We start from the raw sequence: 113859 nt of genomic DNA on the forward strand, positions 1-113859 counted from the left end.
GATATGTGCAACAACGTCCATGAGCCTTGAAGATGCCGCCGAAAAGCTGGAGTCTTGGCCCCTCTCGGCAGATTGCTTCGCAATCGCCTGCCGGGCAGTGGTAGAGACGACAACGAAGAAAGACCGCACGGGGCCATCGGGAACAAGGTCCCGGCAGACCTGATCAAATCAGCTCACGACACCAGTCCGTGAGCCTGATGCAAGCGCGGACACTCTAAGGACGGGCCGAGGGCGCGTCGGGTAGCTCATCAAGGTTGAACAGAGCGAATTAAAGAACGCGGACTCTATGGGGAGCAGGTGACAAAAATCCGCAATCTTTGGGACGTAGTCGCTTCCAACTCGGTGACAAGCGTAGCGGTATGCTCAGAATATTCGTCAGATAACTGCTCAAGGGCGATCGAAATCGCGGTGTTTTGAAGCTTTACGGCTTCGGCAACCTGATCTGCTACATCGTCGATCAAGGTGCGACCTTCGTTCATAATCTCCGCGATTTCGCCGGCATTTGCTTCAATCTCTGCAAGCGTCATCGAGACATCGGCGTCTTCCCGAGTTCCATTTCTAAAGAGAAAACACAATGCGAGCAGCAACATAACCGTTGCGAACCCTGTGAGAGAAATAACGAGAAGTGCTGGTCACGTTGGCGCATCTTTTGAAATTTCAATGCTATAATTGCTTGCTATGGCTCCCATTCCGAAAGCAGCAAAAGACAGTACAGCAACGGGAACCGCCATTGAATTGCGCACGCTCTCGCGTCGGGTACCCACCGCCTCGCAAAAGCGTTCGCATCATCTCCACTTGACGTAGAGATAGCCAGTGCTCTTGCGAGGCTCCCTACATTTGTGTCAACCTTGCAACGACTTCACCACAATCTCGCCTTCTTCGCGGGATTTCATCGCCATCACCGCGGCATGGGCGCCGGCGGCGGTGGTGAAGTAGGGGATCTTGTCGTAAAGCGCGACGGAGCGGATTTCGCGTGAGTCCTCGACCGAGGCCGCGCCTTCGGTGGTGTTCAGCACCAGCTGGATGCCGCCGTCCTTCATCAGGTCGACCACGTTGGGGCGGCCTTCATAGACCTTCTTCACCCGCTCGATGTTGACGCCGCCCGCTTCGAAGAACGCCGCCGTGCCGCCGGTTGCGATGATGGTAAAGCCCATGGCCGAAAGCACCTGCGCCGCTTCCAGCATCTGGTCGGTCTTGTCGGCATCCTTGACCGAGAAGAACACCGCGCCTTCGGTGGGCAGATCGGTGCCCGCGCCCATCTGCGCCTTGAGGAAGGCGCGCGGGAAGGAGCGGTCCCAGCCCATGACTTCGCCGGTCGAGCGCATTTCCGGGCCAAGGATGGTGTCGACGCCGGGGAACCGGGCGAAGGGCAGCACCGCCTCTTTTACCGAATACCAAGGCATGTTCGGATCGGCGAGGGTCATCGGGTCGGCCATCGGCACATCGGTGTCGTAGTCGGTATCGGTCGCGTAGCCCTCGCGCAGCGGGAAGGCCGAGAGCTTTTCGCCCGCCATGATCCGCGCCGCGATGGAGGCGATGGCGCTGTCGGTGGCCTTGGCGACAAAGGGCACGGTGCGCGAGGCGCGGGGGTTCACCTCGATCAGGTAGATGTCGGTGCCCTTGACGGCGAATTGCACGTTCATCAACCCGACCACGTGCAGCGCGATGGCCAGCGCCTCGGTCTGCCGCTCGATCTCTTTGATGATGTCGCGGCTCAGCGAGTAGGGCGGCAGCGAACAGGCCGAGTCGCCGGAATGCACGCCGGCCTCTTCGATGTGCTGCATAATGCCGGTGACATGCACCGACTCGCCGTCGCAGAGCGCATCGACGTCAAGCTCGGTTGCGCCAGACAGGTAGTGATCAAGCAGAACCGGGCTGTCGCCAGACACCACCACCGCCTCGCGGATGTAGCGTTCCAGATGCGCCATGTCGCGCACGATCTCCATCGCGCGCCCACCCAGCACATAGGACGGGCGGATCACCAGCGGGAAGCCGATGTCCTCGGCAATCGCCAGCGCCTGCGCGTCGGTGGAAGCAATGCCGTTCTTGGGCTGCTTCAGGCCAAGCTGGTTGACCAGCGCCTGAAACCGCTCGCGGTCTTCGGCAAGGTCGATGGCGTCGGGGGTGGTGCCAAGGATCGGGATGCCCTCGGCCTCGAGCGCGTCGGCCAGCTTCAGCGGGGTCTGGCCGCCGAACTGCACGATGACGCCATGCAGCGTGCCGTTTTCCAGCTCAACCCGCAGGATCTCCATCACGTGTTCAAAGGTCAGCGGTTCGAAATACAGCCGGTCCGAGGTGTCGTAATCGGTCGACACGGTTTCGGGGTTGCAGTTGATCATGATGGTTTCGTAGCCGACATCCGACAGCGCGAAGCAGGCGTGACAGCAGCAATAGTCGAATTCGATACCTTGCCCGATGCGGTTCGGGCCACCGCCAAGGATCACCACCTTTTTGCGATCCGAGGGGCGGGATTCGCATTCTACCTCGCCCATCATCGGCTCTTCGTAGGTGGAATACATGTAGGGGGTCTGCGCTTCGAATTCGGCGGCGCAGGTGTCGATGCGCTTGAAAACGGCGGTAACGCCAAGCGCGATGCGGCGCTTGCGCACGTCCTTTTCGCTGAACCCGGTCAGCTTGGCGAGGCGGGCATCGGTGAAGCCCATCATCTTGAGCATGCGCAGCCCGTCTTCGTCCTGCGGCAGGCCGTTTTCGCGCACCTCGGCCTCGGCATCGACGATTTCGCGGATGCGGGCAAGGAACCACGGGTCGAACATGGTGACGGCGTGGATCTCATCATTGGACAGGCCGTGGCGCATGGCCTGCGCGATGGTGCGCATGCGGTCGGGGGTCTGTTTGGAGATCGCCTTGATCACGGCGCTTTTCTCGGGGGCGCCGTCGATTTCGATCTCATCGAACCCGGTGAGGCCGGATTCCATCGAGGCCAGCGCCTTTTGCAGCGACTCGTGGATGGTGCGGCCAATGGCCATCGCCTCGCCCACGGATTTCATCGCGGTGGTGAGGTGCGGCTCGGAGCCGGGGAATTTCTCGAAGGCGAACTTGGGGATCTTGGTGACCACGTAGTCGATGGTCGGCTCGAAGCTCGCGGGCGTCACCTTGGTGATGTCATTGTCGAGCTCGTCGAGCGTGTAGCCGACGGCCAGCTTGGCGGCGATTTTCGCAATCGGAAAGCCGGTCGCCTTGGACGCCAGCGCCGAGGAGCGCGACACCCGCGGGTTCATCTCGATCACCACCATGCGGCCGTTTTCCGGGTTGATCGCCCATTGCACGTTGGAGCCGCCGGTTTCCACGCCGATCTCGCGCAGAACGGCGATGCTGCCGTTGCGCATGATCTGGTATTCCTTGTCGGTCAGGGTCAGCGCCGGGGCGACGGTGATCGAATCACCGGTGTGCACGCCCATGGGGTCGACGTTTTCGATGGCGCAGACGATGATGGCGTTGTCGGCTTTGTCGCGCACCACCTCCATCTCGAATTCCTTCCAGCCCAGAAGCGATTCGTCGACAAGGATCTGGTTCACCGGCGAGGCATCCATGCCAGTGCGGCAATAGTGGATGTAATCTTCGCGGTTGTAGGCGACGCCGCCGCCAGTGCCGCCAAGGGTAAAGGCGGGGCGGATGATCGCGGGCAGGCCGATGGTCTCCAGCGCTTCAAGCGCAATCGCGACCCCGGCATCCAGATCGGCCTTGCCACTCGGCTTTTTCGGCGCGGTGACGATGGTGGCGGCGGGGTTTTCCAGCCCGATGCGGTCCATCGCCTCGCGGAACAGGGCGCGGTCTTCGGCCATCTCGATGGCCTCGCGCTTGGCACCGATCATCTCGACGCCGTATTTGGCAAGCACGCCCATTTCCTCGAGCTTCAGCGAGGTGTTGAGCCCGGTCTGCCCGCCCATGGTCGGCAGCAGCGCGTCGGGGCGTTCCTTTTCGATGATCTTGGCGACCACCTCGGGGGTGATGGGCTCGATATAGGTGGCATCGGCAAGGCCCGGATCGGTCATGATCGTCGCGGGATTCGAGTTCACCAGAATGACGCGGTAGCCTTCTTCGCGCAGCGCCTTGCAGGCCTGTGCGCCAGAGTAATCGAATTCGCAGGCCTGGCCGATGATGATGGGCCCGGCGCCGATGATCATAATGGACTTGATATCGGTTCTTTTGGGCATCGTTCGACCTCTGGCTTTGGGTGTTCTGGCGCGTATGCGACGGGCATGGGGAAGCAGCGGGGGAGACGCTGCAACCCGCAAATTGTCGTGCGTTATAGAGAAGCGCCGGGGCCACGCAACCCTAATCCGCCGCCGATTGCTACCGCTCGCAGGGCCGGGAAACCTCTTGCGAAAGATCCTGATGGGCGCCGCGCCGGGCGCGCAGAATTCACCGGCGAAAATTCTTCGGTGGGGGCGGGGCTTACTGGGCGGCGTGGCCCAGCCGTGCGGGCGCATCATCGTGGTAGAGATAATCGCGGGTCGTCGGTACGGCATATTGCCGGTGCGACAGTTGCAGGTGGAACACCCCCTGAAACATCTCTTCAAAACTGGCTTCGCAGGCCACGAGGTAAAACCGCCACATCCGCACGAAGGTCTCGTCATACATCGCGCGCACCTGCGGCAGCGCGGCTTCGAAGCGTTGCCGCCAGTGATGCAGCGTCGGGCCGTAATGGCCGCGCAGCACCTCGACATCTGCCGCCCAAAGGCCGCTTTTCTCGATCGAGGCCGAGACCTCGGACAGCGACGGCACATAGCCGCCGGGAAAGATGTACTTATCGAGCCATTTCGACGTTGGCCGCGGCTCCGAGACATGGCCGATGGTGTGGATCAGCGCGATCCCGTCGGGGGCCAGAATATCGTGCAGCTTGGCGAAATACACATCCAGCTGCGGGTAGCCGACATGTTCGAGCATCCCGACCGAGACGATCCGGTCATAGGTCCGTTCGACCTTGCGGTAATCGCGCAGCACGAAGTTCACCGAGTCCTCCAGCCCTGCCGCCTTGGCCCGCGCCCGCGCCGTGGCAAGCTGGTTCTCGGACAGGGTCACGCCGGTTACCTTCGCCCCGTAATCGCGCGCCAGCGTCAGTGCCATGCCGCCCCAGCCGCAGCCGATATCCAGCACCGACATGCCGGGCGTGATCCGCAGCTTGCGGGCGATGTGCTGCTTTTTCGCCGCCTGCGCCTGTTCCAGCGTCATCTCCGGGTGGGCCCAGTAGGCGCAGGAATACTGCATGTCGGCGTCAAGGAAGAGCCGGTAGAGGTCATCGGAAATGTCGTAATGGTGATGCACGTTGCGCTGGCTTCGCTTCGGAGAGTTGCGCTGTTCGATACTGCGCGTCCAGCTGCGCAGCGCCTGCACCGCATCGAACCATCCGGGCATGTCGCCCTGTTGCTGATTGCGGATCAGCAGCGCCAGAAAATCATAGAGCGCCTCGGGCGCCACCACCAGCCGCCCGTCCATGTAGCCCTCTCCCAGCGCCATCACCGGCCGCTTTGCGAGATCTTTCACGATGCTGTCGTCCGCCAGCCGGACTTCGGCTTCAAGCGAGCCTCCCGGCCCATAGCTGCGCAGCTCGCCATCCGGCCATGTTACCCTGATCCGACCGACCACGATCAGCTTTCTCAACATCTTGTCGAGCACGGTCTTCCACATCTCGAGCACCCCCATGCGTAGGATTTGCAAGGAACACCCCGGCGTGATGCCACGCGCAGGGCATCCCCAAACGTTAAAACGCTTGGTCTTTTCGGCAAGTTCCGACGCGCATCCCTTGACTTCCGGGGCGGCACAAGGTGTATCGGCGCCTGACTTTCCGGCAGTTTCCAAGGGGCATCCGATATGCACGCCTACCGCACGCACAGCTGTGCCGCGCTCAGCAAGGACAACGTGGGCGAAACCGTCCGCCTGTCGGGCTGGGTCAACCGCGTCCGCGACCACGGCGGCATTCTCTTCATCGACCTGCGCGACCATTATGGCATCACGCAGGTGCTTTGCGATCCCGACAGCCCGGCCTTTGCCGATGTCGAGAAGGTGCGCAGCGAATGGTGCATCCGCATCGACGGCGAGGTCAAGGCCCGCGCCCCCGAGCTGGTGAACCCCAAGATCCCCACCGGCGAAGTCGAAGTCTTCGTGCGCGGGATTGAGGTGCTGGGCCAGTCGGCCGAGCTGCCGCTGATGGTCTTCGGCGATCAGGAATACCCCGAGGAAACCCGCCTGCGCTATCGCTACCTCGACCTGCGCCGCGAGGCGATGCAGCGCAACATGACGCTGCGCTCGGATGTGGTGCGTTCGATCCGCCAGCGCATGTGGGACAAGGCGTTCCGCGAATACCAGACCCCGATCATCACCGCATCCAGCCCCGAAGGCGCGCGCGACTTCCTCGTGCCGAGCCGTCTGCATCCGGGCAAGTTCTACGCCCTGCCGCAGGCGCCGCAGCAGTTCAAGCAGCTGATCATGATGTCGGGCTACGACAAGTATTTCCAGATCGCGCCCTGTTTCCGCGATGAAGACCCCCGCGCCGACCGCTCGCCCACCGATTTCTACCAGCTTGACCTTGAGATGAGCTTTGTCACCCAGCAGGACGTGTTCGACACGGTCTCGCCGGTGATCGCAGGCGTGTTCGAGGAATTCGGCGAGGGCGCCAAGGTCGACGCGCCCGAAACATGGCCGCAGATTCCCTACAAGGAAGCGGCGCTGAAATACGGCACCGACAAGCCCGACCTGCGCAACCCGATCGAAATGCAGGACGTGTCCGAGCATTTCCGCGGCTCCGGCTTTGCGATCTTCGCCAAGCTGCTGGAACAGGACGGCACGGAAATTCGCGCCATTCCTGCCCCCACTGGCGGCTCGCGCAAGTTCTGCGACCGGATGAACGCCTTTGCCCAGAAAGAGGGTCTGCCCGGCATGGGCTATATCTTCTGGCGCGATCAGGGGCAGGGCATGGAAGCCGCTGGCCCGCTGGCCAAGAACATCGGCCCCGAGCGCACCGAAGCCATTCGCGCGCAGCTGGGCCTTGGCGTCGGCGATGCGGCATTCTTCCTTGGCGGCAAGCCGCAGGCATTCCAGCGCGTTGCCGGCAAGGCGCGCGATGTCATCGGCGAAGATCTGGGCCTGACCGACAAGAACCGCTTTGCCTTTGCATGGATCGTGGATTTCCCGATCTACGAAAAGGACGAGGAAACCGGCAAGATCGACTTCGAGCACAACCCGTTCTCGATGCCGCAAGGCGGGATGGAGGCGCTGCAGGGCGATCCGCTCGCGGTCAAGGGCTACCAGTACGATCTGGCCTGCAACGGCTATGAACTGGTGTCCGGCGCGATCCGCAACCACAAGCCTGACCTGATGCTCAAGGCGTTCGAAATCGCCGGTTACGGCGAAGACGAGGTCAAGAAGCGCTTTCAGGGCCTGTACAACGCATTCCAGTACGGCGCCCCGCCGCACGGGGGCTGCGCCGCCGGGATCGACCGCATCGTCATGCTGCTGGCCGGTACGTCCAACATCCGCGAGGTCATCATGTTCCCGATGAACCAGCGCGCCGAAGACCTGATGATGGCCGCGCCCTCCGAAGCTTCCTCGGATCAGCTGATGGAATTGTCGCTGCGGCTGATCCCGCAGGAATAATTCCACCACATGGTATGACAGCGGCGCGCCCCTCGGGGCGCGCCGTTTGCGTTACTGAAGGTCTGCAAAGGCGGCCTGAAGCCGTTCGCCTGCCTCGATCACCCGCGCGCGCGGGGTCGCGATGTTGAAGCGCAGCCATGTCTCGCCGCCCTTGCCGAAGGGCGCGCCGTGGTTGGGGGCAATCCGCGCCTCTTGCTGAACGCGGCGGGCGATCTCGGCGTCGTCCATGCCAAGCGCGCCAAAATCCACCCAGGACAGGTAGGTCGCTTCCAGCGGCATCGTCGTCAGCCCCGGAATCGCACTCACCGCCGCGTCGAAAAGCTTGCGGTTGCTATCCAGATACAGGTTCAGGGCATCCACCCACTCGGCGCCCTCGGGCGAATAGGCCGCCGTCGCCATGATCAGGCCAAAGCTGTTGGGCGACAGGCCAAGCCCTGCCATCTTTGCCGCGAACTGCGTGCGCAGCTTTTCATCCGGGATGATGACGTTGCCGGTATGCGATCCGGCGATGTTGAAGGTCTTGGTGGTCGCAGTCATCATGACCAGCCGGTCTTTGATGTCGTCGATCAGCGCCATCGGCGTGTGGCTGTGGCCGGGCATGATCAGGTCGTGGTGAATCTCGTCCGAGACCAGCACCAGATCGTGCTTGCGGGCAAATTCCGCCACCTGCTCCAGCTCGGCGCGGGTCCAGACGCGCCCGCCCGGATTGTGCGGCGAGCACAGCACCAGCAGCTTTTCGCTGCCGGTCATCAGCGCGTCATAGGCGCTGAAATCCATCTCGTAACGGCCATCGACCTGCGCCAGCGGCAGCTCTCGTACCTCGCGGCCCGCGGCTTTGATGATGCGGTGAAAGGCGTGGTAGACCGGCGTGAACAGCACCACCGCGTCGCCCGGCTGGGTCCATGTCTCGACGCAGAGGCCGGTGCCGTTGACCAGCCCGTGGGTGGTAAAGATCCAGTCAGGCGACACCTCCCAGCCGTGGCGATGCGACATCCACCACTGAATCGCGTTCAGATAGGCCGAATCGTCGCCGAAATAGCCGTAGAGGCCGTGATCGAGCATGCCCCGAAGCGCCGCCTGCACACAATCTGGCGGGCGGAAATCCATATCCGCCACCCACATGGCAAGGCCGTCATCGGGCGACACGCCATACAGGCTTTCCATCTTGTCCCACTTGGCACTATGCGTGCCCTTGCGGTCGATCACTTCATCGAAGCGGCTGGTCATCGGGGGGAGATCCTTTGAGTTGTTCGCGTGCGAACGGTACCCCCTGCCGTGCCGAGCGCAAGCCCCGGCGCTTGCGAAAACGGGCGCTTTTTCCTAGATCAGAAGCATGAAAGCGCCTAGAGGAGCCGCATGAAACGCAACATCCTCATCCACCCCGACCCGCGGCTGAAAAAGCTGTGCGAACCTGTGCCCGATCTGTCGGACGATCTGCGCGTTCTGGCCGATGACATGCTGGAAACCATGTATGACGCGCCCGGTATCGGGCTGGCGGCGCCGCAGATCGGCATCCTGTCGCGGCTGATCGTGCTGGATTGCGCCAAATCCGACAACGGCGAAGAGGCGCGGCCCCTCGTCATGTTCAACCCGCGCGTGCTGGCAAGCTCGGACGAGCGCAATGTCTACGAAGAGGGCTGCCTGTCGATCCCCGACCAATACGCCGATGTCGAGCGGCCGAAGCTGGTCGATGTCGAATGGATGGACGCGAACGGCAATGTACAGCGCGAGGAATTCGACGGGCTTTGGGCCACCTGCGTGCAGCACGAGATCGACCACCTCGATGGCAAGCTGTTCATCGACTACCTCAAGCCGCTGAAGCGACAGCTGATCACCCGCAAGATGGTCAAGTTCAAGCGCGATCGGGCGCGGGGATGAGCGTGCGTCCGGTTCTGCTCTGGCCCGATCCGCGGCTGACGCAGCCCTGCGCCGCCGCCGATCCGGCGACGATCAAGGCGCTGGTGGGCGATCTGTTCGAAACCATGTACGACGCGCCGGGGCGGGGGCTGGCCGCGCCGCAGATCGGTGTGCTGCAACGGGTCTTCGTGATGGATGCGGGCTGGAAAGACGGTGAGATGACCCCCATCGCCTGCATCGACCCCGAGATCACCGAGGTTTCGAAGGAAACCGCGACGGGCCCAGAGGGCTGCCTGTCGATCCCCGGCGTGACGGCGCAGGTGCGCCGCTCGGTCTGGGTGCAGATGCGCTTTACCGACCTTGCAGGCGTGCGGCAAGAGCGCCGCTTTGAGGGGGCCGAGGCCATCGTGGCGCAGCACGAATACGACCATCTCGACGGGCTGGTGCATTTCGACCGGCTTTCGCCCGAAGACGCCAAGGCGCTGCAATGCAGCTATGAGGCGGCGCAATGACCGCGCGCCCCTGCATCCCATGGCCTGACAAGCGGCTGCGCACGCCCGCGGCCCCGGTCGAGGCGATCACCGACGAGATCCGCGCCATCTGGCGCGACATGATCGACACGATGGAAGCGATGCCCGGCGTTGGCCTGGGCGCCCCGCAGATCGGCGTGATGCTGCGACTGGCGGTGGTCGATGCCTCCGAAGAGCGTGGCCAGCCGGTGCGCATGGCCAACCCCGAGGTTCTGCACGCAAGCGTCAAGCTGCGCAGCCATGACGAGGCCAGCCCGAACCTTCCCGGCGTCTGGGCCGCGATCGAGCGGCCGCGCGCGGTGACGGTGCGGTTTCTGAACGAGACGGGCGAGATCGAAGAGCGGGATTTCATCGGCCTCTGGGCGACCAGCGTCCAGCACCAGATCGACCATCTGAATGGCAAGATGTTCTTTGACCATCTGTCGAAGACAAAGCGCGACATTCTGATCCGCCGGGCGAAAAAGCAGCGCTGAAACGGTCTGGATCTTTGTTCTGAAAGATCCAGACCCGGCCCCCGGTCAGCCGCGGCGCAGCCTTTCCAGCAGCGCGCGCGACGGCTGTCCGGTCACGGCAAGCCCTTCGCGCGCCTGATAGGCCGACACCGCCGCCTCGGTCTTGCTGCCAAACACCCCGTCCGGCGTTCCCAGATCGAAGCCGCGCCGCGACAGCAGGGTTTGCAATTCGACCCGGTCATCCTTGGTAAAGCCGTATTGGTCCGGCGGGAAAGTGCCGCGCAGCGGGCCGGCCCCGGCGATTCGATCCGACAGATGGCCCACACCCAGCCCATATTTCTCGGCATTGTTGTAGCGCAAGATCGCCCCAAAGTTGCGAAACACCAGAAAGGCCGGTCCACCGATGCCAGCGGGCGCAAGGATCGACCCGCTGAGCGACGGCAGGCGCCCGCCCGAGGCCGCTGTCACGCCCATCGTGCCCCAGTCTGACCGTGTCGTGCCACGCCCGGTCTGCGCCGCCGAAAATCCGGCGGGCAGGCGCACCTCAAGGCCCCACGGCTCGCCCATCCGCCAGCCGCTTTTCGACAGGTAATGCGCCGTCGAGGCCAGCCCGTCGGTTGGATCGTCCGACCAGATGTCGCGGTGCCCGTCGCCGCGGAAATCCACCGCATAGGCCTGAAACGTGGTCGGGATGAACTGGGTGTGGCCCATCGCCCCGGCCCAGCTGCCGGTCAGGCGCGATGCGGGCACGTCGCCGCGCTGGATGATCCCCAATGCCGCGATCAGCTGCTTTTCAAAGAACGCGCCGCGCCGCCCGTCAAAGGCCAGCGTCGAGGTCGAGGACACCACCGGGATATCCCCCCGCCGGGCGCCGTAATTGCTTTCCATGCCCCAGATCGCCGTGACCACCTGCGCGGGCACGCCATAGCGCATCTCGATCTCGCGCAGCAGCGCGCCATGGCGCGACAGCATCGCGCGCCCGGTCGCGACCTTGGTCTCCGACGCTGCGATGGCGAAGTAATCCTCAAGCGAGCGGGTGAATTCGGTCTGGCTGCGGTCGCGGGTGACGACGCCGGGCAGGTAGCCCGCGCCGCGGAACGCCGCATCCAGCGTCGCGCCCGAGATCCCCTCTGCCATGGCGCGGCTACGGAAATTCGCCACCCATGCGTTCCAGCCGGGGTTGGGTTGCGGCAGCAGGTCGGGGTCGATCGTGCCGCCGCCCATGGGCGCGATGTTTGCGCCGCCTCCGCATCCTGCCAGCAGCGCCATTGCGCCGCCGCTGAGTAGTGCCATTCGTCTCGTGACCTGCATTCTGCCTCGTCCCCTCGTTTCGTGGGTGGTTCTTGGCGGGCACTGTGCCTTGGCGCCAAGGTCGCGGCAAGCCGGGCGGGCGGGTTTTCGCCCAGCCCTTCACCCAGCCCATCGCCCAACCCACCGACCAGCCTGCTGCGCGGCACGCACGCCCGAACCGCAACGGCACCCGGATGCCATTCGGCCCGGCGTTTGCATGGTTTGGGCGCAGGACATGACGACCGGGCGCTTGGGGCACCGCATCCTCTCCACATCTCTGTGCAACCCTGCTAAGCCTGCCCGGAGCGCATCAGGAGGGCCCGAACATGACCACCCCGAAACCCGTTGTTCTGACCATTCTCGACGGATGGGGCCTGCGTGAGGATGCGGCGTTCAACGCCCCCAAGCTCGCCCGCACCCCCAATATGGACAGGCTCTATGCCAGCTGCCCCAACGCCACGCTGGTGACCTTTGGCCCCGAAGTGGGCCTGCCGAGCGGGCAGATGGGCAATTCCGAGGTCGGGCACACCAATATCGGCGCCGGGCGCGTTGTGGCGATGGATCTGGGACAGATCGACCTTGCCATCGAGGATGGCACGTTTTTCGACAATGCCGAGATCAAGGATTTCGCGGCAAAGGTCAAAGCCGCGGCAGGCACCGCGCATATCATGGGCGTGGTGTCCGACGGCGGCGTGCATGGGCATATCGAACATATCAAGGCGGCGGTGACCATGCTCACCGATCTTGGCTGCAAGGTCGTCCTGCACGCCATCACCGACGGGCGCGACGTTGCGCCGAAATCGGGCGAGGCGTTCGTGAAGCAACTGAGCGACGCGCTCCCCGAGACCGCCAGCATCGGCACTGTCATTGGCCGCTACTACGCGATGGACCGTGACAACCGCTGGGAGCGGGTCGAGCAGGCCTACAACGCAATGATCCTTGGCAAGGGTGACAGTGCGCCCGACGCCGTGACCGCCGTGTCGCAGAGCTACGCCAAGGACAAGACCGACGAATTCATCCCCGCCACGGTCATCGACGGCTACGCGGGGGTGCAGGCGGGCGACGGGCTGTTCTGCCTCAACTTCCGCGCCGACCGCGCGCGAGAGATCCTTCAGGCCATCGGCGATCCGGCGTTCGACGGGTTTGATCGCAGCCAGCCCCAGCTTTGCGCGCTGCTCGGCATGGTCGAATATTCCGATGCGCATAACGCCTACATGAGCGCGGCCTATCCCAAGCGGAAGATCGTCAACACCCTTGGCGCATGGGTCGCCAAACATGGGCTGAAGCAGTACCGGCTTGCCGAGACCGAGAAATATCCGCATGTCACATTCTTCCTGAACGGCGGCAAGGAAGAGCCCGAGGTGGGCGAGGACCGGTTCATGCCGCTGTCCCCCAAGGTCGCGACTTATGATCTTCAGCCCGAAATGTCGGAACCCGAGGTGGCCGAGAAATTCGTCGCCGCCATCGACAGCGGCAAATACGACCTGATCGTCACCAATTTCGCCAACCCCGACATGGTCGGCCATACCGGCGTTCTCGAAGCCGCCATCGCGGCCTGCGAAGCGGTCGATGACGGGCTGGGCAAGGTGCTGGCGGCGCTGGAAAAAGCCGGCGGCGCGATGATCATCATCGCCGATCACGGCAATTGCGAAACCATGTGGGACGAGGCCACCAACGGCCCGCATACCGCGCATACCACCAACCTTGTGCCGGTGATCGTCTGGGGCGGGCCCGAGGGCGCCACCCTGCGCGACGGCAAGCTGGCCGATGTCGCGCCGACGATCCTGCAATTGATGGGGCTGGAGCAGCCCGAGGAAATGACCGGCAAGAGCCTTCTTCAGTGACACGTCTGCGGCGCGCCGGGGGGCTTGCGGCGCTGGTGCTTGCGCTGGCAGGCCCCGCACAGGCCCAAGATCAGGCCGAGGCCGCGCGTCAGGCGGCGCGGGCGCTCGAAGACGCGTCGCTGCAGCTTGACCGGGCCGACAGTGCCCGCGACCGGGTCAGCGCGCTGACCCAGACGGTCAAGGCCTATGAGGCCGGGCTTGGCGCCATGCGCGACGGTCTGCGCGAGGCCGCGATCCGCGAAACCGAGCTGTCTCGCAAGCTGCAAAGTCAGGAAACCGAGATCGCCCAGCTGCTGGGCGTCTTGTCCAGCATGGGCGGCAGGGCCGCGCCCTCGGCGATGCTGCACCCGCAGGGGCCGGTGGGCGCGGCGCGTGCCGGGATGATGCTGGCCTCGGTGACGCCGGGGCTGAGCGACGAGGCGCAGCGCATCCGCGCCGATCTGACCGAGGTCACGAACCTGCGCCTGTTGCAGCAAAACGCCGCCGAAACCCTGAAGGACGGGCTGGCAGGCGTGCAGCAGGCCCGAACCGAGCTGTCTCAGGCGATTGCCGACCGCACCGACCTGCCGCTGCGCTTCACCGAAGATCCGGTGAAGACCGCCATTCTAATCTCGGCCACTGAAACGCTCGAAGGCTTTGCCTCTGGCCTGTCCGAGATCGCCGGGAATGAAAAGCTCAACACCCTGCCGCCGATCAATGATCGCAAGGGCGCGCTGGATCTTCCGGTGCAAGGGCAGATCCTGCGCCGCGCCGGCGAGGCCGATGCCGCCGGGGTCACCCGCCCCGGCATTGTCATCGCCACCCAGCCCGAGGCGCTGGTGACCACGCCCACCGCCGCCACCGTGCGCTATGCCGGGCCGCTGCTCGATTATGGGCTGGTGACGATCCTCGAGCCGCAGCCCGACCTGCTGTTCGTGCTGGCCGGGTTGCAGGTGACCTATGGCGCCGCCGGGCAGGTGCTGCCCGAGGGAAGCCCTGTCGGCTTGATGGGCGGCAGCTACGCCGCGCCGGGCGCGTCACCATCTGTTGAAGCGACTGGCGCTGGACGCACCGAAACGCTCTATGTAGAGGTTAGGCAAGGCGACGGACCGGTCGATCCGCTGATCTGGTTCGCAGGTCGGTAGGATTCCGGCGATGTATTGAAGACTTGGGATAGGATGCGCATGAACAAATTCGTGATGGCCGCGCTTGGCGGGACGATCGCAGGCGTCGTGGCGACGACGCAATTCGTCGGACCGCTGTTGGCGCAGGAGCAGGCCTCCAAGGCCAGCGTCTATGAGCAGCTCGATCTCTTTGGCGATATCTTCGAACGTATCCGCGCCCAGTATGTCGAAGATGTCGAACCGTCGGATCTGATCGAGGCCGCCATCAACGGCATGCTGACCTCGCTCGATCCGCATTCCAGCTACCTGCCTCCCGAGGATGCCGAAGACATGCGCGTGCAGACGCGCGGCGAATTCGGCGGTCTGGGGATCGAGGTCACGCAAGAGGACGGCTTCGTCAAGGTGGTCTCGCCGATCGACGATACCCCCGCCGCCGAGGCTGGCATCATGTCGGGCGATTTCATCACCCATGTCGACGGCGAGTCGGTTCTGGGCCTGACGCTGGACGAGGCGGTCGACCTGATGCGCGGGCCGGTGGGGTCGGAAATCGTCATCACCATCGCGCGCGAAGGCGCCGATGAACCCTTCGACGTGTCGATCACCCGCGACACCATCAAGCTGACCGCGGTGCGCACGCGTCTGGAAGGCGATACCGTGGTGCTGCGCGTGACCACGTTCAACGATCAGACCTATCCCAACCTTGCCGAGGGGCTGCAGGCCCGCATCGAAGAGGCCGGCGGCTTGGACGCGGTCAACGGGATCGTGCTGGACCTGCGCAACAACCCCGGCGGTTTGCTGACGCAGGCGATCAAAGTGTCGGATGCCTTCCTCGACGCCGGTGAAATCGTCTCGACCCGTGGCCGCGATCCGCAGGACGGCGAGCGTTACAACGCCACCGAGGGCGATCTGACCAACGGCAAGCCGATGGTGGTTCTGGTCAACGGCGGCTCGGCGTCTGCGTCGGAAATCGTCGCCGGGGCGCTCAAGGATCATCACCGCGCGGTGGTGGTCGGCACCAAGACCTTTGGCAAGGGCTCTGTCCAGACGGTGATGCCGGTGCGCGGCGATGGCGCGATGCGCCTGACCACGGCGCGCTATTACACCCCGTCGGGCCGCTCGATCCAGGCGCTTGGCGTGTCGCCCGATATCATCGTCGAGCAGCCGCTGCCCAAGGAAAACCCGACCGACGCCGAAGAGGGCAACAACCCGTTCAGCCGCTCCGAGGCCGATCTGCGCGGCGCGCTGAACAACGACAGCCTGACCGAAGACGAGATCCAGCAGATCGAGGAAGACCGCGCCAAGGCCGAAGCCGCCGCTGCGCTGCGCATCGAGGATTACCAGCTGGCCTATGCCATCGACATCCTCAAGGGCCTCAACGTGCTTGAAATCGACAAGTCAGAGTGATCAGACGGGGCGGGATACTTTCCCGCCCCTATCCATGCAAGGCCCCGACATGACTCCTGAAGACATCGCCAAACTTCCCTATCGCCCCTGCGTCGGCGTGATGCTCGTCAATGAGCGCGGCGAGGTCTTTGTCGGCCAGCGTCTCGACAGCGAGGTGCCAGCCTGGCAGATGCCGCAGGGCGGTGTCGATCCGGGCGAGGCGCCGCGCGATGCCGCGCTGCGCGAACTCTGGGAAGAAACCGGGGTGAATGCCGATCTGGTGACGGTGGAGGCCGAAACCGACGACTGGCTGCCGTATGATCTGCCGCATCACATCGTGCCGAAGATCTGGAAGGGCCGCTATCGCGGTCAGGAACAGAAATGGTTCCTGCTGCGCTTTCACGGCAGCGACGATCAGGTGAACATCGCCACCGAGCACCCGGAATTTTCCATCTGGCGCTGGCTAAGCGCCGATGAACTGGTCGGCCAGATCGTGCCGTTCAAGCGCGAAGTCTATGCAAAGGTGCTGGCCGAATTCGGCGGGCGTCTCTGACAGCTTTTTCATGAGCGGGGCATATCCTCGCCCACGGCGTTGAGCGGGGGCAGCGCCTGCGGCACGGCGCTGCCCCCCTATTTCAGCCTCGGGTCTTTCGCTGACGCGTGACCTTGCGCGCGGTCTTGGCATCCTTGCGTTTCGCGACGGATTCCTGACGTCTCTCTGGTCCGGGAGGCGTTCCCGGCCCTTTGCCCGGCCCGCGTTTGGGCGCCTTGCCCCAGTTGCGTTTGCCCTTGAACCCGCCGCGCGAGGGGCGTCCGCGCCCCTGCGGCATCTTGGTGTCTTCGAGTTCGAGCAGTTCCAGCCCGATACCGCCGGTCACGGGGGCAGCGTCGACAAGGCGCACCTTCACCCGCTGACCCAGCGCGATGATGATGCCACTGTCGGCCCCCATCAGCGTGCCTGCGTCGCGGTCGAAATGGAAATACTCATTGCCGAGGTTGCGCATCGGGATCAGCCCGTCGGCGCCGGTCTCGTCAAGCTTCACGAACACGCCGAACTTGGCGATGCCGCTGATGCGCCCGCCGAATTCCGCCCCGATCCGGTCAGACAGGTAGGCCGCGAGATAGCGGTCGGTGGTGTCGCGCTCGGCCATCATGCTGCGCCGCTCGGTGTCGCTGATCTGCTGGCCGGTCTGTTCCAGCCGCTCGATCTCGTCATCGGTCAGCCCGTCATCGCCCCAGCCATGGGCGCGGATCAGGCCGCGATGCACGATCAGGTCGGCGTAACGCCGGATCGGCGAGGTGAAATGGCCGTAATTGCGCAGCGCCAGCCCGAAATGCCCGAAATTGGTTGGGGCATAATAGGCCTGCGTCATGCTGCGCAGGGTGGCAAGGTTGATCAGCTCGGCCTCTTCGCGCCCGGCGGCGTCGTGCAGCAGCTTGTTGAGATGCGCGGTCTTGAGAACCTGCCCCTTGGCCAGCGTCAGGCCCGACGCCTCGGCGGTCTCGCGCAGGCTGTCGAGCTTGTCGGCGGGGGGCTCTTCGTGGACGCGGAACAGCAGCGGCGTGCGGCGCGCGATCAGCTCTTCAGCGGCAGAGACATTGGCGAGGATCATGAATTCCTCGATCAGCCTGTGCGCGTCGAGCCGGGTGACGAAATTGACCGAGGTCACCTCGCCGTCCTCGCTCAGCACCACGCGCCGTTCGGGCAGGTCGAGATCCAGCGGTTGCCGCCGCTCGCGCGCCTCGCGCAGCGCCTCGTAGGCGGCGTATAGCGGTTGGATCACCGGTTCCAGCAGCGGGCCGCAGGCATCGTCGGGCGTGCCATCCTGCGCCGCCTGCACCTGCTGATAGCTCAGCGCGGCGGCCGAGCGCATCAGGCCCCGCACGAATTTATGCGAGATCTTGTCGCCCTGCGCATTGATCACCATGCGCACGGCGATACAGGCGCGCGGCACGCCTTCGTGCAGCGAACACAGATCGCCCGACAGCCGGTCGGGCAGCATCGGCACCACCCGGTCGGGGAAATAGCTGGAATTGCCGCGCAGCTTGGCCTCGCGGTCAAGCTTGCTGCCGGGGCGCACGTAATGCGCCACGTCGGCGATGGCGACCCAGATCACATGCCCGCCGGGGTTCTTCGGGTTGTCATCGGCCTGCGCAAACACAGCGTCGTCGCGGTCGCGCGCATCGGAGGGGTCGATGGTGATCAGCGGCAGCTCGCGCAGGTCCGTGCGGCCCTTCAGTTCTGCCGGTTCCTTGGCATCGGCCTCTGCCAGCACCGATTCGGGGAAATCGTCGGGGATGCCGTGCTGGTGGATGGCGATCAGCGACACAGCGCGCGGCGCGGTCGGATCGCCAAGCCGCAGGGTGATGCGCGCGCGCGGCAGGCCCATGCGGGTGCTGCGCGGGCCAGCCTGTTCGCCTTCGACCAGCTCGCCGTCTTGCGCGCCGCCGGTAGCGTCCGGCGCCACGGTCCATTCCTTGTCGGAGCCCTTGTCGATGGGCAGAATGCGCCCGCCCTCGGCAGTCTTGCGAAAGATGCCGATAACCTTCTGCGCGGTGTTGCCGATGCGGCGGATCAGCCGCGCCTCGTAATTGTGATCGCCCTCATGCACCACCTGAACGCGGGCGAGGATGCGGTCTCCTTCGCCAAGCGCCGGATCGCTGGCGCGAGGCACGAACAGCACGATCGGCTCGACGCCCTCGCCATGCCATTCCAGCGGCTGCGCGAACAGATCGCCGTTGTCATCCGGTGCCTTGATCTGAAGCACGGTGACCGGGGGCAGGCGATCGGGATCGCGGTAGGTCTTGCTGCGTCTGGACAGATGCCCTTCGGTTTCAAGCTCCTTCAGGATACGCTTGAGATCGATGCGGGCAGCCCCCTTGATCGCGAACGCCTTGGCGATGTCGCGTTTGGAGGTGAGGGTCGGGTTCGCGGAGATCCAGTCAAGGATGTCCGTCTTGGTGGGCAGTTTGCTCATGATCTTCGCGTAGCATGGCGGCGCGCGCGCGTCATCGGCATTCTTTGCGCGGCGGCGTCAGGCACCGGGGGGCGAGCCGGTATCGCGATCGCCGGGGATTTGCAGCGGCACGGCGGCGCAGATCTCGCGCAGGGCCGGTTTCAACCCTTCTTCCAGCGTCGGATGATAGAACGGCTGGTCCAGCAGGTCGCGGGCGGTCAACCCCTGCGCGATGGCCAGCGCCAGCAGATGGCCCATGTGATCGGCGCCGGGGCAAAACAGATCGGCCCCGATCAGTCGGCCATCGGGGGCCGAGGCATGGATGCGGGCAAGGCCGGTGTTGCGATTGTCGACCCGGGCGCGGCCCTGATTGGTGTAATCGGCGCTGCCGGTCTTGGCACCATCGCCGGGCGCGGCCCCGACGCTGACCAGCGGAGGATCGGTAAAGGTGATGGCCAGCGGGGTTTTGCGCGAGCTTGGCACGCGAGCCGGAAAGGCAAGGGCGCCGCGTCCGGCGATGGCGCCTTCGTCGGACGCCTCGTGCAGCAGGGGGCGGGCGGCGTTGGCATCACCGACAAGGAAGATCGGCGCATCGGCGCATTGCAGGGTTTCGGGATCGACCTCTGGCAGCCCCTTGTCGTTGAGCGACAGGCCGGTTTTCTCGAGGTCCAGCCCCGCCAGGTTCGGCGCGCGGCCGGTGGCGACAAGCACCTTGTCGAATTTATCAGAGCCGCCGTCCCAGTCGATGCGGGTCTGGCCGTTGTCGTCCTGCGGTTCCGGGTTGGTGCCCAGATGCAGAGTCAACTCGCGGGACAGCGCATCTTGCAAGACCTGCTGCACGACCTTGCAGCGGGTGCCACCAAGCTGATCGCCCTGATCAAAGATCGCAACGCGGGTGCCAAGGCGGGCCATGGCCTGCGCCAGTTCCAACCCGATGACGCCGCCGCCGATGACAGCAAGACTTTGCGGCAGGTCTTCAAGCTCGAAAATCGTGTCATTTGTCAGCAGGCCCGCAAGGTCGCGGTACGGTGGCGGGATCATCGGAGACGATCCGGTGGCGATGATGATTGCTCCGGCCTGCACCGTATCCCCGGTGCTGAGCGCCAACCTGTCCGGCCCGGTAAAGCGGGCGCGGGCGGTGATACGGCTGTCTTCGGGCAGTTTGGCGATGCCAGCGCGGGTGGCATCGACGAAATCGTCGCGCAGCTTGCGCAGCCGTTGCAGGACGGCGGGGCCATCGACACCAACGCTGGTGCGGATGCCGAAGGCCCCGGCGCCGCGTGCGTCCTGCGCGGCGCGGGCGGCACCGATCAGCAGCTTGGAGGGCATGCAGCCCACCGTGGCGCATGTGGTGCCATTGAAGGCCGGGTCGATCAGCAGGGTGCGCGCGCCATTCTTGCGGGCGCTGCGTTCGGCGGCCAGCCCGGCGGTGCCCGCACCGATGATGGCAACGTCGCAGGTGAGGTCTGTCATGGTGCGGTCCCTTTCCGTATGCCCAAGTCAACGGAAAGGGGGCCGCCATGGTTCCGGCAATTGCCGTTCAGGCAGTCAGATGCCTCAGATTGCGAAGTAATCCGACAGGATGCGGGTATAGATCGCCTTGAGCTGGGTGATCTGCTCGATGGGCACGCATTCATCGACCTGATGCATGGTCTTGCCGACAAGGCCGAATTCCACCACCGGGCAATGCGATTTGACAAAGCGCGCGTCAGACGTGCCGCCGGTGGTCGACAGCACCGGCAGCAGGCCGGTCTGCGCCTGCACGGCGGTCTGCACCAGCGTCGAAAGCTCGCCCGGCGGGGTCAGAAAGCTTTCGCCCGAAATCTTGATGCGCAGATCGGTGGTGGTGCCGAAGGCGGCGTCGATGCTGGCGGCCTCGGCGGCCAGCCAATCCGACAGCGACGCGCCGCTGTGGCAGTCGTTGAAGCGGATGTTGACGGTGGCGCTGGCCTGCGCCGGGATGACGTTGGTTGCCGGGTTGCCGGTGTCGATGGTGACCACCGCCAGCGTCGAGGCGTCGAAATGCTCGGTGCCCTCGTCCAGCGGGTGCGAGGCAAGCCGGTCCATCAGCCGCGCCATGGCGGACAGCGGGTTGATGGCGCGATGCGGATAGGCGGAATGGCCTTGCTTGCCGGTCACGGTAAACCATGCCGACATCGACCCGCGGCGGCCGATCTTGATCATTTCGCCCATGGTGTCGGGGCAGGTGGGCTCCCCGACAAGGCAGACCGACATCCGCTCATCCTGATCGGCCATCCAGTCGAGCAGGGCGACGGTGCCATCGGTGGCATCGCCTTCCTCATCCCCGGTGATCGCCAGAACGATCGCGCCATCGGGCGGGGTTTGTGTCACATAGTCGATGGCCGCAGCGGCAAAGGCGGCGACACCGGATTTCATGTCGGTCGCGCCGCGCCCATAAAGGATGCCGTCGCGGATCTCGGCTCCGAAGGGATCGGTTGTCCAGTCTGCCGGGTTGCCCACCGGCACCACATCGGTATGGCCGTTGAAGCCAAAGCTCCGGGCGTGGCCCTTGGCCCCCCAGCGGGCATAGAGGTTCGAGGTCTCGCCCCGGTCGACGCGGGTGCACTCAAAGCCGGCGTTTTCAAGCAGGCCCTGAAGCAGCACCAGCGCGCCGCCTTCTTCGGGGGTGACCGTTGGGCAACGGATAAGGTCTGCGGTCAGGGCGACGGGATCGGTGGTCATGTGGCGGCTCCGGCTGAGTTTTCCCATTCGCTACAGGCTTGCGCGGCAAAGGGCAAACCGGGGGATTGCGGCGCGCGGGCATGGAATCGTCTGGCGGGGCGGCGCCGCTTGCGTCAGGCTACCCCAAAGCCCGAAGGAGACATCATGCTGACGGATCCCGAACCCGACCTGACCCTGACACGCCACGTCGATGCCTCGCCCGAGGCGCTGTTCGCCTGCTGGACCACGCCGCAACATATGAAGCAGTTCTTTGTGCCACGGCCGCATCAGGTCACCCATGCCGAGGTTGATCTGCGCGTGGGCGGCCGTTTCAACACGGTGATGCTGGTCGACGGGCAGGAGATCCCGAATTTTGGCGTTGTTCTCGAGATCGTGGCAGGGCGCAAGCTGGTCTTCACCGATGCCTATACCGAAGGCTGGAAACCCGCGCCCGATCCGTTCATGACCGCGATCCTGACGTTTGAACCGGATGGCGACGGGGCGATCTTTACCGCCGTCGCCCGGCATCGCAGCGCCGAGGCACGCGCGCAGCACGAAAAGATGGGCTTTCACGAGGGGTGGGGCGTCGTGGTGCAGCAGCTCGAAGACTACGCGAAGTCGCTTTAGCCTTCGTTGAAGAAGGGCGTCACCTGCGCCACGATCACCGAATTTTCCAGCAGCGCACGGGTCATCAGCGCGCGCTCGTCGTCGTCGATTTCGTGGCCCAGTTCCAGCCGCTCGTCCAGCGTGCCGTAGCCGGTCACGTCAAGCGGTGCCAGTTCGGCCTGCTTGAGAATGGCGACGGTTTCGCGCACGGCTTCGGCTTCGTCCACGCCGGAGGCGTAACACATCAGCCCCGCGCCGGTGCTTTCCTCGGGCAGCCCATCACCGGCCTTGCGGCCGACCTCGACCACGAGCGTGTAGACTTGCTGTTTCGACGGTTTCTTTGTCATGCGCGGGCCATTGCCCCAGCCTGTGGCGGCTGTCAAGCGATGGCGCAGCGCTGGCGCAGAGAGAGTGTGCAGGCCGCCACGCAGTGTCAGGCGGCAAGCTCGACCGCGACCGCGCAGGCATAGACGGCGATCAGCAGCACGGATTCGATGCCGATGCGTGCCGGGCCTTGCCGCTGGCGCAGGATCAACCCGCCCAGCAGAATCGCGGTCATCAGCATCCCGGTCGCCAGCCAGTACAGGTCGGTGTCCCCCGCCGCCTGAAAGATCGACCCGTCGCGATAGGCCACATCGGAAAACACAAGGAACAGCGTGTCGAACGTATTGCCGCCGATGATACCGCCCACGGCCAGCTGCAAGGCGCCGCGGCGCACGGCGACGATGGTCGTCACCAGTTCGGGGAGCGATGTGATGACTGCCGTGACCAGCGCGCCGACGAGGCTGGAGGACATCCCGTAGCGCGTGATGAATTCGCCAGCGATCTGACTGATGACCCAGCCCGACAGGCCCATCACCGCGACCAGCGCGGCAAAGATCAGCAGCGGTTTCGTGACCGGCGCATCCGGTTCGTTGTCGTCATCGGGCTCATCCAGCCGCGTGTCAGAGGTTTCGACCGGGCGCCACATCGGGCTTTCCCCGACACTGGCCGACAATTTGACGCCCCACAGATACCCGAGGAACATGACCAGCGACACGGGAGAGACGCCGAAATAGGCGATATCCGGCCCGGCCATCGCCGCGACGGGCATCGACAGCAGGATCAACAGCATCACCGCCTGAAACAGGTTCGCCGGTTCGGCGGCGGCGTGTTCCAGGTTCACCCGCTTGTACAGCAGATCGGCCACCGCCAGAAACAGCGTCTGCGCCGCGATTCCGCCCACGGCATTCGACACGGCAAAGCTGGCATCGCCGCCATGGGCCGCCGTCACCGACACCACGACGCCGGACAAGGATGTCGCGCCGCCAAGCAGGAGGCCGCCGGCCATTGCCTCGCCCAGTTTCGTGCGGTCGGCGATGATATCGGCAAGGCGGGTCGCCTTGATCGAGGCGGCGACCACGAGGGCTGCGGCAATGGCGAAGCCGGTCAGCAGCAGGGGCAGGGAGAAATCGGCGAACATGAGGCTCCGGACGTTTTCAGGGCATTGCATCAACGAAAAAGCCGCGCGCCCGGTGGACGCGCGGCTTTCGTCGCATGGAGATGTCGGGCGATCACGCCGAGCGGCGGAAGGCCCGGGCGATGGCAATCAGGATGCAGGCACCGATGAAGCCGATGATCAGCTGGCCGATCCAGCCGCCCAGAGTCGAGCCGACGATGAACATCAAGATGGCGTTCAGCAGGATCGCCCCCACGATGCCAAGGATGATGTTCATGATGATGCCCATGTTCGATTTCATGAACTGTTCTGCAAGCCAACCGGCGATGCCGCCGACGATGATGGCCGCAAGCCAACCAAGTCCGGTCATTGTCTAACCCCTTTTGAAACTATTGTGCCGGGCTGCCCCCGGCGTCTGATTGGGTAACGGCGCGGGGCGGCGAATAGTTCCCGTATCGGGGGGCAGATTGTTCTTTGTGCTGGCGAAGCTCCCGGCCCGGATCAAGCCGTTTCAACGCAAAAGGCCGGGGACAAGCCCCGGCCTTTCCTGTCCGATGCGCCTTGCGATCAGTCGCGCAGCAGCTCGTTGACGCCGGTCTTGGAGCGGGTCTTTTCATCGACGCGCTTGACGATGACGGCGCAATACAGGTTCACGCCGTTCTTCGACGGCATGGTGCCGGACACCACCACCGAATAGGGCGGCACTTCGCCATACATGACTTCGCCGGTCTCGCGGTCGACGATCTTGGTCGACTGGCCGATGTAAACGCCCATGCCCAGAACCGAACCTTCGCGGATGATGCAACCCTCGACCACCTCGGAGCGGGCGCCGATGAAGCAGTTGTCCTCGATGATGGTCGGGCCGGCCTGCATCGGTTCCAGCACGCCACCGATGCCGACGCCGCCCGACAGGTGCACGTTCTTGCCGATCTGCGCGCAGCTGCCGACGGTCGCCCAAGTGTCGACCATGGTGCCGCTGTCGACATAGGCGCCAAGGTTGACGAAGGACGGCATCAGCACAACGCCCGGCGCGATATAGGCCGATTTGCGCACGATGCAGTTGGGAACCGCGCGAAAGCCCGCCGCGCCCCATTCGTTGTCGCCCCAGCCCTTGAACTTGCTGTCGACCTTGTCCCACCAGCCGCCGCCCTGCGGGCCGCCATCGTGCTGTTCCATGTTCTTGATGCGAAAGCCCAGCAGCACGGCCTTTTTCGCCCACTGGTTCACATGCCACGAGCCGTCAGCCTGCTTTTCCGCCACGCGCAGCTTGCCGGAATCCAGCGCATTCAGCGTGTCTTCGATGGCCTCGCGGGTTTCGCCGCCGGTGGCGGGCGTGATGGCGTCGCGGCCTTCCCAGGCGGCTTCGATGGCGGTTTCAAGCTGGGCGTTGGACATGGGGGTCTCCTCGTGCGATCCGGGGTTTTGCAACGCCTATAACGGGCGCGACCGCACAAGAAAAGGAGCCAGAGCCATGGCAAAGATGATCCACAGCATGATCCGGGTGCAGGACGAGGCGCGCTCTGTCGCCTTTTACGAGACGGCCTTTGGCCTGACCGTCGCCGACCGGCTGGATTTTCCCGATTTCACGCTGGTCTACCTGTCGAACGCCGAAACCGGGTTCGAGCTTGAGCTGACGGTGAACAAGGGCCACGACGAGCCGTACAATCTGGGCGACGGCTACGGCCATCTTGCGGTGTCGGTTGCCGATCTCGAAGCCGAACATGCGCGCTTCACCGCCGCCGGGCTTGCCCCGCGCAAGATGATCGAATTCGCCCCGGCGGGCGAGGTGATCGCGAAATTCTTCTTTGTCGCCGATCCCGACGGATACCAGATCGAGGTGCTGGCCCGCACCGGGCGTTTCGCCTGAGACGGGCGCGGGCCGCGTTCCCCCCTTGCGGAATCGGCGCGGCCCGCGTATATGGCCCTCAACAGCGGCGCGTCGGGCCTCTCCGAAGCACCACCGGGAAACACCAACGGGCCGCGCGCCCGTTTTTTTGTGCTCAATCGGACCCGGGGAAATATGACCGACCTGATCGCCAGATCCGCCATCGACCAGCGTCTCGCCGAGATCATCACCCCTGTCATCGAGGACATGGGGTTTGAACTGGTGCGCCTGCGCCTGATGAGCGGCAAGACTTCCACCCTGCAAATCATGGCCGAACGCCCCGAGGGCGGCATCGAGGTCGATCAATGCGCCGAGATCTCGACCGCCGTTTCGGCGGTGCTCGATGTCGAGGATCCGCTGATCGACGCCTATACGCTTGAAGTGTCGAGCCCCGGCATCGACCGCCCGCTGACCCGGCTCAAGGATTTCGAGACCTTCGAGGGCTACGAGGTTCGGCTTGAAACGCAAGAACTGGTCGATGGCCGCAAGCGCTGGCAAGGCGTGCTGGCCGGGGTCGAGGATGACGAGGTGCTGCTCAACATCACCGAGAACGGCGAAGAGCACACCATCGGCCTGCAATTCGACTGGCTGGCCAATGCCAAGCTGGTCCTCACCGACGATCTGATCCGCGAGATGCTGCGCGCCCGCAAGGCGCAGGGTGTCGATGAAACCCAATTCGACGAAATTCAGGCCGACGACGCGGCCACCGACGAGGAGTAAGACCCAATGGCAATCACCTCTGCCAACCAGCTCGAGCTGCTTCAGACCGCCGAGGCCGTCGCGCGCGAAAAGATGATCGACCCCGGTCTGGTCATCGAGGCGATGGAAGAGTCGCTCGCCCGCGCCGCCAAGTCGCGCTACGGCTCCGAGATGGACATCCGGGTTACCATCGACCGCAAGACCGGCCGCGCCAAGTTCACCCGCGTGCGCACCGTGGTCGAAGACGAAGAGCTTGAAAACTATCAGGCCGAGCTGACCGTCAAGCAGGCCAAGCAATACATGGCCGATCCGCAGGTCGGCGACCAGTACATCGAAGAAGTGCCGCCCGTCGACATGGGCCGGATCGCCGCGCAATCGGCCAAGCAGGTCATCCTGCAAAAGGTTCGCGAAGCCGAGCGGGACCGCCAGTACGAAGAATTCAAGGACCGCGCTGGGACCATCATCAACGGCACCGTCAAGCGCGAGGAATACGGCAACATCATCGTCGATGTGGGCCGCGGCGAAGGCATCCTGCGCCGTAACGAAAAGATCGGCCGCGAGGCGTATCGCCCCGGCGATCGCATCCGCTGCTACGTCAAGGACGTGCGCCGCGAAGTGCGTGGCCCGCAGATCTTCCTGTCGCGGACCTCGCCGGAGTTCATGTCCGAGCTGTTCAAGATGGAAGTGCCGGAAATCTACGACGGCATCATCGAGATCAAGGCGGTTGCCCGTGATCCCGGCTCGCGCGCCAAGATCGGCGTCATTTCCTATGACAGCTCGATCGACCCGGTCGGCGCCTGCGTCGGTATGCGTGGCAGCCGCGTTCAGGCCGTGGTGAACGAGCTTCAGGGCGAAAAGATCGACATCATCCCGTGGAACGAGGACATGCCGACCTTCCTCGTCAACGCGCTTCAGCCTGCCGAGGTCAGCAAGGTGGTTCTCGACGAGGACGCCGAGCGCATCGAGGTCGTGGTGCCCGACGAGCAGCTGTCGCTGGCCATTGGCCGTCGCGGTCAGAACGTGCGGCTTGCCTCGCAGCTGACCGGTCTTGATATCGACATCATGACCGAGGAAGAAGAATCGAAGCGTCGCCAGAAGGAATTCGAAGAGCGCACGCGCCTGTTCATGGACACGCTCGACCTTGACGAATTCTTCGCGCAGCTGCTGGTGGCCGAAGGCTTCACCAACCTCGAAGAAGTCGCCTACGTCGAACAGGACGAACTGCTGGTCATCGACGGTGTCGATGAAAGCACCGCGGCAGAGCTTCAGACCCGCGCCCGCGAGTTCCTTGAAGAACAGGCCCGCAAGGCGCTGGAACACGCCCGCGAGCTGGGTGCAGAGGACAGCCTCATTGACTTCGACGGCCTGACGCCCCAGATGGTAGAGGCACTGGCGAAAGACGGCATCAAGACGCTTGAGGATTTCGCCACCTGCGCCGACTGGGAGCTGGCCGGAGGCTGGACGACCGACGGCGGCGAGCGCGTCAAGGACGATGGCCTGCTCGAAAAGTACGATGTCGATCTTGCCGAGGCCCAGACCCTCATCATGACCGCGCGTGTCTTGCTTGGCTGGGTCGATCCCACCGAGCTTGCGCCCGATGTCGATGAGGCGGCCGAGGAAGACGGCGAGGAAGAAGAAGAGGTCTGAGAATGAGCCGTGGCGGCCAGCAAAAACACCGTGAAGACGGGCCGGAACGGCGCTGCATCGCCACGGGCGAGTCGCAGCCGGCGTCGGGGCTGATCCGCTTCGTGGTCGGGCCGGACAATCAGATCTTCCCGGATCTGGCAGAAAAGCTGCCAGGGCGGGGGATCTGGGTGGCCTCGACCCGCGAGGCGCTTGAAAAGGCGTCGGGCAAAGGGCTGTTCGCCCGCGCGGCAAAGACACAGGTGACGGTCCCAGATGGGCTGCCCGACCTTGTGGAATCCATGTTGGCGCGGCGGGTGGTGGACTACATCAGCCTCGCGCGCAAATCCGGCGACGCTGTTGCCGGATATGAAAAGGTCAAGGCGATGCTCGACCGCGAAGACGCGGATGTGCTGATCCAGGCCGATGACGGATCGACCCGAGGAAAGTCAAAACTGTCGACTCCGGGGTGGGGTAGCTATATCGGCTGGCTGACCGCAGATGAGCTGGGAATGGCCTTTAGTCGGGAAAAGGTGATCCATGCGGCGCTTGGCGCTGGCGGACTCACCAAACGTGTTGTAGAGGAGGCCCAACGTTTGAAGGGCCTGCGCACTGGATGGGCCGGTGTGTCATCGGCGGCAGGGGCCGCCGGGGCGGCAGGGGCCGCCGGAAAGGACAAGAGAGCTGAATGAGCGATAACGACGGCAAAAAGACCCTGGGAGTAGGTGGCGGCGGACCCCGTTCGGGCTCCGTGAAGCAGAGCTTCAGCCATGGACGTACCAAGAATGTCGTGGTCGAGACCAAGCGCAAGCGCGTCGTGAAGCCTGCCGCTGGTGCCGGTTCCGGCAAGCCCGGCGGCAGCCTTCCCGGCGGGTCCGGTGGCAAGCGCCCCGCAGGCATCTCCGATGCCGAGATGGAGCGTCGTCTCCGCGCGTTGCAGGCCGCAAAGGCCCGCGAGGTCGAGGAAACCGCGCAGCGCGCGGCCGAGGAAAAGGCACGCACCGAAGAGCGTGACCGCCTGCGCGCTGAAAAGGAACAGAAAGAGCGCGAGCAGCGCGAGGCCGAGGAGCGCATGCGCGCCAAGGTCGAAGAGGAAGCGCGCAAGAAAGCCGACGCTGCGGCCGCCAAGAAGGCCGAAGCGGTGGCTGCCGCTGCCCCGACGCCAAAGGAAGAAGCGGGCGCCGCCCGGTCTTCCGGTGCAAAGCCGGCCGGTGCGGGCGGTCCTGCTGCGACTCCGGGCGCACCGCAGATGCGCAAGGCAGAACGCGAGCGCGAAGAGCGTGGCCGCTCGGCCCGCGGTCGCGACGACAATGCACGCCGCTCGGGCAAGCTGACGCTGAATCAGGCGCTTGGCGGCGAGGGCGGCCGGCAGAAATCCATGGCGGCGATGAAGCGCAAGCAAGAGCGTGCGCGTCAGAAGGCCATGGGCACGCAGTCCCGTGAAAAGGTTGTGCGCGACGTCCAGCTGCCCGAGGCGATCACCGTCGCGGAACTGGCGAACCGGATGGCCGAGCGCGTGGCGGACGTGGTCAAGTCCTTGATGCAAAGCGGCATCATGGTCACACAGAACCAGTCGATCGATGCCGATACTGCAGAAGTCATCATCGAGGAATTCGGCCACCGGGTGACCCGCGTGTCCGCTGGCGATGTCGAGGACGTGATTCGCACGGCAGAGGACAAGCCCGAGGATCTCAAGTCGCGTCCCCCGGTCATCACGATCATGGGCCACGTCGACCACGGCAAGACCTCGCTGCTCGACCGTATCCGCCAGACCAGCGTGACCTCCGGCGAAGCTGGTGGCATCACGCAGCACATCGGCGCCTATCAGGTGACGACGAAGGACGGCGCCGTGCTGACCTTCCTTGATACGCCCGGCCACGCGGCCTTCACCTCGATGCGCTCGCGTGGCGCACATGTGACGGATATCGTGGTGCTGGTGGTTGCGGCGGATGATGCGGTGATGCCGCAGACCGTCGAAGCGATCAGCCACGCCAAGGCGGCGGGTGTTCCGATGATCGTGGCGATCAACAAGGTCGACAAGCATTCGGCCAACCCGACCAAGGTGCGGACCGATCTGCTGCAGCACGAAGTCGTGGTGGAACAGATGTCCGGCGAAGTGCAGGACGTCGAGGTTTCGGCCCACACCGGGCAGGGTCTTGACGAGCTGCTCGAAGCCATCGCGCTTCAGGCCGAACTGCTCGAGCTGCATGCAAACCCCGATCGCAACGCCGAAGGCGCGGTGATCGAGGCGCAGCTTGACGTTGGCCGCGGCCCGGTTGCGACGGTTCTGGTTCAGAACGGCACGCTCAAGCAGGGTGACATCTTTGTTGTCGGCGAGCAGTACGGTAAGGTCCGTGCGCTGCAGAACGACAAGGGTGAGCGCGTCAAGGAAGCCGGTCCTTCGGTTCCGGTCGAGGTGCTTGGTCTTAACGGCACGCCCGAGGCTGGCGACGTTCTCAACGTCGTCGAGACCGAAGCGCAGGCCCGCGAGATCGCCGAGTACCGCGCCCATATCGCCAAAGAGAAGCGCGCAGCCGTTGGTGCCGCGACGACTCTCGAGCAGCTGATGAAGAAGGCCAAGGACGACAAGAACGTCTCGGAGCTGCCGGTGGTCGTCAAGGCAGACGTGCAGGGGTCTGCCGAGGCCATCGTTCAGGCGCTGGAAAAGGTCGGCAACGACGAGGTCCGCGTGCGGGTCATCCATTACGGCGTCGGTGCCATCACCGAGACCGATATCGGCCTTGCCGAAGCGTCGGGCTGCCCGGTGATCGGCTTCAACGTGCGTGCCAATGCTCCGGCGCGCAACGCTGCGAACCAAAAGGGCGTCGAGATCCGCTACTATTCGGTGATCTACGACCTGGTCGATGACGTGAAAGCGGCGGCCTCGGGCCTGCTGTCCAACGAAATCCGCGAGAACTTCATCGGCTACGCGTCGATCAAGGAGGTCTTCAAGGTTTCCAACGTCGGCAAGGTGGCAGGTTGCCTCGTGACCGAGGGTGTGGCGCGGCGTTCCGCCGGTGTTCGCCTGCTGCGCGACAACGTCGTGGTGCACGAAGGCACGCTGAAGACGCTCAAGCGCTTCAAGGACGAAGTGCCCGAAGTGCAGTCGGGTCAGGAATGCGGCATGGCCTTCGAGAATTACGAAGATATTCGCCCGGGCGATGTCATCGAGATCTTCGAGCGGGAGGAGATCGAGCGTTCGCTCTGATCTTTTCCAACGGACACGGGAATAGGCGATGCCATTTCCCGGATATCAGGACGCGGGCGGCGATTTTATCGTCGCCCGTTTTCCGTTTGGGGGCGGCGCAACCGGCGTTCTGTCCGACCTATCGCTCCGCTTCCTGATCCAAAACGGCCTCCGTAGGCGATGATCAGGAAGGAGTTTCTCCGTGGCTGCTACATAGGAGATTCTCACTGAGGATGAGGGCCGCGGCGCGATCGCAAATGGCCTGACGCATGAAGGCGCGGACCGTGGCAGAGGCGTTGCACCCCGGTGCGGCAGTTGCTGGCGTCGTGCGGCGGCACGGAGGGCAGGCGATCCCTTTATCGGTGTTACGGGCCCAGGCACGTAAGGGCACAGTGGTTCTGCTTGCTCCGGCAGACGAGGCCGAATTCGCGGCAACGTTGGTCGTGGCCTCACCGCCGGATGCCGAGCCAGTCGCTGAAAAGCCCGTAAAGATTACCGTGGGCGTGGCAATGATCCGGCTGGGTGCAAACACATCGGCGTTGCCGATCGCGGCGATCGCACATGCGTTGGCACAGAGGGCATGATCCTCCCGTCGAACCGGGAGCGGATCGTGGTTGCAACCAAGCCCGTGGTCTCCCCCGATGGGTACGAGGGTTTTTTTAGCAAGCCCGGCCTCGTTCACCATCGGGGAGTTGCCGACGGCGGTGGGGATTACGCTGGTTCCAAGCAACTGGCACATCCATTCCGCAAGGTCCGACTGCGTGCTGATCGCCGTGTCTAAGCGGGGCAGCAGATTGGCGAAAGTGTCGTAGGATCCGTTGCCGCCGTTGGAACGCAGCGCCTCAAGCCCCCAGACGTCATGGTTCGGAACTGGCTTGCTGAGGCAAGATCGACCCGTTCGAGGATCACCGACATCAGCAGCGACGTTGACGCACAAGACCGCCGACATGGTGAAATTGCCATCAGTGGCCGGCAAACGATCATGACGATGTCGTAGTCATCTTCGATCTTGCGCAATGCTTCGCGAATAAGGATGTCGGAAAGTTTCCTCTCGCCCCCGCCGGCGCGCCGAGGCAGGCTCTGGGAGCCTTGAAGCCGCCAAGACCATTGGATGTGCGCCTTTATTGATTTCAGGTTCCTCATCGGTTTGTTTATCGGGTATAAACCTCGGCTCAGGTTGATGGTTTCAACCCGAGCCTACCGAGAAACCCGATGGCCACCGCAAGCTACACCACGTTCGGGGGCGTCACCCGTGATGATTTCATAAAATACAGAATATTAGCCATCTCACTTCTGATGGCGCCACCCGCTACGCCCGAATTTGTCACATCTCCAAGAGCGCGCGAGAGCGATCCTGTGATTTGAAACCTCGGGCCGACCAAAGGGGCGACTTGACCGGAGGCGCCCCTTTTCGTGTGCTCGGCGCGAATTGGCGGCGAGTGGATGCTAAGCTGTTAGAACTGAGCCTTCTGAGCAGCATGCAGCCCTGACATGTCAAAAGATCTTCATCGCCGGATCGAGGTGCAGCTATCAGCGCGAAAGCGCGAAGGTCTCAAAGATCGGGCCTCGGGCTGCGACGCGTTCGCTGTCAAACATCGTTTGCGATTCCGTCATCTCCTTTTTTCGCGAGCTCCGCAATCTGCGTAAGACCGTATGTCTTTCTCCATCGCAAACGGATGGCACCCGCCGACCCGCGATCAGCATACAAACCGATCCGGCATAGCTAGGCCGGTGAAAAAGACATGCGGTCTCGCGGTGCAGCGGCCTTGGAAATTCTCCCATATTGGCGGTCGGTGGAATGGCCAGAGCGGATGTGGGCCGTGTAAGGGGGGAAGGGAGACTGAACATGCGGGCGCAACGCACGGGATCGTCGGTCAAGTGATCGGTGCAAAGCGTTCAGTAGACGGCGCGATCGGGCGAGAATGGCGGCGGGCATCCGACAGCTTGGTCGAACTGGTTCAGTATCTGGTCACCACTCCCACAGGCGGTACAAGCCGCCCATTGCGGGTTTGACCGGGCGTGAGGCTGGCAGGTGGTGGAGAAACGAAAACGCCCAGGCAAAGGCCCGGGCGCTGGTCGAAATCTGGTGACGCGTGAAAGCGCGCGAATCTTCAGGCGGCGGGACGGCCGGTAAAGATCTGGCCGCCGACGCGGACCGAAATACGACCGTCCGGCAGCACCTTTTCAACGATGCCCTGAACGGAGTGACAAGTTCCAACAATGATCGTACGCAGCATTTTCAAGTTCCCCGTGTTCGCTTTGGAGTTTCCCCGGATGGTTGAGTGTTCGACCCGGAAGCCAGTGTTACGGAAATATGAATACGCAAGAATCGTTAACAAAACTAGAAGAAACCGTGTCAATGGCGCCTAAGTGTTAACCAAATGTAGGTTTTTCTTTAGGCAAACCATGCTGCAGTGCAGAAAAAGCTTTACAAATTTGCGAGTGCATTCGAATTAAGCGCAGATTTTCCGAATCAAAGCCAGTCGCGAAGAATCGGAATCAGCGGAATATCGGCCGGGGGCATTGGATAAGACGCCAGTTCGTGCGCCTTGACCCATTTGAGCGCCTGGCCTTCCTGTGACCGGGGCGTGCCCTGCCATTTTCGGCAGGCGAAAAGCGGCATCAGCAGGTGAAAATCCTTGTAAGCGTGCGAGGCGAAGGTCAGCGGCGCGAGGCAGCTTTGCCATGTGTCGATGCCGAGCTCTTCCTGCAATTCGCGGATCAGCGCCTGTTCAGGAGATTCGCCCGGCTCGACCTTACCGCCTGGAAATTCCCAGAGACCGGCAAGGGATTTGCCCTCGGGGCGTTGGGCCAGCAGGATGCGGCCGTCCGGATCGATCAGGGCGACGGCTGAGACGAGGACGATCTTGGTCATGTGCCTGTCCATGTTGTGACGGCAGACGTGGGGGCCAGCCCCCACACCCCCGGAGTTTAAGGGCAAGATGAAGGGGCGGGCCGCGCTCAGGAGCGGTAGTCGGCGTTGATGCTGATGTAACCGTGGGTGAGATCGCAGGTCCAGACGGTGGCGGCGCCAGTGCCAAGGCCGATGTCGACGGAAATCGTGATCTCGGGCTGTTTCATGATCGCGGCGCCGTCGGCTTCCTTGTAATCGGGCGACACCCAGCCTTTTTCGGCGACAAGCACGTCGCCAAAGCGAATGGTGAGCGCGTCGCGCTCGGCGGCGGCGCCGGATTTGCCGATGGCCATGACGATGCGGCCCCAGTTGGGATCTTCGCCAGCGATGGCGGTTTTGACCAGCGGCGAATTGGCGATGGCCATGGCGTGGGTGCGAGCGTCGGCGTCGGTTTCTGCGCCGGTGACGCGGACGGTGACGAATTTCGTCGCGCCTTCGCCGTCCTTGACGACCTGATGGGCAAGGTCGAGGAAGACCGTTTCCAGCGCGTCGGAAAAGGCGGTGTCGGCGGGGGTGACGGTGACGCCAGAAGCGCCGGTCGCGCCCATCAGCAGGGTGTCGGAGGTCGAGGTGTCGCTGTCGACGGTGATGCAGTTGAAGCTGCGCTCGTTGATGGCGCTGACCATGGCCTGCAGGTCTGCCTGCGCGATCCTAGCGTCGGTGAACAGGTAAACCAGCATGGTTGCCATGTCGGGGGCGATCATACCCGAGCCCTTGGCAAAGCCGGCGATCCTGACCGTGCCGCCGGGCAGCGCGACCGTGGCCGCCGCGCCCTTGGGAAAGGTGTCGGTGGTCATGATGGCGCGGGCGGCTTCTTCGCCTTTGGCTGCGTCGAGTGCGCCGTGCAGCTCCGGGAGCGTGGCGACGATGCGCTCATGCGGCAGGCGTTCGCCGATCACACCGGTCGAGCTGGTGAAAACGCGCGCGGCGGGCAGGCCGGTAGCCTCTGCCACTGCCGTGCAGATCGCCGCCACGGACGCATCGCCCGCCGCGCCGGTGAAGGCGTTGGAATTGCCCGAATTCACGAGGATCGCGGCACCGTCGGCGCTGGCCTGACCGATCTTGGCCTGACAATCGCGCACGCAGGCCGAACGGGTTTTCGAGCGGGTGAACACCCCGGCGATGGCGCTGCCGGGGGCGAGCAGGGTGAGCATCACGTCCGTCCGGCCCGCGTAGCGGACGCCAGCCGCAACAGAGGCGAAGCGGACGCCCTCGATCACCGGCAGGGCCGGAAAAGAGGCGGGGGCGAGCGGCGAGACGGACGTGATCTTGGCCATTACTGTTCCAGAAGCTGCAGGTTGGAGATTGCCTCGATGGGGGCCTCGGCCTTGTCCATGCGGGTGACGCTGGCGGTGGTCAGTTTCTCGTCGATGTATTCCTGCACCGCGGTCTGTTGCAGCGTCATGACGATCTCGTCGCGGACCTCGTCGAGGGCCGGGGCGGCCTTGTCGCGCAGATCGTTGAGCTTGATCACATGCCAGCCGAACTGGGTCTGCACCGGGCCCGAGATGTCACCGACGGACATGGTTTCGACGGCTTTCTGGAAGGGCTCGACCATCATGCCTGCGCCGAACCAGCCAAGCTCGCCGCCATTGGGGCCGGAGGGGCCGGTGGATTTGGTCTTTGCCAGCTCGGCGAAATCGGCGCCGCCGTTCAGCTCGGTGACGAGCTCTTCGGCCTCGGCCTCGGTTTCCACCAGAATATGCGAGGCGTTGAATTCCTTGCCAAGGCCGTCTGCGGTGTATTGCGCATCATAGGCGCTGCGCACGGCATCGTCGCTGACGGCGGCCTCGGCCACAGCCTTGACGGTTTCGGCGGCGAGCAGGGCGCGGCGCTCGTTTTCGATCGCCAGCTTGACCTGTGTGGACTCCTTGGCCTTGTCATCGGTCGAGAGCACGGCCTGCTGCACGAGCTGGTCGAGGATGCCATCCCACAGCACGTCGTCGGGCAGTTGCTGGTATTGCTCGGGCAGGCCGGAGCGGACCACCAGCATGTGACCAAGCGTGATGTCGGTGCCATCGACCGTCGCCACGACGGTGTCGAGGCTCTGGGCATGGGCGGGAAGCGCCACGGACAGCGCAAGCACAGCTGCCGCGCCAAGTTTAAAGAGCGAATTCGCCATTGGGCTCGGATCCTTTCCCGGATTGTTCCGGTATCGTGTCGTTTCGGTTGTCTGCCATGTGTCGAGCGGGCAGGCAACGTTGACAGTATGGTAGCCGGTGCTTACATGGCTTGAGGCTCTGCAAGGCCGGTCGTTCCCCTGTTTCATATGGGCTGTGTGCGAGGCGGGCAAGCGGATGCCATCGCACGAACACGGTTTTGTCAGACAGGAAACGGGCACGAATGCTGGGCATCGGAACGATTGCACGAAAGGTCTTTGGTACGCCGAACGACCGCAAGGTCAAGGCAACGCGCCCGCTGGTCGAAAAGATCAACGCCCTCGAGCCCGAGTTCGAAGCGCTCGATGACGCCGGGCTGGTCGCGAAGACCAAGGAGTTTCAGAAACGCATCGCTGACGGTGAAAGCCTTGATCACCTGCTGCCGGAGGCCTTTGCAAACTGCCGTGAGGCCGCCAAGCGGGCGCTTGGCCTGCGGGCGTTTGACACGCAGCTGATGGGCGGGATCTTCCTGCATCAGGGCAATATCTCGGAAATGAAGACGGGCGAGGGCAAGACCCTTGTTGCGACCTTCCCGAGCTATCTGCGGGCGCTGACCGGCAAGGGCGTGCATATCGTCACGGTCAACGATTACCTCGCCCGCCGCGACGCCGAATGGATGAGCAAGGTCTACGGCGCGCTTGGCCTCACCACCGGCGTGGTCTACCCGCAGCAGCCCGAGGATGAAAAGCGCAGCGCCTACGCCGCCGACGTGACCTATGCCACCAACAACGAGCTGGGCTTCGACTATCTGCGCGACAACATGAAATCTGAGCTGAGCCAGATGATGCAGCGCGGCCATTACTTTGCCGTGGTTGACGAGGTCGACAGCATTCTGGTCGACGAGGCGCGCACGCCGCTGATCATCTCTGGCCCGTCGCAGGACCGCTCTGATCTTTACATGTCGATCGACAAGATCATCCCGGCCCTGCCGGAAGAGGCCTATACGATCGACGAAAAGACCCGCAACGTTACCTTCACCGAAGAAGGCAACGATGCGCTCGAAGAGGTGCTGCACCAGCGCGGCATCCTTCCCGAAGGCCAGACGCTCTACGACCCGGAAAGCACCACCGTGGTGCACCACGTCAATCAGGGTCTGCGGGCGCACAAGCTTTACACTCGCGACAAGGATTACATTGTTCGCGATGGGCAGGTGGTGCTGATCGACGAATTCACCGGCCGCATGATGAGCGGGCGGCGGCTGTCGGACGGTCTGCATCAGGCCATCGAGGCCAAGGAGGGCTGCCAGATCCAGCCCGAGAATGTCACCCTCGCGCAGGTGACCTTTCAGAATTACTTCCGCCTGTATGACGGGCTGTCGGGCATGACCGGCACCGCCGTCACCGAGGCCGAGGAATTCATGGAGATCTATGGCCTTGGCGTGGTCGAGGTGCCGACCAACCGCCCCATCGCGCGCATCGACGACGATGACAGGGTGTTCCGCACCGGGCGCGAGAAATACGACGCCATCGTCGAAGAGATCAAGGTTGCGCATGGCAAGGGCCAGCCGGTTCTGGTGGGCACCACGTCGATCGAGAAATCCGAGATGCTCTCGCAGCTTCTGGGCAGCGCCGGGCTGCCGCACAACGTTCTGAACGCGCGCCAGCACGAGAAAGAGGCGCAGATCGTCGCCGACGCGGGTAAGCTGGGCGCGATCACCATTGCGACCAACATGGCCGGGCGCGGCACCGACATCAAACTGGGCGGCAACGTCGAGTTCAAGGTGATGGAGGCGCTTGCCGCTGAGCCCGATGCCGACCCCGAAGCGATCCGTGCCCGTATCGAAGCCGCGCATGCCGGCGATGAAGAGGCGGTCAAGGCCGCCGGGGGCCTGTATGTTCTGGCCACCGAGCGCCACGAAAGCCGCCGCATCGACAACCAGCTGCGCGGCCGGTCGGGCCGTCAGGGCGATCCGGGACGCAGCTCGTTCTACCTGTCGCTCGAAGACGATCTGATGCGCATCTTCGGCTCGGAACGGCTGGACAAGATGCTTTCGAAACTGGGCATGAAAGAGGGCGAGGCGATCATCCACCCTTGGGTGAACAAGTCGCTGGAACGCGCTCAGGCCAAGGTCGAGGGCCGCAACTTCGACATCCGCAAGCAATTGCTGAAATTCGACGACGTGATGAACGATCAGCGCAAGGTGATCTTTTCGCAGCGGCTCGAGATCATGGAAGCCGAAGATGTCTCGGAAATCACCGAAGACATGCGTCACGAGGTGATCGAGGAATTGGTCGACCTGTATATCCCGGCGCGCAGCTACGCCGATCAGTGGGATACGCAGGGGCTCTATGCTGCCTGCATTGAGAAACTCTCCATTGATGTGCCGGTGATCAAGTGGGGCGAGGAAGAAGGCGTCGACGCCGAGGTCATCCGCGAGCGTCTCGTAGAGGCGGCCGACAAGGCGATGGCGGAAAAGGCCGAGGCCTTCGGCCCGGACACCATGCGCCAGATCGAAAAGCAGGTGCTGCTGCAGACCATCGACCAGAAATGGCGCGACCACTTGCTGACGCTCGAACATCTGCGCTCGGTGGTGGGGTTCCGCGGCTATGCGCAGCGCGATCCGCTGAACGAGTACAAGACCGAGGCGTTCCAGCTGTTTGAAACGATGCTGGAATCGCTGCGTGAGCGGGTGACGGAACAGCTTGGCCGCATTCGCCCGATGACCGCCGATGAGCAACAGGCGATGATGGGGCAGCTGGCCCAGCAGCAGGCGGCGCTTCGCCAGCAGACAGATCAGGCCGCCCCGGTGGCCGCTGGCAACGCTTCGGCAGCCACTGGCGAGGCTCCGGCGCCGACGCAGGTCGCCAACGCGTCTGCACTCCCCGGCTTCGACGAAACCAACCCCGCGACCTGGGGCAATCCAAGCCGGAACGATCCCTGCCCCTGCGGGTCGGGAGAAAAGTTCAAGCATTGCCACGGCAGGCTCGCCTGATCTGATTGTCGAAGAAAACGGCGAAGTTCGTCCCAAATCGGACCAAGTTTGTCCAGAGGACAGTATATAGGGGTGCCAAGCGGCGCCCCTATTTCATTTGTCAGCAGTCCCGCGTCATTCACATGAAACCGACCGGCCGCCGCGGCGCGCTTGGGGGCGCGTAGGGGCCACCATCCCGCCGAGGGTGACGTCGCAGCGGTGAAAAGCCAAGGCGCTTTACCTGATCCGCTGACGCCGTAGCGGAGACCCTGCGGCAGTGTGACCAAGGCGCTGGAACAGCTCTTGCCTTGACCCGGCGGTGAACCGGTCCTCATAACATGGGGATGGATCGGATTTTCACGGAACGTCTGGGGTTGCCCTGCAAGGGAAATCTACGGGGTCCGAAACCGGATAGTAGAATGTCATGATCAGTCAGGCGCCATATTCAGTTCATGCAGCCGATGCACAGGGCGTGGTGTCGGGGGGCCGGAACGCTGCGGGCTGTCCGCAGGCTTTGGCTGTCGGCGTGGTCCGGTGGGCGTGGGTCGGCCAGCCCGCGAACGGTCGATGAATCTGCAGCTGACTGGCCGTCTCGTGGTCGCAAGGCTGGATGAGGTGCGCGCGCAATTCTCGACGGTGGCGGATACGCGGGAGCTGTGTGTGGATCTGTCGGGCATCGAGGCTCTGGATACGGCCGGGGCTTGGCTGATCATCGACACGCAGAGCGCCATTCAGGCCCGTGGCGGGCGCTGCGATATTGTCGGCGCGTCGCCGCTTCAGGGCGAATTGCTGGACGTGGTGCGGCAGAGCCTCCCCGAAAAGGCCGCGCCCACGGCATCGCGGCACGATTTTGTCTACTGGGTCGAGGCGATCGGCAAAAACACATGGCGCGGCATTCTCAAGCTGATCGAGATCCTCAGCTTCTTTGGCGCGGTGCTGGCGTGCTTCGCTGGGGTGGTCCGGCATCCCTCGCGGTTGCGGCTGACGGCGCTTGTGCATCACATGCAGCAGATCGGGGTCAATGCCACGCCCATCGTGTCGCTGATGGCCTTCCTGATCGGTGTGGTCATGGCGTTTCAGGGGGCCGTGCAATTGCGCCAGTTCGGGGCAGAGGTGTTTGTCGTCGATCTGATCGCGATCTCGGTGCTGCGCGAACTGGGCATCCTGCTGACCGCGATCATCGTTGCCGGGCGCTCTGGCGCGGCCTTTACCGCCGCGATCGGGTCGATGAAGATGCGCGAAGAGATCGACGCGATGCGCACGCTTGGGCTTGATCCGATCGAGGTGCTGGTCCTGCCACGGGTTCTGGCGCTGGTCCTTGTGCTGCCCTTGCTGGGGTTCGTGGCGGATATCATGGGGCTGCTCGGCGGGGGACTGATGTCGTGGATCGAACTGGGCGTCTCGCCGGGCATGTTCCAGACCCGACTCTATGAATCCGTCGATGTCTGGCACTACGCCGTGGGTCTGATCAAGGCGCCGTTCTTTGCCGTCATCATCGGGATCATCGGCAGCTACGAAGGCATGAAGGTTGGTGGCGACGCCGAGTCTCTGGGCAGCTTGACCTCGACCTCGGTCGTGCTGTCGATCTTCCTCGTCATCCTTGCCGATGCGCTGTTTTCCATCTTCTTCGCCGTGGTGGGGGTGTGATGGGGGATAGCAACGATGCCGTTATCCGGGTACGCGGCCTGCGCACGCAGTTCGGCACGCATGTGGTGCATGACGGGCTGGACCTAGATGTGCGTCGCGGCGAGGTGCTGGGCATCGTCGGCGGGTCGGGAACGGGGAAATCGGTGCTGTTGCGGGCCATCGTTGGTCTGCTCGAGCCGGCGGCGGGCAGCGTCGAGGTGTTTGGCACCAGTCTGCTGAACGCCTCGGCGGATACGCGGCAAGCCGTCGGCCGACGCTGGGGCGTGATGTTTCAGGACGGGGCGCTGTTCTCATCGCTGACGGTGCGCGAGAATGTCGAAGTGCCGATGCGAGAACAGACCGATCTGGATGCGCCGACCCGGCGCGCCCTTGCCGAGCTCAAGATCTCCATGGTTGGCCTGCCGCCGCTGGCCTGTGACAAATATCCCTCGGAACTGTCGGGCGGCATGCGCAAACGCGCCGGGCTTGCGCGCGCGCTTGCGCTGGACCCCGAAATTGTTTTTCTGGATGAACCCACGGCGGGGCTGGATCCGATCAGCGCCTCTGCCTTCGATGCGCTGATCAAGAAGCTACAGACCACGATGGGGCTGACCGTTTTCATGGTGACCCATGATCTGGACAGCCTGCATGCAATCTGTGACCGCATCGCCGCGCTTGCCGAAAAGAAGATGCTTGCCACCGGCACGATGGCGGACATGCTGAAGATGGATCACCCTTGGATGCACCAGTATTTTCACGGACCGCGCGCGCGTGCGGCGGGGCTGGACCATGATGCCTCCGCCGCCACGACGCCGGTAATCGAAGGGCCGACTGCCGATGGAAACTAAAGCCAACTTCGTTCTGATCGGAGCCGTGACCCTCGCCGGATTGCTGGGGATGATGGGTCTGCTGGTCTGGTTCGCCAAGATCGAGATCGACCGCCAATACGCTGTCTACGAGGTTCTGTTCGACGATGCCTCGGGGCTGGGGATGGCGGCGGACGTGCGTTACAACGGGCTGGCGGTCGGCAAGGTCATCGGGCTCGATCTCGACCAGACCGATCCCAGCAAGGTTCGGGTGCAGATCGAAGTCGCCGCAACCACCCCCATCAAGACCGACACAACGGCGCAGCTGAACTCGCTGGGGGTTACCGGCGTCGGCTACGTCGCGCTGACCGGGGGCAGCGCCGAGGCGCCGCTGTTGCGCGACACTGGAGACCCGAACGCGGTGAAACTGATCGAGTCGGAACGCTCGGTCGTTCAGGCGCTGTCCGAAGACGCCCCGGATCTGGTGTCCGAGGCCGTCGCGGCGATCCGGGACGTCCGCAACTTTCTCGGGGCTGAGAACCAGCAATCTGTGGCCAATGTGCTGAGCAATCTCGAAAGCGCATCGGGGCAGCTTGAAACGGCGCTGAGCGATTTTTCGGATATCTCCCGGACGGTCTCGGATGGCGTGGGCGAAATCACCAAGTTCACCGGGCGGCTGGATGTCATCGGCACATCGGTAGAGACGGCGCTGGTCTCGATCACCGAAACGCTGGACGTCGCCAAACTGGCCATTGCCAGTGTCGAGCCGACATTCCGCTCGGCGAGCGAAGCGTTCACCACCGCCGAGGCAACCATCGATGACGTGGATACCTTCGTGCAGACCCGTGTGCCGCAGATTGCCGATGATCTGACGGCAGCCATTCGCTCCGTCGAGACCGCCACGACAGAGCTGCGCCCGCAGCTCGAAGAGGTGCTGGCGCAATTCGGTGGCACCGCCATGGCCGCAACGCAGCGCTTTGACGAGCTTGAAGCCACCATCGCCGGTCTGGATGCGACGCTTGCAGAGGCGCAGGCCTCCTTCGGGGCCATCGAAACCGCCTCTGGTGCGTTTCAGCTTCTGGTAAGCGGCGAGGGGACGGCACTGGTTACCGATGCCCGCGCCACCCTGACCACGGTGAACGAGGCCGTCGCCAGTGTGGACAGGATGCTGAAGGACGACATTCCCCCCATCGTTGCCGACATCCGCAGCGCTGTCAGCTCTGCCAGCAGTGTGATCGACACGGTGTCTGCCGATGTGAGCGCCTTTACCAACAGCCTCGACCCGCTGGCGGCCAGCGGCGAGGAAACCCTGAAGGCGGCGACACAGACCTTGCAGAACGCCGACCGCACGCTGGCCAACCTCGACCGGGCCCTGACAACGACCGAGACGACACTGGACACTGCAAAGGGCGCGTTCGCAAAGGCCGACACGGTGTTGTCCACCGATCTGGGGCCTGCGGTGGCCGATATCCGGACCGCCGCCGGGCAGGTCGAGACAACGATGTCCTCGCTGGCCGCCGATATTCCCGCCATCACCACCGACCTGCGCGCAGCGGCCGCGCGCACGCTGAGCCTGGTCGAGAACATCGAAGCGACGGTGGCAACCAGCGCGCCGCCCGTGCAGGCGTTTGCCCGTGACGGGCTGCCGGAGTTCACGAGATTCGCCCTTGAGGCACAGCAACTGGTGACGCGACTGGAACAGGTGGCCAAGAAACTGGAACGTGACCCGGCCCGGTTCTTCTTTGGCAACAGCCTCCCGGAATTCAGGAGATAGGCAGACATGAGAATTCGTAGTGCAATGCGACGGGCGGTGCTGACGCTTGGGCTGGCCACCTTGGCCGGATGTTCGGCGCTTTCCAGCATCGACTCCGCCTCAAAGCCGCTGAACACCTACGAGCTGAGCCCGCTGCCCGCGGTGTCGGGCACAGTGCGGCGCGGGCGCGCATCGATCGAGGTGGCGATGCCCACGACCACAGGGGCGCTGAGCAGCGATCGCATCGTGATCAAGCCCACCCCGCGCGAGATTCAGACCCTGCCGGATGCCCGCTGGGTCGATGACGCGGCGGCGCATGTCCAGCTGCTTCTGGTGCGTTCGCTGGCGAATTCGGGGCGGTTCTCACTGGTCACCAGCGCCGGGGTGGGGCCAACGCCCGATTATGTGCTGATGAGCGATCTGCAGGCGTTTCAGGCCGAAGTTTCCGGTGACGAGGTCAAGGTGGTCATCCAGTCGACCCTGACCCTGCTGCGCGACAGCGATGGCGCGATCCTCGCCTCGCGCAGCTTCAGCAGCGCCGTGCCGGTGGCGGATACCTCGGCGGCGCGCATCGTCGAAGCCTTCGACATGGCCATGACCGCGCAATTGACCGAGATGGTCGACTGGCTGGCCAGCACGCGCGGGCTGTAGAAACGGCCCAAACGCAGGTTCGAGACTCGCCCGATGATCGCTCATGCGGGCGGCTTGGGCGAAAGCGGTGGGGATCTGGCCTGATGCAACCGGCGGGCGGTGCAAAAGATGCATATCGAAGCGGCATTTTCATGTGGCTTGCATCACATGCTGCAGGACGACTCATAACCAGAAGTTCAGAAGCGCCCCCGCCTGCAAACTGCGGCGATGCGAGCCCAAGGTTCAGTCGTTGCGGCGCGCTGCGGTCACATCCAGCAAATGTTCGACGAATTTGCGCGCGATCAGGGTTTGCGGCTTGATCGGATTCTGCAGCAGATAGATCGGAACCGACAGCGGCTCTGCGAGCGGGCGCACCACCACATCCGCGCGGTCGAACAGTTTGGCGGATTCCTCGTCGACGACGCCGATGCCGTGGCCGTCAGCGACCATCCGGCACAGCATCGCGCCGATTGCCACCTCGATCTGGCTGCGCAGCGGCAGTCCTGCCATCAGCATCGAAGCCTCGAATTTACGGCGTATTTCATCGCCAGCGCTGAGAGACAGCAGCCTTTCGCTGCTGAGCTGGTCCAGCCGGATCTGTTTCTCGCGGCAAAGGCGGTGGCGCGTTGGCAGCACGCAGACGGCGTGCAGATCGAACAGCACGGTCTTGTCGACCGACAGGTCTTCGCTTCGGGCTTGCGAGATACCGATGTCGAGCTCTCCGCGCGCCACGCGCTGCACCGTTTCGGGCGAGCTGACCGACCGGAACGACAGTGACAGGTCGCTGTATTCATACAGAAAATCGCGGATTGCGCCGGGCAGCCACCCGGTTGACAGCGCCGGAATGCAGCTGATTTCAAGGCGCGCATGTTCAAGCCGTGCCAGCCCTTGCGCAAAGCTTTCCAGATGGCCGAAGCTTTCGGTCATCCGCGCCGCTTCCAGATAGAAAGACCGGCCCTCATCGGTTGGGTTCAGCCCCTTGGCGCCACGTTTGAAAAGCCGGACGCCCAGCTCTGCTTCAAGCATTTTCAAAGACTTGCTGACGGCGGGTTGCGACAGAGACAGACGCTGTGCGGCGGCTGTGACCGATCCGGCCTCAAGCGTGGTGACAAAGATCTCGCATTGCCTGTAATTCATCTGCTTCCATAACCTGAGGTAATAAAACCCTAGCATACATGATTTGACAGCAAAGTTGGCTGTTGCGCAAGCTGGGCTCACTTACACGGGAAAGCCGCCGCAGAGCAGGATACCCCGGATCAGCGATTTGCAGATTTTCCTCCAGATCTCCCGCAGCCTTGCGCTTTGCGGGCCCAGAAACTTGTTGCCAACGGGACATGACATGAACCAGATCCTCCCTACGCGTCGGCCGGCCCTGTCCGTCCGCTCGTTTGCCGCCTCAGTCTTGCTTGCCACCGCGCTTCCGCTTGCCGCCATCGCCGCGCCCGAGGGCGAGCTGCGCATCGCCGTGGGGGCGGATGCGACCACCTTTCACCCGCATGTGAATTCGCTGCCCGTGGGCAACGCCGTTGACGGGCTGGTGTTTCAGCAGCTGTTCCGGATCGACGGTGAAAATCAGGTCGTGCCGTCGCTCGCCACCGACTGGAGCTGGTCCGAAGACGGCATGACCTTTTCGGTGATCTTTGAAACCGGCCATAAGTTCAGCAACGGCAGGCCGGTCGATGCAGCCGCCGTTGCGGCATCGTTCAACCAGCTTCTCGACCCTGACAGCGGGTCGATCTACGCCGGGCTCTACGGCTCGCTGGGCGAGGCGGTTGCGCAGGGCGAAGACACCGTCGTGTTCAACATGGCCGAAAAGAATGGCCACGTTCTGATGCTGCTGGCCAACAGTGCCGCCGGAATCATCGACACACAGGCCAACGCCGAGATGGGCGCGGAATACGGCCGCAAGCCGGTGGGCAGCGGCCCCTACATGGTCGATGAATTCATCGGTGGCGAGCGGTTCAGCCTTGTGCCGAACCCCGGTTACACCGGATCGCGCCCGGCGACGCTGGAAAAGATCACCTTCATGGCGGTGCCCGAAGACGGATCGCGGATGGCGCTGCTGGAAACCGGCGATGTCGACATCGTCGATCGGGTTCCGGCGGAATCCATCCCCACCATCAACGCGCTTGACGGGGCTACGGTGATCCTGCCCGACAGCATGTTCTCGATCTCGATGGAGATGGTGCTGCGTGGCCCGCTGACCGACAAGCGGGTGCGCGAGGCGCTGAATATCTCGCTCGACCGCGCCGGCATGGTGCAGGGCATTCTCGGGGGGCTTGGTACGCCGTCGCAAGGGCAGGTCGGCCCCGGTACCGAAGACGCGCTGCGTGTGACCTTCGACGAAAAACCCTATGATCCAGAGCGCGCCAAGGCGCTGCTGGCCGAGGCCGGCTATGGTCCGGGCAACAAGCTGGAACTGCGGGTCAACTGCCCCAATGGGCGTTACATCAAGGATGCGCAGGTGTGTCAGGCGCTGACCGGGGAGTGGCAGGCTATCGGCATTGATGCCAAGGCCAATATTCTGGATCTGCCCAGCTGGTCTGCCGCGCACCGGGTGCCGCTGGACGAGCGCACATACGATATGTCGATGATCGGACGCGCCACGGCGGGCATCGACTTCACCCTGTACCGGTTGTTCCACACCGGGGTCAGCGCCAACACCTCTGGCTTCAGCGACGAGCGGGTCGACCGCCTGCTGGCCGAGGGCCGCGCCAGCACCGATATCGACGCGCAAAAGGCCGATTACGCCGAGATCCAGAAGATCATCTGGGATGAGATGCCGTTTGTCTTCCTGTGGTACCAGAAGCAGGCCATCGGCATCGCGGATAACGTGACCGGTTTCACCATTCGCCCGGATGAAACCATGCTGTTCGACGACGTTCACGTCTCGGCCGGCGGCTGAGGAGGCGGGCCATGTTCATCCTCAAGCGTCTTCTTGCCGCCATCCCGACCTTGTTCGTGGTCAGTCTGCTGGCCTTCTGGTTTGTCGATCTGATCCCGGGCGATCCGGCGGCGCAGCTTGCGGGGAACATGGCCACCGATGCCGAAATCGCCGATATCCGACATCATCTCGGGCTCGATCGGCCACCGTATGAACGGTATCTGCTGTTCCTGCGCGGCGTGGTTGATCCCGAGATTGCCACATCCTTTCGCACCTCGCGCCCGGTGGTGCTGGAAATCTCCGAACGGATGCCCAAAACGCTGATCATCGCCATCGGCGGTCTGCTCATCGGGCTGGGCTTTGGCGTGGTCACCGGGGTGATCTGCGCGCTGCGGCAGGGCGGGTGGTTTGATGCCATCGTCACGGTGCTGACGCTGGCGGGAATTTCCATGCCGATCTATTGGCTGGGCCTGCTGTGCATCTGGCTGTTTGCGGTCAATCTTGGCTGGCTTCCCGCCGCCGGGGCGGCGACGCCCGCCCATTACGTGCTGCCGGTGCTGGTGGTCGCGACCCGCCCGGCGGCGCTGTTCAGCCGGCTTGTCACCGCCAATCTGCTTGAGGTGATGGGCAAGGATTACCTTGATACCGCTCGCTCCAAAGGGTTGCCGGAACGGGTGGTGATCCTGCGCCATGCGCTGCGCAATTCGCTGGTCGCCGCCATCAGCGTGGCGGGGGTGCAGTTCGGTGGCATGCTTGGCGGTTCGGTGGTCACCGAGACCGTGTTCGGCGTGCCGGGGCTGGGGCGCCTGTTGGTCAGCGCCGTCGGCAGCGGAGATTACCCGGTGATCCAGTACAGCGTGTTGATGTTTGCGGTGTTCTTCGTGGTGATCAACCTTGCGACTGATCTGCTGGGCCAGTGGCTGGACCCGCGCACCCGCGATTACGCGGCTGCCTGACAGGATGACTTCATGACCATGACCTCTGCCACCAGTGACATCGCCGCCCGCCCCGGGCCGCGTCTGATCCAGCACCCGCGCCTTGCAACGCTGCGCCGCATCGCCAGCGCGCCCAAGGGGCTGATCGGTCTGGCGATCGTGTCGCTGATGATGATCCTTGCGCTGCTGGGGCCGTGGCTGGCGCCGCTTGACCCTTATGCGCAGGATTTCATGGCGACGCTTCAGCCGCCCTCTGCCGCGCACTGGTTCGGAACCGATCAGCTGGGTCGCGACGTGTTCAGCCGCATTCTTGTGGGGGCGCGCTCGTCCTTGGGGATCGGGGTTGGCGGGGTGGCCGTGGCCTTTGTCATCGGGGTGCCGCTGGGGCTGGCCGCGGCCTACCTGCGCGGCACCTTCGATCAGTTGCTGATGCGCGGCGTCGATATCCTGCTGTCATTCCCGGATATCGTCTTTGCGCTGGCGATCGTCGCGATCATGGGGCCGAGCACCTTCAACGTGATCCTCGCGGTGGGCATCGTGTCGATCCCGGTGTTTATCCGCACCACCCGCGCGGTTGCCATGAGCACCCTGAGCGAGCCCTTCGTCGAAGGCAGCGTATCGCTTGGCTGTTCGCCGCTGAGGGTGATGGCGCGGCATGTACTGCCGAACATGGGCGGCATTCTCGTGACACTGTGCAGCCTGCTGTTCGCCTCGACCCTGCTGACGGCATCTGGCCTTAGCTTTCTGGGGCTGGGCACGCAGCCGCCGGAACCGGAATGGGGCACGATGCTGGGCGAGAGCCGGTCCTACATTCGCACCCATCCATATATGGCGAGCTTTCCGGGGCTGTTTCTGGCGCTGTCGGCGCTGGGCTTCAACCTGCTGGGCGAAGAGCTGCGCCACATCTATGATCCGACCGCCGCAAAACGGCGCAAGGGGCAGGGGCTACTGGCGCGACTGAGGAAAACCGCCCCGCGCGAAACCACGGCGCAGGCGCGGGCGCGTGCCAGTACCGTCAGCGATGCCGCCGCGCTGGGCCGCGATCTCGAGATTTCCTATCTGACCGACAAGGGCCAGCTGCCTGCGGTGCGCGGCGTCGATTTCGTTTTGCGCCGTGGCCGCACGCTGGCGGTCGTCGGGGAAAGCGGGTCGGGCAAGTCGACGCTGCTGCGAGCCGTCGGCACGCTGCTGCCGCGTGGGCAGGCCATCGTGTCGGGCGGATCGCTGCGGATCGCGGGCGAAGACGCGTCCGGGTTGACCGGCCCGCAGATCCAGACCCTGCGCCGCAAGCATATCGGCATGGTGTTTCAGGATGCCGCCAGCGCGCTCAACCCGGTGATGACCATCGGGGCGCAACTGGCCGAAGCGATCAGTGCGGGCCAACCCCTGAGCGCAAGCGCGCTGCGCGCCCGCTCCGTCGCCCTGCTCGACGCGGTGCAGATTGCCGATCCCGAAAGCCGCCTTTCGGCCTATCCTCACCAGTTTTCCGGGGGCATGAAGCAGCGCATCGTGATCGCCATCGCGCTGGCGCAAGAGCCGCAGATCCTGCTGGCGGACGAGCCGACCTCGGCGCTGGATGTGACCATCCAGCAGCAGATCCTTGCGCTGTTGCGCAAGATGCAGAAGGACCGCGACATGGCGATGATGCTGGTGACCCATGATCTGGGGCTGGTGGCGCGCTATGCCGATGACGTGGCGGTGATCTATGCCGGGCGCATCGTCGAAACCGGGCCGGTGGACGAGGTGTTCTGCAACCCGCGCCATCCCTACACCCGCGCGCTTGCCGCATCGACGCCCAAGCTGCGCCATGACGGATCGACCCGGCGTCTGCCCGCGATTACCGGCGAGCCGCCGATGCTTGGCCAGTTGCCCGCAGGCTGTGCCTTTGCGCCGCGCTGCGGGCGGGCCGCAGGCCGGGCGATCTGCGCCACACAGCAGCCAGAGCTGGCCGCGCGCGGCAGCAGCGCCGCCGCCTGCCATTTCCCTGATGAAACGGAGAGTGCCGATGCCCCGTGACATGCGCCATATGCGCCCGGCGATCTCGCCAGAAGGCAGGGGTGAAAATGATGTTCAGGCACCCGGCGACATATTGCAGGTGCGCGATCTTTGCGTGTCCTTTCCGGTCGGCAAATCGCTGTTTCGCAGCAGCGCGCGGCGCTATGTGCGCGCGGTGCAGAACGTCAGCTTTTCGGTGCCGCGCGGCGGCTGCTATGCCATCGTCGGGGAAAGCGGGTCTGGCAAAAGCACGCTGGCCCGTGCCATCGTCGGGCTTGTCGGCATGACCTCAGGCGAGGTGATCATCACCGGGCACAAGCTGTCGGGTCTTGGCGCGCGCGAGCGGCGCAAGCTGCGCCGCCGGGTGCAGCTGGTGTTGCAGGATCCGCGCGCCTCGATCGACCCTCGGATGCGGGTGCGCGAGGTGCTGCGCGAGGCGCTGCTCGTGCATGACATCGCCCGCGACAAGGCCGATCAGGCCGAGCGCATCGACCGGGTGATCCGTCAGGTCGGGCTGAGCACCGCCCATCTGGACCGCTTTGCCAACGAGCTGTCGGGCGGGCAGCGCCAGCGCGTCGCCATCGCCCGCGCGGTTATTCTGGAGCCGGAGATCCTTGTGCTGGACGAGCCGGTCAGCGCGCTCGATGTGTCTATTCAGGCGCAGATCATCAACCTTCTGGTCGATCTTCAGGATCGGCTGGGCCTGACCTATGTGATGATCACCCATGATCTGGCGCTGGTCAGCCATTTCGCCGGCAGCACCGGCGTGATGTATCTGGGGCGGTTTGTCGAACAGGGCAGCGCCCGGCAGGTCTGCAACGCGCCGCGCCATCCCTATAGCGAAAGCCTGCTGTCGGTGGTCGCCAGCGATGACCCCGAGGTCGAGCGGACCCGCGATGTGACCCTGCTTCAAGGCTCCATCCCAAGCCCGCTTGCTCTGCCGTCGGGATGCGCCTTTCACACCCGCTGCCCGCATGCCGTTCGGGTGGCCGCCACGCTGCCACCCGAGTCCCGCATGGCGCGCGGTACGTCCGAGATCCCCCGGCGCTGCGCCGAAGTGGCCCTGCCCAACGCCGGCGGTGCGCCCGCAAGCGGCTGCCATTGCCATTATCCGCTTGCGCCGGCCGCAAGCGATCACTGACCTCCGGCGCCGCCGGAAAAAGGAGAAGACGATGCCCAAGTCCCCTCGCCGCATGAAGATCGGCATCAATATGGTGCAGAACGGCGCGCATAATTCCGGCTGGCGTCACCCGGACGCAAACGCCGGGATCGCCAATGATTTCAAGGGCTATGCCCGGATCATCCAGAAGGCCGAAGCGCAAAAGCTGGATTTCATGTTTCTGGCGGATGGCGCTGCGGTGCGCATTCCGCACAAGGATGCCGAAGAGCTGAGCCGCCACGGCCATATCGACCGGTTCGAGCCGCTGACCCTGCTCGCGGCGATGTCGGCGGTGACCGAACACATCGGCCTGATCTGCACGGCCTCGACCACCTACAATGAACCCTACGCCCTGGCGCGCAAATTCGCCTCGCTGGATCATATCAGCGGCGGGCGCGCCGGGTGGAACGTGGTGACGGGCTGGTCTGAAGAAGAGGCGCTGAATTTCAGCCGTGACGCGCTGATGGAGCATTCCGAACGCTACGAGCGGGCCAATGAATTCTTTGACGTGGTGACCGGGCTCTGGAACAGCTGGGATGACGATGCCTTTGTGCGCGACAAGGAGGAAGGGCGCTATTTCCGCCCCGAGGGCATGCATCTGCTCAACCACAAGGGTCCGCATTATCAGGTGCGCGGGCCGCTCAACCTCGAACGCTCGCCGCAGGGCCATCCGGTCATCGCGCAGGCCGGGGGCTCGGGACCGGGGCGCGATCTGGGCGCGCGGATCGCGGATATCATCTACACCGGGCAGAAGGACAAAGCCATCGCGCAGGAGTTCTATGCCGACATGAAGGCGCGGGTTGCTGCCGCCGGGCGCGACCCGGACGCGGTGATGATCATGCCGGGCATGATGCCGATCATCGGCGCCACCGAAGCCGAGGCGCAGGCCAAGCTCGACGAGTTGAAGGCGCTGGTGCACCCGGCGGTCGGGCTTCAGCTGATTTCCAAGATGTTCGGCGATCTCAGCGGCTATGACCCTGACGCGCTGATGCCGCTGCCGCTGCCGGATTCGAACGGGGTCAAAAGCGCCATCGAGCAATGGGAGCGGCGGCTTGCAAAGACCCCGATGACCATCCGGCAGGTCTACGAGGAAATCTCGATCTCGTCGGGGCACAATGTCTGCTGCGGAACGGTCGAACAGATCGCCGATGTCATGCAGGACTGGTTCGAAACCGGGGCCTGCGACGGCTGGAACCTGATGGCGCCCTACATGCCGGGCGGGGCAGAGGAGTATCTGGATCTGCTGGTGCCCGAGCTGCGCCGCCGCGGGCTGGCCCAGAGCGAGTATTCTGGCGACACGCTGCGGGCGCGGCTGGGGCTGGAATCGCGGCCCAACCCGCTGTCCGGCAAGGATGGTGCCGGATCGGTGTCGGATGAGCCCATCGCGATGAGCCATTAGAGAGTCCCCGCCGGGGGGTGCTCCCTCCTTCCGGTTCGACTGGGCGGGTCTTCGGGCCCGCCCTTTTTCATCGCGGGTGCAGGGCAACCCTCCGCGCCGGGGCGCGGGGGCGTTCAGGTCAAAAGGTCAGGCGGGCGAGGTTTCGCGCGCCCGCATTGCGCTGTAGCGGTTGCGATGCGCCGGCAGGCCGAGGTTTTCGCGCAGGGTACGCCCTTCGTATTCGGTGCGAAACAATCCGCGCCGCTGCAATTCGGGCACCAGAAGATCGGCCACATCCGCCGCGCCGCCGGGCAGGTGCGGCACCGTCAGGTTGAACCCGTCGCAGGCGTGCTTGTGGAACCAGTCTTCCATGATGTCGGTAATATCGGCAGCAGTGCCGACATAATTGCTCGACGCCTGACCCGCCTGTTCCAGATAGAGTTCGCGGATCGTCTTGCCATCCTGACGGGCGCGCGCGATCAGCCGGTCGGCGCCGCCGCTCAGCCCTTCACGCTCGCCCGAGAGGGTGTAATCTTTGGGGATCGGTTCATCCAGCGGCAGGCCGGACAGATCACCAAAGGTGTCGGCAAGGAACGACAGCCCCACCACCGGGTCGATCAGGCCTTGCAGCATCTCGAATTTTTCCTGCGCCTCGTCGCGCGAGCGCCCGATGTAGGTGCGAAAGCCCGGCATCACCCGCAGCGCATCGGTGGGCCTGCCGAATGCCTCCAGCCGCTCGCGCATGTCGGCGTAATATTCCAGCGCCTCCTCCACGGTGCGCGAGGCGGTATAGATCACCTCGGCATGTTTGGCGCCGATGTCGCGCCCGGCGGGTGAATTGCCCGCCTGTACCACGATCGGACGGCCCTGCTGCGACGGGCGCGCGTTCAGCGGGCCGCGCACCTTGAAATGCTTGCCCTCATGGTTCAGCCGGTGCATCCGCGTGTCGTCGAAGAACACGCCCGAGTCCTTGTCGAGCGTGAAGGCATCGTCTTCCCAGCTGTCCCATAGCCCGGTGACCACATCGGCGCATTCTGCGGCGCGCTCATACCGCTCGTTGTAATCGCGCACCTGTTCGAGGCCGAAGTTCTTTGCCTCTTCGTTGGACCACGAGGCGACGATGTTCCACCCGGCGCGGCCATGGCTCATCAGGTCCAGCCCGGCAAAGCGCCGGGCGAGGTTGTAAGGTTCGTTATAGGCGGTCGAGGCGGTGGTCACGAGACCAAGATGCGTGGTGATCGCCGAGATCGACGCCAGCAGCACGGTGGGTTCGATGTCGGTGATATACTGGCCAAGGCGCGCAAGAGAGCCGCGCGGCGTGTCCTTGGCCCGCACCCCCGCACCATCGGCAAAGAAGATCATGTCGATTTTGCCGCGCTCGGCATGGCGGGCGACCGTATGGTAATGTTCGATCTGGCTGGCGCCGTTTGCAGGCACATCCGGGTGGCGCCAAGCGGCAGGGTGATATCCAAGCCCGCGCATCGACAGGCCGAGCCTCATCATTCGTTTTGTCATCGTCGTAGTCCGTTTTCCGAGCTGGAGGGCGGGCAAATGGCCCTTGGGCGCGGCGCTGCGCCCAAGGGCATAGCATCAGTAGACGTAGCCGGCCTTGGTCATGAAGTCGCGCGCGATTTCAAGGCTGTACTCGATGGGCTTCAGCGTCTCGGCATCGTATTCCGGCGCGGTGAAAGGCATCGGCACGGTGCCCGGCGCGCCAAAGCCGCTGGCGATTTCCGACACGATCTGTTCGCGCGGCATGGCGTGGCTGAAAGCCTGCCGGACATAGGCGGCGGCTTCGGCGGCGCGGCTTGGGTCCTTGCGCCCCAGCGGCGTATCGACACCGGTGCCGAAGACCGGATGCTTGAGATTGTAGCAGACATGCTGCCACTTGTAGCTGTCGTAGGTGTTCACCTTGCCCCAGGACGGATCGATGGTGCCGACCAGCGATCCGATGTCATACATCGGGTCATGGGCGTCGATCTCGCCGGATTTGAGCGCCGAGAGAACCGCATCCGAGCCTTGAATGTTCACAAGGTAATAGGTCTGAACGTTGCCCGGCGTGTCCTTCCAGTAATTGGGGTTCTTGGTATAGACGAAAGCCTTGCGCATCTGGTCCTGACCTTCGCAGACCCACGGGCCAGTGCCGACGCCGCCCTTGGCGGTGTAGGTCGATCCATCCGACAGGGCGACCTCGTACGCGCCGTTCCACGTGTTGAACGGATGGGCACGCAGCTCGCCCGGCGCGATGCCTTGCAGCACGTGTTTGGGCATCACCTGCATCGCATTCATCACCCAATGTTCGAACTGGATGGTGAATTTCGGCAGCTCCACGGTGACCTCAAGCGGGCCGGTGGCCTTGAAGGCATCGGGCGAGCCGAAAATCTCGGTGAAGGCGGCGTTGAAGGGCGAGGCATAGGCCGGGTCCATGATCATCGACCATGTGAACACCACGTCTTCGGCGGTGAAAGGCTCGCTGCTGTGCCACGTCACGCCCTCGCGCAGGGAGATCACCCATTTGGTGCCATCGTCCGACACGGTGTGGCCGGTGGCGAGCGCCGGCATGATCTGCTTGGACTCCCAATCCTTGTATTCATACAGGCGGTTGTAGAGCGGGCCAAAGACGTTGGCGTCGGAATAGCCGCCGGTATACATCGGCGTCAGGTTCTGCGGAGGCTGCCACGACGCAAAGGCGGCGCTGGCATCGTCGCCGCCGTCTTCGATGATCCAATTTTCCGGATCGGGGAAGAACACCGGGTTGAAGGTGGTGCCGGAAAAGCCCGACAGCTTGGGGTTCGTGGCGATGACGTCTTCGGGATAGAACAGGATGGTCATCGGCTGGATATCGTACCAGCGTTTTTCAAAGCGCTTGATCGCGTCCATCCGCGAGGCTTCGTCGCGGGTTGCGGCAGCAGCTGATGAACCCGCAGCGGTTCGGTCAGGGTCTGCGCGATGGTCCAGCGCGGGTTGAGCGACAGATACGGATCCTGAAACACATATTGCGCGCGCCGCCGCATCGCCAGTTCGGCCTTGCGGTCCGCCCCGCCGAGCGGCCCGAGAAGATCCTTCCCGCCCAATCGGACCTGCCCGCCGCTGGCGCTGATCAAGGCAAGGATCGAGCGCGCGGTGGTGGATTTTCCGCAGCCGGATTCCCCCACAAGGCCCAGTGTCTGGCCGCGCGCCACGCTGAAGGAAACGTCATCGACGGCGCGGATCACCCCGATTTGCCGCCGCCGGAACAGTCCGCGCCTGCTGACCGGATAGTGCTTTTGCAGACCACTCACTTCAAGCAGATCAGGGGTGGTCATGCGGCATCCTCTTCGATCTGTGAGCCGCGCCGCAGGCAGCTGACCGCATGGCCCGGCCCGCTGGCACTCATCCTTGGCAGCCTCGCGGCGCAATCGGGCATGGCCTCGGCGCAGCGGGGATGAAACTGGCAGCCGCCGGGGCGCTGGGCGGGGTTGGGCGGGCGGCCACCGATGGCGGGCAGGTCGCGCGAACCGGGCGCATAGCGGGTGTCGATGCGCGGCGTGCTGTCTAGCAGGGCGCGGGTATAGGGGTGCTGGGGGTCGCGAAACACCGCCCGCACCGTGCCGCTTTCGCAGATGCGCCCGGCATACATCACCGAAATCCGGTCGGCCATGCGCGCCACCACGCCCATGTCATGGGTCACCAGCAGGATCGAGGTGCGGAAGGTCTCTTTGATCTCGTCCAGCAGATCGAGGATCTGCGCCTGAATCGTCACATCGAGGTTGGTGGTCGGCTCATCAGCAAGGATCAGCGCCGGATCGCAGAGCAGCGCGCGTGCGATGCAGACCCGTTGTTTCATGCCGCCCGACAGCTCGTGCGGGAACTGCCGCAGCCGGCTGCTGGCGTCGGTGATGCCGACCTGTCGCAGCAGGTGGCCGACCCGGTCGCGGGTTTCGCCCCGGCCCGCGCCGCTGTGCCATGCATAGATCTCGCCCAGTTGCTTGCCGATGGTCAGGATCGGGTTGAGCGAATGCGCCGGGTTCTGGAACACCATCGCCATGCGCCGCCCGCGCAACTTGCCAAGCTGGGCGGTGGACATCGCGGTCAGCTCGGCACCTTCGAACATCACCCGCCCGCCGGTGATCTGTGCGCCCGAGGGGGCAAGCCCCATCAGCGACAGCGATGTCACCGATTTGCCCGAGCCGGATTCGCCGACAAGGCACAGGGTTTCCTGCGCTCCGACGGTCGGATCGACGCCCATCACCACCGGCACGTGGCCGAAAGCGACCGACAGGCCGCGCACATCCAGCAGGGCCTCGGGATCATTTGACACGGGGGTTGAAAGCATCGGACAGCCCATCTGCAAGAAGGTTGAAACCCAGCACGGTGACAAAGATCGCGGTGCTCGGGATGATCGAGGCCCAGGGCGACACCTTGAGCTGCTCGTAGTTGAAGTACAGAAGCTGGCCCCAGCTGATCGCTTCGGGGTCGCCAAAGCCAAGGAAGCTGACCATCACCCCGAAGCAGGTTGCCCGCCCAGATCAGGTAGCGGGTCGTCGCCGGCTGATCGAGGCCGTAATAGGCGGTCATCTGGTCGATGGCCTGCTGGCTGATGCCGGGACGTTCGGCCAGCAGGATTTCGATCGGGTTGCCCACCGCATTGACTAGCGCAAACACGATGACGCTGACGCCAAACAACAAAATCGCGGAAAAGATCAGGCGGCGGATGATGAATTGGGTGAGCAGCAAGCCAAGGCTCTCCTGTGTTCGCAGGGCGGGTTCAGCGCGCCTTAGGATCAATGTTTTCAGGGGTTATGTTGCGATCAGGTTGCGCCGCGCCGGCCGACAGGGTCAAATTCCAAATTCTGCGTGTCCACCTGCCTCAGGTTATGGGGCGGGCGCGGCAACGCAAAAAAGGCCCCCGCCAAATGGGGGCCTTGGTGATGTGCTGCGGTGCGAGGGGTCAGGAATGGGCGGGCATGGCCGTGCTGTCATGGGTTGGCAGCCCCAGCGCAGGCCCGAGGCTTTCGGCATGGGCGCGAGCCTGTTCGATGAAGCGGCGAACCTGCGAGCTGCGCGGCCGGTGGCGCGGCAACAGCAGCCGCACTTCGGAACTGACGGTGGGCGAAAACGGTCGGCAGGTCAGCAATTCGGTAAACGCGCCAAGATACAATGGATTGAGCAGCGCAACCCCGGTGCCCCGCACCACCATGGCACAGATGCTGGGGGCCATCGACGCTTCGGTGACGATATCGCGCTGCACACCGGCATGGGCAAAGATATCGTCCATCTGGGCCCGCAGATCCGAGGTCGGGGTGAAGTTGATGAATCGCTCGCCTTGCAGATCCCGGGGCGTCAGCGCCGCTAGCTTAGCAAGGCGATGCCCATGCGGCATGACGCAGACATAGGGGCGGCGATCCAGCGCGATATGCTCGATCTCGGGGTTGTCGAGCGGGTGTGAGGACACCCCGATATCAAGCCCGCCCGAAATCAGCATATCCGCGATCTTGAGCGTGCTGCGGGCGTGCAACGCCACCCGTGCGGCGCGGTTGCTGGCTTGGTATTCGACGATCAGATCCTGAATGAACCCGGTCGACAGCGCTGGCATGACCCCGACCGACAGCAGCATGCCTTTCATGTTGCGGATGTCAGAGGCCGCGGTTTCCAGCCGGTCAAGCCCGCGGTACAGGCGGGTGAGCTCTTCGAACAGCAAGTGCGCGTCGCCGGTGGGGCGGATGCGGCCCGGGCTGCGCTCGAACAGCGATAGCCCGGTATCCTGTTCCAGATGCTGAAGCAGCTTGCTGATGGCAGGTTGCGAAACGCACAGGCGCGACGCGGCGCGGCTGACGGTGCCGGTTTCGATAACCGCCTTGAAAGCCTCGATTTGTCGAACGTTGAGCATGGGCATCCCCTTCAGGTCGCGCCGGTGATTTTTGGGTCTGCGATAGATCTTTGCTTCTGCAATCGCCGCAGAAAGTCCGGGTGTCCGGGCCGCTAGACAACAACGCATGTGCTGCTCTTTGTTCGGGCACCGGGCCGGGAAATTGTTGCGGAATGGGCAGACTGGAAAGGCGCGCTCCGGGGGGCGGTGCCGCACCCCGCGTTCTGCCCCCGGACGTTGCCGCCTGCGGGGCGGTGCTGCCGTAGCGCGGATCTGGCTTGCGGCGCTGGCAGGCCGAGTCGGCTGGCGGGGCCTCTGCGTCGCATCCCGGGCGATGTGCTGGGCGAAGGCGCGGGCGATGACAACCTGCTCGGCGCGCAGGGCAACGACTGGATGCGCGGCTCTTATGACCACGATGCGCTCTATGGCGGGGCGGGAGGCGATTAGCTCTGGGGCAGGTTCAGCGATGACGCCGTCCACATCGAGAACGGCTTGGCAACGATACAGTGGATGCCGAAGGCGTGGCGCAAACCAGTGGCGATCTGCTGAGGGCCTTGGCCGATTCCCAACCTGACACTGCTGATCGGGGAGATCAGCGGCGTGAGCATCGCCCAGTATGGATCGTTCTGGAGCAACGAAAGCGCCAGTGTCGACAACGCCGCATCATTGACGGCCTTGGGCGGGGCGGATCTGATGAAGGCGCTGATGTCAGCCTGCCGTGTCGGTGGCAGAAACAGGCGCCTGTGCAAGGCCCTGCCAGCCGGCGGATGAACCGAAACGCCGCGGTGTCAGGTCGAGCCTGCCGCAGCTTTGACACGGTGACTCCCTGTTGCTGCCCGATCTCTGCCGCTTTGTTTTGACACATTATTAATTAATGTATTGAAGTGGGTAGTGAGTGAGGAGCCAGAATGGCAGATCTCAAAACAGTTCTTCTTGGCGCTGCAACGGTGGGCGCCGCATTGAGTATCGGCCACGTGATGCAATATGGCACCGTCAAAGCCGCGCCCGAAATTTCAACCGCGGATATTGATGCACGCAGCATCGTCGACACCTCTTCTGCCATGCGGCGGCACTTGTCGACGCAGGCCGCCAACCTTGAGCGCCTGCCCGAAGCGGTGACTCTTGCAGCGATCCGCGAGGAGGTCATCTCTTCGCTACCGCTTGCTGCAAAAGCCGAGATCGCTGATTGCGCCGTGTCGCTCAGCGCCGCGCCCCGCGCCGGGGCTGTGGTTGCGCTCAGCCTTACGGCACCCTGCTACGGATCCGAGCGGGTGACCTTTGATCACCACGGCCTGACCTTCACCGAGATCACCGCCCCGGATGGCACGCTGCAGGTCAACGTGCCCGCGCTGTCGGAAGACGCGCTGTTCGTGGCCACCTTTGACGGAGGGGCCGAGGCGAGCGTGCGCACCGATGTGCCGGCCCTGCCGTTCTACGACCGCGTCGTGCTGCAATGGACCGGCGACAGCGGCCTTTCGCTGCACGCACACGAATTCGGCGCGACGTATTTCAGCGAAGGGCACATCTCGGCGGCCAAGGACGGAGAGATGAGCCGCACGGCAAGGGGCGAGGGCGGGTTTCTGAACCTGCTCGGCAATTCCGCCGCGCCCGGGGCCCATGTTGCACAGATCTACAGCTTTCCGGTCGGCACTGTTCGCAAGGAGGGGACGGTCGAACTGAGCATCGAGGCCGAGGTGACGCCAGCCAATTGCGGTCGAGAAGTCGTGGCGCAGACGCTGGAACACCATAACCTGCTGCCGCTCAAGCGGCGTGAGCTGAGGCTCGACATGCCGGACTGCGACGATGCAAGCGGATTTCTGCTGTTGAAAAACGCCGTCGAAGACCTGAAGATCGCAGCCAGGTAACAGGTGGCGCGCCAAGCGCCGCCCAAGGGGCAAGAGACGATCCGATGACAGGTTTGCGTGCGGCGGTCCTCGCCGCACTCTGCGTTTTGGCAGGGGGCGCTTCGGCGCAGGACATCATGCTGCGGTCCCGCGACGGCGGCATCGAGATCACCGGCGACCTGCTGGGGTTCGACGGCGAATTCTACCGGATGATGACACGTTTCGGAGAGCTGACTGTCGATGCCTCGGGCGTGCTGTGCGACGGCGTCGGCTGCCCGTCGCTGACCGATTTCGTGGCGGAAATGCGGGTGTCCGGCTCTTCTTCGATCGGCAGCGTGCTGATGCCCGCGCTGCTTGAAGCCTTTGCCCAACGCGATGGGTTGACCGCCACGCGCGAGACGAGCGGCGCAGATCGGTTCACCTATGTGCTGAGAGATCCCGAAAAAGACAGGATTGTCGGGCGCTTTGACTTTCGCGTCGGCAGCACCGACGCCGGGTTTGCCGAACTGCTTGCCGACGAGGCCGATGTGGTGATGGCCCTGCGCGAGATCCGCCCAGAAGAACGGCGGGCTGCGCAGGCGGGCGGGCTGGGCGATCTGACCGATCACAACCGCAGCCGCGTGCTGGCGCTGGATGCGCTGATCCCGGTGGTGTCACCGGGCAATCCGGTGAATTCGCTGTCGCTGTCCGATCTGGCGGCGATGCTGTCGGGCAAGCTGACCAACTGGCAGGCGCTTGGCGGGCCCGACGCGCCCGTGGTGCTGCATCTGCGCGGCGAAGACAGCGGGCTGACCCAAAGCATCGAAGACCGCTTGCTGCGGCCCTCGCAGCTGACTCTTGGCGGCGAGATTGTCCGGCATGACAGCAACGCGGCGCTGGCGGCGGCGGTGACGAATGACCCTTTTGGCCTTGGGCTGGCCAGTGCTTCGGAGCCGGGCAACAGCAAGGCGCTGTACCTGTCGGGCAGCTGCGGTTTTCACCTGCGCGGGCAGCGCGCCGCCATCAAGACCGAAGATTACCCGCTGACCGCGCCGATGTTCCTGTACATGCCGGCGCGGCGGCTGCCGGCGCTGGCGCGCGAATTCCTGACCTTCACCCGCAGCGCCCCGGCGCAGATCGTCATTCGCCGCGCCGGATTTGTCGATCAATCGCCCGAAGAGCTGCCGCTGTCGCAACAGGGCGACCGGCTGGCCAACGCGGTGAGCGTGGCCGATGGGCCAGAGGGGCTGGCGGGGTTGAAGCGAATGGTCGAGGTGTTGTCTCCGATGCGGCGTCTGACCACGTCGTTCCGGTTCGAACCGGGCTCGGTGCGGCTAGATGCGCAGTCGCGCTCGAATGTGCAGCAACTGGCGCGTTCGCTCGAGCTTGGGGAATACGATGGGCGACGACTGATGTTCGTGGGGTTTTCAGACGGGCAGGGGCCGGCGTCCAGCAATCTGGACATTGCGTCGAAGCGGGCACAGGCGGTGCGCCTTGCGGTCGAAGCCGCCGCCGAGGCCGCCGATCTGTCGCGCATCGACATTGCCACCGAGGCGTTTGGCGAGGCCATGCCGATGGCCTGCGACGACACCGTTTGGGGGCGGCAGGTGAACCGGCGGGTCGAGGTCTGGTTGCGTTAAAGCAGCCCTTCGGAGCGAAAGCTGAGCTCGCGCGATTTTCCGATGACAAGATGGTCGTGCAGCGTGATCCCCAGTGCATCGGCGGCAAGCTGGATTTGCGCGGTCATTTCGATATCGGCCTGACTTGGGGTCGGATCGCCCGACGGGTGATTGTGCACCAGAATGATGGCGCTGGCGTTCAGCTCTAGCGCGCGTTTCACCACCTCGCGCGGGTAGACCGGAACGTGGTCAATGGTGCCGCGGGCCTGCCGTTCGTCGGCGATCAGCACATTCTTGCGGTCAAGGAACAGGATGCGGAACTGTTCGATATCGCCATGCGCCATGGTGGTCTGGCAATAATCGATCAGCGCGTCCCACGAGCTGACGATCTGGCGCTGAAGCACCTTCGAGCGCGCCAGCCGGTGCGCCGCCGCCTCGACGATCTTCAGCTCGGTCGCCACGGCCTCGCCCACGCCATTGACCTGTCGCAACCGCGCCGTTGGGGCCGAGACCACCCCGTTGAAATCGCCAAAGGTTACTAGAAGATGTCGCGCCAGCGGCTTGACATCGCGGCGCGGAATGGCGCGGAACAGCACCAGTTCGAGCAATTCGTAATCGGGCAATGCATCGGCGCCGCCGATCATGAAACGCTCGCGCAATCGGGCGCGGTGGTCCTTGATATACGAGGGCAGCGCGCCGCCCCGCGGGATGGATGTCGCCTGCGCCTCGTCATGGTCGAACAGGGCGGCTTGGGAATCGGAGAAATGCGGTCCTCTGGTCATGCTGCCAGAGTGCCTGCCCTTGGTTAGCGAAGGGTTAACCGTCCTGCGTCTCTTCGCGCTTTTCAACGCGCCGATTGTAGGTTGCAACGCGCCACAGGTAGGTGCCGATCAGCCCGGCGACGACTAGCGTCGAAATCGGATCAAGCCATTGCGACACCGCGTCATAGCCGCCTTCCAGCCAATAGCCTGCAAGGGTCAGAACCGTGGTCCAGGCCACGGTGCCCACGGTGCTCAGCCCGATGAACCAGCCGCGATGCATCCGCCGCACCCCGGCCGGCACCGAGATGAAGGTTCGCACCGTGGGGATCAACCGCCCGATCAACACCGCGCTGCCGCCATGGCGGGAAAACCAGTGGTTCGCCTGATCGAATTCCTTCGGCGAGACCGACAGCCAGCGGCCATGCGCCTCGGACAGGCGGCACAGCCGTTCGTAGCCGATCCGCCGCCCGATCCAGTACCACAGATAGGCCCCGGCCAAGGATCCCGCGCTGCCCGCAGCGATCACCAGCGGCAGCGACATGGTGCCTCGCGCGGCGTTGAACCCCGCAAGCGGCATGATCAGCTCGGATGGAATCGGCGGAAAGACGTTCTCGAGGAACATCAGCAGGGCGACGCCAAGCGCGCCCATGGACTCGATGAGGGTGGTGATCCAGTCGAACATGAAAGGTCTCTCGAAAAGCAAAGGGCTCGGGGGATGAACCCCGAGCCCTCGCATTGTGTTCCATGTGAATGGGTCACTCTGTCCCAACGCAGCCGCTTATCGGCGTGCCGGTCGGAGGCGTGCGTGCGATCAGCCCTTCATCGATTCCCAGAAGCTTTTCACCGAAGAGAAAAAGCTGTGGGATTCCGGGTTATTGTCTTCGGACAAGTCTTCGAACTCGCGCAGCAGCTCTTTTTGCCGCGAGGTCAGGTTGACCGGCGTTTCCACCGCAAGCTCGATGAACATATCCCCGGCCGCGCCGCCACGCAGCGCGGGCATGCCCTTGCCGCGAAGGCGCATCTGACGGCCCGACTGGCTGCCCGCCGGGATCTTGACGCGCGAGCGCCCGCCGTCGATGGTCGGCACCTCGATGTCGCCGCCAAGCGCCGCCGCCGCCATGCTGACCGGCACGCGACAATGCAGCTCAAGGCCTTCCCGTTCGAAGATCTCATGCTGTTTCACCTCGATGAAGATGTACAGATCGCCCGGAGGGCCACCGCGCAGCCCCGCTTCACCCTCACCGGCAAGGCGGATGCGGGTGCCGGTCTCGACCCCGGCGGGAATGTTCACCGACAGCGCGCGTTCCCGGCGCTGGGTGCCGGCGCCGCCGCATTTCTTGCAGGGATTCTTGACGATCTGGCCAAGGCCCGAACAGGTCGGACAGGTGCGCTCGACGGTGAAGAAACCTTGCGTTGCCCGCACCTTGCCCATGCCCGAACAGGTCGGGCAGGTGGTCGGCTCGGCGCCGCCTTCCGCGCCGGATCCGTGGCATTCGCCGCATTGAACCGAGGTCGGAACGTTGATCGTCTTTTGCAGCCCCGTGAAGGCGTCTTCCAGCGTCACGCGCAGGTTGTAGCGCAGATCGGCCCCGCGCGAGGCGCGTTGACGCCCACCGCCGCCGCCGCGCCCGCCCATCATGTCGCCGAACAGATCGTCGAACACATCCGAAAAGGCCGAGGCGAAATCGCCCTGTCCGTGGAAGCCGCCACCCGGACGCCCGCCGCCGCCGCCCATACCGCCTTCGAACGCGGCATGGCCATAGCGATCATAGGCCGCCTTCTTGTCGGCGTCCTTCAGCACATCATAGGCTTCGTTGATTTCCTTGAACTGGGCTTCCGCGTCGGGATTGTCGGCGTTCCGGTCCGGGTGAAGTTCCTTCGCCTTCTTGCGATAGCCCTTCTTGATTTCGTCCGCAGAGGCCCCTTTGGCGAGGCCGAGCAGGTCGTAATAATCACGCTTGGACATTCATGTCCTCCTTTTGCTCCGAAACGGAAGAGGGCCGGCCCGGTATCCGGACCGGCCCCCGATCTGTTCCGGGAGCTGGCTCAGCTCCGCTTGTCGTCGCCGAGATCTTCGAAATCGGCATCGACGATGGTGTCGTCATCCTCGCCACCGGATTTCGCCGCTCGCGGCTCTTCCTGCTCACCCTCTTCGGCCTGCGCCTTGTAGATCGCCTCGCCAAGGCGCATCGCAACCTCGGTGACGTTCTGGATGCCGGACTTGAGCTTGTCGGCCTTGACGTCCTCTTTCTCGAGATCGTCCTTGAGGGCCGCAATCGCCAGCTCGATCGCCTCGACGGTGGTCGGGTCGACCTTGTCGCCATGCTCTTCGACCGATTTCTCAGTCGAATGGATCAGGCTTTCGGCCTGGTTCCGGGCTTCGACCAGCTCGCGACGTTCCTTGTCCTTCTCGGCGTTGGCCTCGGCGTCCTTGACCATCTTGTCGATGTCAGCGTCCGACAGACCGCCCGATGCCTGGATGGTGATCTGCTGCTCTTTGCCGGTGCCCTTGTCCTTGGCGCCGACCGACACGATGCCGTTGGCGTCGATGTCGAAGGTCACCTCGATCTGCGGCATGCCGCGCGGAGCGGGCGGAATGTTCTCAAGGTTGAACTGGCCCAGCATCTTGTTGTCGGACGCCATCTCGCGTTCGCCCTGGAAGACACGGATCGTCACGGCGCCTTGGTTGTCCTCGGCGGTCGAGAAGATCTGGCTCTTCTTGGTCGGGATCGTGGTGTTGCGGTCGATCAGGCGGGTGAACACGCCACCCAGCGTTTCGATGCCAAGGCTCAGCGGGGTCACGTCCAGCAGAACCACGTCCTTGACGTCGCCCTGAAGCACGCCAGCCTGAATCGCGGCGCCCATGGCGACCACTTCATCCGGGTTCACACCCTTGTGCGGCTCCTTGCCGAAGAACTTGGTCACCTCGTCGACCACCTTCGGCATCCGGGTCATACCACCGACCAGAACCACCTCGTCGATCTCTTCCTTGCCAAGACCGGCATCCTTGAGGGCGGCGGCGCAGGGCTTCAGAGAGTTCTTGATCAGATCACCGACAAGCTGTTCCAGCTTCGAGCGGGTCAGCTTCATCACCATGTGCAGCGGCTGGCCGCCTGCGCCCATCGAAATGAAGGGCTGGTTGATTTCGGTCTGGCTGGAGGAGGACAGTTCGATCTTGGCCTTTTCCGCCGCCTCTTTCAGGCGCTGGAGGGCCATCTTGTCCTTGGTCAGGTCGACTTGGTGCTCTTTCTTGAACTCGTCGGCGAGGTAGTTGACGATGCGCATGTCGAAATCTTCACCGCCAAGGAACGTGTCCCCGTTGGTCGATTTCACTTCGAACAGGCCGTCGTCGATTTCAAGAATCGTCACGTCGAAAGTACCGCCGCCAAGGTCATAAACCGCGATGGTCTTCGATTCTTTCTTGTCGAGACCATAGGCCAGCGCGGCGGCGGTCGGCTCGTTGATGATGCGCAGCACCTCAAGACCGGCGATCTTGCCGGCGTCCTTGGTGGCCTGACGCTGGGCGTCGTTGAAATACGCCGGAACGGTGATGACCGCCTGCGTGACTTCCTCGCCAAGATAGGACTCGGCGGTTTCCTTCATCTTGCCAAGGATGAACGCAGAAATCTGGCTGGGCGAATACTTGGTGCCCTTGGCCTCAACCCAGGCGTCGCCATTGCCGCCATCGACGATGGCATAGGGAACGATGCCCTGATCCTTCGTCACTTCGGCGTCGGTTGTGCGGCGCCCGATCAGGCGCTTGACCGCAAAGATGGTGGCTTCGGGGTTGGTGACCGCCTGGCGCTTGGCCGGCTGGCCGACAAGCCGCTCGTCGTCGGTGAAGGCGACGATCGACGGCGTGGTACGGGCACCTTCCGCGTTCTCGATGACTCGGGCCTGACTGCCATCCATGATGGCGACGCAGGAGTTGGTGGTGCCAAGGTCGATACCTATGACTTTACCCATGTTCGATCCCTTTCCAATTCAAGGCGATGACGCGAGGAGCATGACCCGATTACGGCATCAGAGCCCCGCTAGATGATGAACCGTTTGGCCGGGGCCTCGCGGCTTCCGCGTGTATATAAGGAGGGGGTTTGGAGCCTGCAAGCGTCGCGTCCCGCCGGATTTCGGCAAATGTGGGGATTTTCTTTGCTCCGGCGCAACGATTGCGAAAGGAATGGGCGCATGAGTGATCCACTGACCATCCGCGGCTTTCGCATCTATCCGGGCCATCTGGGCCGCCCCACACAAGAGGCACTGGCAGAGGACCTGCGCGCCTGCCTGCGCGCCGCGCCGCTGTACCAGCCGGTGACACCGCGCGGACAGGCGATGTCGGTGCGCATGTCCTCGGCAGGGCGCTTCGGTTGGGTCACCGACCGCCGCGGTTACCGCTACGAGCCGCGCCACCCCGACGGTATGGACTGGCCGCCGATCCCGGACAGCATCCTGCACATCTGGCAAGAGCTTGCGGATTTCCCGCGCCCGCCCGATTGCTGCCTGATCAACTGGTACGGCGAAGGCGCCCGCATGGGCCTGCACCAGGACAAGGACGAAGCCGATTTCTCTGCCCCCGTCCTGTCGATCTCGCTGGGCGACGACGGCCTGTTCCGCATGGGCAACACCGAGCGCGGAGGCACGACACAATCGCTGTGGCTGCACTCGGGCGATGTCGTTGTCATGGGCGGCGAGGCACGGCTGAAACACCACGGCGTCGACCGCATCCGCTTCGGCTCCTCGACGCTGCTGCCCAAAGGTGGGCGCATCAACCTCACCCTTCGCGTCGTCACCTGAAACGAAAGAGGGGCGCAGAAACCCGCGCCCCTCCTTCATCTTGCCCCTAAACTCCGGGGAGCGCGAGGGGCTGGCCCCTCGCTGTCGCAACCGCTCAGGCAGGCGGCGCGCTTGTCTTTACTCCGCCGCCTCGGCATAGGCGCTCATCGGCGGGCAGGTGCAGACAAGGTTACGATCACCATAGGCATTGTCCACCCGGTTCACCGGCGGCCAGTACTTGTCGACCCGGAACGCCCCCGGCGGGAAACACCCCTGTTCGCGCGAATAGGGGCGATCCCAATCGCGCACCAGATCCTCCATCGTATGCGGCGCATGACGCAGCGCGCTCTGCTCCACTGCCATGTCGCCGCTTTCGATGGCCCGGATCTCCTCGCGGATCGCCAGCATCGCATCGCAGAACCGGTCCAGTTCGGCCTTGGTCTCGCTTTCCGTCGGCTCCACCATCAGCGTTCCCGCCACCGGCCAGCTCATCGTCGGCGCATGGAACCCGCAGTCGATCAACCGCTTGGCAATATCCTCGACCGTGACCCCGGCGCTTTTTTCAAAGGGCCGCACATCCAGAATGCATTCATGCGCCACCCGGACCGATTCAGCGGTATACAGGATCTCATAGGCCCCGCTCAGCCGCGCCGCGATGTAGTTGGCACTGAGGATCGCGGCCCGCGTCGATTGCGTCAGCCCCTCGCCGCCGCTCATCAGGATATAGCCCCACGAGATCGGCAGCAGCGACGGCGAGCCAAAGGCGGCCGCCGACACGGCGCCCTCTCCGGTCACCGGATCGCCGGGCAGATGCGGCACCAGATGCGATTTCACCCCGATCGGCCCCATGCCGGGGCCGCCGCCACCATGCGGAATGCAGAAGGTCTTGTGCAGGTTGAGGTGAGACACATCCCCGCCAAGATCGCCGGGCCGCGACAGCCCGACCATGGCGTTCATGTTGGCCCCGTCGATATAGACCTGCCCGCCATGCCGGTGGGTGATCTCGCAGACCTCGCGCACCGTCTCCTCGAACACGCCATGCGTCGATGGATAGGTGATCATGCAGGCCGCCAGCGCGTCCGAATGCTTTTCCGCCTTGGCCCGGAAATCTTCAAGATCGATGGATCCCTTGGCGTCGCAGGCCACCGGCACAACCTTCCAGCCGACCATCTGCGCCGACGCGGGGTTGGTGCCATGCGCGTTCACCGGGATCAGGCAGACATTGCGCTGCCCCTCGCCGCGCGCCGCCTGCCATGCCGCGATGGTCAACAGCCCGGCATATTCCCCCTGCGCCCCGGAATTGGGCTGCATGGAAAACGCATCGTAACCGGTGATCGTGCACAGCTTCGCCGACAGATCCGCGATCATCTCGCTATAGCCCGCCGCCTGATCGACCGGCGCATAAGGGTGCAGCCCGGCGAACTCCTTCCAACTGACCGGCATCATCTCGGCCGCCGCGTTCAGCTTCATGGTGCAGGACCCAAGCGGGATCATCGCTCGATCCAGCGCCAGATCGCGGTCCGCCAGACGGCGCATGTAGCGCATCATCTCGGTCTCGGCCCGGTTCATCTGAAACACCTCATGGGTGAGGTAATCGCTGGTCCGGATCAGCGCCTCGGGCAATCGGTAGGCGCTTGGCTCCTCGCCATAATCGCGCACAAGCCCAAAGGCGCGCCACACCGCTTCGATCTGCTTGGGGCGCACCGTTTCGTCGATGGTAATGCCGATCTTCGTCTTGCCGACGCGCCGCAGGTTGATGCCCTCGCGCACCGCCGCCGCCAGAATGCCGCGCTGAAGCAGCCCGACCTCGACCACCACCGTGTCGAAAAACGCCTCCGGGCCAACCTCATAGCCCGCCGCCGTCAGCCCTTCGGCCAGCCGCACCGTCTTGAGATGGATGCGCTGCGCGATGGCTTTGAGCCCCTTGGGCCCATGGAAAACCGCATAAAACCCCGCCATCACCGCCAGCAAGGCCTGCGCGGTGCACACGTTCGATGTCGCTTTTTCGCGGCGGATATGCTGCTCGCGGGTCTGCAGTGCCAGTCGGTACGCCCGGTTCCCCAAGGCATCCACCGACACCCCGACGATCCGCCCGGGCATCGCCCGCTTGTACGCATCGCGGCAGGCCATATAGGCCGCGTGCGGCCCGCCATAGCCCAAAGGCACGCCAAAGCGCTGGGTCGAGCCAACGGCGATATCCGCCCCCATCGCGCCCGGCTCGGTCACAAGACACAGCGCCATGATATCCGCCGCGACGATGCCGATGGCCTTGGCCTCGTGCAGGGCATCCATGGCAGGCGTCAGATCGCGCAGCCCGCCAAGCGTGCCCGGATATTGAAACACCGCCCCGAACACCGCCGACGCGTCAAGATCTTCCGGCGCGCCAACGATCACTTCAATCCCCAACGGTGCCGCCCGCGTCTTCATCACCGCGATGTTCTGCGGATGGCAGCCCTCGTCGACAAAGAACGCCTTGGCCTTCGACTTGGCCACGCGTTTCGCCATGGTCATCGCCTCGGCGCAGGCGGTCGCCTCGTCCAGAAGCGACGCATTCGCCACCTCAAGGCCGGTCAGATCGCTCACCATCGTCTGATAGTTCAGCAGCGCCTCAAGCCGCCCTTGCGAAATCTCGGGCTGATAGGGCGTATAGGCGGTGTACCACGCGGGGTTTTCAAAGATATTGCGCTGGATCGCGGGCGGGGTGATGGTGCCATGATAGCCCATGCCGATCAGCGAGGTCAGCACCCGGTTCTTCTCGGCCACCTCCTGCATGCGCCACAGCATCTCGCGCTCCGACAGCGCCGGGCCGAAATCCAGCGCCTCGGCTTGCCGGATGCCCGCCGGCACCGCCTCGTCGATCAGCGCATCAAGGCTGGCCACCCCCAGCACCTCGCACATCGCGTCCATCTCGGCCAGAGACGGGCCGATGTGCCGCCGGTTGGCAAAATCATAGGGCTGGTAGTCGGTCGGCTCAAAGCTCATGTCACACCTCTCCGGGGCACCGCCCGCGCGGCCCCCATATTTCTTCTGGCCTCAAATATCCCGGGGGGAGCGCACCGCGCGGGGGGCAGCGCCCCCCTCGGCCTCCGGGTCGGGGGTCAGCCGACGAACTTCTTGTACGCCGCCTCGTCCATCAGATCGTCCATCTGCGACATGTCCTCGACGCGCAGCTTAAAGAACCACGCCTCGCCCTCGGGGTCTTCGTTGACCTTGCCGGGGTCCGCGACGATGGCCTCGTTGACCTCGACCACCTCGCCGTCGATCGGGGCCAGAATGTCGGATGCGGCCTTCACCGATTCGATCACCACGACCTCGTCATCCTTGCTGACCGTGACCCCGACATCCGGCACCTCGACGAACACGACGTCGCCCAGTTGCTCTGCCGCATGGGCGGTGATGCCGACCACCACAAGATCGTCCTCGACCCGCAGCCACTCGTGTTCCTCGGTAAACTTCATCATCGCGCTGGCTCCTTCTTCGTCAGCGTTTGTAGCCTTGTTCGACAAAGGGCAGCGCCACGACCTCTGCGGCCATGCGCTTGCCCCGAACCTCTCCGTAAATCCGCGTGCCGGGCGTGGCCAGCGCCGCGGGGACATATCCCATCGCCACCGGTCCGCCCACCGTCGGGCCAAACCCGCCCGAGGTAACACGGCCAATCGCCTCGCCGCCGGCTTCGCCCTCGAAAAGCACAACTCCTTCGCGCATCGGCGCGCGCCCCTCGGGGCGCAGGCCGACGCGGGCGGTTTGCGCGCCGTCGGCCAGTTCCGCCAGCACCACAGAGGCGCCGGGAAACCCGCCCTCGCGCGCACCGCCGGCGCGGCGCGCCTTCTGGATCGCCCATTTCAATCCGCCGGCAACCGGCGTCGTGCCGGTGTCGATGTCATGCCCGTAAAGGCACAGCCCCGCCTCAAGCCGCAGCGAATCGCGCGCGCCAAGGCCAATCGGCTCGACCGCTTCGATCTCGAGCAGCCGCCGCGCAAAGCCTTCGGCGGTGTCTGCGGGCAGCGAAATTTCGTAGCCATCCTCGCCGGTATAGCCCGACCGCGAGATCCACAGATCGCCAAAGGCGCGGCTGTCCATGAAACGCATGTCCTCGACGCCGGGCACCAGATGCGACAGAGCCTGCGCCGCGCCGGGCCCTTGCAGCGCGATCAGGGCGCGATCCTGAACTTCGATCTCGCAGGTGTCGGACAGATGCGCGCGCAGATGCGCAATGTCGGCCTCTTTGCAGGCGGCGTTGACCACGAGGAACAGCGCCTCGTCCCAGCGCGCGACCATCAGGTCGTCAAGGATGCCGCCGGTTTCATTGGTGAACAGCGCATAGCGCTGCCGCCCCGGCTTCAGCCCCAGCACATCCACCGGCACCAGCGCTTCCAGCGCCAGCGCCGCGTCATCGACATCGCCAGACAGCGGGCGCAGCAGAACCTGCCCCATGTGGCTGACATCGAACAGCCCGCAGGTGGCGCGGCAATGCAGATGCTCTTTCATCACGCCAAGGGGGTATTGCACCGGCATGTCGTAGCCGGCGAACGGCACCATCTTTGCGCCAAGCGCAAGGTGCAGATCAAACAGAGGCGTCCGGTTCAGATCATCCATAGGCGTCTCACATCCCGTTTGGCCGGAAGGTGAGGCAAGACCCGCGAAGATCCGATAAAGCCCCGTCCCGGACATCTCCCGCACGAAAGCCCCATGCCCACGCGCACAAAATGCCCCCTCTGTCCGTCAGCCTGAGATCGTTATCCCTTCGGCGGGCGCGAACGCCACTCTCCAGAGTCTTGATACCCGCGACGGTCCTGAAGCCTGAGAGTTTCCGGGGCGGTTGCTCCTTCGGCACCGGCAAAGCCGGTTCTCCCATCGCGAATGCCAATCAGGCTATTATGATTTTCACTGGGCCGCAAGCACATGTTGCGTGGGGCCTGTCGCCGAGGCCCCGCGGCAGCCGGTTCCGGGCGCAAGAATATCGATCAGCGGGGCGTTGTCGCAGACCAGCGCATCCAGCGTGATCGGATCGAGCGTCGCGTAAAACGCGTTGGCCGCGTCGGTCAGCGCGACCCGCAGGCGGCAGGCGTCGGTCAGCGGGCAGGTGTTGTCGACATCGGCAAAGCATTCGGCCAACGGCACCGGCGCTTCCAGCGCGCGGAACACGTCTCCGACGCGGATCTGGTCGGCCGGGCGGCCAAGTTCCAGCCCGCCGTTGCGGCCACGCCGGGTGTGCAGGTAGCCAAGCTGCGCCAGTTGGTTGATCACCTGCGCCAGATGGTTCTCCGACGCATTGCAGCGCTGCGCAATTTCGGATTTGGTGACAAGGCGGCCATGGTTGGCCGCGCAATGCATCAGCACACGAATGGCAATATTCGTTCTCTTGGTTACTCGCACCTTACCGATCCTCGATGGCCCTCTGCCAGAGGGTAGATACAGCATCGCCAAAATAGCGTTTTGACATACATCAAAACTGCGTCCCTCCGGCACAAGGAATACAGGCATGTCTGGCGCGTTCTTTTTCGGCTACGGCTCTCTGGTCAACCGGGGGACTCATCACTTCACCCCTCTGCACCCGGCTACCGCCCATGGCTGGCGCCGGGCCTGGCGCTGCACCGACGCGCGCGAGGCGGCCTTTCTGACCGCCGTGCCCGATCCCGATGGCACCCTGCTCGGGATGATCGCCCATGTCCCGGCCGACGACTGGGCGGCGCTGGACGAGCGCGAGGCCGCCTATGACCGGCTGGGGGCGGGGCTCAAGATCACCCACGAGGCACCCGGCGTCGCCGAGCTGGCGCTTTACGCCATTGCGCCCGAGCGGATGCGCGGCCCAAGCGATGCGCACCCGCTGCTGCTGAGCTATCTCGACGTGGTGGTGCAGGGCTACCTGCTGGAATACGGCGTTGAGGGCGCCGAGCATTTCTTTGCCACCACCGATGGCTGGGACTGCCCGATCCTCGACGATCGCGCCGCGCCGCGCTATCCGCGCGCGCAGCGGCTGGGCGATCCGGAACGCGCCGTGGTCGACAGGCATCTGGCGCGGCTCGGCTCGCGGAGGATCGCGGCATGACCCTCAGCAAGCTGCTCATGCTGTTGCGACGGCTGGCGCGCAACCTTGTGGCGCGGGTGCTGTTCGGCGCGGTGCTGGCGCTGGCAATGGCAGGGCTGGCCCCCGAGATCCTGCCGCTGGTTCCTAAGAACTGGCAGGGCCGCATCAAGCCGGACGCGGTGATCCCGATTCTGAACGTTCTGGCTGGCACCATGCTGACCGTCACCACGTTTTCGCTGTCTGTCATGGTCTCGGCCTTTCAGGCGGCGTCCAGTCAGGCGACACCGCGCGCTTACCGGCTGCACCTGTCCGACACCACCACCCACACCGTGCTGGCGGTGTTCACCGGGGCGTTTCTGTATTCGCTGACGGGCCTCGTGATGTACCGCGCCGGATTCTACGCCCCGGAAACCTCGGTGGTGATCCTTGGGGTGACGATCCTTGTCATCGCGGCCATTGTGGTGGCGATGCTGCGCTGGATCGCGCATCTGAGCACGCTTGGCAGTCTTGATGAAACGCTGGGCAAGGTCGAGGCTGCCGCCAGCGGGCCACTGATGCGTGCCATGCAGAGCCCGGCGCTTGGCGGGCTGCCGCTGGCGCCGGACGCGGTGATCCCGGACAGCGCGACGCCGGTGCGCGCGGCGCAGGGCGGCTATGTGCAGTTTATCGACATGGTCAGGCTAAACGGTATCTTGGCCAAAACCGGCGCGACGCTGACCCTTGCCGTGCTGCCGGGTGAAAATGTTCTCAAGGGGGTTCCCATCGGCTGGACAATGGGAGACGTGGCCGACCCGGACGCGCTATGCGCCTGTTTCACCATCGGCGCGATCCGCACCGCCGAACAGGACGCCCGCTATGGCATCGTCGTGCTGGCCGAGGTGGCGCTGCGCGCGCTGTCTCCCGGCATCAACGATCCCGGCACGGCCATCGACGCCATTCACCGCATCACCCGCCTGATCTGGGATTGCGGCGCGCCAGCGCGGGTGCCGCCAGAGTATCCCAGCATCGAGGTGCCGCAGCTGCGCGCCGCCGACCTGATCGAGGATGGCTTCATGGCGGTGATCCGGGCCGGGGCCGACCAGCCACAGGTGGTTGGCATCGCAATCGATGCGCTGGTGCAGCTGGAACGGTCGGACTGGCATGAAATGGGCGCTGCGGCAAAACGGGCGCAAGGCTATGCCCTGCGCCACGCCCAGCAGCACCTTGCCGTGCGCGAGGATCGAGACACCCTCGCGCAGCGGCTTTAGCTCTTTGCCAGCGCCCGCGCCGGAACCTGTTCCAGCAGCGGCATGACGTCGGCCATTTCGGGGCCGCGTTCAAGGCCGGTCAGCGCCTTGCGCAGCGGCATGAACAAGCCCTTGCCCTTGCGCCCGGTCGCCGCTTTGACCGCGGCGGTAAAGGTGCCCCATGTCTCATGGGTGAACGGACCTTCGGGCAGCAGCGTCATCGCCTCGGCGATGAAATCGCGATCTTCCTCGGCGATCAGCGGCTCTGCCCCGTCGCGGAACAGCGCCCACCACCCCGGAAGATCCTTGCGGGTGGCGATGTTGTCACGGGTGACCGACCAGAACAGCGCCGCCTTGGCCTCGGGTACGCCAAGCGCCGCGATCTCGTCTTTCACCGCCTCGAACGGCAGCTCGTGCAGCTTGCGCGCGGTCAGCGGGTACAGGTCCTGTTCGTCGAATTTCGTCGGGGCCGAGCCGAATTGCGACAGCTCGAAGCCCTCGGCGATCTCGTCCAGCGACAGCTTCAGCTCGACCGGCTGGCTCGAGCCCAGCCGCGCCATCAGCGACAGCAGCGCCTCGGGCTCAACCCCGGCCTCGCGCAGATCGCGGATCGACAGCACGCCAAGCCGCTTGGACAGCGATTCCCCCTGCGGGCCGGTCAGCAGCGAATGGTGGGCAAAGCCCGGCGCGGTGCCGCCAAGCGCCTCGATGATCTGGATCTGCGTCGCGGTGTTTGTAACATGGTCAGAGCCGCGCACGATATTGGTCACGCCCATATCCATGTCATCGACCACCGAGGCCAGCGTGTACAGGATCTGCCCGTCGCCGCGGATCAGCACCGGGTCGGAAACGCTGGCCGCGTCGATGGAAATGTCGCCAAGGATGCCGTCGGTCCAGTCGATCCGTTCCTGGATCAGCTTGAAGCGCCACACGCCATTGCCACGCTCGGCGCGCAGCGACTCTTTGTCGGCATCGCTTAGCGCCAGCGCCGCGCGGTCATAGACTGGCGGTTTGCCCATGTTGAGCTGCTTCTTGCGCTTGAGATCCAGCTCTGTCGGGGTTTCGAACGCCTCGTAGAACCGTTCCATGCCGCGCAGCTTGTCGGCAGCGTCGAGATAGCGGTCCAGCCGGGCGCTCTGCCGTTCGGTCTTGTCCCAGGTCAGGCCCAGCCATTCCAGATCGCGCTTGATGCCATCGACATATTCTTCCTTGCTGCGCTCGGCGTCGGTGTCGTCGATGCGCAAGATGAATGTGCCGCCGGATTTGCGGGCGATCAGGTAGTTGAACAGCGCCGTGCGAAGGTTGCCGACATGGATGTGGCCAGTGGGCGACGGGGCGAAACGGGTGACGGTCATGCTGAGCTCCTGCTTACGGGTGTGGCAATTCCACAGGCGGGGCGATTTGTCCAGTTCGCCTCGCTTGGCGTTGGGGGCATAGGGTGCCATGCTGCCAGCATTCCGGGAGAAATTGATCGCCATGAACGACATCCTTACCGTCACGCTGAACCCCGCACTTGATCTGTCGACCTCGACCGACCGTGTGGTGGCGGGGCCCAAGCTGCGCTGCGACGCGATGAACGTCGATCCGGGCGGCGGGGGAATCAACGTCGCCCGCGTGGTGGCCGAGCTGGGCGGGCGCGCCCGCGCCTTTGTCGCGCTGGCCGGGCCGTCGGGCATGCGGCTCGAGGAATCGCTGGCGCAGCTGGGCCTGCCGCTGGTGCGGATGAAAGCGCCGGGCGAGACCCGCGAGAGCTTTGCCGTGCATGACCGCAGCACCGGCGAGCAGTTCCGCTTCGTGCTGCCCGGCCCGGTCTGGTCCGAGGCCGACGTGGCAGAGTCGCTTCACGCCATCGCAACCGCCGTTCCGCAGGGCGGCATCGTGGTGCTGAGCGGCAGCCAGCCGCCGGGGGTGCCGCTGGAATTTCCCACGCAGTTGTGCCGGGCGCTCAAGGCGCGGGGGGCCTATGTGATCGCCGATACCTCGGGCGAGGCGCTGACCTATCTTGCCGCAGGGACCGACCCCGCGCCCGCCGTGCTGCGCATGGACAGCGCCGAGGCCGAAGAACTCGCCGGTCGCCCGCTGGTGAGCCGGCGAGAGTCGGCAGAGTTCGCCGCCGAGCTGGTGGCGCGCGGGGCGGCCGAGCGGGTGATCCTTGCGCGCGGCGCGGACGGGTCGGTCATGGCAGGGCCCGAAGGCTTGACACAGGTCAGCGCCGCCAAGGTGTCGGTCCTGTCGGCGGTGGGCGCCGGAGACAGCTTTGTCGGCGCTTTCGCCTATGGGCTTGCCAGCGGCATGAGCGCGCCGGATGCGCTGGCACTGGGCGCGGCGGCGGCCAGTTCCACGGTGACAACCCCCGGAACGCAGCTGTGCACCGGCGATCATGTGCGCGAACTGCTGGCGCAATGCGGGGCAAGTTTCATCGTGTAAGGGCCAAGGCCGAGCCGCATCGAAACTTGCAGACGCGCGAGCGCGCGTGGTGACAGGCCCCTTGGTGACAGGAGATTGCCAATCTTCGTCTTGGGCGAGCATCGCAGGGGCCGGCTGACAAGAAGTTTAGTTGCCAGACCGGCGCCGCCAAGGTCTTATTCGATGGACAGCGCGCGTTGCCAGTAAGGATTGTACATTTCGGGAAAGATTACGGGCCCTTGACCTGCGGCTGCTTGCTTGGTCACGGGGGGCATTCATTTCGAATGAATTGTGGTTTCTGGATGTGTCGCGTGGGCTGCCTACATCATGGAACGTCGCAGCAAGAGGAACGGCACAATGAACACAGGTTTCAAGATCTCTCGGCGCGCAGCGCTGACGGGCGCGGCGGCGTTGCCGCTGGCCGCAGGGCTTGGGTCCGGCGCAGCGGCGCAGGTCGCTCAGAAGGGCGGACAGATGCCGCGGGTCAACCGCGTCATGCTTGGCGATTTCGAGGTCACCGCGCTGATGGCGGGCACGGCCACCCGCGAAGCGCCGCACGAGATCTTTGGTCTCAATGTCGACGACGCGACCTTCGAAGAGGTCTCGGCCGAGGCGAACATCCCGACCGATAAGGCGCAGTTCTTCTTTACCCCGACGCTGGTGAACACCGGCGCCGAGCTGATCCTGTTCGACACCGGGCTGAACCCCGAAGGCATCGTCGCGGCGGTCGAGGCCGCGGGCTATAGCGCCGATGAGGTGACGCATATGGTCATCACCCATATGCACGGCGATCACGTCGGCGGGCTGACCGACGGCAACGGGCCGACCTTTGCCAATGCGCAGCACGTGACCGGGCAGGCGGAATTCGACTATTGGAAGGGCACCGACAACGCGACCTTCGCCGGCAAGGTCGCACCGCTGGCGGATCGGTTCTCGTTCGTCGGGGATGGCGCTGCGGTGGCGTCCGGGGTGACGGCCATGCTGACGCCGGGACACACGCCGGGGCATATGGGCTACATGCTGGAAAGCGGTGGCAAGCAGCTGATGCTGTTCGCGGATGTGGCGAACCATTATGTCTGGTCTCTGGCCTATCCCGACTGGGAGGTCAGCTTTGACACCGACAAGGCAGAGGCGGCGGCAACCCGGCGCAAGGTGCTGGACATGCTGGCGACCGACAAGGTGCCGTTCATCGGCTACCACATGCCGTTCCCGGCGCTGGGCTATGCCGAAACCCGCGGCGAGGGCTTCCACTATGTGCCGCACAGCTACCAGCTGATGCTGTAAGATTCTGCCGGGCGCCGTCAGTCGGTGCCCGGCATCCGTTTTGCAACGTTCTAGCGGAAGGACGGGCCGTGCGCCCAGATCGTCAGCGAGTGCCGCTCGCCGCTGTCCACCGGCGTGACCCGGTGCAACATGTAAGACGGAAACAGCGTTGCGGTGCCCCGATCTGTCGGGGCCTGATGGGTCTGCGCCGAGGGCATCACCTCGAGCCGCCCGCCGGTATAATCGCTTGCCGCAGACAGCTGGATCACCAGCGTCAGCTTGCGCCGCGCCGCAAGATGGCCGTCTCCGATATCGGAATGCCAGTCGAAATGCCCCTGCCGTTCGGAGCCATAGCGCGCAAGCTGGGCGCTTTCGTCGAACCCGTCGAGATCGAAGCTATAAGCGTCGCGATTGGCCTCGCGCACGATGTCGATGATACGATCCATGATCCACGCGGCTTCGGGCTGTTCGTCGATCCAGACCAGATCGGCGCGGCGCAGGTTGTGGTCGCGGTTGCGCCCGACAAGCCGGGCGTCGCTGCTCGGGGCGGCGCGGGCAAGATCGATGGCGCGATCGCAATCGGCGTTGGAAAAGGCGGCGGGGATGTGGTGGACGGTCAGCATATGAGGGGAATCCGTTGACGGGTCGCAAGCCTTTAGCGCGATCGCCAGGACATGCTGTCCGGTTTGCGACCTGATGTGCCTAAAACGACCTTTTCCTTGCGGAGCACTGCCATCATATCTGGCGGCATGAGCAGACACGGCCCCGAACAGATCGAAACCATCGCCCGCAACACCGTCGAGGGCTTTCCCGAACCGTTCCGGTCCGGCGCGCAGGACGTGCTGATCGAGGTGGTGGAATGGCCACCCGCCGATGTTCTGGCCGAGCTGGGTATCCGCGATCCGCGCGATCTGACCGGGCTTTACGAGGGCGTGCCGGTCACCGAACGTTCGGTCTCGGACCCGGTCACATGGCCCGACCGGGTGACGCTGTATCGCCAGCCGATCCTGACCGAGCTGCGCGAGCGCGGCAATGTCACGCTTGAAGAGCTGGTGAGCCACATCACCGTGCACGAATTCGCCCATCATTTCGGTTGGTCGGACGACGATATCGCCTCGGTCGATGAATGGTGGCTTTAGCCCTCGGCGATCAGCGCCGCCATGCGTTGCACAAAGCGCTGCGGGCCAAGCTCGCTCAACGCGGTGTCGCGGGCACCGGCGCCAAGACGGGCGCGCAGGGCCGGATCGTCGATCAGGCGTGACAGCGCGTCGGCGATGGTCCGGGGCTGGTGCGGGTCGATGACGATGCCGTTGTCGTCGCTCAGATAGCCCGCCGATCCCGCTTCGGACGAGATCACCGGCACGCAGCCATAGGCCATCGATTCCGCCGGGGCAAAGCCCAGCGGTTCATCAAAGCTCGGCAGGATGCAGATGTCAGAGCGGGCATAAAGCGCGGGCATCTCGGGGAAGGGCACGCGGCCCGCCATTTCGATCCACGGCTCGGCCTTGGCGGCGGCGTAAAGCGCGGCAAGGTGGGCGCGGTCTTCGGGGGCGTCGAACACGCTGTCGGAGCCAGCAAGGATCAGCCGCGCCTTGCCAGCCTGCCCATGCGGGCGCAGGGCGTCGATCACCAGATCCTGCATCTTGCGCCGCTTGCCCAGCTTGGCGGCGCATAGCACCGTCACCGGGCCAGTGTTGTCGCGCAGAGGCATCGGCGGCGGCGGGTCCGCAACCACGGGCCAGGGCAGGTAGCGGGCGCCGCGATCTGGTGTCACATCCGACAACCCGCGCGTTGCCGTCACCCGGCGGATCGGCAAGCCCTTGCGCCACAGGTAGAATTTGCGCGACAGCGGCTCGCGCCGGTGAAACGGGTGCAGATCGTAAGACCACAGCGCCGTGCCCTCGCGCCGCCCGATCTTTGCGGCGGCAACGCGCAATTCGGCGCTGTTGCGCAGGAAGGCGATGTCGGGGGCGGCGTCGCGCCAAGATGCGCGCATCGCCTCCTGTTCATCGGGCCTGAACACTTGCGGAGACACCAGCGAGTGATCTTCGGGCCCGTCGGATTTGCTGGCCCAGACCGTGACCTTTGCCCCCGCGGCCACCAGCGCCCGCACCGCGAACGACAGATTGGTGTGAAACCGCGCGACGACAAACAGGACCGACTTGCCCGCAAGTTCAGCCATTGTCGCGCCAGCGATTGGCGATGGGATAGCGCCGATCCAGCCAGAAGGCGCGGGGCGACAGCCGCACGCCGGGCGCCGACTGGAACCGCTTGTATTCCGAGATATACAGCAGGTGCTCGATCTTCTTGGCATCCTCGCGGCTGTACCCCGCCGCGAGGCAATCGGCGATCGAACCATCATCATCGACGAGGATCTTCAGGATACCATCCAGCACCGGGTAATCGGGCAGCGAATCGCTGTCCTTCTGATCGTCGCGCAGTTCGGCCGAGGGCGGCTTGGTGATGATCCGCTCGGGGATGACCTCGCCTTCGGGGCCCATCATCCACGGGCGCTGATGCGCGTTGCGCCAGCGGCAGATGTCGAAGACGCGCGTCTTGTAGAGATCCTTGATCGGGTTGTAGCCGCCCGCCATGTCGCCGTAGATCGTGGCATAGCCCACCGCGACCTCGGATTTGTTGCCGGTGGTCAGCAGCATCTCGCCGAACTTGTTGGACAGCGCCATCAGCAGCAGGCCGCGCAGGCGCGACTGGATGTTTTCCTCGGTCAGATCGGCGCTCCGGCCTTCGAACAAGGGGGCCAGCGTCGCGGTGATGGCGGCGCGCCCCTCGGCGATGGGCACGAAATCGTAATGCGCGCCGATGGCGCCCGCGCAGGCCTTGGCATCCTCCAGGGAATGCTCTGAGGTGTATTCGGACGGCAACATCACGCAGCGGACATTTTCCGCCCCCAGCGCATCGACGGCAATAGTCGCCACCAGCGCCGAATCGATGCCGCCCGACATGCCCAGCAGCACCTTGCCGAACCCGGTCTTGCGGCAATAATCGCGCAGACCCAACACCATGGCGTTGTAATCCTGTTCCAGCGTATCGGGCTGCGGCGCGAAGGTGCCGTCGAGCGCGCGCCAGCCGTCATCGCCGCGTTGCAGATCGACATGGGCGATGGCTTCGGCAAAGGCGGGAAGCTGCAGCGCCAGCTTGCCATGCGGATTAAGCACAAAAGACGCGCCGTCGAAGACCTGATCGTCCTGTCCGCCCACCATGTTGAGATAGATCAGCGGCAGCCCGGTTTCGACCACGCGCCCGACCATGTGGTTCAGCCGCGTCTCGTGCTTGCCGCGATGATAGGGCGACCCGTTCGGCACTAGCAGGAATTCCGCGCCGGTTTCGGCATGGGTTTCGGCCACGTCCTCGTACCAGGCATCCTCGCAGATCGGGCTGCCGATACGGATGTTGCCGATGGCGTAGGGGCCGTCGATGGGGCCGCTGTCGAAAACGCGCACCTCGTCGAAAACCTCGTTGTTGGGCAGGTGATGCTTGAACACATGGCTGGTGATCTTGCCGCCCCGGCAGATCAGGTAGGCGTTGAACAGCTCGGCGCCCTCGACCCAGGGGCAACCGATCGCCAGTGCCGGGCCATCGGCGCAATCGGCGGCCAGCTGGCGGGCAGCCTCCATGCAATCCAGCGTAAAGGCGTTTTTCAGTGGCAGATCCTGCGCGCTGTAGCCAGCGATGAACATCTCGGGCAACGCGACAAGATCGGCGCCTGCGGCCTTGCCCTGCTCCCATGCCTCGCGGGCCTTTGCGGCATTGCCGGCAAGGTCGCCCACGGTGGGGTTCAACTGCGCGATGGTCAGGCGGAAACGGTCGGCCATGCCCTTGTCCTTTCGGTCAGCTTGCTGTGCCGACATAGCAGAACCACGCCCGAGGGAAAGCCGGGCAGCGTCAAAAGACATTGTCAGGGGCGGGGGGCTTCTTTACCATTTCCAGCAAGGGAATGCGAAACTCCGGCAGGGCAGAACACATGAAACGCGCAGGCATCACGCTCGTCGCAGCCATCGCGGTCTTTGCTGCGGCGGCGATGGCGCAGGACGATGGGACGCTCACCAAGCAATTCGACGATGGCGGGGTGTATCAGGGCAGCTTTGTCGACGGGCTGCGCGATGGCACCGGAACCTACAGCCTGCCGAACGGATTCGAATATACCGGCGACTGGCGCGCGGGCGAGATCGAGGGCAAGGGCGTGGCCCGCTACCCCTCGGGCGCGGTCTACGAGGGGCAGTTTTCCAAGGGCAAACCCGAGGGCATGGGCAAGATCGTGCTTGGCGACGGCTCGGTCTACGAAGGCTCGTGGCAGGATGGCAAGATCACCGGCAAGGGGGTGATCCAATACGCCAGCGGTGCCCGCTATGAAGGCACTTTTCGCAATGCGCTGCACCATGGGCGCGGCGTGATGACCATGCCCGATGGCTATCGCTACGAGGGCGACTGGGTGAACGGGGTCGAGGAAGGCAACGCCACGATCACCTATCCCGACGGATCGGTCTATGTCGGGCGCATCGCCAATGGCAAGCGCTCGGGCGAGGGCACGCTGACCATGACCGACGGTCTGACCTATGTCGGCATGTGGCGCGACGGCCAGCAGGACGGGCAGGGCAAGCTGACGCTGCCCAATGGCGATGTCTACGAAGGCGCGCTGCTTGACGGCCGCCGCGACGGGCAGGGGCGCGAGACCTATGCCGCCTCGGGGGATGTCTACGAGGGCAGTTTCGACAACGATCAGCGGCAGGGGCAGGGCGTGTATATCGGCGCCGATGGCTACCGGCTGGAAGGCAACTGGGTGGCGGGGCAGATCGACGGGCAGGGCAAGGTCACCTATCCCGACGGTTCGGTCTACGAAGGCGAGATCAAGGGCGATCTGGCCAACGGGCAGGGCCGCACGGTCTATCCGGACGGCTCGACCTACGAAGGGGACTGGGTCGACGGCGTGATCGAAGGCAAAGGCACGGCGCGCTATCCCAACGGCACGGTCTACAGCGGTGATTTCGTCAATGCGCGCTATGATGGGCAGGGCACCATCACCTACGCCGATGGCTACAGCTACACCGGGGACTGGAAGAACAATCGCCGCAACGGCACCGGCACGGCGCGCTACGCCGACGGCGCGGTCTATACCGGCGATTTCCGCGACGATCAGCGCCACGGGCACGGGCGGATCGAGATGGCCGACGGGTTCACCTATGAGGGCGCCTGGGTGTCTGGCCGCTTTGAAGGCGAGGGCATCGCCACCTATAGCAACGGCGATATCTACGAAGGCCAGTTCGAGGATGGCAAACGCGCCGGGCAGGGCACGCTGCGCTATGCCACGGGCGAAGTGGTGTCGGGCGACTGGGTCAGCGGCGTGCTGACCACGGCAACCCCGGTGCCAGAACTCGAAGACCCGGCGAGCGATGCCCCTGCCGGGAACTGAGCGTCACCGACAGCGCGGAATGCCAAGCCCGATCAACGCCTCGCCGTACAGCGCCACATAGCCGCTGGCGACGTGGCGGGCGGTGGTCATGAACCAGCCCGCCACCGGCGGCGGGTAATGCGCGGCCATCGCCCGCGACCAGTGGTCGAACTGTTCGCGCGCCATCGGGCGATCAGGGTAGACCGGGCCGTGGAAGCCGAATTCCGTCTGCGGCAGGATGCACAGATTGCGCACTCCCAGATACAGCGTGCAGGCCGAATGGCAGTGGGCGCCTCTGATCTCGACCCGCGCGCCGCGCGCGTTGAGTCGCTGCACCTCGGCGAGCCGTTGCCGCAGCGGGCCGCCATCATCATTGCCGATGACATGCACGGTTGCGGTGATCGGTGTCTGCGCCAGCGCGGCCCCCGCGCAAAGCGCTAGCAGCAGGGCGAGGGTCGAGACGATGCCTGTCATGCGCGAGGCCCTTGTTCTGCCGGGGCTGGCGTGCCCCTGACCCAGTGGGCCGGATACGCCCTGATTTTTCGTTAAGGTGTGCCGATTTGTCCCAGAGACCAGCCAATCCGCGTGCCGGGCGCGCGCTGCCATTGACCCGGCCCGCGCGGCACGATCAACTTTGCGGCATGGAAGAGATTGCTGGCAACCCGCCTCCCGCCGCGCCAGAGCGCCCCGACCCGACCCGCCCGGTTCTTACCGTGGGGGACTGGCTGCGCGCGATCTGGGGGACCTGGATGAGGATGGACGAGCGCAATCTCGGGCTGATCTCGGCGGGGGTGGCGTTTTATGCGTTTCTGTCGCTGTTCCCGGCGATCTCGGCGGTGATTGCCATCTGGGGCTACTGGGCCGATCCGGTGGTGATCTCGGAGCAGATGGAACTGGTGCGCGAGATGATGCCCGAACAGGCCTATGTGCTGTTGTCGGATCAGGTGACGGCGCTGATCTCGACCAATCGCTCGACACTGCAATGGGCCTCGGTGATTTCGATCATCGTGGCGATCTGGTCGACGCGCGCCTCGGTCGCGGCGCTGATCCGCGGGCTGAACGCGGTGAATGATGCCCCGCACCGCGAAAACGCAATCCGACGGCTGCTGGTCGCGGTCGGGCTGACATTGTTGCTGGTGCTGGTGGCGCTGGTGGCGTTTGCGGCGGTGGTGATCCTGCCCGCCGCCTTTATGCTGCTCGGCTTGCCGCTGCATCTCGAACTGATCGCGGCGGCGGTGAAATGGCTGATCCTGCTGGGCGTGGTGTTCTTTGCCATCGCGCTTGTGTACCGCTACGGGCCGAACCGGCGGGCGCGGCGAATGCGCTGGCTGACGCCGGGGGCGGTGCTGGCGCTGCTGGGCTGGGCAGCGGGGTCTTTTGCGCTGACAACCTATGTGCGCAATTTCGACCGGCTCAACGAGGTCTACGGATCGCTCGGGGCGGTGGTTGCCTTGCTCATGTGGTTCTACGTCAGCGCCCTTGTGACACTGCTGGGCGCCCAGCTGAACGGCGAGCTTGACCGGCTGCGCCGCGAGCGCCTCGAAAATCATTAGAAAATTTTCGATACCAACGGAACCTGATCGCGCCTCACGGGTTGTCTTCTCAAGAGCGCTTGCAGCGTTCTGTCCCTCTGCGGATCGTTTCCCTATCCTGACTTCCCTCGACGATCCGCGTCTTTTAGCCCGCTCTTCGGTTTCGAAGAGCGGGTCTTTTTTCATGCCTGTCCAGTGCAACACAAACGGCGCGCCCCGCAAGGCGCGCCATGATCCTCAGGCGGCGCGCACCGCGGGCTTGGCGGGAGGCGACGAGCTGTCGCCAAGGATGTCGAACAGGCGCAGGAAGATCAATGTCACCGGGATCGCCACGATGCCGCCGATCGGCCCCCAGAGCCAGAGCCAGAAGACCAGCGCGACAAACAGCAGGAACGGGTTGAGCTGGACGTGTTTGCCAACCAGCGCCGGCGTGACGAACTGCGCCTCGGTCATATTGCAGGCCAGATAGATCGCCATCGGGCCAAAGCTTGCAAGCCCGTCGAAATTGACGATCCCCGCCAGCAAGAGCGCCGCCGCTATCGCCGCTGGCCCAAGATACAGCACAAAGTTCAAAAGCCCGGCGGCAACGCCCCAGACAACAGCGCCCGGCAAGCCATAGGCCATCAGCGCCCCTCCCACCGCAAGGCCCAACCCGGCGTTGACGGTAGACACAGCCGCAAAGTAACGCGACACGGTCGCTTCGGCGGCGAAGAAACGTTCAAGAAACAGATGCGTCTCTGCCCCGGACCCAAGACGCGCCGACAGCCAGCTGTAGATCGATTTTCGCGTCAGTAGGAAAAAGAACAGCGCGCCGAGAAACACCAGAAGCTGTGCAAACAGCGCCGGGGCAAGCCACATGGCATCGGTCAGGCTGGGAAGCGACTCGATCTGCTCTGCGGTGGCTTCGGCATCGGCGCCAAGCGCGGCTTTCATCTCTTCGTTCATCTCGCCGATGCCTTGGATCAGGCCGCGATATTCGAACATCAGCTTTTGAAGTTCGTAGCGGATCGACGGCAACTCGTCGATCGCGGCGGTGATGTAAGGTTCGATCAGAAATACCAGCGCGGCCCCGATCATGAAGAACGAGATCAGCACCGACAGTGCGCTTATTCCGGCGGGAACGCCCAGACGTTTGAGACGGTCAGAGAGGGGGGCGACGATGACGCCCACCACGATTGCAAGCACCAAGGGTGCAAAAATGTCCTGCGTTTCCTTCAGCCCAACGATGACAACTCCGGTTGCCACGATCACAGAAGAGACACGCAGCACCTGGTCAGAGGCGATCATGGGCTGTTTCATGTGTGCTCAACCTCGGGCCAAGGCGGAAGTTCCGCCTTTGTGCGGCAATATTTTGCAAGGCCTGTGTTCGGTGGCCCCCCTGCGCCAACCGGTCGCTGCGTTTGGTTGTGCAATCGCCCGACCTTGGCCCACCGGTTTCACGGGTCGTGCATCCGCTTGCCAAGGCTGGCGCCCGCCACGGGCGGGGTTGCGCATCAGGATGTTTCTTCGGAGGGGGGCGCGCGCCCTTCAGCGGTGAATGTGCCGCTCTTGCTGGCGGCGCCAGCGGCCTCTGTGTCGCCTGTCTCGTGCCAGCCATCCGCGCCGAAGGAAAATTCCCGCACGCCGGCGGGTTCGAAATTTCTGCCTCGGGCGACCATCCGGGTCACCCGCGCCGTCGTGGCGCTGACATCCAGCAGGGCAAAATCGTTTTCCTGCCCGCGCAACCGCGTCGACAGGCCGGTGCCGACATGCACCTGAAGGATTTGTCGCCCATGCTTTGCCGACAGGAACGGCTCTGTGCGCCAGCGATGCAGATGCCCCGACAGCACCAGCTGCACGCCGCATTCCGCCAATTTCTCGATCCCTAGATGGGCGTGCTTCATCAGGCTTTTCTTGATATCCTCGTCCTGCTCGAACGGGTGATGTGCCAGCACCACCCGAATACCGTCTGTTTGCGACAGCAACTCGCAGGCGCGGTGCAACTGTGCGCGGCGCGCCTTGCCACGCTGCACCCGGAAGCGATCAACCGTGTTGAGCCCGATCGCCATAAAGCCTTCGGCCTCGTGCACGGTCAGCAGATCACTGGCGATATGCTTGCGATAGCGCGCATAGGGCCGCATGAACCGCAGCCACAGATTGTCGAGCGACACATCATGGTTGCCCGGAACTGATAGCCACGGCGCCTCCAGCCGGTCCAGAAAGGCGCGGGCGTCGCGATACTGGCTGCGCCGGGCGCGCTGGGTGAAATCTCCGGTGGCGGCCACGAGATCGGGCTTTGCCGCGTTCAGGGCGCGGATCAGCGGATCCAGAAGCTCGGGGTCGCTGCGGCCGAAATGCAGGTCTGAGATATGGGCAATGCGGTTCATGAGCTGGCGGCAATGTCCCTTTCGGTGGTGGTGTCGGTCGAGGCGTCGGGTGTGGGCACGATCACCTGCAACGGGCGCTCGCGCATCTTGATACGGATCGGCGTGTGCATCAGGCTCTTTTCGCCATCGCGCGCAACCAGCGCCCGCTTGCGTCCGGTTTGCAGCGTGATGTCGCGCCCGGTCACAAGGTCGAAATCCTCGCCCTTCTGCGCCGCCCCGCCGGCAAGCCTGAATGCCGTGCGCGCCAGATCCAGGGTGCTTCCGTTGCGGGCGGTGAACAGGGCGAATTCGCCGCGCTTCAGCGCCGCGACCCCATCGAGGTTGAAGCGATCCAGCTGAAAGACGCTGTTGGCGACAAAGACCAGCGGGGTGCGCAGGTGAATGTCGCGCCCATCGACGGTGATGGTCATCCTGAGCGGGCGGCGCATGCCGCTCAGTGTCAGCAGCACCGACCAGTAGGCGGCGATGCGTGAACGCCCCCAGCGGGCATAGATGCTCTCACGCTTTTGCAGGATCAGCGGATAGATCCCAAGGCTGGTGTTGTTCAAAAAGACCGCGCCGTTGGCTTCGGCAAGGGCCACCTGTTCAAGCTCGCCCTCGGCCAGCACCTCGATGGCGGCCTCGGCGTCTTCGGGTATTCCCAGACCGCGCGCGAAATAGTTGAAGGTGCCCTGCGGGATCACCCCCATCGGAACGTCAGCGTCATGCGCGGCGCTCGCCACGGCCGCGATGGTCCCATCGCCGCCCGCTGCGACAATCACATCCGCCTGACTGCGCCGGATCGCCTCGCGCGCGGCGTCTTCCAGCGGTTGCTTGCCATTGGGCGTAACAATCGTTGCACTCACCCCCGCAGCATCGCACAGCGCCGTCAGCCGGGCGCGGCGTTCATCCTCGCCTTGGTCGCCGGAGCGCCCGTTCAGGAAGATGCAGAATTTGCGGTTGGGTGACACTTTGGGCGCTCCTGTTTGAACCTGTCGTCAACGCGTCGGAGCGTGTCACGGTTCCGCACCCGGCAGCGCAGGTCTCTTGCCGGATGCGCATTTTTTGCCCCGTGCCTGTGGGCATGTTGGAATGTCTTGGTTGACGCATTGAAACGAAGGGGGCAGTGCATCACCTTCACAAGACGCGCATGACATCAGAACCAGGATCACCAAAGCTCTAATGACCAGCATTTCCGGGTCCCAGCGGACCGCAATTCTCGTCGCCCATGGCAGCCCCTCCGACCCCGGCTCGCAAGAGGCCGCGCTGCGCGCCCTTGCCTCGCAGGTTCAAACGCGCATGTCGGGCTGGCGGATCGGCAGTGCGACGTTGGCGGCCAAGGGACGGTTCGAGGACGAGATCGAAAGCCTCGGTGCCCCGCTGATCTATCCGTATTTCATGGCGAAAGGCTGGTTCACCGGGCAGGTTCTGGCGAAAAAGGCGCGCGGGCTCGGGCTGACGATGCTTGAACCTTTCGGGGTCGAGCCGGGACTGATCGATTGCGCCGCCACCGAGTTGCGGGCGCTGCTGGCACAGCAGGGCTGGCAGCCCGAGGACACCGCGCTGATCGTTGCCGCCCATGGCAGCGCCATGTCCAAGACCAGCGCCGACAGCGCCTATGCCTTTGCGCGCGCGTTGCAGTCTGGGCTGGGCCTGCGCGTCACGCGCACCGGGTTCATCGAACAGCCGCCGTTTCTCAAGGATGTTGCGCAGACCGTCGGGCAGGCGGTCTGCCTGCCCTATTTCGCGCAGAACTCGGGCCATATGGAAGACGACGTGCCAGCGGCGCTGTCGGCGGCGGGCTTTGACGGGCCGATGTTGCCGCCTTTCATCGAATGGGCGGATACGGCGCAGCTGATCGCCACCAGCATCGCGCGTCAGGCGATGGACTTAGCAGAATGATCCGCCCCGCGCGCAACGCGGACGAAGCGGCGATCCGCGATTGCGCCCGGCAAGCCTATGGCGGTTATGTGCCGCTGATCGGGCGCGAGCCCGCCCCGATGAGCGCCGATTACGCGGCGCAGATCGCGGCGGGCGAGGTGTTCGTGGCCGAGGATGGCGGCTTTCTGGGCTTCATCGTCTATCGGATGGCGCCGGATCACCTGCTGCTGGAAAACGTCGCGGTGCTGCCTCGGGCAAGCGGGCGGGGCATTGGCAAGGCGCTGATCGCGGCCTGCGAAGACGCGGCCCGCACCGCTGGCCTGCCGGTGAGGCTTTATACCAACGCGAAGATGACCGCGAACCTGTCGCTGTACCCAAGGCTTGGCTACACCGAGACCGGCCGCGTCAGCGAAGACGGGTTCGATCGGGTGTATTTCGAAAAGCAGCCCTAGCTCAGTGGGCTTCGGCCCAGTTGCGGCCCATCCCGGCATCGACCACCAGCGGCACGTCAAGCTTGACCACCGGCTCCGCCGCGCCTTCCATGACGCGCTTTGCGGTGGCGATGAGCTCGTCCTCGGCGCCCTTGTCCACCTCGAAGATCAGTTCGTCATGAACCTGAAGCAGCATCGTCGCAGGCAGCTTGGCAATGGCCTCGGGCATGCGGATCATCGCGCGGCGGATGATGTCGGCGGCGGTGCCCTGAATCGGCGCGTTGATCGCGGCGCGCTTGGCAAACCCGGCGCGCGGCCCGCCAGCGGCGATCTCGGGGGTGTGGATCACCCGCCCGAACAGGGTTTCGACCCGCTTGTGTTCCTTGGCAAAGGCGGTGGTGTCTTCCATGTAGGTCTTGATGCCGGGGAAGCGCTCGAAATAGCGGTCGATGAATCCCTGCGCCTCGGAGCGGGGAATCCGCAGGTTGCGGGCAAGGCCAAAGCCCGAAATGCCATAGATGACACCGAAGTTGATCGCCTTGGCCTGGCGGCGCACCTCCGGGGTCATCTCTTCCATCGGCACGTTGAACATCTCTGAGGCGGTCATCGCGTGAATGTCCTGCCCATCGCGGAACGCCTGTTTCAGCGCTTCGATATCGGCCATGTGGGCAAGGATGCGCAGCTCGATCTGCGAATAGTCGAGCGAGACCAGCGTGCGCCCTTCGGCGGCGACAAAGGCTTCGCGGATGCGCCGTCCTTCTTCGCTGCGCACGGGGATGTTCTGCAGGTTCGGATCGGTCGATGCCAACCGCCCGGTGCTGGCCCCGGCGATGCTGTAGGAGGTATGAACACGCCCCGTGTCGGGGTTGATATGGCCCTGCAGCGCATCGGTATAGGTCGATTTCAGCTTGGAAATCTGCCGCCAGTCCAGCACCCGCCCGGGCAGTTCATGTTCGGTGGCAAGGTCTTCGAGAACATCGGCCCCGGTGGCATAGGCCCCGGTCTTGCCCTTCTTGCCGCCGGGCAGGGACATCTTGTCGAACAGGATCTCGCCCAGCTGCTTGGGAGAGCCGACGTTGAACTTTTCGCCCGCAAGCTCGTGAATTTCATCCTCGAGCTGCGCCATCTTCTGGGAAAACGCATTGGACATGCGCGACAGCGTCTCGCGGTCGACCTTGACGCCGGATTTCTCCATCTCGGCCAAGACCGGCACCAGCGGGCGTTCCAGCCCTTCGTAGACACGGGTGACACGGGCGCGGTGCAGCTGCGGTTTGAACAGCATCCACAGGCGCAGGGTGATGTCGGCATCCTCGGCGGCATATTTCACCGCGTCCTCGATCGGCACCTTGTCGAAGGTAATCATGCTCTTGCCGCTGCCAAGGAGCGACTTGATCGGGATCGGCTCATGCGACAGGTAGCGTTCGGACAGCGTGTCCATGCCATGCCCATGCAGGCCCGCGTGCATGGCGTAGGACATCAGCATGGTGTCATCGATGGGCGCAACGCCGATGCCATAGCGCGACAGCACCTTGGCATCGTATTTCATGTTCTGCCCGATCTTGAGCACGCTCGGGTCTTCGAGAAGCGGCTTGAGCAGGGCCAGCGCGTCGTCCAACGGCATCTGCCCCTCGGCCAGCGCGTCGCTGCCGAACAGATCGTCGGTGCTGGCGGCGCGGTGAATGAGCGGGATGTAACAGGCCTGCCCCGGCTCGATGGCCAGCGACACGCCAACCAGATCGCAGGTCATCTCATTGAGGCCGGTGGTCTCGGTATCGACCGCGACCCAGCCGCGCTGATGCGCCTGCGCAATGAAGGGCGCGAGGTCTTCGGCGGTCTTGACCCAAGTATAGCCGGCCGGGTCGATGGGCGGAATTTCGGGCGCATCCTGCGGGGCAGAGGCCTCGGGCGCGGATTCGGGGATCACGGGGGCCTCGGCCTGAAGCGCATTGGCAACGCGCTTGGTCAGGGTGCGGAACTCCATCTCGGTCAAGAATTTCAGCAGGATGTCGGCGTCGGGTTCGCGCACTTCCAGCCCGTCGAGCGTGACATCCTCCATCACCATCTGGTCATCGAGCTGCACCAGCTTTTGCGAAAGCTCGATCTGTTCGCGCTTTTCCACAAGGGTCTGGCGGCGCTTGGGCTGCTTGATGGTCCCGGCCTGATCCAGCAGGGACTGTAGATCGCCGTATTCGTTGATCAGCAATGCGGCGGTCTTGATGCCGATGCCGGGCGCGCCGGGGACGTTGTCGACGGAATCGCCCGCGAGCGCCTGCACGTCGACCACGCGCTCAGGGTAGACGCCGAATTTCTCGTGCACCCCGTCGCGGTCGATCAGCTTGTTCTTCATCGCGTCGTACATCACGACTCCGTCGCCGACCAGCTGCATCAGATCCTTGTCCGACGAAACGATGGTCACCGCGCCGCCTGCTTCGCGCGCCTGCCGGGCGAGGGTGGCGATGATGTCGTCGGCCTCGAAGCCTTCTTTCTCGATACAGGCGATGTTGAAAGCGCGGGTAGCGTCGCGGGTCAGCGGGATCTGCGGACGCAGGTCCTCGGGCATTGCTTCGCGGTTGGCCTTGTAAAGGTCGTAAAGATCGTTGCGGAAGGTGTGGCTGCCCTTGTCGAAGATGACCGCCACATGGGTTGGTGCATCGGGGCCAGCGTTATCTTCGACATACTTCTGCAACATGTTGCAAAAGCCCGAAACCGCCCCGATGGGCAGCCCGTCGGATTTGCGGGTCAGCGGTGGCAGCGCATGGTAGGCGCGGAAGATAAAGGCCGATCCGTCGATCAGGTGCAGGTGGCAGCCCTTGCCGAACTGGGTCATGGTCGCGTCTCCCGGTGCTATGCGCTGGGGCCCGGTTTGCCACGCCGCGCGCCCGCCTTCCAGAGGGAATGGCGTGTTGGTGGGGGCAGAGGGGGGCCAGCCCCCCGCCTTCGGCTCCCCCCGGAGTTTATCTTGCAAGATGAAATGCAGAGCGCGGCGCCTGTTCTTCATCTTGCCAAATAAACTCCCGCCGGAGGCAGGCCGGATATCGCAAGCCGGTGCGCCGAATGGGCAGGGGTTAACCGCTGCCGATCAGGACCCCTGCCGCAAGCACCAGAGCGCCGCCCAGAACAACTTGCATGGATGCCCGCCAGAAGGGCGTTTCCATGAAGCGATTCTGAATCCAGGCGATGGCCCAGAGTTCGAAGAATACGATGATCCACGCGATGGTCGTTGCGGTCCAGAAATGTGGGATCAGGTAGGGCAGGGCATGTCCCAGCCCGCCGACCGTGGTCATCACGCCCGAGGCGATGCCGCGTTTCAGCGGGGAGCCCCGCCCCGACAGTTCGCCGTCGTCCGAAGCGGCCTCGGTGAAGCCCATCGAGATGCCTGCGCCGACCGATGCCGCAAGGCCGACGAGAAACGTCGTCCAGGGGTCCTGCGTTGCAAACGCCGTGGCGAAGATCGGGGCGAGCGTCGAGACCGAGCCGTCCATCAGCCCTGCAAGCCCCGGCTGCACCCATGTCAGAACGAATTTGCGGTGGGCCATGCGGTCTTCGTCTTCGCGGGTGTCGTCGTCGAGGTGGGTTCGTTCAAGCTCGAGCGAGCTTTTCCCATGGCGGGCTTCGGCAGCCGCAAGATCGCCCAGCAGCCGGCGAGTCGAGGCGTCGGTGCTGTGCCGGGCGGCGTCTCGGTAAAAGCGTTCGGCGTCGTGTTCCATGTTCTCCGCCTCGGCGCGGATACGCTCCAGCGACAGGTTTGCGGTCAGCCAGACAGGACGGCGGGCGTAGAACCCGGCGACATGTTCGCGCCGGATCAACGGGATCACATCGCCGAACCGCACCCGGTGCGCCGCGATCAGCGCTTTGCGATGGGCGTCTTCTTCAACCGCCATACCGTCGAACACCTTGGCGCTGTCGGGATAGTCCGCGCGCAGCATTTCTGCGTAGCTGCGGTAGATGCGCGCGTCGTCCTCTTCGGAGGAGATCGCGAGGGCGAGCACCTCTTGTTCGGAGAGGTCGCGGAACCGGCGGCGCAGATTGAAGAATCGCATGTTGGGGCCTATGATTTAGAATGATTCTAAGGTACTGCCTTGCTCAGAGGATGCAAGTCGGAAACGCCAGCACGAACGCGGCGGATGCGCCCATTGCCTTGACCTTGCTCAAGCTGAGCGGGGGTTGCCCGGATTGCGACCGCCGCGCTATGGTCCTGTGCACTATGGGGAGGCAGTCGATGGAGGACGGCGCGGGGCCCGTGCGGCGTGGTCGCAAATACACACAGGTGCTGCAAGGCGCCGGCGAGGTGTTCCTGCGCGATGGGTTTGAAGGTGCCAGCGTCGATGATATCGCCCGCGCGGCGGGCGTGTCGAAGGCAACGCTTTACAGCTATTTCCCCGACAAGCGCTTGTTGTTCATGGAGATGGCCCGCGCGCAGTGCAGCGCTCAGGCTGATGACGCGATGACAGCGATCAATCGCTCACTGCCGCCAGCTCAGGTGCTGCGCGAGGCGGGGATGCGGTTTCTGCACTATATTCTGTCTGAGGAGGCGCTGCGGGTGTTCCGCATCTGCGTCGCGGAGGCCGACAGGTTCCCCGAGCTTGGTACCGAATTCTATGCCTCTGGCCCGCGTCTGATGCATGGACAGCTCAGCGCCTACCTTGCCGAAGCCGCCGCGCGCGGCGAGTTGTCGATTGACGATTTGTCCATCGCCACCGACCAGTTCATCGAGCTTTGCAAGGCGGATTTGTGGCTCAAGCGGGTTTTCGGCATCCGCGACAGCTTTTCCGCGGAAGAGCAAAGCCACATTGTCAGTGCCGCGGTGGCCACCTTTCTTGCCCGCTACGGGGCGGGGTGATCGCTGCGAGGGGCCCTTTGCGAGCAGAAGGGGGCAAGCAGCGATCGTGTCCTTGCGAGCCGGCCGTTAGTCGAGCCGGCGCACCAGCAGCTGGTTGCCGGGGCCGCGCTTGGTCTCGAACACCTTCAGGTCTGACACCAGATCCGACAGCTTGCGCTTGCCATAGGTGCGGGTGTCGAAATCGGGGTTTGCCGCGGTGATGAACTGGCCGAGTTGGCCAAGCGTGTACCAGTCGTCTTCCTGCTCGATGGCGTCCATGGCGGTGAAGATCAGGTTGCGGGCCTCATCCAGTTTGCCGGTCGGTTTGGGGGCCTGATTGCCGGGTTTCTGTTCCGGTGCACCGTCAAGGTTTTCCAGAAAGATGAACCGTTTGCAGGCCTTGCGGAAGGCATCCGGCGTTTTCTGCATCCCCATGCCGAACACGTCGAGCCCCTGTTCGCGGATGCGGCTGGCGAGCCGGGTGAAATCGCTGTCGGAACTGACCAGCACGAACACGTCGAATCGCCCGGTGTGCATCAGGTCCATCGCGTCGATGACAAGGCTGATGTCCGAGGCGTTCTTTCCGACGGTGTTGGCGGGCGAGTGCAGCGGCACGAGGCCGAATTCGGCGGTGATCTTCGACCAGCCCGCCATCTGCTGACTGGAGAAATCGCCGTAAAGACGCCGCACCGACGCCTCTCCAAGCGAGGCCAGCTCGTCGAAAATTGCCTTGCAATACTTAGGCGAGGTGTTGTCGGCGTCGATCAGGACGGCAAGCAGTCTTGGCGCATCGGCCATTCAGGTATCCTTCCCGGCGGACGGGTCCGCCTTGAGTGTCTTGTACATCACCAGAGCATCGACGTAGCCCTTTGTCGGGTGATGGAAAGCGTTGGGCAAGCGCCCGACGATGTCAAAGCCGCCCCGTTCCCACAGGCCCACGGCCCGGGTGTTGGTCGAGACGACAAAATTGAATTGCATGGCGTGAAACCCCATGTCGCGCGCGGTTTGCAGCGCGTGTTCCAGCATGCCCCGCGCCACGCCACGCCCCTTCTGGGCGGGATCGGTGACAAAGCCGCAGTTGCACACATGGCTGCCGCCGCCGGCCTGATTGCGCAGGATGTAATACGAGCCAGAAAAACTGCCGCCCAGCGTTGCGCTGAACACGCTGCGCCCCGGTCCGGTCCAGTAGGCAATGGCGTCCTCGCGCGGGATGTCGGGGTCGATGGCATAGGTGTCGCCCGCACGGAACACCGGCTCGAGCACGCGCCAGAGCTGCTCGCTGTCGCGGGGGTCATAGGGGCGGATGGCGAGGTCGGTCATGTTTCTCCCTCGGTCTGGATATGGACATGGGCACCGCAATGCTTGCAATGGATCGCGTCGCGGTCGTGCAGCGACAATCCGCAGCGGTGGCAGGCCTGACGCACCTTAGCCGGGCGGAACAGCACCTGCGCCAACCGCAGGAACAGCGTGACGCCAAAGATCATCACCAGCACCGAGATCAGCCGCCCGAGCGAGCCTTGCAGCGTGATGTCGCCGAAACCGGTCGTGGTCAGGGCGGTGACGGTGAAGTACAGCGCATCGGCGTAATTGGCAATCTGCGGGTTTTGCAGGTGCTGGGTGGCATAGACGAGGCCGGTCATCACGAAGACAAAGACAATCAGGTTCAGCGCTGCGGTGAACTCGTCCTGATAGCGGCGAAAGAACGGCACGTCGGCGCGCAGCCGGGCCAGCAAATGGTAGGTGCGCAGAAACCGCAGCGTGCGCACCACGCGCAGAAAGCCCAGCCCTTCGCCCGCCAGCGGGGCCAGAAACGACACGATCGAGGCCAGATCGGCCCATGTGTGGGGGTTGATGAAAAACCGCAGCCGGTTGCGTTCGATGATCAGGCGGGCGGCAAAATCCGCAAGGATGACGACGCCGAACATCATGTCCATAATCGCGACCGCCCGGCCATGTTCGGTGAACGAGGTCGCGATGACGAAAAGGATCGTCACCACGTCGAACAGCAATATCCCGTAGCGGAAGCGATGCGCGGTATCGCTGCCGCCCTCGTAAAGCTCCCGAACTGTATCGAGCGCCTTGCCCGCCATGCCCAACCTGTCGCTAATGCCTTGGTCTTCAACCTATAGGGCGGGGCAGGCGGGGCGGGCAAGGCGCTATTGCCAGCGAGGGCCGGGCCCGACGGGTCGGCCATGTTCTGACCCTGGGGCGGGGCGGTCGGCCATGGTGGCTTTTGGGGCGGGATCTTGAAATGAAAATACCGCCGCGCTGGGCGCGCGGCGGTGTGTCTGTTCTGTGCTGGCGATCAATCAGCCGTCAGAAGCGGGGGCTTTTTCGAGGCAAGGCGCAGCTTGTCCGGCCCTTCGACCTTCAGGTCGAGTTCGCCGTTCTTGACGCCAACCTTGACCACGCCGCCCTTCATGAGCTTGCCGAACAGCAGCTCTTCGGCGAGCGGCTTCTTGAGGCTTTCCTGAATGACGCGGCCCAGCGGGCGCGCCCCCATGCGGTCGTCATAGCCCTTGTCGGCAAGCCATTCCGCCGCCGGGCGGGTCAGCTCGATCGACACGTTGCGATCCATCAGCTGCGCTTCGAGTTGCAGCACGAACTTCTCGACCACCGAGAGGATGACCTCCTTGGGCAGCGGCTGGAAGCTGATCACCGCGTCGAGACGGTTGCGGAATTCCGGCGTGAAGGTCCGCTCGATGGCGGCGGTATCCTCGCCGGTGCGCCGGTCGCGGCCAAAGCCGATCGCCGCCTTGGCCTGTTCCGCGGCCCCGGCGTTCGAGGTCATGATCAGGATCACGTTACGGAAATCGACCGAGCGCCCGTTGTGATCGGTCAGCGAGCCATGATCCATGACCTGAAGCAGGATGTTGTAGACATCCGGATGCGCCTTTTCGATCTCGTCGAGCAGCAGCACGCAATGCGGATGCTGGTCGACGCCGTCGGTCAGCTGGCCGCCCTGATCAAAGCCGACATAGCCCGGAGGCGCGCCGATCAGACGGGAAACCGCGTGCTTTTCCATGTATTCCGACATGTCGAAACGCAGCAGCTCGACCCCGAGCGAGCTTGCAAGCTGCTTGGCTACTTCGGTTTTGCCGACGCCGGTAGGCCCCGCAAACAGGTAGTTGCCGATGGGCTTTTCCGGCTCGCGCAGCCCTGCACGCGCCAGCTTGATCGCAGCCGAGAGCGCCTCGATCGCGGGGTCCTGTCCGAACACCACGCGCTTGAGGGTCTTTTCGAGATCCTTGAGCACCTCGGTGTCGTTCTTCGACACGTTTTTCGGCGGGATGCGGGCAATCTTGGCCACGACATCCTCGATCTCCTTGGCACCGATGGTCTTGCGACGCTTTGATTCGGCCACGAGATGTTGCGCCGCGCCCGCCTCGTCGATCACGTCGATCGCCTTGTCAGGCAGCTTGCGGTCGTTGATGTACCGCGCCGACAGTTCCACCGCCGACTTGATCGCATCGGCCGTGTATTTGACGCTGTGATGCTCTTCGAAATAGGGCTTGAGGCCCTTGAGGATCTTGACGGTATCGGGCACCGACGGCTCGTTCACGTCGATCTTCTGGAACCGGCGCGACAGCGCGCGATCCTTTTCGAAATGCTGGCGGAATTCCTTGTAGGTGGTCGATCCCATGGTGCGCAGCTTGCCGCCCTGAAGCGCCGGCTTGAGCAGGTTCGATGCATCCATCGCCCCGCCCGATGTCGCACCGGCACCGATCACTGTGTGGATCTCGTCGATGAACAGCACCGCGTCGGGGTGTTCCTCAAGCTCGTTGACCACGGCTTTCAGGCGTTCTTCGAAATCGCCGCGATAGCGGGTGCCCGCCAGCAGCGCGCCCATGTCGAGCGAGAAGATCGTGGTCTTGGACAGCACCGCCGGGGTGTCGCCCGAGACAATCTTGCGCGCCAGACCTTCGGCGATGGCGGTCTTGCCGACGCCCGGATCGCCCACCAGCAGCGGGTTGTTCTTGCGACGGCGGCACAGCACCTGAATGCAGCGTTCCACCTCGTGTTCGCGCCCGATCAGCGGATCGACATCGCCCTTGCGCGATTTCGCGTTCAGATCGACGCAATATTTGCCAAGCGCCGATTCCTTGTTGTCGGCGGGGGCTTCGGACTGGGCGGCTTTCACCGGCTCTTCCTCTTCCTGCGCACCGGAAACCGGGCGTGCCTCGCCGTAGGCGGGGTTCTTGGCCACGCCATGGGCAATGAAGTTGACCGCGTCATAGCGCGTCATGTCCTGCTCTTGCAGGAAATAGGCCGCGTTCGATTCACGTTCGGCAAAGATCGCAACGAGCACATTGGCACCCGTCACCTCGGTGCGCCCCGAAGACTGCACATGGATCGCGGCGCGCTGGATGACGCGCTGGAAAGCGGCGGTCGGCACCGCTTCGGAGCCTTCTATATCGGTGACGAGGTTCGACAGATCCTCGTCGATGAATTCCACCAGCGTCGTGCGAAGCTCTTCCGTATCCACGGAGCAGGCCTTCATCACGCGGGCGGCATCGGGTTCGTCGATCAGGGCGAGCAGGAGATGTTCCAGCGTCGCAAATTCATGGCTGCGCGAGTTCGCGAGAGCCAGTGCAGCGTGAATGGCCTGTTCCAGGGTATTCGAGAAAGACGGCACGGCGGGCTCTCCTCATTGTCTGTGTCGGGCGTTCGGTCTCACCCAACATCGCCTTGTATGGTTAAAGTTTGGTCGATACCGACGATCCATCAAGAAGTTTCTGTGACTGATCCGCTCACATTTGTTGTCAATGTGTGAACTTGGCGTCAAAAGCGGCGGCTTAGAAACGATCCTTGCGGGCGCGGATCTCGGCAAAGACCTCTGCGTCGCTTGCGGCTTTCATACCCAGTAAATCGCGAATTGCCGGGGAATCGGGTCGCAGGAACGGGTTGGTGGCCAGTTCTTCGGACAGCGTACAGGCGGCGGTCGGGCGTCCCTCTGTCCGAGCTTTGGCGATGGCGTCTGCTCTTAAGATAAGCGCTTCGTTGCGGGGATCAACGGTCAATGCGAACTTGGCATTGGAGGCGGTGTACTCGTGCCCGGAATACACCGTTGTCTGCGGGGGCAGCGCGGCGAGCTTGCTCAGGCTGTCCCACATCATCGGCGCGGTGCCTTCAAAGATCCGCCCGCAGCCTAGCGCCATCAGGCTGTCGGCGGTGAATACCGCGCCGGCGGAGGGCAGGTAAAATGCCACATGGCCAAGGGTGTGGCCGGGCACATAGATCACCTGCACGTCGAGGCCGCCCGCTTCGAACGTATCGCCGCCCTGTACGGCGCGATCGAGGTTGGGCAGTTTTTCCGCTTCGGCACGCGGGCCAGTGACGGTGCAGCCGTATCTTTCGCGCAGCGCGTCAACGCCGCCGACGTGGTCGTGGTGATGATGGGTGATCAGCAGATCGCTGAGCTGCCAGCCCCGCGCGTCAAGCGCCGCGACGATGGGCGCGGCCTCGGGCGCATCGATCAGCGTCACGCCTGTCGGACCCTTCACAAGGTAGGCGTAATTGTCGCTGAGGCAGGGAACGGTGATGATCTCCATGGTCTTTCCTTCGTGGCTTTGCCAGACTGCCGTGAAGACTGGCGGATCGGAGGCCCCACCGCAATGCACCTCGATGTGCACTCACTGCGCGATTTCTACTATCGCAGCGCGCTCGGGCGCGCGGCGCAGCGTGCCGTGCGTGATCAGGTGTTGCGCTACTGGCCCGATTGCAAGGGGCAGACGGTGGTGGGCTACGGATTTGCCGTGCCGCTGCTGCGCCCGTACCTGCGCGAAGCGCGCCGGGTCGTCGGACTGATGCCTGCGCCGCAGGGGGTCATGCCGTGGCCGCAGGCGATGCCCAACGTCACCGCCCTGTGCGAGGAAACGATGTGGCCGCTGGAAACCGGCCATGTCGACCGGCTGGTGCTGATGCACGGGCTGGAAACCTCGGAGCGCCCCTCCGAGGTGCTCGAGGAATGTTACCGCGTGCTTGGTCCCGGCGGCGAGGTGCTGTTCATCGTGCCCAACCGGTCGGGGCTCTGGGCGCGGTCGGACAACACGCCCTTTGGCTTCGGGCGACCCTATTCGCTGAGCCAGCTCGACAGCCAGCTGCGCCAGTATGACTTTGTCCGCCAGAGCCATGTCAGTGTGCTGTACCAGCCGCCCTCGCCCCGGCGGTTCTGGATGCGCACCGGGCCGATGTGGGAAAACATCGGGCGGGCGATCCCGGCGGTGGTGGCGGGCGGCGTACTGATCGTGCGGGCGGCAAAGCGCTATCCGCCGCAGCGCAAGGGGCTGGGCGACCGGGTGCGGGTGCCAAGCCCGCTCGAGGTGCTGGCACCGGTTCCGAAAAAGGAACCCAAGGCGATCTGACTTCGGCTGGAATCACGGATCGCTCAGCACTTTGTGAGCGGCGTGGGCCGCGCGCGGCGGGGAATCGGCTTGCCTTCAGCGACATGAAGCATAGCTTGCGTCCTCTGCGTGACCGCTAACATGCTGCCGTCGAGAGGCTGAAGCCTGCGACAAATGGGCAGCTTGAAGAGGGCGCGCAGCGGGGGCGCGCCGCGACCTCCCGTACGTTTGCGCTATCGACAGGAGGCCTTTCTGCAACGCCACGGCAAACGCTGAAAAGTTTAACAAATCCTGAAAAACCGCCATTTTTCATAGCCCTGTTCCCCGGTCAGCCGCCTCCACCCCGGCGCTACCGGAAAAAACCCGCGTGCCAACGCCACTTAAAACGCTGCAAGCTTGTTGCGAGGGCGGGGAGGCTCTGCTACATCCGCGCTGATTTCGACGTCCTGAGACAGATCAGGGCAGGGACACGCCTCCGGATATCGGGACCATCCCGATGTCGCGGGGGCCTTATATCGGAAGGGTGGACGTGTCAGAACCAGCTTCGATCTCCAGCGGCATCGCGGCACGCTATGCGACAGCGATCTTCGAGATCGCGAACGAGTCCAATGCTCTCGACCAGCTTGCAGACAACGTGAACGACCTTTCGCAGGCCTTGGCGGACAGCCCGGACCTGCGCGATCTTGTGTCGTCGCCCGTCTACCCGCGCGCGTCGATGAGAAAGGGCATCATGGCAGTCGCGGCGCAGATGCAACTGCAGCCGTCGTTTCAGAACGCGCTTGGCCTGATGGCCGAAAAGCGCCGCCTGTTCGCGCTGCCGCAGCTCATCGCGCATCTGCGCGCCAAGATTGCCGAAGCAAAGGGTGAGGTCACGGCCGATGTGACCTCTGCCACGGCGCTGACCGAGGACCAGGCGAGCCGCCTGGCGAAGACCCTTGCCGACAACATCGGCAAGCAGGTGACCCTGAAAACCACCGTCGATGAAAGCCTCATCGGTGGTCTCGTCGTCAAGGTTGGCTCCAAGATGATCGACACGTCGGTCCGCTCGAAGCTCAACGCTCTCCAGAATGCAATGAAAGAGGTCGGATAAATGGGTATCCAAGCTGCCGAGATCTCGGCGATCCTGAAGGAGCAGATCCAGAACTTCGGGAAAGAAGCCGAAGTCGCCGAAGTCGGCCGCGTGCTGTCCGTCGGTGACGGTATCGCCCGCGTGCACGGCCTCGACGCGGTGAAAGCCGGTGAAATGGTCGAGTTCCCCGGCGGCATCATGGGGATGGCGCTGAACCTCGAAACCGACAACGTCGGTGTCGTGATCTTCGGCTCTGACCGCGACATCAAGGAAGGTGACATCGTCAAGCGCACCGACTCGATCGTGGACGTGCCCGCCGGTGAGGGCCTGCTGGGCCGCGTCGTCGATGGTCTCGGCAACCCGCTGGATGGCAAAGGTCCGATCCAGTACACCGAACGCCGCATCGCCGACGTGAAAGCGCCGGGCATCATCCCGCGCAAGTCGGTGCACCAGCCGATGGCGACCGGCCTCAAGGCCGTCGACGCCATGATCCCGATCGGCCGTGGCCAGCGCGAGCTGATCATTGGCGACCGTCAGACCGGCAAGACCGCGATCGCGCTCGATTCGATCCTGAACCAGAAGTCGTACAACGACGCGGCTGGCGATGACGACAGCAAGAAGCTGTACTGCATCTATGTCGCCATCGGCCAGAAGCGCTCGACCGTTGCGCAGCTGGTGAAGCGTCTCGAAGCCACCGGCGCCATCGATTATTCGATCGTCGTGGCCGCAACCGCATCCGACCCCGCACCGATGCAGTTCCTTGCCCCCTACGCCGCGACCGCCATGGCGGAATATTTCCGCGACAACGGCAAGCACGCGCTGATCATCTATGATGACCTGTCCAAGCAGGCCGTGTCTTACCGCCAGATGTCGCTGCTTCTGCGCCGCCCGCCCGGCCGCGAAGCCTATCCGGGCGACGTGTTCTACCTTCACTCGCGCCTGCTGGAACGCTCGGCCAAGCTGAACGAAGATCATGGCGCTGGCTCGCTGACGGCTCTGCCGATCATCGAAACCCAGGGCGGTGACGTGTCGGCGTTCATCCCGACCAACGTGATCTCGATCACCGACGGCCAGATCTTCCTCGAGACCGAACTGTTCTTCCAGGGTATCCGCCCCGCCGTGAACACCGGTCTGTCGGTGTCGCGCGTCGGCTCCTCGGCCCAGACCAAGGCGATGTCCTCGGTGGCTGGCCCGGTGAAGCTGTCGCTGGCACAGTACCGCGAGATGGCTGCATTTGCGCAGTTCGGCTCTGACCTCGACGCCGCGACCCAGCGCCTGCTGGCCCGTGGTGCGCGTCTGACCGAGCTGATGAAGCAGCCGCAGTACTCGCCGCTGTCGAACGCCGAAATCGTCTGCGTCATCTTCGCAGGCACCAACGGCTACCTCGACAACGTTCCGGTTCGCGAAGTCGGCAAGTACGAGGCCGCTCTGCTGGCGTTCCTGCGCGGTCAGCGCAAGGATATCCTCGACTGGATCGAAGCCGAGGATCCGAAGATCAAGGGTGAACCCGCGGACAAGCTCAAGGCGGCTCTGGACGAATTCGCCAAGACCTACGCCTGAGCGCTCTGAAAGGACAGGATCATGCCTAGCCTAAAGGACCTCAAGACGCGGATCTCGTCGGTCAAATCGACCCGTAAGATCACCAAGGCCATGCAAATGGTGGCCGCCGCAAAACTGCGGCGGGCACAGGATGCCGCCGAACAGTCCCGCCCCTATACCGAGCGCTTCAATGCGGTGCTCGGTGCCATGGCGGCGTCGGTCGGTGGCAGCGCGTCTGCCCCCAAGCTGCTGTCGGGAACCGGCAAGGACGATGTGCATCTGCTTATCGTCATGACCGCCGAACGCGGCCTTTGCGGTGGCTTCAACTCGTCCATCGTCAAGAAGGCGCGGATCGAGATCGAGAAGCTGAAAGCCGCTGGCAAGACGGTCAAGATTCTGACCGTCGGCAAGAAGGGCCGCGAGCAGCTCAAGCGTGACTACGCTTCGCTGTCCGTTGGGCATGTCGATCTGAGCGACGTCAAGAAGCTTGGCTATGTCGACGCGCAGAAGATCGCGCGCGACGTGCTCGGCCGCTTCGACAAAGAAGAGTTCGACGTGGCGACGCTTTTCTACTCGAAGTTCGTGAACGTGGTGAGCCAGGTGCCGACGGCACAGCAGATCATCCCGGCGGCCTATGATGCGCCGGAATCGCCCGAGGAGTCGGTTTCGACCCTCTACGATTATGAGCCCGGAGAGGAACAGATCCTCGCCGACCTGCTTCCCCGTGGTGTCGCAACCCAGATCTTCTCGGCTCTGCTGGAGAACGCGGCCTCGGAACAGGGGGCTCGGATGAGCGCGATGGACAACGCCACGCGCAACGCCGGCGACATGATCGACAAGCTGACGATCGAATACAACCGGTCGCGTCAGGCTGTCATCACCAACGAACTGATCGAAATCATCTCGGGCGCCGAGGCGCTCTAAGAACCGGAGACGATAAATGGCAAACGCAAAAGGCAAAGTGACTCAGGTCATCGGCGCCGTGGTCGACGTTCAGTTCGCCGACCACCTGCCCGAAATCCTGAACTCGCTGACCACCTACAACGACGGCAAGAAACTGGTTCTTGAAGTTGCACAGCACCTCGGCGAATCGACCGTCCGCACCATCGCGATGGACTCGACCGAAGGTCTGGTTCGCGGTCAGGAAGTGATCGACAGCGGCGGCCCGATTTCGGTGCCCGTCGGCAACGCGACCCTCGGGCGCATCCTCAACGTCGTGGGCGAGCCCGTCGACGAGAAGGGCCCGATCGAGGCGACCGAGACCCGCGCCATCCACCAGCCCGCCCCCGAGTTCGTCGAGCAGTCGACGGAATCGGAAATCCTTGTCACCGGCATCAAGGTCATCGACCTGCTGGCCCCCTATTCTAAGGGCGGCAAGATCGGCCTGTTCGGCGGCGCCGGCGTGGGCAAGACGGTTCTGATCATGGAACTGATCAACAACATCGCCAAGGTGCACTCGGGCTACTCCGTGTTCGCCGGTGTGGGCGAGCGGACCCGTGAGGGCAACGATCTCTACCACGAGATGATCGAATCCAACGTCATCAAGCCCGACAACCTGTCGGAATCGCAGGTGGCTCTGGTCTACGGTCAGATGAACGAGCCGCCGGGTGCCCGTGCCCGCGTCGCGCTGACCGGCCTGACCCTGGCCGAGCAATTCCGCGACCAGTCCGGCACCGACGTTCTGTTCTTCGTGGATAACATCTTCCGCTTCACGCAGGCAGGCTCCGAAGTGTCGGCTCTGCTGGGCCGTATCCCCTCGGCCGTGGGCTACCAGCCGACGCTCGCGACGGACATGGGCCAGATGCAGGAACGCATCACCTCGACCAAGAACGGCTCGATCACCTCGATCCAGGCCGTTTACGTTCCCGCGGACGACCTTACCGACCCGGCCCCGGCCACGACCTTCGCGCACCTCGACGCGACGACGGTTCTCAACCGCGCCATCTCGGAACTCGGCATCTACCCTGCCGTGGACCCGCTGGACTCGAACAGCCGTATCCTCGACCCGCAGATCGTCGGCGAAGAGCACTATCAGGTTGCACGCGACGTTCAGGGCATCCTTCAGCGTTACAAGTCGCTTCAGGACATCATCGCCATCCTCGGGATGGACGAACTGTCCGAAGAGGACAAGCTGACCGTGACCCGTGCGCGCAAGATCCAGCGCTTCCTGTCGCAGCCCTTCGACGTTGCCAAGGTGTTCACCGGCTCTGACGGTGTGCAGGTTCCGCTCGAAGACACGATCTCGTCCTTCAAGGCCGTGGTTGCAGGCGAATACGATCACCTTCCCGAAGCTGCCTTCTACATGGTCGGCGGCATCGACGAAGTGCTCGCCAAGGCCGAGAAGCTGGCTGCGGAAGCTGCCTGATGACTGCCGGGGGACTGCATTGCGGTCCCCCTTCACCAACCGGAGGCCCTGATGGCTGATACGATGCAATTCGACCTGGTGAGCCCCGAGCGCAGGCTTCTTTCGACCAAGGCCACCGCGGTGTCGATCCCCGGGTCCGAGGGCGACATGACGGCGATGCCGAACCACGCAGCCACGATCACCACGCTGCGCCCCGGCATCCTCAAGGTCACCACCGAGAGCGGCGCGGCGGAGTTCGTCGTCACCGGCGGCTTTGTCGAGATCGGCGAAGGCGTCACGGTGTTGGCCGAAAAGGCCGTCCCGCACGAGGATATGGATCAGGCGACCTATGAAGCGCTCGTCGCGGAAGCCGAGGCCGTTTACCGCGAGGTCAAGGAGACCTCGGCCAACGAGCCGGGCCTTGTCGACGATGCGGCCAAACTGCTGCAGGACATGGTCGCGATTGGCACCCATATCGGGCTTGACCCGAAACAGCCGAACTTCTGATCCTGCCGAAAGGCTGATCGAAAGCCCCGCCTTGGCGGGGCTTTTGCGTTGTCCGGGGCGCTTTTGCGCCGAGTTGACGCTAACTGCTTGCGCAAATCCGTTGGGGGTGGCAACCGCAAGCAAACCCTTTTCATACGGAGTACGCCCCGCCGATGCCGAGCCTCGACATCACCTCGCTGTTGCGCGAATTCATCACGCTGTTCGTGGTGATAGATCCGATCGGATCGCTGCCGGTGTTCTATTTCGCGGTGGCTGGGGTGCCCGCCGCGCTGCACTGGAAGATCGCGGTGCGTGCGGTGCTGGTGGCCGCTGGGGTGCTTCTGGCCTTCCTTGCGGTGGGGCAGGTGTTGATGGATACGCTGGGGCTGCGGCTGGGCTCGTTCCAGATCGCGGGCGGCATCATCCTGTTCCTCTTTGCCCTGACGATGATCTTTGGCGATAGCAAACCCGCCCGCGAGATCGAAGAGGCCGAACGCGATCACATGGCGGGCGCGGTGTTCCCGCTTGCCATGCCGTCGATCGCATCGCCCGGTGCCATGCTGGCCATCGTCATCCTGACCGACAACAACCGCAACTCGATCCCCGACCAAATGGTGACGGCGGTGATGCTGCTGGCGGTGCTGGCCTCGACGCTGGTGCTGCTCTTGCTCGCAGGGCGGCTGCGCCGACTCATCGGCCTCACCGGAACCAGCATCATCAGCCGCGTCATGGGCATCATTCTGGCCACTGTGGCGGTGGATAACGTGCTTGGCGGTTTCGAGGCGGTCGGGCTGATTTCGTTGGCCCAGCCCGAAGGCGTGGTGCTCGAGATCGAGGGCTGATCTTTTCATCCGGCGCAGGATCGTCAATGATGATGCCCTGCGGGACGGAGAGAACACATGCGCAAGATGGAGGGGAGCCGGGTCGGCGTCGATCAGGGCAATACAGAGATCTTCTCTGAGTTTGCCACGGGCGGCGACATGTGGACCGGCTCTGGCACGCGCGAGCGGCGCAAGACGATCCGCTTCGCAGAACCCTTCCGCACGCCGCCGGTGGTGCAGGTGTCGCTGTCGCTGTGGGATATGGATCAGGGCGCCAATCTGCGGGCTGACATTTCCGCCGACAAGGTCACCGAAAATGGTTTCGACCTTGTGTTCCGTACGTGGTCGGACACGCGCGTGGCGCGGGTCCGCATGTCATGGCTGGCCATCGGCGAGCTGCCAAACGAGGACGACTGGCAGCTTTTCTAGGCGCTCAGATGATGCCTTCGTAGATCGGCCCCAAGGTGTCGGTCTCGAACAGCGACGACACCGAGGTGCCGTTCCAGATGTTCAGGATCGCCTGTGCGAACATCGGCGCGGTGGGCACGATGCGGATGTTCTCGGCCCCGGCAACCTCTTCTGTCGCGGCGATGGAATCGGTGATCACCAGCGATTTCATCACCGAGGCTTTGACCCGTTCGACCGCCGGGCCGGACAGCACGCCGTGGGTGATATAAGCATGCACCTCGGTTGCGCCGTGGTTCATCAGGATTTCGGCAGCCTTGCACAGCGTTCCGGCCGTGTCGCAGATGTCATCGACGATGATGCATTTCTTGCCCGTCACATCGCCGATCACCGTCATTTCGGCGATCTCGCCGGCCTTCTCGCGGCGCTTGTCGACGATGGCCAGCGGCGCATTGATCCGCTTGGCCAGCTCACGCGCCCGCGCCACGCCGCCGACGTCGGGCGAGACAACCATCACGTCTTCCAGCTCGCCTTCGAACTGTTTCAGGATATCCAGCGCGAACACCGGCGAGGCATAGAGGTTGTCGACCGGGATGTCGAAAAAGCCCTGAATCTGTGTGGCGTGCAGATCCATGGTCAGCACCCGCTCGATTCCGGCCTCGTGGATCATGTTTGCGACCAGCTTGGCGGTGATCGGGGTGCGCGCCTTGGTGCGGCGATCTTGACGGGCATAGCCGAAATACGGGATCACGGCGGTGATACGCGCCGCCGACGAGCGGCGCAGCGCGTCGGCCATGATCAGCAGTTCCATCAGGTTGTCGTTCGCCGGGCGCGAGGTTGACTGGATGATGAACATGTCTTCGCCGCGGACGTTCTCGTAGACCTCGACAAAGATCTCCTGATCATTGAACCGCTCGACGCGGGCGTCGACCAGCCCCACGGACATGCCGCGATAGAGCGACATGCGCCGCGCGATGGCATTGGCAAGCGGGCGGTTGGAATTTCCAGCGATAAGCTTGGGTTCGATGACGGTTGGCATGGGGGAGAGGCCTCGGCAGCGATGACAGATTGATGACGTTGCGGGGGCCTTAGCACGCGGTTACCGTGACGCAAAGCCATCTGCCACCAAAGGGGTGAACATGAGCCATATCGACTACTATTTTACGGTGCTTTCGCCGTATGCCTATCTTGCCGGGCTGCAACTCGAAGAGATCGCCGCAAAGCACGGCGCCAGTATCACTTACAAACCGCTCGACATCATGGCGCTGTTTCCGCGGACCGGCGGCGCCAAGCCCTCGGAGCGCCATCCGATCCGCATGGAATATCGCGCCATGGAACTCCCGCGTCAGGCGAGAAAGCGGAAGATGCCGCTGAACTTCAAACCGGCGCATTGGCCAACCAATGCCGCGCCTGCGTCCTACGCGATCATCGCGGCGCAAAATGCCGGCGGTGGCGATCTTGGCGCGCTGACCCATGCCATCCTGCGGGCGTCCTGGGTCGAGGAAAAGGACATCGCCGAAGACGAGGTGGTGCAAGCCTGCCTGAAGGAGGCCGGGTTCGATCCGTCCCTGACCTTTTCCGGTTTGCTGACCGGCGCCGAAACCTATGCGAGGAACCTCGAAGAGGCGGTGAACGCAGGTGTCTTCGGCTCGCCCTTCTACGTGCTGGATGACGGGGCCAAATTCTGGGGTCAGGATCGGCTAGACGATCTGGACGCGCACCTGTCAGGTACGCTTTAGCATCAGGCCTTGGGCTGAATCTGCCCGGTCAGGGCTGCCTTCTCGGATGCGACGGGAAGGCGGCCTGCCCACCAGATCGCTGCCCCTGACAGACCAAAGAAGCCAAGGACGCAGGCAATCATCAGGGAAAGGACGAGAAGGGCGCTCATATTTTTGATTCCGTGTTATTTGCTTTTGTCTGCCCATCAACGGGTCCGATCGTAAATTTGTTCCTAACGGTCGGGGGAGTCTCGCTCAAGATTGACGTCTGCGACAGTTGTGCAACAGGGTGTAGGCGTGGCGCGGATGCCACTTTTCTGCCACGGGTCGTCACAGGGCGAGGCGGCGACATTTTGGCAGGGCTTGCATGCAACGCTCTGAAAATGTGGCGTGACGGCGGCTGACCTGACCAAGCTGGGCAGGGGCGCGATCTGTCTCAAGGGCTGGCCCGCAGTGTCGAGCTACCGCTGGCACGCTGTGCCGTAAGGCGCTTTATGACCTGCGTGATGGCGCAAGGATGCATCGCGAACAGCTGCGCTTTTCCGCTCGCCAGCCATTCAGAAAGGGCCCACGCAAGCGTGATCAAGCAGCTCAGGTTTCATCGTGCCAAGGCCGGGAGGGCGCTGTCCGGGAACGGCTGGTCTAGTTCTTGCCGATCTTCGGTTCGATGCCCTTGCGCAGGCGGGAGATGTTCTCGCGGTGGCGCCAGAGGATCAGGGCCGTCAAGGCGATGGTCAGTGCCGTCATGTCATATTCACGCAGCAGGATCATCCACGCGGTCGACAGCACCGCCGCGACCAGTGCGCTCAGCGACGAAATCCGCCCCATCACCGCCGCCGCCAGCCAGGTGGCGCAGCTCATCAGGCCGACCGGCCAGCTCAGCGCGAGGATCAGCCCGAGGAAGGTCGCAACCCCCTTACCGCCCTTGAACTTCAGCCATGCGGGGTAGCAATGGCCCAGAAAGGCGGCGAACCCGGCCAGCTGCGCCGCGTCTTCCGCCGCCAGCCAGCGCGCCAGCAGCACCGCCACCGCGCCCTTGCCGCCATCGAGGAGCAGCGTTCCCGCCGCCGCCGCCTTGTTGCCGGTGCGCAGTACGTTGGTCGCACCGATGTTGCCCGAGCCGATCTTGCGCAGATCGCCAAGCCCCATGGCGCTGCTCAGCAGGATGCCGAAGGGGATCGACCCCAGCAGATAGCCCAGCACGGCCCAAAGGGCGAGCACGGCGGGCGTCGAGGTGATCTCGGGCAGCATGGGTCAGCTCCGGTAGACGGGTTTGCCGGCGACGAAGGTCGCCAGCACCTTGCCCTGAAGTCGGGCACTGTCGAAAGGGGTATTCTTTGATTTCGACTGAAGCTTGAAGCGATCCAGCACAAAAGGTTTGTCGGGGTCGAACAGCACCAGATCTGCGGGCGCGCTCCTTGCCATGCGCCCCGAGTCCAGCCCCAGCCGTTTCGCCGGGTTCAGCGACAGCGCGCGGAACAGGGTCGGCAGGTCAAGCTCGCCCGAATGGTAGAGCCGCAGCAGCACCGGCAGCATGGTCTCAAGCCCCACTGCGCCGCTGGCGGCTTCTTCAAAGGGCAGGCGCTTGGATTCCTCGTCTTGCGGGGTGTGAAAGCTGCCGATGATGTCGATCAGGCCGCTGCGCAGCGCCTCGACCGTGGCCTGCCGGTCGTCTTCGCAGCGCAGCGGCGGCTTGACCTTGAAGAAGGTGCGGTAGTCGGCCACGTCCATGTCGTTGAGCGTCAGGTGATGCATCGAGGTGCCCGCCGTGACATCCAGCCCGTTGGCGCGGGCACGTTCCAGCGGGGGCAGGGCGCGCGCGGTGGTGATCTGGTCGGCGTGATAGCGCACGCCGGTCATCTCGACGAGCGCGAGATCACGATCAAGACCCATGCGTTCGGCCATCGGCGACACGGTGGGCAGGCCGCGCAGGGTGGCGAACTTGCCGCTGGTGGCCGCGGCACCTTGCGACAGGCCCGGCTCTTGCGGGTGGCAGAGCACCAGCGCGCCAAGGCTGCGGGCATAGCTCATGGCGCGGCTGAGCACCTTGGTATCGGTGCAGACATGGTCGCAATCGGTAAATGCGACGGCCCCGGCATCCAGCAGAAAGCCGATTTCGGTCATTTCGCGGCCCAGACGGCCCTTGGTCAGCGCGGCCATCGGCAGCACGTTGACCAGCGCGTCGTCCTTGGCGCGGTCCTTGATGAATTCCAGCACCTCGGGGGTGTCGATGGGTTGGGCGGTGTCGGGGCGGGTGACCATGGTGGTCACGCCTCCGGCGGCGGCGGCCAGCCCGGCGGACTTGTAGCTTTCCTTGTGGCGCTCGCCCGGCTCGCCGACCTTGACGCCGATGTCGATGATGCCAGGGGCAAGAAACGCCTCATCCGCGTCGATGCGGGTGGCGTCGATGGCTTCGGGGAAGGGCGTCTCGAACAGCTCGGCGATAAGGCCATCCTTGAGCAGGACGGCGCCGGGGCGGATGCTGCCCGCCTCGGGATCGACGAGGCGCGCGTTGGTGATAAGCGTGGCGGTCATGGGGCAGTGTCCATCGTCGGGTCTGGCACGGGGCGGCGTTTTGGCTTGATCCGTGAGTATGCGAGCAAGGAGGGAAGGAAAAGGGTCATGCGCCGCTGCCTCGGGCTATCCGGTCGGCAGCGCGGCTGGGCAAATGGCGGATCATGAGATCTGCGCCAGCGTGCCCGCGATCAGCACCACCAGCAGGGCGATGGCGATCAGCGTGATATACATGGCCCGGCGGCTGCCTGGACGGGCGTCGTCGCTTGCCGGATCGGCGCTGCGCCATGCCGCCTTGCTGCGCAGGGCGGGGCCGCGCGGACGCGGGGCGGCCTCGGCAAAGGTGGCGACCCAGCGCAGCGGCGCCGCGATGGTCAGCTCTTGGCTGGCATGATCGAACGCCTGACTCGGCAGCACCACGACATGGCCCCGGAGCGCATCGATGCGCGGCTTCATGTCGCCAAGTTCCGCCTCGGGGATGGCGTAGGCGCTGCGCAGATACTCCGACAGGGCCATGTCGCCAAGATCTTCGATATTGACCACATCGACAAAGGCCGGGCGCAGCTGCGCCGCGCCAAGCCCGTATTTCAGCGGGTATTCCCCGGTGCCTGCCTGCGTGGTGAAGCGTTCCACCGCCTGCGGCGGCAGGTCGAGGTGAAACAGCCGGACAACCCCTGTTTCCGAGCCGTTCACCTGCATCTTGGTCATGCCGACAGCTCCGTCGGACGGGCGCGCAGGTTGCGGGCGAGCAGATCCATGCAGGCCATGCGCACCGCGACGCCCATTTCCACCTGTTCCTGAATGACCGAGCGGTTGATGTCGTCGGCCAGCGTGCCGTCGATCTCGACCCCGCGGTTCATCGGGCCGGGGTGCATGACGATGGCGTCGGGCTTGGCGACGCTCAGCTTTTCGGCGTCGAGGCCGAAGCGGTGATAATACTCGCGCTCGGACGGGATGAAGCCGCCGTCCATGCGCTCTTTTTGCAGGCGCAGCATCATCACCACGTCGGCGTCGGCAAGGCCTTCGCGCATGTCCTCGTAGATCTCGACGCCGAAGTCCTTCAGCACCGGCGGCACCAGCGTGGTGGGGCCGACTAGGCGGATGCGGTTTTCCATCTTGTGCAGCAGCAGGATGTTGCTGCGGGCCACGCGCGAATGGGCAATATCGCCGCAGATCGCGATGTTGAGCCGGTGCAGACGCCCCTTGGCACGGCGGATGGTCAGCGCATCCAAAAGCGCCTGCGTGGGGTGTTCGTGCCGCCCGTCACCGGCATTCAGCACGGCGCAGTTGACCTTTTGCGCCAGCAGGTCCACCGCGCCTGAATGCGGGTGGCGCACCACCAGAAGATCGGGGTGCATGGCGTTCAGCGTCAGCGCCGTGTCGATCAGCGTCTCGCCTTTCTTGATGGAGCTGGCCTGCATCGACATGTTCATCACATCCGCGCCCAGCCGCTTACCCGCGATCTCGAAGCTGGCCTGCGTGCGGGTGGAGTTTTCAAAGAACATGTTGATCTGGGTCAGGCCCGCCAGCGCGCTCGAATGCTTTTCGCGGCGGCGTGACAGCGTCACGTATTGCTCGGCAAGATCGAGGATGGTGGTGATCTCGTCGGGGCGCAGGGGCTCGATGCCCAGAAGGTGACGCTGGTCGAAACGCATGTGGGGGCTCCTGTCGGTCTTGCAGCGGTTATAGAAAGACGGCGGCGGCGCGACAAGGGTCGGCCGAGACTGGCCGCATTTGAATGAACTTGGCAAGGCACAAGCGATCTTGGCCATTTCCGGCGGCGCGGCAGGCGGATAGGATGGGCGCATGGATTCGGCATCGGACATGGATTGGCACGCGGCGCGGGCGGCGCTGGAATGGCAGCTAGAGCTGGGCGCCGATGAATGCATCGCCGACGCGCCCGTCGACCGCTTTGCCGCCGAGATCGAGGCGCGCGAAGCCAAGGCCGCGCCCGTGGTTGCCGCGCCGATGGCCGGACAGGTCGCGCCCGCCGTCGAGCAGGACCCGGTGCAGGAGGCAGAGCGCGCCGCCGCCGGGGCCGCCACGCTCGAGCAGCTGCGCGAGGCGATGGCGGCGTTCGATCTGTGCGATCTGCGCCATGGCGCCCGTAATCTGGTGTTCTGCGACGGGGTGCCGGGCGCAAAGGTGATGATCGTCGGC

At 64.2% G+C, this 113859-nt stretch carries 100 protein-coding genes, 2 pseudogenes and 1 riboswitch (1 of these 103 only partly in view); of the genes and pseudogenes, 48 read left to right on the top strand and 54 right to left on the bottom strand.

What is annotated here, in order from left to right; all coding sequences use genetic code 11:
* Positions 1-192 (top strand): annotated as a pseudogene (locus KO516_RS24660) (hypothetical protein); the annotation flags it as partial.
* Positions 193-284: 92 nt separating this feature from the next.
* Here the strand turns inward: KO516_RS24660 and KO516_RS00690 are convergent.
* From KO516_RS00690 to KO516_RS00700, 3 genes are all read right to left on the bottom strand, one after another.
* The gene (locus tag KO516_RS00690; RefSeq protein ID WP_216001882.1) at positions 285-590 is read right to left on the bottom strand and encodes a hypothetical protein; all 306 of its coding nucleotides are present in this window, start codon (positions 588-590) and stop codon (positions 285-287) included.
* Between the two features lie 252 nt (positions 591-842).
* On the bottom strand, positions 843-4175 hold the full coding sequence (gene carB, locus KO516_RS00695; RefSeq protein WP_216001883.1) for a carbamoyl-phosphate synthase large subunit: 3333 nt from the start codon (positions 4173-4175) through the stop codon (positions 843-845).
* Between the two features lie 241 nt (positions 4176-4416).
* On the bottom strand, positions 4417-5649 hold the full coding sequence (locus KO516_RS00700; protein WP_216002079.1) for a cyclopropane-fatty-acyl-phospholipid synthase family protein: 1233 nt from the start codon (positions 5647-5649) through the stop codon (positions 4417-4419).
* 183 nt (positions 5650-5832) lie between these two features.
* Between KO516_RS00700 and aspS the strand changes: the two genes are divergently transcribed.
* Positions 5833-7614 (top strand): aspartate--tRNA ligase, encoded by a 1782-nt coding sequence (gene aspS / locus KO516_RS00705; RefSeq protein ID WP_216001884.1) that lies wholly within the window; start codon positions 5833-5835, stop codon positions 7612-7614.
* Between the two features lie 51 nt (positions 7615-7665).
* On the opposite strand, the gene KO516_RS00710 is transcribed toward aspS, so the two are convergent.
* A complete protein-coding gene (locus tag KO516_RS00710) occupies positions 7666-8841 on the bottom strand; it encodes a MalY/PatB family protein (protein ID WP_216001885.1) in 1176 nt (391 codons plus the stop codon).
* Between the two features lie 129 nt (positions 8842-8970).
* On the opposite strand from KO516_RS00710, the gene def (KO516_RS00715) reads away from it, so the two are divergent.
* From def (KO516_RS00715) to def (KO516_RS00725), 3 genes are read left to right on the top strand one after another with little or no spacing between them, the layout of a single operon-like run.
* Positions 8971-9492, top strand: coding sequence for a peptide deformylase (gene def, locus KO516_RS00715; RefSeq protein WP_216001886.1), 522 nt, complete (start codon positions 8971-8973; stop codon positions 9490-9492).
* Positions 9489-9983, top strand: coding sequence for a peptide deformylase (def, locus tag KO516_RS00720; RefSeq protein WP_216001887.1), 495 nt, complete (start codon positions 9489-9491; stop codon positions 9981-9983). Before def (KO516_RS00715) ends, def (KO516_RS00720) begins: the two co-directional genes overlap by 4 nt.
* Entirely contained in the window at positions 9980-10474 is a 495-nt protein-coding gene (def, locus tag KO516_RS00725) for a peptide deformylase (protein ID WP_216001888.1), read from the top strand. Before def (KO516_RS00720) ends, def (KO516_RS00725) begins: the two co-directional genes overlap by 4 nt.
* Before the next feature lie 45 nt (positions 10475-10519).
* Here the strand turns inward: def (KO516_RS00725) and KO516_RS00730 are convergent, their stop codons facing one another.
* On the bottom strand, positions 10520-11764 hold the full coding sequence (locus KO516_RS00730; RefSeq protein ID WP_216001889.1) for a lytic murein transglycosylase: 1245 nt from the start codon (positions 11762-11764) through the stop codon (positions 10520-10522).
* A 305-nt stretch (positions 11765-12069) separates the two neighbouring features.
* Between KO516_RS00730 and gpmI the strand changes: the two genes are divergently transcribed.
* The 4 genes from gpmI to KO516_RS00750 are packed head-to-tail and all read left to right on the top strand — an operon-like array spanning position 12070 to position 16626.
* Positions 12070-13587, top strand: coding sequence for a 2,3-bisphosphoglycerate-independent phosphoglycerate mutase (gpmI, locus tag KO516_RS00735; RefSeq protein ID WP_216001890.1), 1518 nt, complete (start codon positions 12070-12072; stop codon positions 13585-13587).
* On the top strand, positions 13584-14711 hold the full coding sequence (locus KO516_RS00740) for a murein hydrolase activator EnvC (protein WP_371742010.1): 1128 nt from the start codon (positions 13584-13586) through the stop codon (positions 14709-14711). The genes gpmI and KO516_RS00740 overlap by 4 nt, the downstream gene beginning before the upstream one ends.
* 39 nt (positions 14712-14750) lie before the next feature.
* Positions 14751-16094, top strand: a complete 1344-nt coding sequence (locus tag KO516_RS00745; RefSeq protein WP_216001891.1) for a S41 family peptidase — start codon at positions 14751-14753, stop codon at positions 16092-16094.
* Between the two features lie 49 nt (positions 16095-16143).
* Positions 16144-16626, top strand: coding sequence for an RNA pyrophosphohydrolase (locus KO516_RS00750; protein ID WP_216001892.1), 483 nt, complete (start codon positions 16144-16146; stop codon positions 16624-16626).
* Between the two features lie 82 nt (positions 16627-16708).
* Here KO516_RS00750 and rnr read toward each other — a convergent pair whose 3' ends face one another.
* The 3 genes from rnr to dapE form a co-directional block, all read right to left on the bottom strand.
* Positions 16709-19051 (bottom strand): ribonuclease R, encoded by a 2343-nt coding sequence (rnr, locus tag KO516_RS00755; protein ID WP_216001893.1) that lies wholly within the window; start codon positions 19049-19051, stop codon positions 16709-16711.
* Positions 19052-19108: 57 nt separating this feature from the next.
* Positions 19109-20503, bottom strand: a complete 1395-nt coding sequence (locus tag KO516_RS00760; RefSeq protein ID WP_216001894.1) for a dihydrolipoyl dehydrogenase — start codon at positions 20501-20503, stop codon at positions 19109-19111.
* An 84-nt stretch (positions 20504-20587) separates the two neighbouring features.
* On the bottom strand, positions 20588-21733 hold the full coding sequence (gene dapE / locus KO516_RS00765; RefSeq protein WP_216001895.1) for a succinyl-diaminopimelate desuccinylase: 1146 nt from the start codon (positions 21731-21733) through the stop codon (positions 20588-20590).
* 144 nt (positions 21734-21877) lie between these two features.
* Here dapE and KO516_RS00770 point away from each other — a divergent pair, with 144 nt between their 5' ends.
* A complete protein-coding gene (locus tag KO516_RS00770) occupies positions 21878-22339 on the top strand; it encodes an SRPBCC family protein (RefSeq protein WP_216001896.1) in 462 nt (153 codons plus the stop codon).
* Here KO516_RS00770 and KO516_RS00775 read toward each other — a convergent pair.
* From KO516_RS00775 to dapD, 4 genes are all read right to left on the bottom strand, one after another.
* Positions 22336-22665 carry a hypothetical protein gene (locus KO516_RS00775; RefSeq protein ID WP_216001897.1) on the bottom strand — a complete coding sequence of 110 codons (330 nt, stop codon included), beginning with the start codon at positions 22663-22665 and terminating at the stop codon, positions 22336-22338. The genes KO516_RS00770 and KO516_RS00775 overlap by 4 nt on opposite strands.
* An 86-nt stretch (positions 22666-22751) precedes the next feature.
* Positions 22752-23780, bottom strand: coding sequence for a sodium:calcium antiporter (locus tag KO516_RS00780; RefSeq protein ID WP_216001898.1), 1029 nt, complete (start codon positions 23778-23780; stop codon positions 22752-22754).
* A gap of 91 nt (positions 23781-23871) precedes the next feature.
* Positions 23872-24126 (bottom strand): GlsB/YeaQ/YmgE family stress response membrane protein, encoded by a 255-nt coding sequence (locus KO516_RS00785; RefSeq protein WP_216001899.1) that lies wholly within the window; start codon positions 24124-24126, stop codon positions 23872-23874.
* 197 nt (positions 24127-24323) lie between these two features.
* Positions 24324-25151, bottom strand: coding sequence for a 2,3,4,5-tetrahydropyridine-2,6-dicarboxylate N-succinyltransferase (gene dapD, locus KO516_RS00790; protein WP_216001900.1), 828 nt, complete (start codon positions 25149-25151; stop codon positions 24324-24326).
* 76 nt (positions 25152-25227) lie between these two features.
* Between dapD and KO516_RS00795 the strand changes: the two genes are divergently transcribed.
* The 5 genes from KO516_RS00795 (at position 25228) to infB (ending at position 31171) form a co-directional block, all read left to right on the top strand.
* A complete protein-coding gene (locus KO516_RS00795; RefSeq protein WP_216001901.1) occupies positions 25228-25623 on the top strand; it encodes a VOC family protein in 396 nt (131 codons plus the stop codon).
* A gap of 153 nt (positions 25624-25776) precedes the next feature.
* Positions 25777-26361 (top strand): ribosome maturation factor RimP, encoded by a 585-nt coding sequence (rimP, locus tag KO516_RS00800; protein WP_216001902.1) that lies wholly within the window; start codon positions 25777-25779, stop codon positions 26359-26361.
* Between the two features lie 6 nt (positions 26362-26367).
* Positions 26368-27987 carry a transcription termination factor NusA gene (nusA, locus tag KO516_RS00805; protein ID WP_216001903.1) on the top strand — a complete coding sequence of 540 codons (1620 nt, stop codon included), beginning with the start codon at positions 26368-26370 and terminating at the stop codon, positions 27985-27987.
* Between the two features lie 2 nt (positions 27988-27989).
* Positions 27990-28655, top strand: a complete 666-nt coding sequence (locus KO516_RS00810; protein WP_216001904.1) for an RNA-binding protein — start codon at positions 27990-27992, stop codon at positions 28653-28655.
* On the top strand, positions 28652-31171 hold the full coding sequence (gene infB / locus KO516_RS00815) for a translation initiation factor IF-2 (protein WP_216001905.1): 2520 nt from the start codon (positions 28652-28654) through the stop codon (positions 31169-31171). The genes KO516_RS00810 and infB overlap by 4 nt, the downstream gene beginning before the upstream one ends.
* Before the next feature lie 163 nt (positions 31172-31334).
* Here the strand turns inward: infB and KO516_RS00820 are convergent, their stop codons facing one another.
* From KO516_RS00820 to KO516_RS00835, 5 genes are all read right to left on the bottom strand, one after another.
* Complete coding sequence (locus KO516_RS00820; RefSeq protein ID WP_216001906.1) at positions 31335-32099, bottom strand: hypothetical protein; 765 nt, start codon at positions 32097-32099, stop codon at positions 31335-31337.
* A 1162-nt stretch (positions 32100-33261) separates the two neighbouring features.
* Positions 33262-33387: a hypothetical protein gene (locus tag KO516_RS24505; protein WP_256444141.1), complete on the bottom strand. Its 126-nt coding sequence runs from the start codon at positions 33385-33387 to the stop codon at positions 33262-33264.
* Positions 33388-33623: 236 nt separating this feature from the next.
* On the bottom strand, positions 33624-34025 hold the full coding sequence (mutT, locus tag KO516_RS00825; RefSeq protein ID WP_216001907.1) for an 8-oxo-dGTP diphosphatase MutT: 402 nt from the start codon (positions 34023-34025) through the stop codon (positions 33624-33626).
* An 86-nt stretch (positions 34026-34111) separates the two neighbouring features.
* A complete protein-coding gene (argJ, locus tag KO516_RS00830) occupies positions 34112-35341 on the bottom strand; it encodes a bifunctional glutamate N-acetyltransferase/amino-acid acetyltransferase ArgJ (RefSeq protein WP_216001908.1) in 1230 nt (409 codons plus the stop codon).
* On the bottom strand, positions 35341-36186 hold the full coding sequence (locus tag KO516_RS00835; protein WP_216001909.1) for a peptidylprolyl isomerase: 846 nt from the start codon (positions 36184-36186) through the stop codon (positions 35341-35343). The genes argJ and KO516_RS00835 overlap by 1 nt, the downstream gene beginning before the upstream one ends.
* A 221-nt stretch (positions 36187-36407) precedes the next feature.
* On the opposite strand from KO516_RS00835, the gene secA reads away from it, so the two are divergent.
* The 5 genes from secA (at position 36408) to KO516_RS00860 (ending at position 43970) form a co-directional block, all read left to right on the top strand.
* A complete protein-coding gene (gene secA, locus KO516_RS00840; protein WP_216001910.1) occupies positions 36408-39155 on the top strand; it encodes a preprotein translocase subunit SecA in 2748 nt (915 codons plus the stop codon).
* Between the two features lie 546 nt (positions 39156-39701).
* Entirely contained in the window at positions 39702-40781 is a 1080-nt protein-coding gene (locus tag KO516_RS00845) for an MlaE family lipid ABC transporter permease subunit (RefSeq protein WP_216001911.1), read from the top strand.
* Entirely contained in the window at positions 40781-41608 is an 828-nt protein-coding gene (locus KO516_RS00850; protein WP_216001912.1) for an ABC transporter ATP-binding protein, read from the top strand. The genes KO516_RS00845 and KO516_RS00850 overlap by 1 nt, the downstream gene beginning before the upstream one ends.
* The gene (locus KO516_RS00855; protein WP_216001913.1) at positions 41598-43340 is read left to right on the top strand and encodes an MlaD family protein; all 1743 of its coding nucleotides are present in this window, start codon (positions 41598-41600) and stop codon (positions 43338-43340) included. The genes KO516_RS00850 and KO516_RS00855 overlap by 11 nt, the downstream gene beginning before the upstream one ends.
* Before the next feature lie 6 nt (positions 43341-43346).
* A complete protein-coding gene (locus KO516_RS00860; RefSeq protein WP_216001914.1) occupies positions 43347-43970 on the top strand; it encodes an ABC-type transport auxiliary lipoprotein family protein in 624 nt (207 codons plus the stop codon).
* Between the two features lie 222 nt (positions 43971-44192).
* Here the strand turns inward: KO516_RS00860 and KO516_RS00865 are convergent, their stop codons facing one another.
* A complete protein-coding gene (locus KO516_RS00865; protein WP_216001915.1) occupies positions 44193-45086 on the bottom strand; it encodes a LysR family transcriptional regulator in 894 nt (297 codons plus the stop codon).
* 202 nt (positions 45087-45288) lie between these two features.
* Here KO516_RS00865 and KO516_RS00870 point away from each other — a divergent pair, with 202 nt between their 5' ends.
* From KO516_RS00870 to KO516_RS00890, 5 genes are read left to right on the top strand one after another with little or no spacing between them, the layout of a single operon-like run.
* Positions 45289-46854 (top strand): ABC transporter substrate-binding protein, encoded by a 1566-nt coding sequence (locus KO516_RS00870; protein ID WP_216001916.1) that lies wholly within the window; start codon positions 45289-45291, stop codon positions 46852-46854.
* 11 nt (positions 46855-46865) lie between these two features.
* Positions 46866-47789 (top strand): ABC transporter permease, encoded by a 924-nt coding sequence (locus tag KO516_RS00875; protein WP_216001917.1) that lies wholly within the window; start codon positions 46866-46868, stop codon positions 47787-47789.
* A 12-nt stretch (positions 47790-47801) separates the two neighbouring features.
* The gene (locus tag KO516_RS00880) at positions 47802-49784 is read left to right on the top strand and encodes a dipeptide/oligopeptide/nickel ABC transporter permease/ATP-binding protein (RefSeq protein WP_216001918.1); all 1983 of its coding nucleotides are present in this window, start codon (positions 47802-47804) and stop codon (positions 49782-49784) included.
* A complete protein-coding gene (locus tag KO516_RS00885; protein ID WP_216001919.1) occupies positions 49774-50904 on the top strand; it encodes an ABC transporter ATP-binding protein in 1131 nt (376 codons plus the stop codon). The genes KO516_RS00880 and KO516_RS00885 overlap by 11 nt, the downstream gene beginning before the upstream one ends.
* Positions 50905-50935: 31 nt before the next feature.
* Complete coding sequence (locus KO516_RS00890) at positions 50936-52321, top strand: LLM class flavin-dependent oxidoreductase (RefSeq protein WP_216001920.1); 1386 nt, start codon at positions 50936-50938, stop codon at positions 52319-52321.
* Between the two features lie 126 nt (positions 52322-52447).
* Here KO516_RS00890 and KO516_RS00895 read toward each other — a convergent pair whose 3' ends face one another.
* The 8 genes and pseudogenes from KO516_RS00895 to KO516_RS00930 form a co-directional block, all read right to left on the bottom strand.
* Positions 52448-53803: an LLM class flavin-dependent oxidoreductase gene (locus KO516_RS00895; RefSeq protein WP_216001921.1), complete on the bottom strand. Its 1356-nt coding sequence runs from the start codon at positions 53801-53803 to the stop codon at positions 52448-52450.
* A gap of 87 nt (positions 53804-53890) precedes the next feature.
* Positions 53891-55180 (bottom strand): ABC transporter substrate-binding protein, encoded by a 1290-nt coding sequence (locus KO516_RS00900; RefSeq protein ID WP_216001922.1) that lies wholly within the window; start codon positions 55178-55180, stop codon positions 53891-53893.
* Positions 55129-55605 (bottom strand): ATP-binding cassette domain-containing protein, encoded by a 477-nt coding sequence (locus KO516_RS00905; protein ID WP_216001923.1) that lies wholly within the window; start codon positions 55603-55605, stop codon positions 55129-55131. The genes KO516_RS00900 and KO516_RS00905 overlap by 52 nt, the downstream gene beginning before the upstream one ends.
* Complete coding sequence (locus tag KO516_RS00910; RefSeq protein ID WP_216001924.1) at positions 55602-56615, bottom strand: ABC transporter ATP-binding protein; 1014 nt, start codon at positions 56613-56615, stop codon at positions 55602-55604. The genes KO516_RS00905 and KO516_RS00910 overlap by 4 nt, the downstream gene beginning before the upstream one ends.
* Positions 56590-56781: a hypothetical protein gene (locus tag KO516_RS00915; RefSeq protein ID WP_216001925.1), complete on the bottom strand. Its 192-nt coding sequence runs from the start codon at positions 56779-56781 to the stop codon at positions 56590-56592. The genes KO516_RS00910 and KO516_RS00915 overlap by 26 nt, the downstream gene beginning before the upstream one ends.
* Positions 56782-56794: 13 nt before the next feature.
* Positions 56795-57067: pseudogene (locus KO516_RS24665) on the bottom strand (hypothetical protein); the annotation flags it as partial.
* Between the two features lie 163 nt (positions 57068-57230).
* Positions 57231-58169, bottom strand: coding sequence for a LysR substrate-binding domain-containing protein (locus KO516_RS00920; RefSeq protein WP_216001926.1), 939 nt, complete (start codon positions 58167-58169; stop codon positions 57231-57233).
* 422 nt (positions 58170-58591) lie between these two features.
* Positions 58592-58897: a hypothetical protein gene (locus KO516_RS00930; RefSeq protein WP_216001928.1), complete on the bottom strand. Its 306-nt coding sequence runs from the start codon at positions 58895-58897 to the stop codon at positions 58592-58594.
* A 159-nt stretch (positions 58898-59056) separates the two neighbouring features.
* On the opposite strand from KO516_RS00930, the gene KO516_RS00935 reads away from it, so the two are divergent.
* Positions 59057-60013, top strand: a complete 957-nt coding sequence (locus KO516_RS00935; RefSeq protein WP_216001929.1) for a translocase — start codon at positions 59057-59059, stop codon at positions 60011-60013.
* A gap of 44 nt (positions 60014-60057) precedes the next feature.
* Complete coding sequence (locus KO516_RS00940) at positions 60058-61611, top strand: phosphate ABC transporter substrate-binding/OmpA family protein (RefSeq protein ID WP_216001930.1); 1554 nt, start codon at positions 60058-60060, stop codon at positions 61609-61611.
* On the opposite strand, the gene radC is transcribed toward KO516_RS00940, so the two are convergent.
* From radC to dnaK, 4 genes are all read right to left on the bottom strand, one after another.
* On the bottom strand, positions 61608-62372 hold the full coding sequence (gene radC / locus KO516_RS00945; RefSeq protein ID WP_216001931.1) for a DNA repair protein RadC: 765 nt from the start codon (positions 62370-62372) through the stop codon (positions 61608-61610). The two genes, KO516_RS00940 and radC, sit on opposite strands and share 4 nt — an antisense overlap.
* A gap of 34 nt (positions 62373-62406) precedes the next feature.
* Positions 62407-63033: a DedA family protein gene (locus KO516_RS00950; RefSeq protein ID WP_216001932.1), complete on the bottom strand. Its 627-nt coding sequence runs from the start codon at positions 63031-63033 to the stop codon at positions 62407-62409.
* 129 nt (positions 63034-63162) lie between these two features.
* Positions 63163-64317, bottom strand: a complete 1155-nt coding sequence (gene dnaJ / locus KO516_RS00955) for a molecular chaperone DnaJ (RefSeq protein ID WP_216001933.1) — start codon at positions 64315-64317, stop codon at positions 63163-63165.
* 80 nt (positions 64318-64397) lie between these two features.
* Positions 64398-66317, bottom strand: coding sequence for a molecular chaperone DnaK (gene dnaK / locus KO516_RS00960; RefSeq protein ID WP_216001934.1), 1920 nt, complete (start codon positions 66315-66317; stop codon positions 64398-64400).
* Between the two features lie 219 nt (positions 66318-66536).
* Between dnaK and KO516_RS00965 the strand changes: the two genes are divergently transcribed.
* Entirely contained in the window at positions 66537-67142 is a 606-nt protein-coding gene (locus KO516_RS00965) for an alpha-ketoglutarate-dependent dioxygenase AlkB (RefSeq protein ID WP_216001935.1), read from the top strand.
* Between the two features lie 117 nt (positions 67143-67259).
* On the opposite strand, the gene gcvP is transcribed toward KO516_RS00965, so the two are convergent.
* The 4 genes from gcvP to KO516_RS00985 form a co-directional block, all read right to left on the bottom strand.
* A complete protein-coding gene (gene gcvP / locus KO516_RS00970; protein WP_216001936.1) occupies positions 67260-70103 on the bottom strand; it encodes an aminomethyl-transferring glycine dehydrogenase in 2844 nt (947 codons plus the stop codon).
* 116 nt (positions 70104-70219) lie between these two features.
* Complete coding sequence (gene gcvH / locus KO516_RS00975) at positions 70220-70579, bottom strand: glycine cleavage system protein GcvH (RefSeq protein ID WP_216002081.1); 360 nt, start codon at positions 70577-70579, stop codon at positions 70220-70222.
* A gap of 22 nt (positions 70580-70601) precedes the next feature.
* Positions 70602-71717 (bottom strand): glycine cleavage system aminomethyltransferase GcvT, encoded by a 1116-nt coding sequence (gene gcvT / locus KO516_RS00980; RefSeq protein ID WP_216001937.1) that lies wholly within the window; start codon positions 71715-71717, stop codon positions 70602-70604.
* A 182-nt stretch (positions 71718-71899) separates the two neighbouring features.
* Positions 71900-71985, bottom strand: a riboswitch (glycine riboswitch).
* A 20-nt stretch (positions 71986-72005) separates the two neighbouring features.
* A complete protein-coding gene (locus KO516_RS00985) occupies positions 72006-72497 on the bottom strand; it encodes an Rrf2 family transcriptional regulator (protein WP_216001938.1) in 492 nt (163 codons plus the stop codon).
* A gap of 106 nt (positions 72498-72603) precedes the next feature.
* Between KO516_RS00985 and KO516_RS00990 the strand changes: the two genes are divergently transcribed.
* Both KO516_RS00990 and KO516_RS00995 read left to right on the top strand, forming a co-directional pair.
* On the top strand, positions 72604-73170 hold the full coding sequence (locus KO516_RS00990; protein WP_216001939.1) for a gamma-glutamylcyclotransferase: 567 nt from the start codon (positions 72604-72606) through the stop codon (positions 73168-73170).
* A complete protein-coding gene (locus KO516_RS00995) occupies positions 73167-74396 on the top strand; it encodes a DUF2254 domain-containing protein (protein ID WP_216001940.1) in 1230 nt (409 codons plus the stop codon). The genes KO516_RS00990 and KO516_RS00995 overlap by 4 nt, the downstream gene beginning before the upstream one ends.
* Here KO516_RS00995 and gltX read toward each other — a convergent pair.
* Positions 74393-75730, bottom strand: a complete 1338-nt coding sequence (gene gltX, locus KO516_RS01000) for a glutamate--tRNA ligase (protein WP_216002082.1) — start codon at positions 75728-75730, stop codon at positions 74393-74395. The two genes, KO516_RS00995 and gltX, sit on opposite strands and share 4 nt — an antisense overlap.
* Positions 75731-75851: 121 nt before the next feature.
* On the opposite strand from gltX, the gene KO516_RS01005 reads away from it, so the two are divergent.
* Entirely contained in the window at positions 75852-76802 is a 951-nt protein-coding gene (locus KO516_RS01005; RefSeq protein WP_216001941.1) for a 1-phosphofructokinase family hexose kinase, read from the top strand.
* Between the two features lie 336 nt (positions 76803-77138).
* Entirely contained in the window at positions 77139-78065 is a 927-nt protein-coding gene (locus KO516_RS01010) for an MBL fold metallo-hydrolase (protein ID WP_216001942.1), read from the top strand.
* A gap of 50 nt (positions 78066-78115) precedes the next feature.
* Here KO516_RS01010 and KO516_RS01015 read toward each other — a convergent pair whose 3' ends face one another.
* Positions 78116-78667 (bottom strand): 2OG-Fe(II) oxygenase, encoded by a 552-nt coding sequence (locus KO516_RS01015; protein ID WP_216001943.1) that lies wholly within the window; start codon positions 78665-78667, stop codon positions 78116-78118.
* Between the two features lie 126 nt (positions 78668-78793).
* On the opposite strand from KO516_RS01015, the gene KO516_RS01020 reads away from it, so the two are divergent.
* A complete protein-coding gene (locus KO516_RS01020) occupies positions 78794-79183 on the top strand; it encodes a metallopeptidase family protein (protein WP_216001944.1) in 390 nt (129 codons plus the stop codon).
* Here KO516_RS01020 and KO516_RS01025 read toward each other — a convergent pair.
* Complete coding sequence (locus KO516_RS01025) at positions 79180-80226, bottom strand: glycosyltransferase family 4 protein (RefSeq protein ID WP_216001945.1); 1047 nt, start codon at positions 80224-80226, stop codon at positions 79180-79182. The two genes, KO516_RS01020 and KO516_RS01025, sit on opposite strands and share 4 nt — an antisense overlap.
* Positions 80219-81877, bottom strand: a complete 1659-nt coding sequence (locus KO516_RS01030) for an NAD+ synthase (protein ID WP_216001946.1) — start codon at positions 81875-81877, stop codon at positions 80219-80221. The genes KO516_RS01025 and KO516_RS01030 overlap by 8 nt, the downstream gene beginning before the upstream one ends.
* A 149-nt stretch (positions 81878-82026) precedes the next feature.
* Here KO516_RS01030 and KO516_RS01035 point away from each other — a divergent pair, with 149 nt between their 5' ends.
* On the top strand, positions 82027-83472 hold the full coding sequence (locus KO516_RS01035; protein WP_216001947.1) for an MORN repeat-containing protein: 1446 nt from the start codon (positions 82027-82029) through the stop codon (positions 83470-83472).
* Positions 83473-83475: 3 nt separating this feature from the next.
* On the opposite strand, the gene KO516_RS01040 is transcribed toward KO516_RS01035, so the two are convergent.
* Positions 83476-83925, bottom strand: a complete 450-nt coding sequence (locus KO516_RS01040; RefSeq protein ID WP_216001948.1) for a hypothetical protein — start codon at positions 83923-83925, stop codon at positions 83476-83478.
* Between the two features lie 86 nt (positions 83926-84011).
* Between KO516_RS01040 and KO516_RS01045 the strand changes: the two genes are divergently transcribed.
* Positions 84012-85004, top strand: a complete 993-nt coding sequence (locus tag KO516_RS01045) for a YihY/virulence factor BrkB family protein (protein ID WP_252737336.1) — start codon at positions 84012-84014, stop codon at positions 85002-85004.
* A gap of 216 nt (positions 85005-85220) precedes the next feature.
* Here KO516_RS01045 and KO516_RS01050 read toward each other — a convergent pair whose 3' ends face one another.
* From KO516_RS01050 to KO516_RS01060, 3 genes are all read right to left on the bottom strand, one after another.
* A complete protein-coding gene (locus tag KO516_RS01050) occupies positions 85221-86282 on the bottom strand; it encodes an AI-2E family transporter (protein ID WP_216001949.1) in 1062 nt (353 codons plus the stop codon).
* A 194-nt stretch (positions 86283-86476) separates the two neighbouring features.
* Positions 86477-87349, bottom strand: a complete 873-nt coding sequence (locus tag KO516_RS01055; protein ID WP_216001950.1) for a metallophosphoesterase — start codon at positions 87347-87349, stop codon at positions 86477-86479.
* Positions 87346-88299: a diacylglycerol kinase family protein gene (locus KO516_RS01060; protein ID WP_216001951.1), complete on the bottom strand. Its 954-nt coding sequence runs from the start codon at positions 88297-88299 to the stop codon at positions 87346-87348. Before KO516_RS01060 ends, KO516_RS01055 begins: the two co-directional genes overlap by 4 nt.
* 211 nt (positions 88300-88510) lie before the next feature.
* Between KO516_RS01060 and KO516_RS01065 the strand changes: the two genes are divergently transcribed.
* Together KO516_RS01065 and KO516_RS01070 are read left to right on the top strand one after the other, a co-directional pair.
* Entirely contained in the window at positions 88511-89230 is a 720-nt protein-coding gene (locus KO516_RS01065; protein ID WP_252737337.1) for a CbiX/SirB N-terminal domain-containing protein, read from the top strand.
* The gene (locus KO516_RS01070; protein WP_216001952.1) at positions 89227-89661 is read left to right on the top strand and encodes a GNAT family N-acetyltransferase; all 435 of its coding nucleotides are present in this window, start codon (positions 89227-89229) and stop codon (positions 89659-89661) included. Before KO516_RS01065 ends, KO516_RS01070 begins: the two co-directional genes overlap by 4 nt.
* A 1-nt stretch (position 89662) precedes the next feature.
* Here the strand turns inward: KO516_RS01070 and polA are convergent, their stop codons facing one another.
* Both polA and mbfA read right to left on the bottom strand, forming a co-directional pair.
* Positions 89663-92467: a DNA polymerase I gene (gene polA, locus KO516_RS01075; RefSeq protein ID WP_216001953.1), complete on the bottom strand. Its 2805-nt coding sequence runs from the start codon at positions 92465-92467 to the stop codon at positions 89663-89665.
* 238 nt (positions 92468-92705) lie between these two features.
* Positions 92706-93680 carry an iron exporter MbfA gene (gene mbfA / locus KO516_RS01080; protein ID WP_216001954.1) on the bottom strand — a complete coding sequence of 325 codons (975 nt, stop codon included), beginning with the start codon at positions 93678-93680 and terminating at the stop codon, positions 92706-92708.
* 179 nt (positions 93681-93859) lie between these two features.
* On the opposite strand from mbfA, the gene KO516_RS01085 reads away from it, so the two are divergent.
* Positions 93860-94480 (top strand): TetR/AcrR family transcriptional regulator, encoded by a 621-nt coding sequence (locus KO516_RS01085; protein ID WP_216001955.1) that lies wholly within the window; start codon positions 93860-93862, stop codon positions 94478-94480.
* Between the two features lie 66 nt (positions 94481-94546).
* On the opposite strand, the gene KO516_RS01090 is transcribed toward KO516_RS01085, so the two are convergent.
* The 5 genes from KO516_RS01090 to gloB form a co-directional block, all read right to left on the bottom strand.
* Complete coding sequence (locus KO516_RS01090) at positions 94547-95257, bottom strand: NYN domain-containing protein (RefSeq protein WP_216001956.1); 711 nt, start codon at positions 95255-95257, stop codon at positions 94547-94549.
* Entirely contained in the window at positions 95258-95779 is a 522-nt protein-coding gene (locus KO516_RS01095) for a GNAT family N-acetyltransferase (protein ID WP_216001957.1), read from the bottom strand.
* Positions 95776-96549: an ion channel gene (locus KO516_RS01100; protein WP_216001958.1), complete on the bottom strand. Its 774-nt coding sequence runs from the start codon at positions 96547-96549 to the stop codon at positions 95776-95778. Before KO516_RS01100 ends, KO516_RS01095 begins: the two co-directional genes overlap by 4 nt.
* Positions 96550-96764: 215 nt before the next feature.
* Positions 96765-99095, bottom strand: coding sequence for an ATP-dependent Clp protease ATP-binding subunit ClpA (gene clpA / locus KO516_RS01105; protein WP_216001959.1), 2331 nt, complete (start codon positions 99093-99095; stop codon positions 96765-96767).
* Positions 99096-99255: 160 nt separating this feature from the next.
* Entirely contained in the window at positions 99256-100011 is a 756-nt protein-coding gene (gloB, locus tag KO516_RS01110; protein ID WP_216001960.1) for a hydroxyacylglutathione hydrolase, read from the bottom strand.
* A 63-nt stretch (positions 100012-100074) separates the two neighbouring features.
* On the opposite strand from gloB, the gene KO516_RS01115 reads away from it, so the two are divergent.
* The 8 genes from KO516_RS01115 (at position 100075) to KO516_RS01150 (ending at position 107491) form a co-directional block, all read left to right on the top strand.
* Positions 100075-100824, top strand: a complete 750-nt coding sequence (locus KO516_RS01115) for a class I SAM-dependent methyltransferase (protein WP_216001961.1) — start codon at positions 100075-100077, stop codon at positions 100822-100824.
* A 508-nt stretch (positions 100825-101332) separates the two neighbouring features.
* Positions 101333-101893: a F0F1 ATP synthase subunit delta gene (locus KO516_RS01120; RefSeq protein WP_371742015.1), complete on the top strand. Its 561-nt coding sequence runs from the start codon at positions 101333-101335 to the stop codon at positions 101891-101893.
* The gene (atpA, locus tag KO516_RS01125; RefSeq protein ID WP_216001963.1) at positions 101894-103432 is read left to right on the top strand and encodes a F0F1 ATP synthase subunit alpha; all 1539 of its coding nucleotides are present in this window, start codon (positions 101894-101896) and stop codon (positions 103430-103432) included.
* Positions 103433-103453: 21 nt separating this feature from the next.
* Positions 103454-104335, top strand: coding sequence for a F0F1 ATP synthase subunit gamma (locus tag KO516_RS01130; RefSeq protein ID WP_216001964.1), 882 nt, complete (start codon positions 103454-103456; stop codon positions 104333-104335).
* A 16-nt stretch (positions 104336-104351) separates the two neighbouring features.
* Entirely contained in the window at positions 104352-105776 is a 1425-nt protein-coding gene (gene atpD / locus KO516_RS01135; protein WP_216001965.1) for a F0F1 ATP synthase subunit beta, read from the top strand.
* A gap of 51 nt (positions 105777-105827) precedes the next feature.
* Entirely contained in the window at positions 105828-106262 is a 435-nt protein-coding gene (locus tag KO516_RS01140) for a F0F1 ATP synthase subunit epsilon (RefSeq protein ID WP_216001966.1), read from the top strand.
* Positions 106263-106414: 152 nt separating this feature from the next.
* The gene (locus KO516_RS01145) at positions 106415-107083 is read left to right on the top strand and encodes a MarC family protein (protein ID WP_216001967.1); all 669 of its coding nucleotides are present in this window, start codon (positions 106415-106417) and stop codon (positions 107081-107083) included.
* 57 nt (positions 107084-107140) lie between these two features.
* Positions 107141-107491, top strand: coding sequence for an H-type lectin domain-containing protein (locus KO516_RS01150; protein WP_216001968.1), 351 nt, complete (start codon positions 107141-107143; stop codon positions 107489-107491).
* A gap of 4 nt (positions 107492-107495) precedes the next feature.
* Here the strand turns inward: KO516_RS01150 and KO516_RS01155 are convergent, their stop codons facing one another.
* Entirely contained in the window at positions 107496-108506 is a 1011-nt protein-coding gene (locus tag KO516_RS01155) for a ribose-phosphate pyrophosphokinase (RefSeq protein WP_216001969.1), read from the bottom strand.
* A 100-nt stretch (positions 108507-108606) separates the two neighbouring features.
* Here KO516_RS01155 and KO516_RS01160 point away from each other — a divergent pair, with 100 nt between their 5' ends.
* The gene (locus KO516_RS01160) at positions 108607-109206 is read left to right on the top strand and encodes a 2-hydroxychromene-2-carboxylate isomerase (protein ID WP_216001970.1); all 600 of its coding nucleotides are present in this window, start codon (positions 108607-108609) and stop codon (positions 109204-109206) included.
* A 621-nt stretch (positions 109207-109827) separates the two neighbouring features.
* Here the strand turns inward: KO516_RS01160 and plsY are convergent.
* The 4 genes from plsY to KO516_RS01180 all read right to left on the bottom strand — a co-directional run bounded on the left by plsY (position 109828) and on the right by KO516_RS01180 (position 113354).
* Positions 109828-110436: a glycerol-3-phosphate 1-O-acyltransferase PlsY gene (gene plsY / locus KO516_RS01165; protein ID WP_216001971.1), complete on the bottom strand. Its 609-nt coding sequence runs from the start codon at positions 110434-110436 to the stop codon at positions 109828-109830.
* Between the two features lie 3 nt (positions 110437-110439).
* Positions 110440-111720, bottom strand: a complete 1281-nt coding sequence (gene pyrC, locus KO516_RS01170) for a dihydroorotase (RefSeq protein WP_216001972.1) — start codon at positions 111718-111720, stop codon at positions 110440-110442.
* A 141-nt stretch (positions 111721-111861) separates the two neighbouring features.
* On the bottom strand, positions 111862-112407 hold the full coding sequence (locus KO516_RS01175; RefSeq protein ID WP_216001973.1) for an aspartate carbamoyltransferase catalytic subunit: 546 nt from the start codon (positions 112405-112407) through the stop codon (positions 111862-111864).
* Positions 112404-113354: an aspartate carbamoyltransferase catalytic subunit gene (locus tag KO516_RS01180; protein ID WP_216001974.1), complete on the bottom strand. Its 951-nt coding sequence runs from the start codon at positions 113352-113354 to the stop codon at positions 112404-112406. Before KO516_RS01180 ends, KO516_RS01175 begins: the two co-directional genes overlap by 4 nt.
* Positions 113355-113505: 151 nt before the next feature.
* Here KO516_RS01180 and KO516_RS01185 point away from each other — a divergent pair, with 151 nt between their 5' ends.
* A protein-coding gene (locus KO516_RS01185) for a uracil-DNA glycosylase family protein (RefSeq protein WP_216001975.1) crosses the window boundary here: on the top strand, positions 113506-113859 show its beginning. It continues 432 nt past the right edge of the window; 354 of the gene's 786 nt are visible here — the first part of the coding sequence; its start codon is at positions 113506-113508; the stop codon falls past the right edge of the window.

The sequence above is a fragment of the Citreicella sp. C3M06 genome (assembly GCF_018860705.1).
Taxonomy (GTDB): domain Bacteria; phylum Pseudomonadota; class Alphaproteobacteria; order Rhodobacterales; family Rhodobacteraceae; genus Salipiger.

Excerpts from the sequence above, each read along its gene's own strand:
- plsY (WP_216001971.1), bottom strand. The coding sequence starts at position 110,436 with ATGCTGCCCGAGATCACCTCGACGCCCGCCGTGCTCGCCCTTTGGGCC.
- KO516_RS00895 (WP_216001921.1), bottom strand. The coding sequence starts at position 53,803 with ATGATGAGGCTCGGCCTGTCGATGCGCGGGCTTGGATATCACCCTGCC.
- KO516_RS00690 (WP_216001882.1), bottom strand. The coding sequence starts at position 590 with ATGTTGCTGCTCGCATTGTGTTTTCTCTTTAGAAATGGAACTCGGGAA.
- atpA (WP_216001963.1), top strand. The coding sequence starts at position 101,894 with ATGGGTATCCAAGCTGCCGAGATCTCGGCGATCCTGAAGGAGCAGATC.
- KO516_RS01020 (WP_216001944.1), top strand. The coding sequence starts at position 78,794 with ATGAGCAGACACGGCCCCGAACAGATCGAAACCATCGCCCGCAACACC.
- gcvT (WP_216001937.1), bottom strand. The coding sequence starts at position 71,717 with ATGGATGATCTGAACCGGACGCCTCTGTTTGATCTGCACCTTGCGCTT.
- KO516_RS01070 (WP_216001952.1), top strand. The coding sequence starts at position 89,227 with ATGATCCGCCCCGCGCGCAACGCGGACGAAGCGGCGATCCGCGATTGC.
- gltX (WP_216002082.1), bottom strand. The coding sequence starts at position 75,730 with ATGACCGTCACCCGTTTCGCCCCGTCGCCCACTGGCCACATCCATGTC.
- def (WP_216001888.1), top strand. The coding sequence starts at position 9,980 with ATGACCGCGCGCCCCTGCATCCCATGGCCTGACAAGCGGCTGCGCACG.
- def (WP_216001887.1), top strand. The coding sequence starts at position 9,489 with ATGAGCGTGCGTCCGGTTCTGCTCTGGCCCGATCCGCGGCTGACGCAG.
- KO516_RS01090 (WP_216001956.1), bottom strand. The coding sequence starts at position 95,257 with ATGGCCGATGCGCCAAGACTGCTTGCCGTCCTGATCGACGCCGACAAC.
- KO516_RS00990 (WP_216001939.1), top strand. The coding sequence starts at position 72,604 with ATGTCTGGCGCGTTCTTTTTCGGCTACGGCTCTCTGGTCAACCGGGGG.
- gcvP (WP_216001936.1), bottom strand. The coding sequence starts at position 70,103 with ATGAGCTTTGAGCCGACCGACTACCAGCCCTATGATTTTGCCAACCGG.
- secA (WP_216001910.1), top strand. The coding sequence starts at position 36,408 with ATGCTGGGCATCGGAACGATTGCACGAAAGGTCTTTGGTACGCCGAAC.
- rnr (WP_216001893.1), bottom strand. The coding sequence starts at position 19,051 with ATGAGCAAACTGCCCACCAAGACGGACATCCTTGACTGGATCTCCGCG.
- KO516_RS01145 (WP_216001967.1), top strand. The coding sequence starts at position 106,415 with ATGCCGAGCCTCGACATCACCTCGCTGTTGCGCGAATTCATCACGCTG.
- KO516_RS00995 (WP_216001940.1), top strand. The coding sequence starts at position 73,167 with ATGACCCTCAGCAAGCTGCTCATGCTGTTGCGACGGCTGGCGCGCAAC.
- KO516_RS00700 (WP_216002079.1), bottom strand. The coding sequence starts at position 5,649 with ATGTGGAAGACCGTGCTCGACAAGATGTTGAGAAAGCTGATCGTGGTC.
- KO516_RS00915 (WP_216001925.1), bottom strand. The coding sequence starts at position 56,781 with ATGGTCAGCTTCCTTGGCTTTGGCGACCCCGAAGCGATCAGCTGGGGC.
- mutT (WP_216001907.1), bottom strand. The coding sequence starts at position 34,025 with ATGACCAAGATCGTCCTCGTCTCAGCCGTCGCCCTGATCGATCCGGAC.
- KO516_RS01150 (WP_216001968.1), top strand. The coding sequence starts at position 107,141 with ATGCGCAAGATGGAGGGGAGCCGGGTCGGCGTCGATCAGGGCAATACA.
- KO516_RS00865 (WP_216001915.1), bottom strand. The coding sequence starts at position 45,086 with ATGAATTACAGGCAATGCGAGATCTTTGTCACCACGCTTGAGGCCGGA.
- KO516_RS00900 (WP_216001922.1), bottom strand. The coding sequence starts at position 55,180 with ATGGACGCGATCAAGCGCTTTGAAAAACGCTGGTACGATATCCAGCCG.
- KO516_RS01055 (WP_216001950.1), bottom strand. The coding sequence starts at position 87,349 with ATGAACCGCATTGCCCATATCTCAGACCTGCATTTCGGCCGCAGCGAC.
- nusA (WP_216001903.1), top strand. The coding sequence starts at position 26,368 with ATGGCAATCACCTCTGCCAACCAGCTCGAGCTGCTTCAGACCGCCGAG.
- def (WP_216001886.1), top strand. The coding sequence starts at position 8,971 with ATGAAACGCAACATCCTCATCCACCCCGACCCGCGGCTGAAAAAGCTG.
- KO516_RS00760 (WP_216001894.1), bottom strand. The coding sequence starts at position 20,503 with ATGACAGACCTCACCTGCGACGTTGCCATCATCGGTGCGGGCACCGCC.
- gloB (WP_216001960.1), bottom strand. The coding sequence starts at position 100,011 with ATGGAGATCATCACCGTTCCCTGCCTCAGCGACAATTACGCCTACCTT.
- KO516_RS01035 (WP_216001947.1), top strand. The coding sequence starts at position 82,027 with ATGAAACGCGCAGGCATCACGCTCGTCGCAGCCATCGCGGTCTTTGCT.
- KO516_RS01065 (WP_252737337.1), top strand. The coding sequence starts at position 88,511 with ATGACCAGCATTTCCGGGTCCCAGCGGACCGCAATTCTCGTCGCCCAT.
- KO516_RS01050 (WP_216001949.1), bottom strand. The coding sequence starts at position 86,282 with ATGAAACAGCCCATGATCGCCTCTGACCAGGTGCTGCGTGTCTCTTCT.
- KO516_RS00775 (WP_216001897.1), bottom strand. The coding sequence starts at position 22,665 with ATGACAAAGAAACCGTCGAAACAGCAAGTCTACACGCTCGTGGTCGAG.
- dapD (WP_216001900.1), bottom strand. The coding sequence starts at position 25,151 with ATGTCCAACGCCCAGCTTGAAACCGCCATCGAAGCCGCCTGGGAAGGC.
- KO516_RS00795 (WP_216001901.1), top strand. The coding sequence starts at position 25,228 with ATGGCAAAGATGATCCACAGCATGATCCGGGTGCAGGACGAGGCGCGC.
- dapE (WP_216001895.1), bottom strand. The coding sequence starts at position 21,733 with ATGACCACCGATCCCGTCGCCCTGACCGCAGACCTTATCCGTTGCCCA.
- KO516_RS01095 (WP_216001957.1), bottom strand. The coding sequence starts at position 95,779 with ATGACCGACCTCGCCATCCGCCCCTATGACCCCCGCGACAGCGAGCAG.
- KO516_RS00820 (WP_216001906.1), bottom strand. The coding sequence starts at position 32,099 with ATGTCGGCGGTCTTGTGCGTCAACGTCGCTGCTGATGTCGGTGATCCT.
- KO516_RS01160 (WP_216001970.1), top strand. The coding sequence starts at position 108,607 with ATGAGCCATATCGACTACTATTTTACGGTGCTTTCGCCGTATGCCTAT.
- KO516_RS00890 (WP_216001920.1), top strand. The coding sequence starts at position 50,936 with ATGCCCAAGTCCCCTCGCCGCATGAAGATCGGCATCAATATGGTGCAG.
- KO516_RS00785 (WP_216001899.1), bottom strand. The coding sequence starts at position 24,126 with ATGACCGGACTTGGTTGGCTTGCGGCCATCATCGTCGGCGGCATCGCC.
- KO516_RS00875 (WP_216001917.1), top strand. The coding sequence starts at position 46,866 with ATGTTCATCCTCAAGCGTCTTCTTGCCGCCATCCCGACCTTGTTCGTG.
- KO516_RS00860 (WP_216001914.1), top strand. The coding sequence starts at position 43,347 with ATGAGAATTCGTAGTGCAATGCGACGGGCGGTGCTGACGCTTGGGCTG.
- carB (WP_216001883.1), bottom strand. The coding sequence starts at position 4,175 with ATGCCCAAAAGAACCGATATCAAGTCCATTATGATCATCGGCGCCGGG.
- KO516_RS00745 (WP_216001891.1), top strand. The coding sequence starts at position 14,751 with ATGAACAAATTCGTGATGGCCGCGCTTGGCGGGACGATCGCAGGCGTC.
- aspS (WP_216001884.1), top strand. The coding sequence starts at position 5,833 with ATGCACGCCTACCGCACGCACAGCTGTGCCGCGCTCAGCAAGGACAAC.
- KO516_RS01130 (WP_216001964.1), top strand. The coding sequence starts at position 103,454 with ATGCCTAGCCTAAAGGACCTCAAGACGCGGATCTCGTCGGTCAAATCG.
- KO516_RS00710 (WP_216001885.1), bottom strand. The coding sequence starts at position 8,841 with ATGACCAGCCGCTTCGATGAAGTGATCGACCGCAAGGGCACGCATAGT.
- gpmI (WP_216001890.1), top strand. The coding sequence starts at position 12,070 with ATGACCACCCCGAAACCCGTTGTTCTGACCATTCTCGACGGATGGGGC.
- KO516_RS01025 (WP_216001945.1), bottom strand. The coding sequence starts at position 80,226 with ATGGCTGAACTTGCGGGCAAGTCGGTCCTGTTTGTCGTCGCGCGGTTT.
- KO516_RS01005 (WP_216001941.1), top strand. The coding sequence starts at position 75,852 with ATGAACGACATCCTTACCGTCACGCTGAACCCCGCACTTGATCTGTCG.
- KO516_RS01115 (WP_216001961.1), top strand. The coding sequence starts at position 100,075 with ATGCACCTCGATGTGCACTCACTGCGCGATTTCTACTATCGCAGCGCG.
- KO516_RS00910 (WP_216001924.1), bottom strand. The coding sequence starts at position 56,615 with ATGCTTTCAACCCCCGTGTCAAATGATCCCGAGGCCCTGCTGGATGTG.
- dnaK (WP_216001934.1), bottom strand. The coding sequence starts at position 66,317 with ATGGGTAAAGTCATAGGTATCGACCTTGGCACCACCAACTCCTGCGTC.
- KO516_RS01030 (WP_216001946.1), bottom strand. The coding sequence starts at position 81,877 with ATGGCCGACCGTTTCCGCCTGACCATCGCGCAGTTGAACCCCACCGTG.
- infB (WP_216001905.1), top strand. The coding sequence starts at position 28,652 with ATGAGCGATAACGACGGCAAAAAGACCCTGGGAGTAGGTGGCGGCGGA.
- KO516_RS01140 (WP_216001966.1), top strand. The coding sequence starts at position 105,828 with ATGGCTGATACGATGCAATTCGACCTGGTGAGCCCCGAGCGCAGGCTT.
- KO516_RS00870 (WP_216001916.1), top strand. The coding sequence starts at position 45,289 with ATGAACCAGATCCTCCCTACGCGTCGGCCGGCCCTGTCCGTCCGCTCG.
- KO516_RS01175 (WP_216001973.1), bottom strand. The coding sequence starts at position 112,407 with ATGACCAAGATGCAGGTGAACGGCTCGGAAACAGGGGTTGTCCGGCTG.
- polA (WP_216001953.1), bottom strand. The coding sequence starts at position 92,467 with ATGACCCAGTTCGGCAAGGGCTGCCACCTGCACCTGATCGACGGATCG.
- KO516_RS00750 (WP_216001892.1), top strand. The coding sequence starts at position 16,144 with ATGACTCCTGAAGACATCGCCAAACTTCCCTATCGCCCCTGCGTCGGC.
- KO516_RS00850 (WP_216001912.1), top strand. The coding sequence starts at position 40,781 with ATGGGGGATAGCAACGATGCCGTTATCCGGGTACGCGGCCTGCGCACG.
- mbfA (WP_216001954.1), bottom strand. The coding sequence starts at position 93,680 with ATGCGATTCTTCAATCTGCGCCGCCGGTTCCGCGACCTCTCCGAACAA.
- KO516_RS00855 (WP_216001913.1), top strand. The coding sequence starts at position 41,598 with ATGGAAACTAAAGCCAACTTCGTTCTGATCGGAGCCGTGACCCTCGCC.
- KO516_RS00845 (WP_216001911.1), top strand. The coding sequence starts at position 39,702 with ATGAATCTGCAGCTGACTGGCCGTCTCGTGGTCGCAAGGCTGGATGAG.
- KO516_RS00965 (WP_216001935.1), top strand. The coding sequence starts at position 66,537 with ATGAGTGATCCACTGACCATCCGCGGCTTTCGCATCTATCCGGGCCAT.
- KO516_RS00780 (WP_216001898.1), bottom strand. The coding sequence starts at position 23,780 with ATGTTCGCCGATTTCTCCCTGCCCCTGCTGCTGACCGGCTTCGCCATT.
- KO516_RS00730 (WP_216001889.1), bottom strand. The coding sequence starts at position 11,764 with ATGCAGGTCACGAGACGAATGGCACTACTCAGCGGCGGCGCAATGGCG.
- atpD (WP_216001965.1), top strand. The coding sequence starts at position 104,352 with ATGGCAAACGCAAAAGGCAAAGTGACTCAGGTCATCGGCGCCGTGGTC.
- pyrC (WP_216001972.1), bottom strand. The coding sequence starts at position 111,720 with ATGACCGCCACGCTTATCACCAACGCGCGCCTCGTCGATCCCGAGGCG.
- argJ (WP_216001908.1), bottom strand. The coding sequence starts at position 35,341 with ATGGCCAAGATCACGTCCGTCTCGCCGCTCGCCCCCGCCTCTTTTCCG.
- KO516_RS00810 (WP_216001904.1), top strand. The coding sequence starts at position 27,990 with ATGAGCCGTGGCGGCCAGCAAAAACACCGTGAAGACGGGCCGGAACGG.
- KO516_RS00905 (WP_216001923.1), bottom strand. The coding sequence starts at position 55,605 with ATGACCACCCCTGATCTGCTTGAAGTGAGTGGTCTGCAAAAGCACTAT.
- KO516_RS01040 (WP_216001948.1), bottom strand. The coding sequence starts at position 83,925 with ATGACAGGCATCGTCTCGACCCTCGCCCTGCTGCTAGCGCTTTGCGCG.
- KO516_RS01015 (WP_216001943.1), bottom strand. The coding sequence starts at position 78,667 with ATGCTGACCGTCCACCACATCCCCGCCGCCTTTTCCAACGCCGATTGC.
- rimP (WP_216001902.1), top strand. The coding sequence starts at position 25,777 with ATGACCGACCTGATCGCCAGATCCGCCATCGACCAGCGTCTCGCCGAG.
- KO516_RS01100 (WP_216001958.1), bottom strand. The coding sequence starts at position 96,549 with ATGGCGGGCAAGGCGCTCGATACAGTTCGGGAGCTTTACGAGGGCGGC.
- dnaJ (WP_216001933.1), bottom strand. The coding sequence starts at position 64,317 with ATGTCCAAGCGTGATTATTACGACCTGCTCGGCCTCGCCAAAGGGGCC.
- KO516_RS01010 (WP_216001942.1), top strand. The coding sequence starts at position 77,139 with ATGAACACAGGTTTCAAGATCTCTCGGCGCGCAGCGCTGACGGGCGCG.
- KO516_RS00940 (WP_216001930.1), top strand. The coding sequence starts at position 60,058 with ATGACAGGTTTGCGTGCGGCGGTCCTCGCCGCACTCTGCGTTTTGGCA.
- KO516_RS00835 (WP_216001909.1), bottom strand. The coding sequence starts at position 36,186 with ATGGCGAATTCGCTCTTTAAACTTGGCGCGGCAGCTGTGCTTGCGCTG.
- KO516_RS00885 (WP_216001919.1), top strand. The coding sequence starts at position 49,774 with ATGCCCCGTGACATGCGCCATATGCGCCCGGCGATCTCGCCAGAAGGC.
- gcvH (WP_216002081.1), bottom strand. The coding sequence starts at position 70,579 with ATGAAGTTTACCGAGGAACACGAGTGGCTGCGGGTCGAGGACGATCTT.
- KO516_RS00770 (WP_216001896.1), top strand. The coding sequence starts at position 21,878 with ATGCTGACGGATCCCGAACCCGACCTGACCCTGACACGCCACGTCGAT.
- KO516_RS01155 (WP_216001969.1), bottom strand. The coding sequence starts at position 108,506 with ATGCCAACCGTCATCGAACCCAAGCTTATCGCTGGAAATTCCAACCGC.
- KO516_RS00880 (WP_216001918.1), top strand. The coding sequence starts at position 47,802 with ATGACCATGACCTCTGCCACCAGTGACATCGCCGCCCGCCCCGGGCCG.
- KO516_RS00935 (WP_216001929.1), top strand. The coding sequence starts at position 59,057 with ATGGCAGATCTCAAAACAGTTCTTCTTGGCGCTGCAACGGTGGGCGCC.
- KO516_RS01085 (WP_216001955.1), top strand. The coding sequence starts at position 93,860 with ATGGAGGACGGCGCGGGGCCCGTGCGGCGTGGTCGCAAATACACACAG.
- KO516_RS24505 (WP_256444141.1), bottom strand. The coding sequence starts at position 33,387 with ATGCTGCGTACGATCATTGTTGGAACTTGTCACTCCGTTCAGGGCATC.
- radC (WP_216001931.1), bottom strand. The coding sequence starts at position 62,372 with ATGACCAGAGGACCGCATTTCTCCGATTCCCAAGCCGCCCTGTTCGAC.
- KO516_RS01180 (WP_216001974.1), bottom strand. The coding sequence starts at position 113,354 with ATGCGTTTCGACCAGCGTCACCTTCTGGGCATCGAGCCCCTGCGCCCC.
- KO516_RS00950 (WP_216001932.1), bottom strand. The coding sequence starts at position 63,033 with ATGTTCGACTGGATCACCACCCTCATCGAGTCCATGGGCGCGCTTGGC.
- KO516_RS00920 (WP_216001926.1), bottom strand. The coding sequence starts at position 58,169 with ATGCTCAACGTTCGACAAATCGAGGCTTTCAAGGCGGTTATCGAAACC.